A 115,343-nucleotide genomic window follows, 5' to 3' on the forward strand; every position below is an offset into this window, starting at 1 on the left:
CTCCTGATCATGCGTATTAGCCTGTAAACCATGTTCCCGGTTTGAAATGTAAACGATGTCTTCGGTTTGTACCCGGGGCAAGCCCGCTCCCACAGGTATTGCACTGAACCTGAGGGCAGCGGAGTACCTATGGGAGCACAGGTATTGCACTGAACCTGAGGAAAGTGGAGTACTTGTGGGAGCGGGCTTGCCCCGCGAAGAGGCCGTCAAATCCATACCGCATCCCAATGCGGATAATCGCCAGCACGGCGAACCAACCCCGCTCTTATGGGATTGGCAACGATGTACCTGGCCACGTGCACAACATTCTCCTCACGGCGCAAGGCATGGTCCTGATAGCCCTGTTGCCATACCTTCCGGCGCGGCATGCCGAGTTGATAAAGAGCATGACTGCTGCGCGACTTGAACCTGCGCATCAAGCAGCACAACGTGCCACTTCGTAATTCGATCAGCCAATGAACATGGTCGGGCATGACCACCCAGGCCAGGGATCGGCAAAGTCCATCGAGCTCGGTTTGCCTCAGTTGATGGATCACGCAGCGGGCTAACTGGAAGTGGGTGAAGATCCGTTTGCGCTCGTGAGTGACGGTGGTCAGCAAATAGAGCCCGCCAGGCTGAGACAAGCGGCCACGGCGCAGTAGGTGGGATTGGGCACGGTCCATGTGTTGCTCCCTTTGAAGATTCAGGGAAACACTAGGTCAGCTGGTGTCAGCACGAGGTGGGCAATGGTTGCTGGATGTTGGGTGGCAGTGCCGGCCTATTCGCGGGTGTACGACCGCTCCCACAGGTATTGCACTGAACCTGAGGGCAGCGGAGTACCTGTGGGAGCGGGCTTGCCCCGCGAATGGGCCGCAAAGCGGCCCCATCAATATCAGGTGCGGAACCGGGCCACCAGCCCATTCAAGTCCACCGCCAACCGCGACAGCTCTGCGCTCGCCGCGCTGGTCTGATGCGCGCCGGTCGCGCTCTGCACCGACAAGTCGTTGATGTTCACCAGGTTGCGGTCAACCTCACGCGCCACCTGGGCCTGCTCTTCCGCCGCGCTGGCGATTACCAGGTTACGTTCGTTGATTTGCGCGACCGCACCGGCAATGGTATCCAGCGCCATGCCTGCGCCACGGGCGATGTTCAGCGTCGACTCGGCGCGCTCGGTGCTGGTGCGCATCGATTCTACCGCCTCTTCGGTACCGCCCTGGATGCTGCCGATCATCCGCTCGATTTCGCTGGTCGACTGCTGGGTGCGGTGCGCCAGTGCGCGCACCTCGTCCGCCACCACGGCAAAGCCACGGCCTGCTTCACCGGCCCGGGCCGCTTCGATCGCGGCATTGAGTGCCAGCAGGTTGGTCTGGTCAGCAAGGCCACGGATCACATCCAGCACTTTGCCGATGTCGCGCGATTGTTCGGCCAGGTGGGTGATCAGTTTGGCAGTGGATTGCACATCGCCGCTCATGCGCTCGATGGCACTCACCGTTTCCAGCACCAGGTCACGGCCGTCGCCGGTCGAGCGGCTGGCTTCGCTTGAGGCTTCCGAGGTGCTTACAGCGTTACGCGCCACTTCTTCGACGGCGCTGGTCATTTCGGTAACCGCTGTGGCGGCCTGCTCGATCTCGTTGTTCTGCTGCTGCAGGCCACGCGCGCTTTCGTCGGTAACGGCGTTCAGCTCTTCGGCAGCCGACGCCAGCTGGGTGGCGGAGCCGGCGATCAGTTGCAGGGTGTCGCGCAATTTGTCCTGCATGCGCGCCATCGCGCGCAGCAGGCGCGCGGCTTCATCGGTGCCTTCGGCGCGGATGGTATGGGTCAGGTCACCGTCGGCAATCTGCTCGGCAGCCTGCAAGGCTTCGTCTATGGGTTTGACGATGCTGCGGGTCAGCAGCAACGCGCAGACGAAGGTCAGCACGGCCGCGGCGATCAGCAGGCCGATCACCAGGGCGAATGCCGCGGCGTACTGGCTGGCGGCGGTTTCGTTGGTGGCGCGGGTTTGGTCGGTGTTGATCCGCACCAGGGTGTCCATAACCTTGTTGATCTGCTCGGAGTTGGCCAGCAGGTCGCGGTTGAGCAGGTCACGCAGTTCGTCGGTGCGGTTGGCCTGGCTCAGGCTGCGCATGCGCGACTCCAGCTGGCGGTACTGGTTGAGCAGTTCGCTGTACTGGTCGAAGGCAGCCTGTTCGTCGGCCGCGCCGATCATCGGCAGGTAGGCTTGGCGGGCGCGGTCGATCTGGGCGTTGCGCTGGTCCAGCAGGTTGAGGGTGTCGCGCTGGGTTTCCGGCTCGCGGTTGAGCAGCAGGCGGTAGGAAAGCGTGCGCATGCGCAGGTTGAGCGAGGTCAGCTCATCGAGGGTCTTGATGCTGGGTACGCTGATGTTCTCGATGGCGACGCCCGCCTGGCGGATGTTGCCCATCTGCATCAGCGCGAAAATACCAAGGCCGAGCATGAGCAGGCCGATCAAGGCGAAACCGAGCAATGCGCGCGGGGCGATGTTCATGTTGCGTAGAGACATGGGGGGAGGAATCCAGGCAAGGGAGGAAGGCGCAGTCCGTGCGACAAAATATGACTTGCCTGGCTATCGGTCGTGACCGGCCAGTCTTGAGCGTGAGCGCGCAAATAGGTGAGCCAGCTATCTATTTACCTGACCGGCGGTTGACCCAGGCCGGAACAAGGGGCGGGATACCCTGTCAATCTTCGGGCTAAGAAACCTTGTGAATCCGTTATTTAATGGCGATGGCTCGCGCTTTTCTTTATCGTGTGCGCCCTTTGCAACAACCTGAGATATACCCATGCTGGAAGCCTCCCTGAATCAAATCGAGCAACTGGTCAGCGACCTGATGCAGAAAAACGCTCAACTCACCGAGCAGAACACCACCCTCGGCCAGGAACTGGCCCAGGCCAAAGAAGAAAACGAAACCCTGCAACTGTCGCTGATGGAGCAGGAAGAAAAGAACGGCGCCACCGCCGCGCGTATCCAGGCGCTGGTTGAGCGCGCCAGTGCAGGTGTCGTCAACGCATGAGCCTGCAAGCGCAGCCGGTCAATGTCGTGTCGATCCTTGGCAGCGACTATTCGATCAAGGCGCCCGAAGGCCAGGAAGAAACCCTGGCACAGGCGGTGCGGATGCTGAACACCGCCCTGGCCGAGACCAAGCGCTCGTACCCGACCCTGATCGGTGACAAGCTGCTGGTGCTGGCTGCGCTGAACCTGTGCTCCAAGCAGGTTGAGCTGCAGAAGGAGCATCAGCAGACGCTTGCGCGCACCCAGGCGCAGATCGACGCCACGGTGGACGCTATTGTTCGGACAATTGCCGAGCAATAAAAAGCACCCTGCTAACCCTGTGGGAGCAGCCTGGCCGGGACGCCGGACCGCTCCCACAGTTGTTTTTGGTTGTCTCAACTCACTGGAATAACTGCATACGTAAGTGTATACACTTTCCCCAAAACAATAATTGGCGGGGAGCAGGGGCATGCGTATCTGGCGTCGGAGTATCCAGTGGCAGTTGATCGCGAGCATGGGCGCGGCCCTGCTGGCCAGCATTCTGGTAGTAGTCGTTATCTTCACGGTGGCACTCAACCGCCTGACCGACCGCTACCTGGTCGACACGGCGCTGCCGGCCAGCATTGAAGCTATCCGCAACGATATCGAGCGCATGCTCGGCCAGCCGCTGGTGGCGGCGGCGGATATCGCCGGCAACACGCTGCTGCGTGACTGGCTGGTGGCCGGTGAAGACCCTGCAGAAGCGCCACGCTTCGTCGAGTACCTGCAAGCTGCCAAACAGCGCAACCACGCCTTCACCACCTTGTTTGTTTCTACCGAAACCGGCCATTACTACAACGAGAATGGCCTGGACCGTACCCTCAGCCGTGAGAACCCCAAGGACAAGTGGTTTTACGGCTACATCGATGGCGGCGCCGAGCGCCTGATTAATATCGACATCGACGGTGCCACGGGCGAGCTGGCGCTGTTCATCGACTATCGGGTGGAAAAGGACGGCAAGCTGGTCGGCGTGGCAGGCATGGGCCTGCGCATGACCGAGCTGTCGAAACTGATCCATGACTTCAGCTTTGGCGAGCACGGCAAGGTGTTCCTGGTTCGCAATGATGGCCTGATCCAGGTGCACCCTGACAACGCCTTCAGCGGCAAACGCCAACTGGTCGAGCAGCTCGATGCACAAGCGGCGAAAGCGGTGATGACCGGTGACCAGGGCTTGCGTACCAGCCGCTTCACCCGCGACGGAGAACGCTATCTGGCGTTAGGCCTGCCGCTGCGTGACCTGAACTGGACCTTGGTCGCCGAGGTGCCTGAGGCCGAGATCTACGCGCAGATGCACCAGGCGGTCTGGCTTACCACTTTGATCGGTGGTGGCGTGGCGGTGCTCTCGCTGCTGTTGGTGGTGCTGCTGGCACGCGGGCTGGTGCGGCCTATCCGCCGCGTCACTGCCGCGCTGGTACAGATTGGCAGTGGTGCAGGTGACCTCAGCCATCGCCTGGATGATTCACGCCAGGACGAACTGGGTGACCTGGCCCGTGGGTTCAACCGTTTTCTCGACAGCCAGCGCGGCCTGATCGGCGAGGTGCTGCGCACAACCGAGCGCCTGCACCGCGCGGTGGAGCAGGTGACCCGGGTTGTGGACAACACCGCCGACCGCTCCGGTCGACAGCAGGAAATGACCGAAATGGTCGCCACCGCCGTACACGAAATGGGCCTGACCGTGCAGGACATTGCCCGTAACGCCGGCGATGCTGCGCAGGCCTCGCAGGCGGCGCGCGACGAAGCCCTGCAGGCGCGTGAGGTGGTGCGGCATTCGATTCAGGGTATTGAAGGCATGTCGGGCGATATCGGCAAGGCGGCGGAAGCGGTCACTCAGTTGGCCGAGGAAGTCGCCTCGATCGATGAAGTGCTGGCGGTGATCCGCAGCATTTCCGAACAGACCAACCTGCTGGCGCTCAATGCCGCCATTGAAGCTGCACGGGCAGGGGAGATGGGGCGTGGCTTTGCCGTGGTTGCGGATGAGGTACGCACCTTGGCCCGGCGCACACAGCTGTCCACCGATGAAGTGCAGCAGATGATCCAGCGCCTCAAGCAAGGCGCCGGTTCAGCAGTGACGTCGATGCAGGCGGGGCAGCTGGCGACCGGCAGTGGTGTGCAGTCGAGCCAGCGTACGGGGGCGTCCTTGGGGGCGATCACCGACCAGGTGGAGCACATCAGCGACATGAACCATCAGGTGGCCACGGCAACTGAAGAGCAGTCGGCGGTGACCGAAGAGATTAACCGCACGGTGCAGGGGATTTCTGATTTGGCCAGGGAAACGGCGGCGGAAGTGCAGGGGTGCCGGGAGGAGTGCCAGGCGTTGCGTGGCTTGGCGGATGACCTGGCGCGGCAGATGGGTGGGTTCAAACTCTAGATTGCTGGGGCCGCTTTGCGGCCCATCGCCGGCAAGCGCGGCTCCCACCCCGACCGCACAAGATTCAAGCCATGCGCGATATCTGTGGGAGCCGCGCTTGCCGGCGATGGGCTGCGCAGCAGCCCCAGCAATCCCTCAGCCAATAATGATCGTGCGGATATCGGCCGCCAGTTCCCGCACCCGCGCTTCCTCGGTATCCCACGAGCACATGAACCGGGCCCCGCCGCTACCGATGAATGTATAGAACCGCCAGCCCCGGCCACGCAGTGCCTCGATGGCTGGCTCGGGCATCTGCAGGAACACCCCGTTGGCCTCCACCGGGAACATCAGCTCTACCCCCGGCAAATCACTCACCAACGACGCAAGCAACTGCGCGCAATGGTTGGCGTGGTTGCCATGGCGCAGCCAGGCGCCGTCTTCCAGCAGCCCGACCCAAGGCGCCGACAGGAAGCGCATTTTTGAAGCCAGCTGCCCGGCCTGCTTGCAGCGGTAGTCGAAGTCTTCGGCCAGCTGCCGGTTGAAGAACAGGATCGCCTCACCCACCGCCATGCCGTTCTTGGTGCCGCCAAAGCACAACACATCGACACCGGCCTTCCAGGTCAGCTCGGCCGGGCTGCAGCCGAGAAATGCGCAGGCATTGGTAAAGCGCGCGCCGTCCATGTGCAGGTTAAGGCCCAGCTCCTTGCACGTTGCGCTGATTGCCCTGAGCTCGTCGGGGCGGTACACGGTGCCTACCTCGGTGGCCTGGGTGAGGGTGACCACGCGGGGCTTGGGGTAGTGGATATCCTGGCGCTTGAGCGCCACTTCACGGATCGACTCCGGCGTCAGCTTGCCATTTACGCTGGGCGCGGTGAGCAGCTTTGAGCCGTTGGAGAAGAACTCCGGTGCGCCGCATTCGTCGGTTTCGACGTGGGCGGTCTCGGAGCAGATGACGCTGTGGTAGCTCTGGCACAGCGAGGCCAGGGCCAGGGAGTTGGCGGCGGTACCGTTGAAGGCGAAGAACACTTCGCAGTCGGTTTCGAACAGCTTGCGAAAGTATTCCGATGCACGCTCGGTCCACTGGTCGTCGCCGTAGGCGCGGTCGTGGCCCATGTTGGCCTTGGCCATGGCTGCCCAGGCTTCGGGGCAGATGCCGGAATAGTTGTCGCTGGCGAATTGTTGGCTCTTATCTGTCATGACACGGTCCTGTGAACGACGCAGAACAGCACTCTAAACCATCGATTCAGCGGTTGCCTATACAACTGTGTAGCGGTTGATTTTATCGTTTGTTCACACCGGCCCTATCGCCGGCAAGCCGGCCCCCACAATGGCCCAGGCGCCTAAGGACTCTGTGGGAGCCGGCTTGCCGGCGATAGGGCCGGTGTGATCGACACCAATGGCAATGTCGTAAACGCGCCATTGCAAGGCGTGCGCAGGCATCTGACCCACCCCGGCCAGTCATACCATCGCCACAAAGGGCCACAGTGCCTTACAGACAAGAAACGATCGCTGCCGGGAGAAACACGATGTTCAGCAAGCAAGACCAGATCCAGGGTTATGACGACGCACTGCTGGCGGCGATGAATGCCGAAGAACAGCGCCAGGAAGATCACATCGAGCTGATCGCCTCGGAGAACTACACCAGCAAGCGCGTGATGCAGGCCCAAGGCAGCGGCCTGACCAACAAATACGCCGAAGGCTACCCAGGCAAGCGTTACTACGGCGGCTGCGAACACGTCGACAAGGTCGAAGCGCTGGCCATCGAGCGCGCCAAGCAGCTGTTCGGCGCCGACTACGCCAACGTCCAGCCGCACTCCGGCTCTTCGGCCAATGGCGCGGTCTACCTGGCCCTGCTGCAGGCCGGTGACACGATCCTTGGCATGAGCCTGGCCCACGGCGGCCACCTGACCCACGGCGCCAAGGTGTCGTCCTCGGGCAAGCTGTACAACGCTGTGCAGTACGGCATCAACACCGATACCGGGCTGATCGACTACGACGAAGTCGAGCGCCTGGCGGTAGAGCACAAACCGAAGATGATCGTTGCCGGCTTCTCGGCCTACTCCAAGACCCTCGACTTCCCACGCTTCCGTGCCATCGCCGACAAGGTGGGTGCGCTGCTGTTCGTCGACATGGCCCACGTTGCCGGCCTGGTTGCCGCTGGTCTGTACCCCAACCCGATCCCGTTCGCCGACGTGGTCACCACCACCACCCACAAGACCCTGCGCGGCCCACGTGGCGGCCTGATCCTGGCCAAGTCCAACGAAGAGATCGAGAAGAAGCTCAACGCTGCCGTGTTCCCGGGCGCCCAGGGCGGCCCGCTGATGCACGTCATCGCCGCCAAGGCCGTGTGCTTCAAGGAAGCGCTGGAGCCTGAGTTCAAGAGCTACCAGAAACAGGTCATCGAAAACGCCCAGGCCATGGCCCAGGTGTTCATCGACCGCGGTTACGACGTGGTGTCCGACGGTACCGACAACCACCTGTTCCTGGTCAGCCTGATCCGCCAGGGCCTTACCGGTAAAGATGCCGACGCCGCCCTGGGCCGCGCGCACATCACCGTCAACAAGAACGCCGTGCCGAACGACCCGCAGTCGCCGTTCGTCACCTCCGGCCTGCGCATCGGCACCCCAGCCGTTACTACCCGCGGCTTCAAGGTCGCCCAGTGCGTGGCACTGGCCGGCTGGATCTGCGACATCCTCGACAACCTCGGTGACGCCGACGTCGAAGCCGATGTGGCGAAAAACGTCGCCGCCCTGTGCGCAGACTTCCCTGTTTACCGCTGAGTGGAGTAAACGACCATGCAACGCTACTCGGGCTTCGGCCTCTTCAAACACTCCCTCAGCCACCACGAAAACTGGCAGCGCATGTGGCGCACGCCGACCCCTAAAAAGGTCTACGACGTGGTCATCGTTGGCGGTGGCGGCCATGGCCTGGCCACGGCCTATTACCTGGCAAAGGAACACGGCATCACCAACGTCGCGGTGATCGAGAAGGGTTACCTGGGCGGCGGCAACACCGCCCGTAACACCACCATCGTGCGTTCCAACTACCTGTGGGACGAGTCGGCGCACCTGTACGAACATGCCATGAAGCTGTGGGAGGGCTTGTCCCAGGACATCAACTACAACGTGATGTTTTCCCAGCGTGGCGTCTACAACCTGTGCCACACCCTGCAGGACATCCGTGACTCCGAGCGCCGCGTCAGCGCCAACCGGCTGAACGGCGTCGATGGCGAGCTGCTCAATACCGCCCAGGTTGCAGCTGAAATCCCGTACCTGGACTGCTCGAAGAACGCCCGTTACCCGGTGCTCGGCGCTACCGTTCAGCGCCGTGGTGGCGTGGCCCGTCACGACGCCGTGGCCTGGGGCTACGCCCGTGCTGCAGACGCTTTGGGCGTAGACCTGATCCAGCAGACCGAAGTGATTGGTTTTCGCAAGGAAAACGGCGCGGTCATCGGTGTGGAAACCAACAAGGGCTTTATTGGTGCCAAGCGCGTCGGTGTGGTCACTGCGGGCAACTCCGGGCACATGGCCAAGCTGGCCGGCTTCCGCCTGCCGCTTGAATCGCACCCGCTGCAAGCCCTGGTGTCCGAGCCGATCAAGCCGATCATCGACAGTGTGATCATGTCCAACGCCGTGCACGGCTACATCAGCCAGTCCGACAAGGGCGACCTGGTGATCGGTGCCGGTATCGACGGCTGGGTCGGCTACGGCCAGCGTGGTTCGTACCCGGTGATCGAGCACACCCTGCAGGCGATTGTCGAGATGTTCCCCAACCTCTCGCGCGTGCGCATGAACCGCCAGTGGGGCGGCATCGTCGACACCTCGCCGGACGCCTGCCCGATCATCTCCAAGACCCCAGTCAAGAACATGTTCTTCAACTGCGGCTGGGGCACCGGTGGCTTCAAGGCCACCCCGGGCTCGGGCAACGTCTTCGCCGCCAGCCTGGCCAAAGGCGAGATGCACCCGCTGGCTGCGCCGTTCTCCATGGACCGTTTCTACAACGGCGCACTGATCGACGAACACGGCGCCGCCGCCGTCGCCCACTAACCGGAGACACCGTCATGTTGCATATTTTCTGTCCCCACTGCGGCGAGCTGCGCTCCGAAGAAGAGTTCCACGCCTCTGGCCAGGCGCACATCGCCCGCCCGCTGGACCCTGCCGCCTGCTCCGACGAGGAGTGGGGGACCTACATGTTCTTCCGCGACAACCCGCGCGGTATTCACCATGAACTGTGGGACCACGTTGCCGGCTGCCGTCAGTACTTCAACGTTACCCGCGACACCGTGACCTACGAAATTCTGGAAACCTACAAAATTGGCGAGAAGCCGCAGGTGACCGCCAACGGCAAGCAGAGCAGCGCACCGTCGACCGTCAAAGGCCAAGGGGAAAAAGTATGAGCCAGACCTATCGCCTCGCCAGCGGCGGCCGTATCGACCGCAGCAAGGTCCTGAATTTCACCTTCAACGGCAAGACCTACCAGGGTTATGCCGGTGACAGCCTGGCTGCCGCGCTGCTGGCCAACGGCGTCGACATCGTCGGCCGCAGCTTCAAGTACTCGCGCCCCCGCGGCATCATCGCCGCCGGTACCGAAGAGCCGAACGCCATCCTGCAGATCGGCTCCAGCGAAGCCACCCAGATCCCCAACGTGCGTGCCACCCAGCAGGCGCTGTACGCAGGCCTGGTGGCTACCAGCACCAACGGCTGGCCGAACGTCAACAACGACGTCATGGGCATCCTCGGCAAGGTCGGCGGCAGCATGATGCCGCCGGGCTTCTACTACAAAACCTTCATGTACCCGAAATCGTTCTGGATGACTTACGAGAAGTACATCCGTAAAGCGGCAGGCCTTGGCCGTGCGCCGCTGCAGAACGACCCGGACAGCTACGACTACATGAACCAGCACTGCGACGTGCTGATCGTCGGCGCCGGCCCTGCCGGCCTGGCTGCCGCGCTGGCCGCTGCACGCAGCGGTGCGCGGGTGATCCTCGCCGACGAACAGGAAGAGTTCGGTGGCAGCCTGCTCGACAGCCGCGAAACCCTCGACGGCAAGCCGGCCGCCGACTGGGTGAATGCCGTGGTCAAGGAGCTGGAAAGCCTGCCGGAAGTGACCCTGCTGCCACGCGCCACGGTCAATGGTTACCACGACCACAACTTCCTGACCATTCACGAGCGCCTCACCGACCACCTGGGCGACCGCGCCCCGATCGGCCAGGTGCGCCACCGTGTGCACCGTGTGCGCGCCAAACGCGTGGTGCTGGCCGCCGGTGCCCACGAGCGCCCGCTGGTGTACGGCAACAACGATGTGCCGGGCAACATGCTGGCCGGCGCTGTCTCTACCTATGTGCGCCGCTACGGCGTGGCACCTGGCCGCAAGCTGGTGCTTTCGACCAACAACGACCACGCCTACCGCGCCGCGCTGGACTGGCACGACGCTGGCCTGCAGGTGGTCGCCATCGCCGATGCCCGCCACAACCCGCGTGGTTCGCTGGTTGAAGAGGCCCGTGCCAAAGGCATTCGCATCCTCACCTCCAGCGCCGTGGTCGAGGCCAAAGGCAGCAAGCACGTCACCGGCGCCCGCGTGGCGGCCATCGATGTACAGGCACACAAGGTGACCAGCCCAGGCGAAACCCTTGAGTGCGACCTGATCGCCACTTCCGGTGGTTACAGCCCAATCGTCCACCTGGCTTCGCACCTGGGCGGCCGCCCGGTATGGCGTGATGACATTCTTGGCTTCGTGCCGGGTGATGCCCCGCAAAAGCGCGAGTGCGTCGGCGGCATCCACGGTGTGTATGCCCTGTGTGACGTGATTGCCGATGGTTTCGAAGGCGGCGCACGCGCAGCCACCGAAGCCGGTTTCAAGGCCACCGTTGGCACCCTGCCAAAGACCGTTGCGCGCAAGGAAGAGGCCACCGTAGCGCTGTTCCAGGTACCGCACGACAAAGGCAGCAAAGGGCCGAAGCAGTTTGTCGACCAGCAGAACGACGTGACGGCCGCTGGCATCGAACTGGCCACCCGTGAAGGCTTCGAGTCGGTCGAGCACGTCAAGCGCTACACCGCGCTGGGCTTCGGTACCGACCAGGGCAAGCTGGGCAATATCAACGGCCTGGCCATTGCCGCCCGTTCGATCGGCATCACCATCCCGGAAATGGGCACCACCATGTTCCGCCCCAACTACACGCCGGTGACCTTCGGCGCGGTAGCGGGCCGCCACTGTGGCCACCTGTTCGAGCCTGTGCGCTTCACTGCCCTGCATGCCTGGCACGTGAAGAACGGCGCCGAGTTCGAAGACGTCGGCCAGTGGAAGCGCCCGTGGTACTTCCCGAAAGCCGGTGAAGATATCCACACCGCCGTGGCCCGCGAATGCAAGGCCGTGCGCGACAGCGTGGGCCTGCTGGACGCCTCGACCCTGGGCAAGATCGACATCCAGGGCCCGGACGCGCGCGAGTTCCTCAACCGCATCTACAGCAACGCCTGGACCAAGCTTGACGTGGGCAAGGCCCGCTACGGCCTGATGTGCAAGGAAGACGGCATGGTCTTCGACGACGGCGTGACCGCGTGCGTCGGCGACAACCACTTCTACATGACCACCACCACCGGCGGCGCCGCGCGCGTGCTGCAGTGGCTCGAGCTGTACCACCAGACCGAATGGCCGGAAATGAAGGTGTACTTCACCTCCGTCACCGACCACTGGGCCACCTTGACCCTGTCCGGCCCCAACAGCCGCAAGCTGCTCAGCGAGCTGACCGACGACATCGACCTGGACAAGGAAGCCTTCCCGTTCATGACCTGGAAGGAAGGCACTGTCGGCGGCGTGCCGGCGCGTGTGTTCCGTATTTCGTTCACCGGTGAACTGTCGTACGAAATCAACGTTCAAGCCAACTACGCCATGGGCGTGCTGGAAAAAGTCATCGAGGCCGGCAAGCAGTTCAACCTGACCCCATACGGCACCGAGACCATGCACGTACTGCGTGCCGAGAAGGGCTTCATCATCGTCGGCCAGGACACTGACGGCTCGATGAACCCCGACGACCTGAACATGAGCTGGTGCGTGGGCCGCAACAAGCCGTTCTCGTGGATCGGCCTGCGTGGCATGAACCGCGAAGACTGCCTGCGCGAGAACCGCAAGCAGCTGGTGGGCCTCAAGCCTGTGGACCCGACCAAGTGGCTGCCGGAAGGCGCCCAGCTGGTGTTCGACCCCAAACAGCCAATCCCGATGGACATGGTTGGCCACGTCACCTCCAGCTACGCCTCCAACTCCCTGGGCTATTCGTTCGCCATGGGTGTGGTCAAGGGCGGCCTCAAGCGCATGGGCGAGCGTGTTTATTCGCCGCAGGCCGATGGCAGCGTGATCGAGGCCGAAATCGTGTCTTCGGTGTTCTTCGATCCGAAGGGTGAGCGGCAGAACGTTTGACTCCGGGCCCTGTGGTGAGTCGTCTGGCCCTATCGCCAGCAAGCCGGCTCCCACAGGTTCGATGCAGTTCTGAAGGTAGGTGCGGTCCCTGTGGGAGCCGGCTTGCCGGCGATGAGGCCGGTAAACACACCCTGCAAGCTGCGTCGTATCGACGACCAAGAATTCAAGGCAGGTAACAAATGAGCGCTATCAACGTCTTCCAGCAAAACCCCGGCGCCGAAGCCAAGGCCCAGTCGCCGCTGCACCACGCCGACCTGGGCAGCCTGGTTGGTAAAGGCCGCAAGAACGCAGGCGTGACCCTGCGCGAGAAGAAATTCCTCGGTCACCTGACCCTGCGTGGCGACGGCCACAACCCGGAATTCGCCGCAGGCGTGCACAAGGCCCTGGGCCTGGAGCTGCCGGTGGCCCTGACCGTGGTCGCCAACAACGAGATGTCGCTGCAGTGGCTGGGCCCGGATGAGTGGCTGCTGATCGTGCCTGGCGGCCAGGAGTTCGCCGTCGAGCAGAAGCTGCGCGCGGCCCTCGAAGGCCAGCACATCCAGGTGGTTAACGTCAGCGGCGGGCAAAGCCTGCTGGAGCTGCGCGGCCCGAACGTGCGCGAAGTGCTGATGAAATCCACCAGCTATGATGTGCACCCGAACAACTTCCCGGTGGGCAAGGCCGTCGGCACCGTGTTCGCCAAATCGCAACTGGTGATCCGCCGCACCGCCGAAGACACCTGGGAGCTGGTGATTCGCCGCAGCTTCGCCGACTACTGGTGGCTGTGGCTGCAGGACGCTTCGGCTGAATACGGCCTGAGCATCGAAGCTTAAGGAGAGCAGAACATGAGTCGGGCACCGGATACCTGGATTCTCACCGCCGACTGCCCGAGCATGCTCGGCACCGTCGACGTGGTGACGCGTTTCCTCTTCGAGCAGCGCTGCTACGTGACGGAGCACCACTCCTTCGATGACCGGCAGTCGGGGCGCTTCTTCATTCGCGTCGAATTCCGCCAGCCAGACGATTTCGACGAGGCCAGCTTCCGCGCCGGCCTCGCCGAGCGCAGCGAAGCGTTCGGCATGGCCTTCGAGCTGACCGCGCCCAATCACCGCCCCAAGGTGGTGATCATGGTGTCCAAGGCCGACCACTGCCTGAACGATCTGCTGTACCGCCAGCGCATCGGCCAGCTGGGCATGGACGTGGTCGCGGTGGTGTCCAACCACCCCGACCTCGAACCCTTGGCGCACTGGCACAAGATTCCCTACTACCACTTCGCACTCGACCCCAACGACAAGGCCGGGCAAGAGCGCAAGGTGCTGCAGGTGATCGAGGAAACCGGCGCCGAACTGGTCATCCTTGCCCGTTACATGCAGGTGCTGTCACCTGAGCTGTGCCGGCGCCTGGATGGCTGGGCGATCAACATTCACCACTCGCTGTTGCCGGGGTTCAAGGGCGCCAAGCCTTACCATCAGGCGTACAACAAGGGGGTGAAGATGGTCGGGGCGACTGCGCACTACATCAACAACGACCTGGATGAAGGGCCGATCATTGCCCAGGGGGTCGAGGTGGTGGACCACAGCCATTACCCCGAAGACCTGATTGCCAAAGGGCGTGATATCGAGTGCCTGACTTTGGCGCGGGCGGTGGGGTATCACATCGAGCGGCGGGTGTTCCTCAACGCCAACCGGACTGTGGTTCTGTAGCGGTCTCTCGGGCCTCATCGCCGGCAAGCCGGCTCCCACAAGTAATGCGCCAGGCTTGAGGCCTGTGGTTTACCTGTGGGAGTCGGCTTGCCGGCGATTAGGCCTAGCCAATTTCCACTGCCGTAAAAAGGCATCCCCCTGTCGTTTTCAGTCAGCGCATTTGGCCCCATCAGGCCCACAATTCCCTGCATTCCAGTAACACATGCCGCCCATGGATGGCGGCGCTTCAACCAACGCTGCATAAATAAAAACCAAGCGAGGTAAAAGCAATGTCTGGCAATCGTGGAGTGGTATATCTCGGCGCCGGCAAGGTCGAAGTGCAGAAGATCGACTACCCGAAAATGCAGGACCCGCGCGGCAAGAAAATCGAACACGGCGTCATCCTCAAGGTGGTTTCCACCAACATCTGCGGCTCCGACCAGCACATGGTCCGTGGCCGCACCACTGCCCAGGTCGGCCTGGTACTGGGCCACGAAATTACCGGTGAAATCGTCGAACTGGGGCGCGATGTAGAACGCCTGAAAATCGGCGACCTGGTGTCGGTACCGTTCAACGTTGCCTGCGGCCGCTGCCGCTCGTGCAAAGAGATGCACACCGGTGTCTGCCTTACCGTCAACCCGGCCCGCGCCGGTGGTGCCTATGGCTATGTCGATATGGGCGACTGGACCGGTGGCCAAGCCGAATATGTGCTGGTGCCGTATGCCGACTTCAACCTGCTGAAACTGCCGGACCGCGACAAGGCCATGGAAAAGATCCGTGACCTGACCTGCCTGTCCGACATTCTGCCGACGGGCTACCACGGCGCCGTGACTGCGGGCGTAGGCCCAGGCAGCACCGTCTATGTTGCCGGTGCCGGCCCGGTCGGCTTGGCCGCTGCGGCCTCCGCCCGCCTGCTGGGCGCCGCCTGCGTGATCGTCGGCGACCTCAACCCGGCCCGCCTGGCCCACGCCAAGTCCCAGGGCTTCGAAGTCGTCGACTTGTCCAAGGACACCCCGCTGCACGAGCAGATCATCGACATCCTTGGCGAGCCTGAAGTGGACTGCGCCGTGGATGCGGTCGGCTTCGAAGCCCGCGGCCATGGCCACGAAGGGGCCAAGCACGAAGCCCCAGCCACCGTGCTGAACTCACTGATGCAGGTGACCCGCGTTGCTGGCAGCATCGGTATACCAGGCCTGTACGTAACCGAAGACCCGGGCGCGGTCGATGCCGCCGCCAAGATCGGCGCGCTGAGCATCCGCTTCGGCCTGGGCTGGGCGAAGTCGCACAGCTTCCACACTGGCCAAACCCCGACCATGAAGTACAACCGCCAGCTGATGCAGGCGATCATGTGGGACCGCATCAACATCGCTGAAGTGGTGGGCGTGCAGGTGATCAACCTGGACCAGGCGCCGGAAGGCTATGGCGAGTTTGATGCAGGTGTGCCGAAGAAATTCGTGATCGACCCGCACAAGATGTGGGGTGCGGCTTGATGCCCTGAGGTAATGAAAAGCCCCTCATGTTGAGGGGCTTTTTTCTGCTTGTACGCTTGGTTGTTGCACAGCGAGTACCGATCCTGGGGTATCGGTGGCAAGCAAGGCGCTGCCTCTCGTCGGGTCCGCGCTCAGCTCTGCCAGCGGTAATGCACCGTTGCGGAAAATGGCGAGAAGCTGGTTACCTTCCTGCACGGAAACGATCTGATTGGCTTGATAGAAGAAACGCGTTCGTTTCGCTGCTGTAGACATGATTCAGTCCCTCTCGCACTGGTTTTAAATGGTCTGCTTGACGCCTATTTTGAACAAACGCAGGGATTTTCCTACTGGCAGAAATAACAGTTTTGCAGCCTCCCTCAGTACTTATTCATAACTTGTAGAAGCGGGCTCGCCCGCGAAGAGGCCAGCCCTGCAAACCGATTACTCAGCGGACCATGCCCAACTCGGCATCATCCAGCAGCGCCTTGGCCATCGCGCTCAGGTAGTGGGAAGCCCATATCAGTTGCTGGTCGCCTTCCATCACGCCTGTGAGGGTCAGTTCTCTGCCGGCTGGTCGGGCCTCATCGCGGGTGAACCCGCTCCTACAGGCCCTGCGCTGGCATTTGCCATGCGCTGCACGTGTAGGAGCGGGTTTACCCGCGATGAGGCCCGACCAGCCAACAAATGGCTCGAGCCTTAGTGCCGAATTCGCGGCTGAGCCGGCATCTGCACCTGGATCAACGCCGCCTCAAGCAACACCCGCAGCGCTTCAAGTTCGTGCATCGTAGCCATCATCAAGATCGAAACCGGCGACTTGGGCTGCAGCAGAATCGCCTGCTGCGTGACGGTTTTGGCGCACAGCGCGTAGTCCGTGGCCTGGATCAGGGTGTCTTCTAGGGAATGGGAGATATGGGGTGGATCGGGGACCATCTTAAGCATTGGTTTTTTCTCGATAGGGGCCACCACCCGTTGCTGTCAAACAAGAGGGTGGCAGCTGTGCATGGGTTGACAGACCGGTAGAAAAAGCCAAAAAACCCGGCGCACACGAAGTGCCCCATACACAGCAGCCATCGAGGGCAAAAGCCATGAGGATTTTCTGGTCGGCCTGTCAAAGCCGGTCGATGATTTGGCAACGACCGCCCGAGACTATGGCTCAACCCAGATCACCGCAATGGCTTAAGCGGCCTAGGACTGTAATTCAGAAACGTCCTACAGGTAATGAGAATTATCGGAAGATCAGAGGGGAATAGGTGTAGCGAGCATCCGCTACGCCTATACCGGTATAAGTCCCACAGCTTCCATTCGACTAGGCCAGGCTATAAGTCAGCAAACTAGAGCAGGCGCGGATGGGTCTCAAAATATTCAATGCACGGCCCGATTGAGTATCACAAGGTATGAATTTTTATTGGTTTCTTACGCTAGGCATCGCCGAACTGGCAGGGATGCTTTGAGTTTGCATCGTACTATCAGTATTGCTTTGAGTTGACTTGTATGCAATTAGTTTACTTTTGTGTGTTTCTGCGATTTCGATTTTTTGTTCGTAGTGAACGACTCTATCCATTTTTTTTGATGCCTTTTTTTCAAGGCGTTGAATCAGCCATGGGTCGAATTTACGCCGTCTTGCATCGGAAAGGTTTCCTGATGCAAGGCTGTAACCGACTCGTGCTGAATCTAGTCTTCCCGATTGTGTCTTGATGTAGGTGCCGGCCTGTTTGATTGCGGCATCGAGTTTGATTAATTGCTGTTTAATTTGAATGGTTTTCGCTTGGTCTGAGATGTCAGATTGAGAAATCTTACTTATCTTGTTTTCTATATTGGGAAGGGTGGATGCTGAGGGTTTTGAAGAAATTCTCCTGCCGAAGAAATTTATACTCAATTGGCCAGATGGATCAGTAAAGTTTATAGGATCTCCTGCGCAATAAGCATACGAATTAATCCCGCCTTCACCGAAGGGGCTTAGACTGTCTGGGCTAAGAAAGCGTGCTATTGAGGTGTGAAAAAGCCGATGCCCGTTGCCTAATGGATATGTCTGAGAAATGGGGTCTTGCCACTGCCCATTAAAGCCGAGCAACGCTACCATTTGCCCGACTGCCAAATGGCCGTAGGGTGAGTAAGCCGCTGACTCTGACCGAGCTCCTAACACTGAATTTGTGTGGGAGACTTGTAATATTCTAGCTTCTCCTGCTGTTCCCAGCTGAGCCAGAACCGTATCGTTTGCCAAGAGCATGTGTTGACTGCCTTGCAAAGAAACTTCTGTTGCCAAGCGTTTGTTCTGGTAGAAATGTTTGACGTTAAGGGGGGCAGGGTTGGCTGCCGGTCGCTTTGAATCGTCTGAATTTCGCTCGTTGGTGCTCAATACGGATGTCATGATAGCTATCCCTAAGCAGAAGAGTGGTTGGTGTACTCTGCCCGTCTACTCAAGTGGCAACAACTGGCAGTTTTATCAGGTACCGAACGGTCAGGAACAAACTACCGAGCTACCAGTCAAATCCCTCGTTTCCCAGGCCATCCCGGCCCACGAGGTCCCATTCGATGAAAGCTCTCACCCTGGCAACCCTGATGACCCTGGCCGCAAGCCCGGTGTTCGCCTTCAACCTCAGCGATGCCGCCAACGCTGTGTCGGCCATGCAGAACCAGAAGCAGCAGGGCCAGGTGCAGGCGCCCGAGGCGCAGGCCAATTTGCTCAATACGCTGGGCAGCGAACTTAAGATCACGCCGGAGCAGGCCGTGGGCGGGGCAGGGGCGATGTTGGGGCTGGCGCGCAATAACTTGAGCGCTGACGATTACGGCCAATTGACCAAGGCCGTGCCTGGGCTGGACCTGCTGTCGGGCGCCAATGCGCTGGGCGGGTTGAGCGGGTTGGGTGAGCTGCTGGGCAAGAACAGCGAAAGCCAGTCGGCGTTGAGCAATGCGCTGGGCAATGACGTTGAAAACCGCAGCGACCTGGACAGTGCGTTCAAGGCGTTGGGGATGGATACCGGCATGATCGGGCAGTTTGCGCCGTTGATTCTGCAGTACCTGGGCCAGCAGGGGATTGCCGGGTCGTTGTTGCAGAACCTGGGGAGTTTGTGGACTACGCCGGCGCCGTTGGCTCAGCCTTCGGTCTGAAGGGTATGCAGGGCCGCTGCTGGCCCTATCGCCGGCAAGCCGGCTCCCACTGGGTACTCACCGACTTCAAGTGCAGCGGTGAACCTGTGGGAGCCGGCGTGCCGGCGATGAGGCCGGTGCAGCCAGCACGTATTACCAGTCAGGCGGCTTCGGAGAAGTCCACCAGGCTAGCCGGGCGACGGAAGCCGGCAGTCAGTACCGCCAGGTACGCAAGCCCCAGGGCGAACCAGCATAGGCCAATCACCAATGTCAGCGCCGACAGGCTGGTCCACAGCCACAAGGTCAGGCTCAACCCCACCAGCGGCACCACGCCATAGCACATCAGGCCCTTGAGGTTACGCTGTGCGCTGTCATCCATCAGGTGGGTTTTCACCACTGCCAGGTTCACCGCCGAGAACGCCACCAACGCGCCAAAGCTGATCAGCGAGGCGAGGGTGGCCAGGTCGATCACCAACGCCAGCAACGAGAACGCCGACACCAGCAAGATGGCGAACACCGGTGTGCCAAGGCGTGGCGAAAGGTGGCCGAAGGTACGCTGCGGCAGCACCCGGTCACGGCCCATGGTGTAGAGGATGCGCGACACCGCTGCCTGGGAGGCCAGGGCCGAGCCGAGGCTGCCGGCCACATAGGCGGCAGTGAAGAAGTTGGCCAGGAACTGCCCGCCCGCCTTGAGCATCACCTCGTTGGCGGCCGCATCGGCATTGGCGAAGGTGCTGCCCGGCAGTACCAGCTGGCTCACGTAAGCCAGTACGGTGAACAAGAGGCCGGCGAACAGCGTGGTGAGGATGATCGCTCGGGGCACGTCGCGGCGGGCGTTGCGGCTTTCCTCGGCCAGGGTGGACACAGCATCGAAGCCCAGGAACGACAGGCACAGTACCGCCGCGCCGGCCATCAGCGGGCCGAAGCCGGGGGCGCTGCCATCACCGCTCAGCGGCGCCAGCAAGTCCAGCGGCTGGCCGTTGCCCAGGCCCTGCCACGACAGCGCGACGAACACGCCGATGAAGACGATCTGCGCGCCGACGATCACGTTGCTGGTCTTGGCCACCGAATTGATGCCAACCACGTTGAGCACGGTCACCAGGGCGATGGAGGCGAGCACGAAGGCCCAGGCGGGAACGGCTGGGAAGGCGATGTTGAGGAACAGGCCGATGAGCAAGTAGTTGATCATCGGCAGGAACAGGTAGTCGAGCAGCAATGACCAGCCCGCCAGGAAGCCTATGTTCTGGCCGAACGCCATGTTGGTGTAGGAGTACGCCGAGCCCGCGACCGGGAAGCGTTTGACCATGAAACTATAGGACGCAGCGGTAAACAGCATGGCCAGCAGCGTGACCAGGTAGGCCCCAGCGGTGCGGCCGCCGGTGAGTTCGGTGACGATGCCGTAGGTGGTGAAGATGGTCAGCGGGACCATGTAGACCAAGCCGAAAAACACCAGGGCGGGCAGGCCCAGGACGCGGCGAAGCTGGGGCGGGGCGGAGCTAGGTTGGTTGGCCATTGATCGATCCAGGCTTTTTTGTAGTTGTGCTTTGATCGATTTTTATCCGCTAGGCCGGATGATGACAACGAAGTAATTCTAATGCCGATTATTAGCGTGGCTTTTAATGGTGGTTGTGCAGTGCCTGTGCCGGCCTCATCGCGGGTAAACCCGCTCCTACACGCTTGTGGTGTCCTTGTAGGAGCGGGCTTGCCCGCGATGAGGCCCGATCAGGCGGCGCAGATTTCAGCCAATCTCCGCCCGAAGTTTCTCTATTCGCTGATCCTTCTCCAGCCACAACTGGTTCACCCAAGCCTGCACCGTCTGCCGGAACGCAGGGTCACTTTCGTAATCCCCACCCCACAACGCCGGGTCCAGCTCACGCACCTGAATGTCGATAATCACCCGGCTAATGCTGCCATTTAACAAATCCCAGAACCCGGGCGCCTTGTCGCCGGGGTAGACGATGGTCACGTCCAGCAACGCATCCAGCTGTTCGCCCAGCGCCGCCAGCACAAAGGCCACCCCCCCAGCCTTGGGCTTGAGTAGGTGACGGTAAGGCGATTGCTGCTCCTGGCGCTTGGCTTCGGTAAAGCGGGTGCCTTCAAGGTAATTCACTACAGTCACCGGCTGGCGCTTGAACAGTTCACAGGCCGCCTTGGTGATTTCCAGGTCCTTGCCCTTGAGCTCGGGGTGCTTTTCCAGAAACGCCTTGCTGTAGCGCTTCATGAACGGGTAATCCAGCCCCCACCAGGCCAGGCCCAGCAGCGGCACCCAGATCAGCTCCTTTTTGAGGAAGAACTTGAAGAACGGCGTGCGACGGTTGAGGCTCTCGATCAGCGCGGGAATATCCACCCAGGTCTGGTGGTTGCTCACGGCCAGGTACGAAGTGTCCTTGCGCAGGTTCTCGACGCCGCGGATGTCCCATTGGGTCGGGATACACAAGGCAAAAATGGCCTTGTCGATTTCCGACCAGGCTTCGGCGACCCACATTACGGCAGCGGAGGCGTAGTCACGCCACCGGCCCGGCAACACCAGTTTGAGCAGGGCGAAGACCAGCAGCGGGCAGATCATCACCACCGTGTTGATCAGCAGCAGGGTGGTCGTAAGAATGCCGGTAAGCAGGTGACGCATAGGGAAACTCTTGTTGTGGGTAATAAACGGGCGGCAATGATAAGCAGCGCCGCTGCCTACGCCAAATGTCCAATGCCCAGCGGCCGGGACAAATGTTTCACAGTGTGTTGATTACCCTTGTGACAGCGAACCTATCCTGCTTGCACAGTCTAAGCACTCACCACCCTCAAGGAAGCCTGCCTGTGAAACCGATGCTTGCCCTGTTGTCGCTGTTGGCGCTGCCGGTAATGGCCGCAGAACCCACGCTGTACGGCCGCTACGAGAACATTGCCCTGCCCGAGCTTGGCGAAACCCTGAAGGCCAAGATGGACACCGGCGCCTATACCGCATCGCTGTCGGCCAAGGACATCGAGCGTTTTACCCGCGATGGCGATGATTGGGTGCGCTTCCGCCTGGCGACCAAGGACGCGGACGGCAAAGTTTACGAGCACAAGGTTTCGCGCATCAGCAAGATCAAGAACCGCGCCGATGAAGAAGATGAGGGTGATGCGCCCGAGCTTTCACGCCGGCCCGTGGTCGACCTCGAGCTGTGCCTGGGCGACGTGAAGCGCACGGTGGAAGTGAACCTGGTGGACCGCAGCAGCTTCAACTACCCGCTGCTGGTGGGTGCCAAGGCCCTGCGCGAATTCAAGGCCGCCGTGAACCCGGCCAAGCGCTTTACCGCAGGCAAGCCTGACTGCTGAACAGCAGCCGCAAGCTTGAAGCAGCAAGCTGCAAGTACCATCAGATCAGTGTAAGTTCACGCGATCCGCTTTTACTTGAAGCTCGCAGCTTGAGGCTTGCCGCTCAGATGCCCCACATTCTCATCGTCGAAGACGAAGCCGCCATCGCCGACACCCTGGTCTACGCCCTGCAGGCCGACGGCCACAGCACCGAGTGGGTGACCCTGGGCAGCGCGGCCCTCGAGCAGCAACGCCTGCGCCCGGCCGACCTGGTCATTCTCGACATCGGCCTGCCGGACATCAGCGGTTTCGAAACCTGCCGCCAACTACGCCGCTTCACCGAAGTACCGGTGATGTTCCTGAGTGCCCGCGACGGTGAGATCGACCGCGTGGTAGGCCTGGAAATCGGCGCTGACGATTACGTGGTCAAGCCCTTCAGCCCTCGCGAGGTGGCCGCCCGGGTGCGGGCTATCCTCAAGCGCATGGCGCCACGTGCCGAGCCTTTGGGTGAAACGCCACTGTTCCAGCTCGACACCCTGCGCATGCAGATCAGCTACCGCAGCCAGCCACTGGCCCTGACCCGCCACGAATTCCGTTTGTTGCAATGCCTGCTGGAGCAACCGCAGCGGGTGTTCAGCCGCGAGCAGCTGCTCGATGCCCTTGGCGTGGCATCGGACGCTGGCTACGACCGCACCATCGACAGCCATATCAAGAGCCTGCGCGCCAAGCTGCGCCAGGTGGCCGCCGATGCCGAGCCCATCCAGACTCACCGCGGCCTGGGCTACAGCTATAGCCCGGAACAGGCCTGATGCGCCTGGGCATACGGATTTTCCTGGTGTACTTCCTGTTCGTCGGGCTGGCGGGTTACTTCCTGCTGAACACGGTGCGTGAGCAGATTCGCCCGGTAGTGCGCCAGTCTTCCGAAGAAACCTTGGTAGACACCGCCAACCTGCTGGCGGAGATCCTGCGCGACGACGTCAAGGCCGGCACCCTGGCGCAGAGCCGTTTGCCGGAAGTGCTCAAGGCCTATGGCGTGCGCAGCCCAGGCGCCCAGATCTGGGGCCTGGCGAAGAACCAGGTCAGCCACCGCATCTACGTGACCGATGCCCATGGCATCGTGCTGCTCGACTCCAGCGGCGAGGCCTTGGGCAAGGATTATTCGCGCTGGAATGACGTCTACCTGACCCTGCGGGGCCAGTACGGTGCCCGTTCCACGCGCAGTGTCGAGGAGGATGAAAGCACCTCGGTGATGCACGTGGCGGCGCCCATTCTCGACGATGGCAAGATCATCGGCGTGGTCACCGTGGCCAAGCCCAACAGTTCGCTGCAGCCCTATATCGACCGTTCCGAGCAGCGCCTGCTTGGCTTGGGGTTGGGGTTGATCGGCATGGGCCTGTTGATTGGCGCGGCGTTGTCCTGGTGGCTGGCGCGCTCACTGCGCAAGCTGGCGCGGTACGCGCAGGCGGTCAGCGAGGGCGAGCGCGCAGCGCTGCCGCACTACAAGGGCGGGGAGCTGGCGCATTTGGCCAATGCGGTGGAGCGCATGCGCACCCAGTTGGAGGGCAAGGCGTATGTCGAGCGCTACGTGCACACCCTCACCCATGAACTGAAGAGCCCGCTGGCGGCAATTCGCGGTGCCTCCGAGCTGCTGCAGGGCGATATGCCTGACGAGCAGCGGGCGCGGTTTGCCGGCAACATAGAGCGCGAAAGCGAGCGCTTGCAGCAGATGATCGAACGTTTGCTCAACCTGGCTCGGGTCGAGCAGATGCAGGCGCTGGAGGATGAGCAGCAGGTGGCTTTGGCAGCACTTGTCGACGAGCTGTTGCTGGCGCATGCGGCGCGGATCGACGCGGGTGGCTTGCAGGTGCGCCAGCGGGTGCCGGCCGGGTTGTGGCTGCTGTGCGACCCGTTCCTGATGCGCCAGGCGCTGGCCAACCTGCTCGACAACGCGCTGGATTTCACCCCGCCCGATGGTGCGCTGTTGTTCGAGCTGGAGCGCGATGGCGAGCGCGTTGCGCTGAGTGTGTTCAACCAGGGCGAGGCGATACCGGCTTACGCCATCGGGCGCGTCGCCGAGCGCTTTTACTCGCTGCCGCGGCCAGCGAGCGGGCGCAAGAGCACGGGGTTGGGGCTTAATTTCGTGGCCGAGGTGATGCAACTGCACGGCGGGGCGCTGGCGGTGAACAATGTCGATGGCGGGGTGCGGGTAAGGCTGTGGCTGCCGGAGCGGCGTATCAGCTGAAATCCTTGGCGGCCGCTGCGCTGCCCATCGCCGGCAAGCCGGCTCCCACACGGGCTGCGGCGCCCCGCAAAAACACCGAATCTCCACACAACCTCCCCAAGGTCTCCACGCAAGGCGCACACACTGCGCCCACTGCCACAGGAGGCCCTATGAACAAGACCCTAGGTTTCAAGCTCGGCACCATCGCCCTGCTGATCGTGTTGCTGTTGATTCCCCTGCTGATGATCAACAACCTCATCGACGAGCGCCAGAACCTGCGCGACAGCGTGCTGCGAGACATCGCCCAGAGCGCCAGTTTCGACCAGCAGATCAGCGGCCCGTTGCTGGTGGTGCCCTACCGCAAGCTCCAGCGCCGCTGGATCGACAAGGACGGCCAGAGCGTGCAGGAAACCAGCACCATTGCCGGCCACTTGTACTTCCTGCCAGAAACCTTCGACGCTGACCTGGGCGTGGACACCGAGCTGCGTGCCCGCGGCATCTACCAGGCGCGGCTGTTCCACGCCAAGGGTCGCCTCTCGGGCCGCTTCAAGCTGCCGGAACACTGGGGCATCGACAAGGATTTCGACGACTACCGCTTCGACAAGCCGTTCCTGGTAGTGGGCATCAGCGATATCCGTGGCATCGAAAATGCCCTGGAACTGCACCTTGACGATCAACGCCTGGCTTTCGCGGCGGGTACCGGGCTGGACTGGCTGCGCAGTGGCGTGCACGTGGCCTTGCCGCAACTGGATGGCCAGCAGGCCCGTGAATTCAGCTATGGCTTCGACCTGGCGCTGCAGGGGACCGGGCAACTGCACCTGCTGCCGGTGGGCCGCACCAGTAGCGTCGACATGCGCGCCAACTGGCCGCATCCAAGCTTTGTCGGCAGCTACCTGCCCAGCCGCCGCGAAATCGACGACAAAGGCTTCAGCGCGCACTGGCAGACGTCATTCTTCGCCACCAACCTGGAAGATGCCCTGCGCCAGTGTGCCGGCGCCGGGCAGTGCGCGGACTTCAGCGAGCGCACTTTCGGTGTGAGTTTCGTCGACCCGGTGGACCAATACCTCAAGAGCGAGCGTGCAATCAAATACGCCTTGTTGTTCATTGCCCTGACCTTTGCCGGCTTCTTCCTGTTCGAGGTACTGAAGAACTTCAGCGTGCACCCGGTGCAGTACATCCTGGTCGGTGTGGCACTGGCGTTCTTCTACCTGTTGCTGTTGTCGCTGTCCGAGCACATCGGCTTTGGCCTGGCGTATGGGCTGTCGGCGTCGGCCTGCGTGCTGTTGATCGGCTTCTACCTGAGCCATGTGTTGCGCAGCCTTGGGCGCGGGGTGGGCTTTGCCGCGGGGTTGGCGGCGCTGTACGCGATGCTCTACGGGCTGCTGAGCGCCGAGGACTATGCGCTGTTGATGGGCTCGTTGCTGTGCTTTGGCTTGCTGGGCGTGTTCATGGTGCTGACCCGCCGGTTGGACTGGGCGCGGGTGGGGAGGGCGGCATGAGGGAAGATAAAGAGATCGGGCGGTGGTTGGCGCGAAGAATCGGGCAGCTGTTTCCTGTGATAGCCCAGTGAGGCAGAGGGCTGCGTTGCAGCCCTATCGCCGGCAAGCCGGCTCCCACAGAATGGACTGCACCCAGGAAGTTGGACACCCATCCAACCCTTTAGCTAGTCCAAGGCCCGCAGCGCTACATTCGTTGTGGGAGCCGGCTTGCCGGCGATTGCGGTGTATCAGGTGTTCGGTGCAGTAGCCAACATCGATGGCCGCTTGGCCACCTCGGCATACCACGCCGCCAACCCAGGCTGGCGCTCGCGCCAGCCAAAGTCAGGCTGGCGCAAGTCCAGGTACCCAAGGGCGCAGGCCACACCAATCGCAGCCAGATCAAAGCCTGAAATCAGCTCGGCCAGGTGTTCCTGCTCAAGGTTCGCCAAGCTACGGCTTATCTTTTCGCCTTGCGCTTGCAGCCAACCATCCCAGCGCTTGTCCTCAGGCCGCAGGAAGCTCTCATAACGGCTCGAAACCGCCGCATCCATGATCGCATCCGCCTGCGACGCCAAGGTCATCCGCCGCCAGCGCGCCGAACCCTCGCGCGGCAGCAGCGGCAAGCCGACATGCTGCAGGTCGAGGAATTCGCAGATGACCCGGCTGTCGTGCAGCACGGTGCCGTCTTCCAGGCGCAGGGCCGGGATCTTGCCGATCGGGTTGCCATGGTTCAGCTGCTCGTCGCCGCTGACCGGGCTCACGTTCACCGGCTGCAGCGCAACACGGTCAAGCTGGCCGGTCTCGTGCAACACCACCATGACCTTGCGCACGAATGGCGATAGCGGCGAGTGGAACAGGGTCATCGTGCTCATGGTTCAGTTGCCCTGCAGGCTGGGGGGCAGGCACACGCCGGTGCCACCGATGCCGCAGTAGCCCTCGGGGTTCTTGGCCAGGTACTGCTGGTGGTAGGCCTCGGCGAAGAACACGGTTGGCGCCTGGTCGATCTCGGTGGTGATCTCGCCGAAGCCGGCCTTGTTCAGCTCGGCCTGGTAAGTGTCGCGGCTGGCTTTGGCTTGTTCGAGCTGCTCGGGGCTGGTGCAGAAGATCGCCGAGCGGTACTGGGTGCCGACGTCATTGCCCTGGCGCATGCCCTGGGTCGGGTTGTGCAGTTCCCAGAACATCGCCAGCAGCTCGCGGTAGCTGACCTTGTCTTTGTCGAACACCACCAGCACCACTTCGGTGTGGCCGGTCAGGCCCGAGCAGACCTCTTCGTAGGTGGGGTTGGGGGTGAAGCCGCCGGCGTAGCCGACCACAGTGCTGACCACGCCCTCACGCTGCCAGAAGCGGCGCTCGGCGCCCCAGAAACAGCCCAGGCCGAAGATGGCGAAGTCGATGTTGCCCTCGAAGAACGGGCCGAGCAGTGGGGTGCCTTCGAACACATAATGGAACTCGGGCAGGGACATTGGCGTTTCGCGGCCAGGCAGCGCCTGCTCCGCAGTAGGCATGACGTTTTTGTTCACCAGGATTTCCGAACGCAGGACCATGGCCGTTCCTCTGTTTTTTCAGTTGGATAGGTGTTAAGCCATTCGCGGGGCAAGCCCGCTCCCACAGGATTGGTGTTCAGACGCGAACTTGTGGGAGCCGGCTTGCCGGCGATGAGGCCCGAATGGGCTCTATAGTGCCCGAGCTTGCCGCTGCTGTCAGGCCATTGGACCGCGCGGGTAGCGCTTGAGTTTTTCCGCAAGCTCCCGCCCGGGAATCGGCCGGTCGAACAGGTAGCCCTGGCCCACATCGCAACGGTGCCGGCGCAGGAACGCCAGCTGCTCCGGCGTCTCGATCCCCTCGGCCACCACCTTGAGCTTGAGGTTGTGGGCCATGGCCACCACTGCCGAGGTGATTTCCATGTCGTCCTGGTTGTCGGGGATCTCGTTGATGAAGCTGCGGTCGATCTTGATGATGTCGATCGGAAACTTCTTCAGGTAACTCAGCGATGAATAGCCAGTGCCGAAGTCGTCCATGGCCAGGGTCAGCCCCAGGGCCTTGAGTTCGTCGAGCTGGCGGTGGGTGTCTTCGGTGGCTTCCAGCAGCAGGCCCTCGGTCAGCTCAAGCTCCAGCAGGTGAGGGGGGAGGTCTTCTTCCTTGAGGATCGAGCCGATCGAAGCCACCAGGTCGGGGTCGGAGAACTGCTTGGGCGACAGGTTGATGGCAACGTGCAGGTTGCCCATACCCGCCGCGCGCAGTTGCTGGCTCATGCGGCACGACTGACGCACCACCCATTTGCCGATGGGGATGATCAGGCCGGTTTCCTCGGCCACGCTGATGAACTGGTCCGGGCGGATCATGCCGCGCTCGGGGTGGTTCCAGCGCAGCAGCGCTTCCAGGCCCAGCAAGCGACCACTGCGCAGGCACAGCTTGGGCTGGTAGAACACCTCCAGCTCGTTCTGGGTCAGCGCGCGGCGCAGGTTGTTCTCGACGAACAGCTTGTAGCTGGCTTCGGCATTGAGCACCTCGGTGAACACCTGCACCTGGTGTTTGCCGTTGGCCTTGGCCTTGTGCAGGGCCAGGCCTGCGTTTTTCATCAGGGTAGTCGGGTCGCTGCCGTGCAGCGGCGCGCAGGCCAGGCCCACGGAGGCGGTGACGTTGATCAGCTGGTTGTCGACGAACATCGGTTTGTCGAGGGTACGCAGCAGTTGCTGGGCGACGCCCTGGCCGTCTTCCAGGCTGGTGTCGTCGAGCAGCACGGCGAATTCGTTACTGGCAAAGCGGGCCAGCACACCGCCGACGCTGAGGCTGTTGCGCAGGCGCCGGGCAAGGCTGATCAGCAGCTTGTCGCCAGTCTGGTGGCCGAGGCTGTCGTTGATCCGCTTGAAGTTGTCGATGTCCACCAGCAGCAGGCAGATCGGGCTTTCGCCATTACGGGCGAAGCGTTCGTCGAGGCTGCGGATGAACGCCGGGCGGTTGCCCAGGTTGGTCAGGTTGTCGGTGTAGGCCAGGCGTTCGATGCGCTGCTGGGCCAGCTTGGTCTGGGTGACGTCTTCGTAGATACCGATGTAGTGGGTCAGCTCACGGTTGTCGCCATACACCTTGGAAATCGACAGCTGACCCCAGTACGGTTCGAGGTTCTTGCGCCGGCTCTTGAACTCGCCCTGCCAACTGTTGCCCATGGCCAGGCTCGACGGCGTATCGAACAGCAGCTCGCTGAGGTTTTCCAGCGCTGGCAGTTCGGCCAGGTGGCGGCCTTGCACCTCGTCGGTGCTGTACTGGGTGATCGCGGTAAAGCTTGGGTTGACGTACTCCACTACGCCGTCGCGGTTGACCAGCAGAAAGGCGCTGGCGCTTTGCTCTACGGCGCGCTGGAACAGGTGCAGGGCGCTGGCGGCGGTACGCCGGTTGTGGTTGGTGATGACCTGGGCAAACTGGTCGGCCAGCTCACCGGCAAAGGCGATTTCGTCCGACTGCCAGGCCCGCGGCTGGCCGGTCTGCTCCAGGCACAGCACGCCGACTACCTGGCCATCGACGCGGATGCTGGCGTCGAGCATGGCGTTGTTGTCGGCGTACAGGCTCTGGGCCAGTTCGCGGGTGCGTGGGTCGTGGTTGGCGTTGTGCGCGTCGATGGCGCGGCTGGCGTGCAGGGCGTCCAGGTAGTCGGGGAAGCGGCTGGCATCGATCGGCTCAGGCAAGCGATGCACTTGCTCATTGCCCAGCCAGGCGCTGATCGGCTCCAGGCGCTGGCCTTCCAGGTGCCAGATACTGGCACTGTCTACCTTGTAGATTTCGCAGGCGCTGCGGGTGATCAGCTGCGCGGCTTCGAGCAGCGAGTTCTCAGCGCTGTAGCGCTGGCGGGCGAGGCGTAGTATCAGGTCTTGCTGGCCACGTACGCGCTCCAGGTGTTCGAGCTGTTCCTGCTGCGTGCGCTGGTTCAGTTGCAGGGCAAGTTGCAGGCGGTTGTTGCGCGACTCCAGCTCGTTGGCGTCCAGCTCCATGTCGTCTTCGGGCGGGTCGTCGAGCACGGTCAGAAAGCCGCGCAGCAGGTGTCGGTTGTGCTGCTTGTAGGCCTCACCGGCTTCGAGCAGGCGCAACGAGCGCGGCTGTGCGTGCAAGGTGTAGCGCACGCGGTAATAACCTCGCGCTTGCAACTGGCGCTGAATCTCATCGTGCAGCGTGTAGCGCGCTTCAGGCTCCATGAGGCTGGCGTAGGGCGAGTCGATCAGTGCGCAAAGCTCTGAGGCGTGCAGGCCGAACTGGCGCTCGCAGGCTGGGTCCAGGTAGAGCATTGCCCAGGTCGCTTCGTTGAGCCTTTCGAAACGCAGCATCCCGAGCCGCGAGGGCACGGGAAGCTGCGTGACGACCTCGGCCGCCACACGGCTGGCGGCATCGGGTTGGCTTTTCATCGAAGGCTCGCTTGAAGAGGGTGACGCGGCCTGGACGGCGGCGCATCTGGCAAGGTTGCATCATGTCCCGGAGGCTGGCAAGCGGCCATGCGGGGTGTCATGTATATGTTTTCGGCTGCTGGGCTGAAATCATTAGGTGCTAGCCGTTTGCTCTTCTGCGCCTGGTAAATCGAGCGCCGCCCGCGCGGCGCATCGCGGATGAATCCGCTCCTACGTTTGTTTTCGGCCAATCATGCCTGTGGGATTCGCGCGCGACCGCCTTGGTGCTCGACGCGCTATCGGGTCGTGGAAACAAGGCGGTCGCGCGCGCCTGTCACTGACGTTACTGGCCAGAAACAAACGTAGGAGCGGATTCATCCGCGATGCGCCGCGCGGGCGGCGCTCGATCTCCCAGCCGCCAAATCATTTTCGCCAGGCAAAAAAAAGCCCCGCCAACGCTGACGGGGTTGAGGTACGAGCGTGGCAGCTCGAAAAGGGTACCTGCCCCCCCAACCGGGAGGCAGGCTGGCTGCGTGTTACAGCAGCAGGGTACGGATATCCGCCAGCACGTCGCCCAGGCGCTTGGTGAAGCGCGCGGCGGCAGCGCCGTTGATCACGCGGTGATCGTAGGACAGCGACAGCGGCAGCATCAGCTTCGGCTGGAAGGCCTTGCCATCCCAGACCGGCTGCATGGTTGCCTTGGACACACCGAGGATCGCCACCTCAGGCGCGTTGACGATCGGCGTGAAGCCGGTGCCGCCAATGTGGCCGAGGCTGGAGATGGTGAAGCAGGCACCTTGCATGTCGTCGGCCGACAGCTTTTTGGTGCGCGCCTTCTCGGCCAGTGCAGCGGCTTCTGCAGCCAGTTGCAGCAGGCTCTTCTGGTCGACGTTCTTGATCACAGGGACCAGCAGGCCGTCCGGGGTGTCCACGGCGAAGCCGATGTTCACGTACTTCTTGCGGATGATGGCTTTGCCGCTTGGTGCCAGCGAGCTGTTGAAGTCCGGCATTTCCTTGAGCAGGAACGCGCTGGCCTTGAGCAGCAGTGGCAGCACGGTCAGCTTGACGCCAGCCTTCTCGGCCACGGCCTTCTGCGCAACGCGGAAGGCTTCCAGCTCGGTGATGTCGGCGGAGTCGAACTGGGTTACGTGCGGCACGTTCAGCCAGCTGCGGTGCAGGTTGGCGGCACCGACCTGCATCAGGCGGGTCAGGGCTACTTCTTCCACTTCACCGAACTTGCTGAAGTCGACGGCAGGGATTGGCGGGATGCCAGCGCCGCCAGTCGCGCCGGCGGCTGCCGGTGCTTCTTTGGCCTTCTGCATCATCGCCTTGACGTAGACCTGCACGTCTTCTTTCAGGATGCGGCCGTGCGGGCCGGTGGCCGCAACAGCGCCCAGGTCGACACCGAATTCACGGGCCAGCTGACGAACGGCCGGGCCCGCGTGAACCTTGGCGTTGCTGCCAGCAGCCGGGGCAGTAGCAGCCGGCGCAGGGGCAGCAGCCGGGGCGGCAGCGGCAGGTGCGGCGGCGGGGGCAGCCTCAGCCTTGGCCGGTGCGGCAGCATCAGTGGCCGGAGCCGGAGCAGCAGCCGGTGCGGCGCCAGCGACTTTCAGCTTGAAGATCAGGTCGCCAGTGCCGACTTCATCTTCCAGCTTGCACAGTACTTCTTCGACCACGCCAGCAGCAGGCGACGGGATCTCCATGGAGGCCTTGTCGGACTCCAGGGTGATCAGCGACTGGTCGGCTTCGACGGTGTCGCCGACCTTGACCAGCACTTCGATGATCTTGGCCTTGCCCGACGAGCCGATGTCCGGCACGTGGATGTCCTGCACGCTGGCAGCAGCCGGGGCTGCAGCTGGCGCAGGGGCAGCTTCGGCAGCCGGCTTTTCAGCGGCAGCCGGAGCAGCGGCAGGTGCAGGGGCCGCGGCCGGAGCCTCGGACGCCGCAGCGCCCTCGGCTTCCAGGACCAGCAGTTCGTCGCCTTCTTTCAGGCGATCGCCCAGCTTGACCTTCAGTTCCTTGACGATGCCGGCCTTGGGCGCCGGGATCTCCATGGAGGCCTTGTCGGACTCCAGGGTCAGCAGGCTCTGGTCAGCCTCGATACGGTCACCGACCTTGACGAACAGCTCGATGATTTCACCTTCACCGCTGCCGATGTCAGGTACGCGAATGAGTTCGCTCACTTAAAAATACTCCTCAGCAGTCCAGTGGGTTGCGCTTGTCCGGATCGATGCCGAACTTGACGATAGCGTCAGCCACCACTTTCGGTTCGATCTCGCCACGGTCAGCCAAGGCTTCCAGGGCAGCCAGCACCACGAAGTGGCGGTCGACTTCGAAGAAGTGACGCAGCTTCTTGCGGCTGTCGCTGCGACCGTAACCATCGGTACCCAGGACTTTGAATTCTTTGCTCGGCACCCACTGGCGAATCTGCTCGGCGAACAGCTTCATGTAGTCGGTGGAGGCGATGACCGGGCCTTTGCGGCCGGCCAGGCACTCTTCGACGTAAGTCTGCTGAGGCTTCTGGCCAGGCTTGAGGCGGTTGGCGCGTTCCACGGCCAGGCCGTCGCGACGCAGTTCGTTGAAGCTGGTGACGCTCCACACGTCGGCACCGACGTTGAACTCTTCACGCAGGATCTTCGCCGCTTCGCGGACTTCGCGCAGGATGGTGCCGGAGCCCATCAGCTGTACGTGGTGCGCGGCTTCGCGGGTGTCTTCTTCCAGCAGGTACATGCCCTTGATGATGCCTTCCTCGACACCGGCCGGCATGGCTGGCTGCTGGTAGGATTCGTTCATCACGGTGATGTAGTAGAAGATGTCCTGTTGCTCTTCGGTCATCTTCTTCATGCCGTCCTGGATGATCACCGCCAGCTCGTAGCCGTAGGTCGGATCATAGGTGCGGCAGTTCGGGATGGTGCCGGCCATCAGGTGGCTGTGACCATCTTCGTGCTGCAGGCCTTCACCGTTGAGGGTGGTACGGCCGGCGGTACCGCCGATCAGGAAGCCACGGGTGCGGCTGTCGCCAGCGGCCCAGGCCAGGTCGCCGATACGCTGGAAACCGAACATCGAGTAGAAGATGTAGAACGGCAGCATCGGCTGGTTGTGGCAGCTGTACGAGGTACCGGCAGCGATGAACGACGACATGGCGCCGGCTTCGTTGATGCCTTCCTCGAGGATCTGGCCTTTCTTGTCTTCGCGGTAGAACATCACCTGGTCTTTATCGACTGGCTCGTAGAGCTGGCCGACGGACGAGTAGATGCCCAGCTGGCGGAACATGCCTTCCATACCGAAGGTACGGGCTTCGTCCGGGATGATCGGAACGATGCGCTGGCCGATTTCCTTGTCCTTGACCAGCTGCGCGAGGATACGCACGAAGGCCATGGTGGTGGAGATTTCGCGGTCGCCCGAGCCGTCCAGGATCGCTTTCAGCGTTTCCAGGGGTGGGGTCGGTACGCTGAAGCTCTTGGCACGGCGCTGCGGTACGAAGCCACCCAGGGCTGCGCGGCGCTCGGCCAGGTAGCGGGCTTCGGCAGAACCTTCTTCGGGCTTGAAGAACGGCAGGTGCTCGAGGTCGGCATCCTTGACCGGGATGTCGAAGCGGTCACGGAAGTGACGCAGGCTGTCGACGTCGACCTTCTTGGTGTTGTGCGCGGTGTTCTTGGCTTCGCCAGCACCGGTGCCGTAACCCTTGATGGTCTTGGCCAGGATGACGGTCGGCTGCTCTTTGTGATTCACAGCCTGGTGGTAAGCCGCGTAGACCTTGTACGGGTCGTGGCCGCCACGGTTGAGCTTCCAGATCTCGTCGTCGGACAGGTCTTCGACCATGGCCTTGAGTTCCGGAGTATTGAAGAAGTTCTCACGAACGTACGCGCCGTCTTTGGCTTTGTAGTTCTGGTACTCGCCGTCGATGACTTCGTCCATGCGGCGCTGCAGGGCACCGTTGGTGTCCTTGGCCAGCAGTGGGTCCCAGAAGCGGCCCCAGACGACTTTGTTGACGTTCCAGCCACCGCCACGGAACACGCCTTCGAGTTCCTGGATGATCTTGCCGTTGCCGCGAACCGGGCCGTCGAGGCGCTGCAGGTTGCAGTTGATGACGAAGATCAGGTTGTCCAGCTTCTCGCGGCCGGCCAGGGCGATTGCGCCCAGGGATTCCGGCTCGTCGCACTCGCCGTCGCCCATGAAGCACCAGACCTTCTGCTTGCCGGCCGGGATGAAGCCACGGGCTTCCAGGTACTTCATGAAGCGCGCCTGGTAGATCGCCTGAATCGGGCCCAGACCCATGGAAACGGTCGGGAACTGCCAGAAGTCAGGCATCAGCCATGGGTGCGGGTACGAAGACAGGCCTTGGCCGTCCACTTCCTGACGGAAGTTGTTCATCTGGTCTTCGCTGATGCGCCCTTCCATGAAGGCACGGGCGTAGACGCCTGGCGAAGCGTGGCCCTGGAAGAAGATCAGGTCGCCGCCGTGTTCTTCGGTCGGGGCCTGGAAGAAGTAGTTGAAGCCGATGTCATACAGGGTGGCACTGGAGGCGAAGCTGGAGATGTGGCCGCCCAGGTCCGAGTCCTTCAGGTTGGTGCGCATCACCATGGCCAGCGCGTTCCAACGCACCATCGAGCGAATGCGGCGTTCCATGAACAGGTCGCCAGGCATGCGTGCTTCGTGGGTGACAGGGATGGTGTTGCGGTATGGCGTGGTGATCGCGTACGGCAGCTGTGAGCCACTGCGGGTGGCCAGCTCGCCCATACGGGTCATCAGGTAATGAGCGCGGTCTTCGCCTTCTTTGTCGAGGACCGACTCCAGGGCTTCCAGCCATTCCTGGGTTTCGATTGGATCGAGGTCTTGCATGGCTTGCTCCAGGGCGGAAAGGCCACCAGAATCGGGGGCCTGAGTTTGCGACTGGCCTTATGGGCAGACGTCGTGAATTCTTGGATTACCGGAGTGTGACCCGGCGGCGTGTAGTTTTACTACATTTGCTTGCGCATTTCATGCTTTTGCACGAACGGGGTAGTAGTAAAACTACACAAATGCGACGTTTGGTCGCACCTTGGCTTGTGAGGAAAAACGTTCATGTTGGTTGGCGCTGTGCCGAGAGCGGGTGATTCTTGATGTTTATTGCCACTGATTGGTTTTTTTCAGCTATTTCCAACTTTTGTACGACAGTCCAACCGGGGTCCGGCTCTACCGTGGCCGCTTTTTCCTCCCACTTTCACGCCGATCAAGGATAGACCATGCGCCTGCCTTTGCCGCTCGAACTGCCCGCTACCCTGCAACCGCTGGTCGCACGTAACCAGCAGTTTCTGCTGGACGCGCTGGCCAGCCACCCTGAGCTCGACCTGAACGCCTGGAGCACCGCTCATCGGCAACAGTTCGACCAGGTAGCTGCGGCCAGCGATTTCGTCATGGGCCTGGCCCAGCGCGAACCGGCCATGCTGTTCGCGCTGCTGGCCAGTGGTGAGCTCGACCGCCGCTATGCGCCGGGCGAGCTGCGTGGGTACATCGCGGCAGCGGCCCAGGCTGCACAGAGCGAAGACGAGCTGGCGCGCAACCTGCGCCGCGAGCGCAACCGCCAGCAGCTGCGCATTATCTGGCGTGATATCACCCGCCAAGCCGAGCTGGGCGAGACGTGCCGCGACCTGTCCGACCTCGCCGACGCCGCCATCGACGAAGCCTATCAATGGCTGTACCCGCGCCACTGCCAGCAATTCGGCACGCCGATCGGCAACCGTAGCGGCGAGCCACAGCACCTGGTGGTGCTGGGCATGGGCAAGCTGGGGGCGGTGGAGTTGAACCTATCGTCGGACATCGACCTGATCTTCGCCTTCCCCGAAGGCGGCGAGACCGAAGGGGTCAAACGGTCGCTGGACAACCAGGAGTTCTTCACCCGCCTGGGCCAGCGCCTGATCAAGGCCCTCGACCCGGTCACCGTCGATGGCTTCGTGTTCCGCGTCGACATGCGCCTGCGCCCTTATGGCTCGGCCGGTGCCCTGGCGCTCAGTTTCAATGCCCTGGAGCAGTACTATCAGGACCAGGGCCGCGACTGGGAACGCTACGCGATGATCAAGGCGCGGGTGGTGGCCGGCGACCAGGCCGCTGGCGCGCAGTTGCAGGACATGCTGCGACCATTCGTCTACCGACGTTACCTGGACTTCTCCGCGATCGAAGCCCTGCGCACCATGAAGCAGCTGATCCAGCAGGAGGTGCGGCGCAAGGGCATGGCCGAGAACATCAAGCTCGGGGCTGGGGGCATCCGGGAAGTGGAGTTCATCGCCCAGGCCTTCCAGCTGATCCATGGTGGGCGCGACCTGAGCCTGCAGCAACGGCCGCTGCTCAAGGTGCTGGCGACCCTGGAAGGCCAGGGTTACCTGCCGCCAGCGGTGGTTACCGAGCTGCGTGAAGGTTATGAATTCCTGCGGTACACCGAGCATGCCATCCAGGCTATCGCCGACCGCCAGACGCAGATGCTGCCGGTTGACCAAACCGACCGTGAGCGGGTGGCCTATATCCTTGGGTTTGCCGACTGGCAGAGCTTCCATGACCAGTTGATGCACTGGCGCGGCCGTGTCGACTGGCATTTCCGTCAGGTCATCGCCGACCCGGATGACGAGGACGGCGAGGGCGAACTGGTAGTGGGCGGCGAGTGGTCGCCGTTGTGGGAGCAGGCACAGGATGAGGAGGCCGCTGGCCGCCAGTTGCAGGAGGCCGGCTTCAAGCAGCCTGCCGAAGCGTTGCGCCGCCTGGCCGGCCTGCGCGCCAGCCCGCAATTGCGCTCGATACAGCGCATCGGCCGTGAGCGCCTGGATGCCTTTATCCCCAGGCTTTTGGCTCAGGCCGTGGAACATGACAACCCAGACCTGGTGCTGGAGCGTGTGTTGCCGCTGGTCGAAGCAGTGGCGCGGCGTTCCGCCTACCTGGTGCTGCTCACCGAAAACCCCGGTGCCTTGCGCCGCCTGCTGACCCTGTGCGCTGCCAGCCCGTGGATCGCCGAGCAGATGGCCCGTTACCCGCTGCTGCTCGACGAACTGCTCAATGAGGGCCGCCTGTTCAGCCCGCCGTTGGCGCCGGAGCTGGCCGCCGAGCTGCGCGAACGCCTGACGCGCATCCCCGAGGACGACCTGGAACAGCAGATGGAGGCCTTGCGCCACTTCAAGCTGGCCCACAGCCTGCGCGTGGCCGCCTCCGAAATCAGTGGCAACCTGCCGCTGATGAAAGTCAGCGACTACCTGACCTGGCTGGCCGAGGCCATCCTCGATCAGGTGCTGGCCCTGGCCTGGCGCCAGACGGTGGCGCGCCACGGCCAGCCAAAACGCAGCGATGGCAGCCTGTGTGACCCGGGCTTCGTCATCATCGGTTACGGCAAGGTGGGTGGCCTGGAGCTCGGCCACGGCTCGGACCTGGATCTGGTGTTCATCCACGACGGCGACCCGCAGGCGGAAACCGACGGCGCCAAGCCGATCGACAGCGCGCAGTTCTTTACCCGCCTGGGCCAGCGCATCATCCATTTACTGACCACCCAGACCAACTCCGGCCAGCTCTACGACGTCGACATGCGCCTGCGCCCGTCCGGTGCTTCGGGGCTGCTGGTCAGCTCGCTGAGCGCATTCGAGCGTTACCAGCAGAACGAGGCCTGGACCTGGGAGCATCAAGCGTTGGTGCGCGCCCGTGTGCTGGTGGGCTGCAAGCAAGTGGCGGCAGCGTTCGAGGGCGTGCGCGCCAAGGTCCTGGGCCAGGCTCGGGACCTCGACAAACTGCGCACGGAAGTCAGCGAGATGCGCGCCAAGATGCGCGGCAACCTGGGCACCAAGGCCACTGCTGCCGGTACCGCCGCGAATGCGTTCGATGCCGGTGTGGCGTTCGATATCAAGCAGGATGCCGGCGGTATCGTCGATATCGAATTTATGGTGCAATACGCCGCTTTGGCCTGGTCCCACGACCACCCGGCCCTACTGCGCTGGACCGATAACATTCGCATTCTCGAAGAGCTGGAGCAGGCAGGTTTGATGCCGGCCAGTGATGCGGTTCTGTTGCGTGAAGTGTACAAGGCGTTTCGCTCTGCCTCGCACCGCCAGGCCCTGCAGAAGCAGGCCGGGGTGATCGATGCGGCGCAGTTTGCCGATGAACGCCGCGAAGTGCGGCGGATTTGGACGCAGCTCGGTTTGACTTGAGGGCCAATCGCCGGCAAGCCGGCTGCCACAGGCACCTTGCAGTACCTGGGCCTGTGTTCCCCCTGTGGGAGCCGGCTTGCCGGCGATTGGGGCGCGAAGCGGCCCGGGTGGTACACTGCACGCCACATAGCCTGAATATAAAGAGGGGAGGCCAGGCTGTACCGCAGCCTGCAGCCTCCCCGAGCGTTTCTGGACTAAGCATGAGAATACTGATCATTGGCCCAAGCTGGGTCGGCGACATGGTGATGGCGCAGACGCTGTTCCAGTGCCTGAAACAGCAGCACCCCGACTGCGTGATCGATGTGCTGGCGCCCGAGTGGAGCCGGCCGATCCTCGAGCGCATGCCCGAAGTGCGCCAGGCCTTGAGCTTCCCGCTCGGCCACGGCGCCCTGGAGCTGGCGACACGCCGGCGCATCGGCAAGTCCCTGGTCGGCCAGTACGACCAGGCGATCCTTTTGCCCAACTCGCTGAAGTCGGCGCTGGTGCCGTTTTTTGCCGGCATCCCCAAACGCACAGGCTGGCGGGGCGAGATGCGCTTTGGCCTGCTCAACGATGTGCGCAAGCTGGACAAGGCGCGCTACCCGCTGATGATCGAGCGCTTCATGGCCCTGGCCTACACGCCGGGTGCCGAGCTGCCGCAGCCGTATCCACGCCCGACCCTGCAGATCGAAGCGCAGAGCCGCGAGGCCGCCCTGGCCAAGTTCGACCTGGCGCTGGACCGCCCGGTACTGGCGCTGTGCCCGGGTGCTGAGTTCGGCGAGGCCAAGCGCTGGCCGGCCGAGCACTACGCTGAAGTGGCTGACGCCATGATTCGTCAGGGCTGGCAGGTGTGGCTGTTCGGCTCGAAGAACGATCACCCGGTCGGCGAGCAGATCCGCGACCGGCTGATCCCGGGTTTGCGCGAAGAATCCTACAACCTGGCGGGCGAAACCTCGCTGGCCGAGGCTATCGACCTGATGTCCTGCGCGGATGCCGTGGTGTCCAACGACTCCGGCCTGATGCACGTGGCGGCGGCGTTGAACCGCCCGCTGGTAGCGGTTTACGGCTCCACCTCGCCAGGCTTCACTCCGCCGTTGGCCGAACAGGTGGAGGTCGTGCGCACCGGCATCGAGTGCAGCCCGTGCTTCGACCGCACCTGCCGTTTCGGCCACTACAACTGCCTGCGCCTGCTTGAGCCTGGCAAAGTCATCGCCGCCCTGCACAGCCTGGGTGGGCCGAACCTGATCGATACCGTGGCCGAGGTCGACTAAGTGCGGGTACTGATCATCAAGACCTCGTCGCTGGGTGATGTGATTCACACCTTGCCGGCGCTGACCGATGCCGCCCACGCCATCCCGGGCATCCGGTTCGATTGGGTGGTGGAAGAAGGCTTCGCCGAAATCCCCAGCTGGCACCCGGCGGTCGACCAGGTCATCCCGGTGGCCATCCGCCGCTGGCGCAAGAACATCTGGCAGACCATCAAGAGCGGCGAGTGGAAGGCGTTCAAGCAACGTGTTCGCGAGCGCAAGTACGACCTGGTGATCGATGCCCAGGGCCTGGTGAAATCGGCCTGGCTGACGCGCTTGGTTAAGGCGCCGGTCGCCGGCCTGGACCGCTATTCGGCGCGTGAGGGCTGGGCCAGCCGCTTCTATGACCGGCGCCTGTCGGTCGCCACCGGCCAGCACGCGGTAGAGCGTGTTCGCCAGCTGTTCGCCATGGCCCTGGCCTACGACCTGCCCGAAGGCATCGGCAACTACGGCCTGGACCTCGACCGCCTGCAACTGCCGCCGGCGGCGCCTTACGTTGTGTTCTTGCATGGCACCACGTGGGCGACCAAGCACTGGCCCGAGGCCTACTGGCGGCAACTGGCCGAACGCCTGGGCCAGCGCAAGCTGCAGGTACGCCTGCCGTGGGGTAACCAGGCCGAGAAGGACCGCGCCGAGCGCATCGCCCAGGGCTTGAACAATTGCCAGGTACTCCCCAAGTTGAACCTTGTCGGCGTTGCCCGTGTACTGGCGGCGGCCAAGGCCTGTGTGGCGGTGGATACCGGCCTGGGCCACCTGGCCGCAGCGCTGGATGTGCCGACCATTTCGCTGTTTGGCCCGACCAACCCGGGCCTGACCGGCGCCTATGGCCGCGTGCAGGTTCACCAGGCCAGCGATTTCCCCTGCGCACCGTGCCTGCAGAAAAAGTGCACCTACAAACCGAGCGCCGACGACCTGCGTCGGTTCGATCTCAAACGCGAGTGGCCGCTGTGCTTCACTCGCCTGAATCCCGAGCATGTGGCGAGCCGCTTGAGCGCGTTGCTGCTGGCTGAGGATGTCCGTTGATGCAACTGGCTTTCGTGCTTTACAAATATTTCCCCTTCGGCGGGCTGCAGCGCGACTTCATGCGCATTGCCCTGGAATGCCAGAAGCGGGGCCACCGGATCCGTGTGTACACGTTGTTCTGGGAAGGCGACATTCCGCCCGGCTTCGAGGTGCTGGTGGCGCCGGTCAAGGCGCTGTTCAACCACCGTCGCAACGAGAAGCTCAGCGCCTGGATGGAAGCTGACCTCGCCAAGCGCCCGGTCGACCGGCTGATCGGCTTCAACAAGATGCCGGGGCTGGATGTGTACTACGCCGCCGATGGCTGCTTCGAGGACAAGGCCCAGACCCTGCGCGGCGGCATCTACCGCCGCTGGGGCCGCTATAGGCACTTTGCCGAGTATGAGCGGGCCGTGTTCGCCAAGGATTCTCGCACCGAGGTGCTGATGATTTCCGAGGTGCAGCAGCCGCTGTTCATCAAGCACTATGGCACCCCCGCCGAGCGCTTCCATCTACTGCCGCCGGGCATTTCCCAGGACCGTCGCGCGCCAGCCAACGCGGCCGAGATTCGCGCCGAATTCCGCGAGGAGTTCAACCTGGGCGAAGACGACCTGCTGCTGGTGCAGATCGGCTCCGGCTTCAAGACCAAAGGTGTGGACCGTAGCCTCAAGGCGTTGGCCGCGCTGCCGTCTACGCTGCGCAAGCGCACCCGGTTGATGGTCATCGGCCAGGACGACCCCAAGGTGTTCCAGCTGCAAAGCGCCACCCTGGGCCTGGGCGAGCAGGTGCAGTTCCTCAAGGGCCGCAGCGATATCCCGCGTTTCCTGCTGGGTGCCGACCTGCTGATCCACCCGGCCTATAACGAGAATACCGGTACCGTGCTGCTCGAAGCCCTGGTGGCCGGCCTGCCGGTGCTGGTGTCCAAGGTGTGCGGCTACGCCCATTACATTGCCGAGGCCGACTGCGGCCTGGTGCTGGACGAGCCGTTCGAGCAAGAGCAGCTCAATGCCTACCTGCAACGCATGCTCGATGACAAGCAGGCACGTGCCGACTGGTCGCGCAATGGCCTGGCCTTCGCCGACACGGCCGACCTGTACAGCATGCCGCAGCATGCCGCCGACGTGATTCTGGGGCAGGAGCGCGCATGAAGCTGATACTGGCCGAACCGTTCAAACGCCTGTGGGCCGGGCGTGATGCCTTCGATGCGGTCGAAGCCTTGCAAGGCGAGGTTTACCGCGAGCTGGAGGGCCGCCGTACGCTGCGCACCGAAGTGGATGGCGAGGGGTTTTTCGTCAAGATCCACCGGGGTATCGGCTGGGGTGAAATCTTCAAGAACCTGTTCACCGCCAAGCTGCCGGTGCTCGGTGCCGGCCAGGAATGGCGGGCCATCCAGCGCCTGCATGAAGTGGGCGTGCCGACCATGACCGCGGTAGCCTACGGAGAGCGCGGCAGCAACCCGGCCACGCAGCATTCATTCATCGTGACCGAAGAGTTGGCGCCAACCATCAGCCTGGAAGACTTCAGCATCGATTGGCTCAAGCAGCCGCCCGAGCCACGCCTCAAGCGTGCGCTGATCGCCGAGGTGGCGAAGATGACCGGCGGCATGCACCGCGCCGGGGTCAACCACCGTGACTGCTACATCTGCCACTTCCTGCTGCACACCGACCGCCCGGTAACGGCGGACGATTTCAAGCTGTCGGTGATCGACCTGCACCGCGCACAAACCCGTGCCACCATCAGCCGCCGCTGGCGCGACAAGGACCTGGCCGCGCTGTACTTCTCGGCGCTGGACATCGGCCTTACCCGGCGCGACAAGCTGCGCTTTCTGCGCGGTTACTTCCAGCGCCCGCTGCGCCAGATCCTCGCGCAGGAGGCCACGCTGCTCGCCTGGCTCGACCGCAAGGCGCAGAAACTCTATGACCGCAAGCAACGCTATGGGGATGCACTCTGATGGCGGGTTGGACACTGGCGCCGGGCTACGAGCAGCTGGCGGCGGACTTCGGCAGCCTCGACGCGGTGTTTGCCCTGCAGGGTGAACGCCTGACCCGCGACCCGCTCAGCGAGGTCATCCGCATCGAGCGTGACGGGGTCAATTATTACGTCAAGCGTTACACCGGCGCCGGCAAGCACATGCGCCGCTACCTGGGCCGGCCGCGCATCAAAGCCGAATGGCAGAACCTCAAGCAGTTCGCCAAATGGGGCATCCCCACCGCCGAAGTGGTGGCGTGGGGCCTGGAGCGCAAGGGGCTGGCCTTTGGCCGTGGGGCGATGATCACCCGCGAGTTGCCGCGCACCGAAGACCTGTCGGCACTGGCCGAGCGCAATGACCCCCGTTTGGCCGACCGTGCCTGGGTCGAGCATGTTAGCAGCCAGTTGGCGCGCCATACCCGGGTGATGCACGAGCACCGGTTTGCCCACAATGACCTGAAGTGGCGCAACCTGCTGGTCGATGACCAGGGCACGCTATTCTTCATCGACTGCCCGACCGGTGATTTCTGGCGCGGCTTCATGTGGCGCCACCGGTTGATCAAGGACCTGGCGTGCCTGGACAAGGTCGCCAAGTACCACCTGACGGCAACCCAACGCCTGCGCTTCTATCTGCAGTACCGCGGGCGCCAGCGCCTGAATGTGCGCGACAAACGGCGTATTCGCCAGGTGCTGAGCTTCTTCGAGGGAAGGGAATGACCGATTACCTGGCCAGCGCGGACCTCGCGCTGCTCAAACGCCATGGCCTGAACGACTTCGAGGCGCTGTGGGCCCTGCAACTGGACGCTGTGGACGAGCCCAATACCGGCCGCGGCGGCTGGAGCAGCGTCTACCGCCTGGAACTCGAGGGCAAAGGCTATTACCTCAAGCGCCAGAGCGACTACCTGACCCGCACCTTGCACCGCCCGTTCGGCGAGCCGACCTTCGCCCGCGAGTTCCGCAACATCAGCCGTTACCAGAAGCTGCACATCCCGGCCCTGCAAGCGGTGTTCTATGGTGAGCGCAAGCAGGCCGGGCACCACCGGGCCATTCTGCTGACCCGCGCCCTGGACGACTGGAGCGACCTGGAAAGCCTGCTGGCGCAGTGGCCGCAGCTCAGCGTTGCGGCGCGCGATGGCATCCTCCAGGCCTGTGGCCAGCTGGCGCGCACGCTGCACAGCGCCGGCCAGGTGCACGGTTGCTTCTATCCCAAGCACATCTTCCTGCGCCAACGCCGCGAAGGCTGGGACGCGCAACTGATCGACCTGGAGAAGACCAGGCCGTTGCTGTTCGGCAAGCGTGACCGGCTCAAGGACCTGGAGCCGCTGCTGCGCCGTGCCCGCGCCTGGGGCGAGGCGGACGTGCGCAAGCTGCTGGCCGCCTACCTTGGCCAGCCGGCCGACAGCGCGCTGGTGGACACCTGGCTGCAACGCCTGACGCAACGCCGTCGTGAGAAGGAGGCCCGCTGATGCGTTTGTCTGAATTGAAAGAAACCGGGCGCAGCCCTTCGCTGCCGCTGGCGATCACCCTGGCCGATGCTGCGGGCAGCGCCGAGCTGCAGCTGCTGAGCCTGCTGCGCGTGTTGCCGGGCCAGCGCTATGTGGGTGCCGGGGTGTGGCGCGGTACGCCGGTGTTGGCCAAGTTGTTGGTAGGCAGCAATGCCGCGCGCCATTTCCAGCGTGAGCTGGAGGGCGTGAAGCTGCTGGCCGAGCAAGGCCTGACCACGCCGAAACTGCTGGCAGACGGCCTCAAGGAAGGTGAGGGCGGCTGGCTGCTGTTCGAATTCCTCGACGGCGCCGAAAGCCTGGCCGATGCCTGGGCTGCAGTAGAACACCTGCCGGTGCTGGCCGACGAGCAGCACCTGGTGCTTGGCCAAGCGCTGACTGCGGTGGCGCAGATGCATGCCAAGGGCCTGTGGCAGGAAGACCTGCACCTGGACAACTTGCTGCGCCACGGCGGCAAGCTGTACCTGATCGATGGCGCCGGCATCAAGGCCGAGACACCGGGCCAGCAGTTGTCACGCCCGCGCGTGCTGGAAAACCTCGGGGTGTTTTTCGCCCAGTTGCCAAAGCGCCTGGAGCCCTTCATCGAAGAACTGCTGGTGCATTATCTGCTGGCCAATGCCGAGCACGCGCTGCCGATGGAAGCCCTGCAAAAGCAGGTGGACAAGGTGCGCAACTGGCGCCAGAAGGACTACCTGGAAAAGGCCGGCCGCGAGTGCACGCTGTTCAGCGTCGAGCGCAGCCTCTCGGGCTTGCGGGCGATCCGCCGCGGTGAAGTCGAAGCGATGCTGCCGGTGCTGGAGCAGGCCGACGCATTGATCGACCAGGGCCACCTGTACAAGACCGGCGGCGCCGCCAGTGTGGCACGCATCGAAGTGGGCGGGCGCTCACTGGTGCTCAAGCGCTACAACATCAAGAACACCGCCCACTGGTTCAAGCGCTTCTGGCGCCCGAGCCGGGCCTGGCACTCGTGGATTGAGGGGCACCGCCTGGAGTTTCTCGACATCGCCACGCCGCGCCCGTTGGCCGTGCTGGAACAACGGGTGATGGGCCTGCGCAGCCGGGCGTACCTGGTCACCGAATTTGTCGATGGCCCGGACCTGACCGCGTGTTTCGCCCCCTTTGTGGAAAACGGCGAGGCGCCAGAAGAACAGGTCGACGCCTTGGTCAAGGTGATGCAGCAATTGATCCGCGAGCGCATCAGCCATGGCGACTTCAAGGGCCACAACCTGTTCTGGCACAACGGCCAATGGTCGCTGATCGACCTCGACGCCATGTGCCAGCACGCCACGCAACTCAGCTTTGCCCCAGCCTACGCCCGCGACCGGGCGCGGCTGCTACGCAACTGGCCGAGCAGCAGCGCCCTGCATCAGCGCCTCGACCGGTTGCTGCCAAAGCTCGTCGAGTAGGCCTGCGGCAGCGGCAGCCAATCGCTGCTGCGCCCGGCCTGGCGCACACGGATGCGCCATTGTCGGTCTTGCCAGCGCAAGATCGCCCACGGCACCACGCCGGCTTGCTGGGTGTTGGGGATCAGCAGGTGGTAGCGCCCGGCGAGCAGGTGCGCCCGCACGGGCAGTTGCCCGGCAGCGGTTTGCAGGTACAGCTGGCCGTCTGCCCGGTACAGCCCTGCCTCTGCATCCGCCGTCTCACCCGCCAGCGGCGGCTGAAGGCGGCAATTGGCCAGCAACTGCCCGAGGTCTGGCAGGCCGTCATACCACAGCACCGGTGAGTCGATGACCCAGTTGCCGTTGGCCAGGCGCTTGGCAGGCTGCTGCAGATAAGCGTCGGGTTGCGTCGGGTCAATGACCCGCCAGCGGCGGCCGTCGAACGAAACCCTGTAGTAACGGCCGTCGGCGTCCTGGATGTAGTAGAGGGTCAACCCCTCGAATGCGGATGTTTTTTCGAATACGCCTTCGCCGTGCACACCTTCAATATTGAAGCGAAAGTGCTCGAGCGCAGGCGTGATGCTGTACCGCGAGGGCAGCGGCAACGGCGGTTGTGTCGGCATGCCCCGCATCATGCGGCGCATCAGGCCGGTGCTGACCACCCCGGTGCCGGCATCGTTGGCGAAGCTCAGGGCGTTGTAGGTATGGGTCAGTACGCCGTCGATGTCATCCCCGGCAAAGGCGTGCGCCCCATCCCAGATCTCGATCGCCATGCGCCCCAGTGCAAGCGGCACCTGGACACGCGCAGGCAGCACCAGGCTGATCAGGTCGAGCAGGCGCCAGGCCAGGTCGACGCCTTGCTGCAGATCAGCTTCCCCGGTGGTGCGGCTGTTGGCATCGACACTGGCCAGCCAGGCGCGCACCTCGGCCCTGTAGCAGGCAAAAAACAGCTCATCGTTGATCGCTGGGGTGCGCAGCACGGGGCTCAGCCGGCCTCTGCTCAGCAACCGTTCGATGCTTGCAGCAGGCAACAGGGGCAGGCGCCCCGCCACATAGGTGCGCAGGCCGGGTTCTTTGCGCAGCAAACGCATCAGTTCGCGTGCGTTGCTCAGCCCGCGCCAGGCGCGACGGTCGGGGGCATCCGGGGTGTAGAGGATGAAAACGCTCGAACCAGCGCCTTCGGCATTGATCAGCAACACGCCTTGCAGGGTGTGGCCATGGATGGTCAGTTGGCGAACGGTGATGCGCTGTCCGTCCACCGGGGGGCGTAGCGCATTATGGGGATGGTCCAGCACCTGACGCACCCAGCGGTAGCGTTGTTCGCCCTGCTCACCGCCAAGGTGCCCGGCATACCGCGCCTTTGCCGCCTCGGCGCGCATGCGGGCGCGGTTGATCAGGGTATGGGCGTTCAGGCGCCAGCGCCCGACTGGCGAATCCAGCAATTGGGTCTTCAGGTAGGCAGGGTAGCTGTCGCCGACATTCAGCTGCCTGATCATCGCCTTGATGTAAGCGGGGTTCAGCGCCTCGGGTAACGGTTTGTCGTGACGGTGGGCCACCTGGGCGGTGAGCCAATAGTCGTAGTCGAACCAGTTCAGGTTGCGCAGTGCCAACTCGTGCAATGGGTAACTTTCCCTGACCAGCTCGATCATCTGCCCGCCGACGCGCTCGAAACCTCGCCAGGTGACGTAGCTGGATGGGTTGAAGGGGTTCAGGTGGGGGCCAGCCTGATGGCTGTGCACGACATGGACCAGAATCTCGTCAGCGGTGTAGAGCAGGCCATGATCGTGGCGCAGGCGTTCCTCGACCCGTGCGCGGGCCCAGCCTAGCAGGCTGTCCTGCTGGCGGAACTGCCCCAGTGTGAGGATGCCTGGGGCGGCGACGCGATTGCCGGCCGCCACCAGCTGTTGCATGGCCTGCATGATGTGCGAGAGCGCCTGTGGCCCCGCTGCGCTCAACCAGTTGGGCAGGTTTTTTTCCAGCAGCAGGCCGTAGCGGGTGTCGAGCAACGCTTGCTTACCGGCTTCGGCCGCCAGTGACAGGGCGTCGCCCACCGTTGCCACCGCCGGTGCACCCTGGGCGTCTGCCCAAGCCTGGTTGACGCGCAGGCGCTGTGCTTCGATCAGGCTGTCGACCTGGGCTTGCACCGGGTCATCGGCATACCACTCGTAGCGCAGGCGGTCGGCCTTGGCGGCGTTGTCCATACGCTCGGCATCGACCAGCAGGCGCAGCAGGGGTGGGCCCTGCAACGGGTCGTCGAGGCGCTCGCACAACTCAAGGTGCAAGTCGGCCAGCGTGTTGTAGGCCTCGATGCCTTGGGCCAGGCCGCACAGCAAGGCGGGGCCGCGGGCCTGCTCCGGGGTGAGTTCGGCAGCCTCGTCATTGCCGGTGATGACCATGAACATACCCGGCAGCACCGCGCGGCTGTGGGGCTGGCTACGGCTGAGGACCAGGCGATACACCTGGGCACGCGTGGCCACTGGCTGGGGCCGACGTTGCCAGGCGTGGGGCAGGTCGAGGCACAGGGTGAGGGTGTCGGCCTGGGGGGCGGGCAAGGTCTGGTCGGCCTGGCGCAGGGTCAGCTCGGCGTGCATCAGGGCGCGGCGCAGGTCGCCCAGGCGTACCCTGCGCGAGCGGCCCTGGGCGTCGCAGGCGGCCCAGTACTCCGCCAGTTCGCCCTGCAGTTGCTGTCGGCTGAGCCCTTGCCGGTCGGTGGCTGGCAATTGCGCCAGCAGGTCCATGATCTGCTGGTCGAGGAATTCGATGCGTTGCAGCGGTAGCATGTTGCGCTCCTTTAGTCAGGGAGCCGCAACGTTAGGGCCCAGGGCGAGGGCCGGAGCGGTAGCCGGTTATCGGCCGCAAAGCCCGCGCAGGCTGAGCACGGCGGGTACGCCCAGGCCCAGCCAGGCCAGTGCGTCCCAGGCACCGTCACCCAGCAAGGCGGCAAACAGTCCGGCGGCACCGAGCACGCCGATGGCGGCCGGCCAGGCGAAGATTCGCCAGGATGATCGAGAGGCGTGGCTCATGCCCGTACCTCCCGGGTTTTGCGCTGCTTGCTCAACCACAGGTACAGGCCGCTGCCGAGCACGATGATGGTCAGCACATCCAGTACCGCCCAGAGGATCTGCATGGGGCGCCCGCCGTAGTCACCGAAGTGCAGTGGCTGGGACAGGCCCATGGCATCCATGTACCACGGGCGTTCGCCAACTGCCGTTACTTGCAGGGTGCGCGCATCGATCAGCACGGGGGTGAGCAGGTGCGAGGTCAGATGCGTGGAGCCCTTCATGAACACCGCGTAATGGTGCTCGCTGGAGAACCGCGTGCCGGGGAAGGCGATGAAGTCCGGGCGCATGCCGGGCGCGGCCTGCTCGGCGATGTCCAGCAGGCGGCTGGCTGGGGCCCGCTCGTCGAGCGGCGGGGCGTCACGGTAAGGTGCGACCATGGCGGCCAGGCTGTCGTTGCGCCAGGCGGCGATGACCAAGTCGGACAGTGCGCTGATCACCCCGGTGACACCCACGGTCAGTGCCCAGGCCAGGGTCACTACGCCAATCAGGTTGTGCAGGTCGAGCCAGCGCAGGCGGCGGGATTTGTCGTGGCGCACCGTGGTGAACGCCAGGCGGCGCATGAACGGTGCGTAGAGCACGGTGCCAGAGATGATCGCCACGACAAACAGTACACCCATGAACGCCAGCAGCAGCTTGCCGGGCAGCCCGGCGAACATGTCGACGTGCAGGCGCAGCATGATCATCATGAAGCCGCCATTGGCCGCCGGCATCGCCACGGCCTCGCCGGTGCGGGCGTCGAGCATGAAGGTGTGTGACGAGTTGGGTTCGGTGCCCGCGGTGGCGGCGGTGATCGCCACCACGCCGTTGCGCTCGTCCTCGTCGTAGCCGAAGTACTGCATTACTTCGCCAGGGCGGTGCTGCTCGGCCTTGACCACCAGTTGCTGCAAGTCCAGGTGTGGGGTATCGGCGGGCATTTCGCGCAGCTCTGGGGCATCGCCGAGCAAATGTTCCAGCTCGTGGTGAAAAATCAGCGGCAGGCCGGTCACGGCCAGCAACAGCAGGAACAGGGTGCAGACCAGGCTGCTCCAGGTGTGGATGAAGGACCAGCGGCGGATGGTTTGGCTTTTCATCACGGTACCGTTTCACGCCTGAGAAAAACTGGGGCCGCGCAGCGGCCCCCGGTTTCACTCAGAACTTGTAGTTGACGCTAGCCACCACGTTGCGCTCGTCGCCGTAGTAGCAGTAATAACCGTCACAGGTCGAGAGGTAGTCCTTGTTGAACAGGTTCTTCGCGTCCACGGCAACCGTCACACCCTTGAGCGTGCCGTTCAGGCGGCCCAGGTCGTAGTGCACCGACGCGTCGTAGACGGTGTAGGAGCCGACATGGCCCCAGTCGGTGTTGGTGGTATTGCCATAGGTATCACCCACATAGCGCACGCCGACGCCCACACCAAAGCCGTCGAGGGCGCCTTCGTGCCAGGTGTAGTCGGCCCAGCCCGTGGCCTGGTTGCGCGGAACCTGAGCCATGCGCTTGCCTTCCTCGCCCACGTTGCCTTTGGTGATCTCACTGTCGTTGTAGGTATAGGAACCGATCAGCTTGAGGTTTCTGGTTACATCCGAGGTGGCTTCCAGCTCAAGACCCTTGACCCGAACCTCCCCGACTTGGCGAGTCACGCTGCCTTCGGTCACCGACATGTTTTGCTGGGTCAGGTCGAACACTGCCGCGCTGAGCAGGGTTTTGCTACCGGGCGGCTGGTACTTGATGCCCAGTTCGTATTGCTTGCCTTCGGTAGGCTTGAACGCATCGGTGCTGTTCACAGACGCCCCGGTCGCCGCCTGGAACGACTCGGCATACGAGAGGTACGGGGTAATGCCGTTGTCGAACACGTAGCTGAGCGCTGCGTTGCCGCTGAACTTCTTGTCACGCTGGGTGTTGGTGGCGTCGCCCTGGTTATGGAAGGTGGTGCCAGTGTGCACCCAGTCTTCACGACCGCCGAGGGTCAGGCGCCAGTTATCCAAGGCCATCTGGTCCTGGATGTACAGCCCGGTTTGCTGGGTTTTCTGATCGTAGTCGTACATGTCGAAGTACTGAACGTTCGAAAAATCCTGGCCGTAGATCGGGTTGTGGATATTGCTTGAAGGTACGCCGGCCGAGCCCCAGCGCCAGCGGGCGTTGCTGTCTGAGCGCTGGTGGTCAAGGCCCAGTAGCACCGTATGGGCGACCTTTCCGGTCTGGAAGTCGGCCTGGAAGTTGTTGTCCACGGCGAATTGAGAGATATCTTCTTCTACGATACCGGCGGTGCGTTGCACGGTGCCATCGGCGCTGACCGCTTCGTCCGGGCCTGCCGGCCAGATCGAACCGCCGGCGGTGATACCCTTGAAGTCCAGTTCGTTGCGCGCGTAGCGCAGGTTCTGGCGGAATTGCCAGGTATCATTCAGGCGGGTCTCAAATGCATAGCCTAAGTGGTAGTACGTACGGTCGTAGGATTCCCAGTCTGGATCACCCAAGTTCTTGTGGTGAGAGATCTTGCCCGCTGGGCTATCCAATTTAGTGCCCTGCAGGGGCAGGAACTGACCAGTAATTCCGGTATCGTCGCGCGTGTACTGGGAAATGAACGTCAGCTTGGTGTCGTCGTTGATATTCCAGGTCAGGCTGGGGGCAATGTTGTAGCGTTTGTCAGGAATGTGGTCGATCGGCGTGCCGCTGTCGCGCACAGTGCCGCTGACGCGGTACAAGAACTGCCCTGCGTCATCGACCTTGCCAGTACTGTCGAAGTTGATCTGGCGGTGGTTGTTGCTGCCCACCTGCGCTTCAACTTCATGGCTGCTTTCCAGCTCTGGGCGGCGGCTGGTCATGTCCAGCAGGCCTCCGGGTGGGGTTTGGCCGTAGACGGACGACGCCGGGCCACGCAGTACAGCGATGCGCTCCAGGTTCCACGGCTCGATTTTTGGCGAGGCGTAGTTGCCCTTGGGTAATGGCAGGCCATCAAGGAACTGGGTGGGCACGAAACCGCGCACCAGCAACCAATCGCTGCGCGAGTCGGAGCCGTAGCCGCTGCTCTGGACCCCGGCGGTATAGCGCAGGGCGTCATTGAGATTGAGGACGGGGCGGTCTTCCATCTGCTGGCGGGTGATCACGGTGACCGAGCGAGGTAGTTCGGCGATCGCGGTGTCAGTTTTGGTACCGGCGGCGGTGCGTGTTGCGGTGTAACCCTCGACCGGGCCCCAAGCGCTTTCATATGAAGCGTTGGCATTGATCGCGGTTTCTGGCAGGGCTAGCGTGCCATCCGGCACGGCAACCAGGCTGTAGCTGCCGACGCTGCTCTGCTGCAGCTGCAAGCCGGTGCCGCGCAGGGCTGCCTGCAAGGCGCCGAGGCCGTCGAACTGGCCGTTGACCGGCGCCGAGTTGCGGCCGCTGACCAGTGCCGAGTCGATGGCCAGGGCAATGCCCGACTGGCTGGCGATCTGGTTCAGGGTGGTGGCCAGCGGGGCGCTTGGCAGATTGTAGGCGCGCTGGGCGGATTGCTCGGCGGCGAACAGGGCAGGGCTGGCCAAAGGCGCGGCCAGGGCGATGGCGAGGGCCATCAGGCTGGGGCGCAGGATACGATCAACAGCACGGGACATGCAGCGGCTCCTCGACGGATAAGTGCTAACTGCTTCCTTGCCGAGTGAGATTCCAGAAGTGACAGGGGTAATCTGAAAAAGATTGAGAATTAGTTAAATCATAATTGCGTGTGCCGGCCTCTTCGCGGGACAAGCCCGCTCCCACAGGTACTCCATTGCCCTCAGGCCAGTGAAAAACTGTGGGAGCAGGCTTGTCCCGCGAAGAGGCCGTTACGGTTTTACTTGGGAGCCACGTTCACCCACCACTGGGTATGCCGTTCGATCTTCACAGGCAGCGCCGGTACCAGCGAGGCCAGCGCCAGGTCGGTGTTGTTCAGCGGGAAGCTACCCGTCACGCGCAGGTCGGCGACTTCATCGGCCACACCCAGGTGGCCGCTGCGGTACTTGCCCAGTTGTTCCAACAGGTCGGCCAGGCGAACGTTGTCGACCACCAGCATGCCGCGGGTCCAGGCATCGGCACCGGCCGCGACCGGGCCGACCTGGCCCAGGCCGTTGGCGTTCATTAGCACTTGCTGGCCTTCATGCAGCACCTGCTCGTCGCCGCTGTTGAGCGCCATGGCAGCCACCGAGGCCTGCATCACCTCCAGGCGCGTGCCGTTTGCCTCGCGGCGCACCAGGAAGCGCGTCCCCAGTGGGCGCAGGCGGCCATCGTCGGTGCGCACCAGCAAAGGCCGTGGGTCGTCATGGCCGGTCTCCACCGAGATCTCACCTTGGTGCAGCACCAGCACGCGTTGGTCGCCCTGGTAATCGATATCCACTGCGGTGTGCGTGTTCAGGCTCAGCAGCGTGCCGTCTTCCAAACGCAGGGTGCGCAGTTCACCGGTTGCAGTGCGTTGGTCTGCCAGCCAGTAGCTGGCCGACAGCGACGGCGCGCCAACCCAGGCCAGTAGCGAGCCGAGCAGGAACATGCCGGCCAGACCGCCGCCGACCTTGGCCACCCGGCGGCGCAGGCCCACGCGCGACTGCTGCAGGGCCTGGCGGGCGGGGCCTGCGGCGGCACTTACGCGCTGGTCGAGGGTGCCCAGCTGGCGCCAGGCACGGGCATGTTCTTCACTGGCGGCATGCCAGCGCATGAATTCGTTGCGCTCGTCAGGGGTGCCAGCGGCATCGCCCAGGCTCAGTTTCCAGGCGATGGCCGCTTCCAGAACCCCGGCGGAAACCGGTGCATTGTTCACGTCGGCTCCCCATACAGGGCCACGTAGCACTGGCGCATGCCCTGGGCGATGTACTGGCGCACGCGCGATACCGATACCCCAAGGCGTTCGGCGATCTCGGCATGGCCCATGCCATCCAGGCGGTTGTGCAGGAAGGCCGCCCGGGCCTTGCTCGACAGCTTGCCGAGCAGGCGGTCGATGGCCTTGAGGTCTTCGAGGATCAGCAGCTGTATTTCGGGTGAGGGCTGTTCGGCTTCCGGTAAACGCGCCAGTTCGGCCAGGTAAGCCTGCTCCAGCGCCGCGCGGCGGAAGTGGTCGAACATCAGCCCCTTGGCCACGGCGGCGAGGAAGGCGCGGGGTTCGCGGGGGGAGTCCAGCTGCGCGCGGCCGAGCAGGCGCACGAAGGTGTCCTGGCTCAGGTCTTCGGCACGCTGGCGGCAGGCCATGCTGCGCTGCAACCAGGCCAGCAGCCAGCCGCGATGATCGCGATACAGCGCACCGACCAGTTCGGCATGTGGGCTCTGAACAGAAGACAAGCCGTGTTCCCCCCGGAACGAATGCATTAACTAACGATAACTATTCGCGATTGTTGCAGAGGCGGGGGGCGGCGCGCAATGGACGCTTATCGGATTGCCACTATAGGCCGTGGTTGTGCGCGTTACGTCGCCGCCAGGTGCGCAGGCGCTGTTCGAGCTGCAACGGGCTGTCGAGCTGCTGGCGGCGAGCTTGGCTGAACAGGATCAAGGCCAGTTCGGCGGTCACCTGCGCATCGGCACTGGCGTGGTGGCGCTCTTCGACCTGCAGGCCGAAGCGCGCCACCCAGTCGTCCAGCCCGGCTTCGCGCAAGACGGTATCCGGGTTGAGCAGGGGGGCCAGTTCGGCAACGTCGAGGAAGGGTTGTTGCAGGCGATAACCCAGGCTTTCTTTCACGGCCCGAGCCAGCATGCGTTGGTCGAAGGGGGCATGAAAAGCCAGCACCGGGCTGTCGCCGATGAACTCGAGCAGCTCGAGCAACGCCTCGGCCGGGTCGCTGCCTGCGGCCAGTGCGCTGGGGCCGAGGCCGTGAATCAGCACGCTGGCGTTGGTCTTCTGGGTCGGCCGGTGCAGGGTGCGCTCGAACTGCTGGGAGAAGTCGATGGCACCGTCCTCGATGGCCACGGCACCAATCGACAGCACCTGGTCGCGGCTGGGGTTCAGGCCGCTGGTCTCCAGGTCCAGCACCACCCAGCGCTGTTCACGCAGTGAACAAACCCCCAGCGGCGCGGGCCTGGGCAACCGGGCCAGGCGCTGATGCAAGGCGTCGTCCAGGGCGGGGGCGGTCGGCCGTAGCCAGGCGAACAGGCTCATAACTGGTACCGCAGGGCCAGGCTGCTTTGCAGGCGCTGGGCCTGGCGCAAGGACTCGCGCAGGATGCGCCGGTCCAGATGGTTGAGGCTGTCTGGGTCCAGCCGGTTGGAATACGGCAGGTTGTCGCGGCTCTGGCGCTGGTGCTGCTGCATGCGGGTTTGCTGGATGAAGTGATAGGCCTCTTCATAAGCCGCGCCATCGAGTGGCGCGATAACGCCTTTTTCGACCAGCTGGCGCAGCCGCTCAAGGGTATTGCAGGCGCCGATGCCATTGGCCAGGGCCAGCAGCCGCGCACCGTCGACGAAGGGTGTCAGGCCCTGGACCTTGAGGTCGAGGGTGGCTGCCTTGTCGTTGCCCTGGCGGGTCAGCACGAACTCGCGCAGGCGGCCCACCGGTGGCCGCTGGCGCAGGGCGTTGTCAGCCATCATGCGCTGGAATATGCGGTTGTCGGCCACTTGCTCCAGTACGCGTTGGCGCAGCTGTTCGCACCCTTGCTCATCGCCCCAGACCACACGCAGGTCGAAGTAGATGCTGGAGCCCAGCAGGTTCTCCGGGCTGGCTTCGCGGATGAAGCCGGCGAAGCGCCGTGCCCACTCTGTGCGCGACAGGCACAACTCGGGGTTGCCGGCCATGACATTGCCTTTGCACAAGGTGAAGCCGCATTGGGCCAGGCTCTGGTTGATGTACTGCGCCAGCGGCAGCAGGCGCGTGCGTATGGCGTCGGCCTCTGCGCTATCGGCCGCATCGAAGAGGATGCCGTTGTCCTGGTCGGTATGCAGCGTTTGCTCACGGCGCCCCTCGCTGCCGAAGCACAGCCAGCTGAACGGCACGCCAGGGTCCCCACGCTCGGCCAGGGCCAGCTCGATCACCCGGCACACCGTGTGGTCGTTGAGCAGGGTGATGATCTGGGTGATCTGCGTCGACGAGGCGCCATGGGCGAGCATGCGCTCGACCAGTTGGCCGATCTCGCCGCGCAGCGACACCAGCGAGTCCAGCCGCGGGGCGTGGCGGATGGTGCGGGCCAGGTGCACCAGGTCGACCCGTTGCAGGGAAAACAAGTCGCGCTCGGAAACCACGCCGCACAAGCGCTGGTTGTCCACCAGGCAGACGTGGGCAATGTGCCGCTCGGTCATCGCCATGGCGGCATCGAAGGCACTGGCCTGCGGGCTGAGGTAGAACGGTTTGACGGTCATGTGCCGGTCGATCGGCGCGCCCAGGTCGGCATCGGCCGCGGCCACCACCTGGCGCAGGTCGCGCAGGGTGAATATGCCCACCGGGTAACGCTGCGGGTCGATCACGACGATACTGCCGACCTGCTGCTCGTGCATCAGCCGCACAGCGTCACGCAGGGGCATGTCGGGGGTGCAGACCACTGGGTGACGCATGGCCAGTTCGCCCAGCGGGGTGTTCAGCGAGTATTGGGTGCCAAGGGTTTCCACGGCGCGCTGGCGCACCTGCTGGTTGACTTGGTCGAGCAGGCTGCTGACGCCGCGCAAGGCAAAATCGCGAAACACTGCAGACATCGAGAACACGCGGATGAAGGCGGCTTTGTTCAATTGCAGGCAGAACGTGTCCTCGCCCGCCAGGTGCTCGGTGCGGGTCGCGCGCTCCCCCAACAGCGCGGCCAGCGGGAAGCATTCACCGCTGGTGATTTCGAAGGTGGTTTCAACGCCTGGCTTGACCAGGTGCTGGCGCTCACCGACCACGCGGCCCTGCTTGACGATGTAGAAGTGCTCCACCGGCCCGTCGGCGGGCTTGATGATGCTTTCACCACGCGCATGGAAGCGCAGCTGGCACTGTTCCACCAGAAACGCCAGGTGGCTGTGCTCCATCTGGTTGAACGGCGGGAAGCGCTGCAAGAACTGCAGTGTGCCTTGAATGTTCTGCAGCACTGCAGTTCTGCCCGCTTGGCTGTAGGCGTCCTTTTTGCTCATGAAACTGACCGTATCGCTACGCCGAACTATATATATCTATATATAGGTGCGGCCTTGTTGTTCTCGGCCCCCATGGTCGGCTGACGGCCGTGTGGTGCCCATTGGACGTAAGTCTATGAGCGCGGTGTGATCAATTTCGCATGCCGCGGTCTTACCGGTGAGCAAGATCTATTTGATGAGACGAACATGGTTGAGCATGACGACATCCTGAGTGACGCTGAACGCGAGGCATTGGCCGGGGTGACTGCGCCAATGGCGCCCAAGCCGGTGGTGCTGGTTGTCGATGACAACAAGGTGAATAGCGAGGCACTGAGCCTTTACCTGAAAAGCAGGGGCATTGAGTGCATGCAGGCCGACGGGGCTCAGGAGGCGATGTTCAAGCTGCATTATGAACCGCGAATCTCCTTGATGATCACCGACCTGCGCATGCAGCCCGAGGATGGCCTGGAACTGATTCGGCAGATTCGAGAGACGGAGCGGGCGGCGTTGTCGATCATCGTGGTGTCGGGCGACACCGATGTGAAGGAGGCGGTGGACGTGATGCACCTGGGGGTAGTGGACTTTCTGCTCAAGCCAGTGGATCTGGGGAAGCTGTTGCAGCTGGTGAAGAAGGAATTGAAGCTCGAATAGCTGTGTTCTCGGTGCGGGCCCCATCGCCGGCAAGCCGGCCCCTACAGGTTTAGCACCGGCCTCAAGGGCTGTACTGTACCTATGGGAGCCGGCTTGCCGGCGATGGGGCCGCAACGCGGCCCTTTGCGGATCAGAGGCCGTTACGCGCCTTGAACTCGCGGCGGCGGCGGTGCAGCACCGGCTCGGTATAACCGTTCGGTTGCTTGGCACCTTCGAGCACCAACTCCACCGCTGCCTGGAAGGCTACGTTGTCGTCGAAGTTCGCCGCCATCGGGCGGTACTGGGCGTCGCTGGCGTTCTGCTTGTCGACCACTGCAGCCATGCGCTTGAGGCTCTCTAGCACCTGCTCCTGGCTGACGATGCCATGGCGCAGCCAGTTGGCGAGCAGCTGGGCCGAGATACGCAGGGTGGCGCGGTCTTCCATCAGGCCGACGTTGTTGATGTCCGGCACCTTCGAACAACCCACGCCATGGTCGATCCAACGCACCACGTAGCCGAGGATGCCCTGGGCGTTGTTGTCCAGCTCGTTGCGGATTTCTTCTTCAGACCAGTTGGTGTCGGCAGCCAGCGGGATGGTCAGAATGTCGTCGACCGAAGCCGGGGCACGGCTGGCCAGCTCGCGCTGACGGGCCTGCACGTCGACCTTGTGGTAGTGCAGCGCGTGCAGGGTGGCTGCAGTCGGCGACGGCACCCAGGCGGTGTTGGCACCGGCCAGCGGGTGGGCGATCTTCTGCTCGAGCATGGCGGCCATCAGGTCCGGCATGGCCCACATGCCCTTGCCGATCTGCGCGCGGCCTTGCAGGCCGGTGGCGAGGCCCACGTCGACGTTGTTGTTTTCGTAGGCACCGATCCACTTCTCGTTTTTCATGGCGCCCTTGCGCACCACGGCGCCGGCCTCCATCGAGGTGTGGATTTCGTCACCGGTACGGTCAAGGAAGCCTGTGTTGATGAACACCACGCGCTCGGCGGCCGACTTGATGCAGGCCTTGAGGTTGACCGTGGTACGGCGCTCCTCGTCCATGATGCCGACTTTGACGGTGTTGCGCGGCATGCCCAGCAGGTCTTCGACCTGGCTGAAGATTTCAGCGGCAAACGCCACTTCTTCCGGGCCGTGCATCTTCGGCTTGACGATGTACACGCTGCCGGTGCGGGTGTTCTTGCGGGTGGTGTTGCCGTTGAGGTTGTGCAGGGCGATCAGGTTGGTGAACAGGCCGTCCTGGATGCCTTCCGGAATTTCGTTGCCCTGGGCATCGAGGATCGCCGGGTTGGTCATCAGGTGACCGACGTTACGCACGAACAACAGCGAGCGACCGTGCAAGGTGACGCTGCCGCCATTTGGCGCGGTGTACTCGCGGTCGGGGTTCATGGTGCGGGTGAAGGTCTTGCCAGCTTTGCTCACGCTTTCAGCCAGGTCGCCTTTCATCAGGCCCAGCCAGTTGCGGTAAACGATGACCTTGTCGTCGGCATCGACGGCGGCGACCGAGTCTTCGCAGTCCATGATGGTGGTCAGCGCCGACTCCATCAGGATGTCTTTAACGCCGGCGGCATCGGTGCTGCCGACCGGGGTGCTGGCGTCGACCTGGATCTCGAAGTGCAGGCCATTGTGCTTGAGCAGCACAGCAGTCGGCGCGGCGGCGTCACCGTGGTAACCAATCAGCTGGGCGTCATCACGCAGGCCGCTGTTACTGCCACCCTTCAGGGCGACGATCAGCTTGCCACCCTCGATGCGGTAGGCCTTGGAGTCAACGTGGGAGCCTGCAGCCAGCGGCGCGGCTTCGTCGAGGAAGGCGCGGGCGAAGGCGATGACCTTGTTGCCACGCACCTTGTTGTAGCCCTGGCCTTTTTCGGCGCCGCCTTCATCGCTGATGGCGTCGGTGCCGTACAGCGCGTCGTACAGCGAACCCCAACGGGCGTTGGCGGCGTTCAGGGCGAAGCGGGCGTTCATCACCGGCACGACCAGCTGGGGGCCGGCCATGTGGGCGATTTCTTCGTCCACATTCTGGGTGGTGGCCTGGAAATCGTCGGCTTGTGGCAGCAGGTAGCCGATTTCCTGGAGGAAGCTCTTGTAGGCTACGGCGTCGTGGGCCTGGCCTTTGCGTGCCTGGTGCCAGGCGTCGATCTTGGCTTGCAGCTCGTCGCGCTTGGCGAGCAGGGCTTTGTTCTTGGGGGCGAGGTCGTTGATGATCTTTTCTGCCCCGGCCCAGAACGCATCGGCTTTGACGCCGGTTCCAGGGATCGCTTCGTTGTTGACGAAGTCGTACAGGGCCTTGGCGACCTGAAGGCCACCGACTTGAACGTATCCAGTCATTGCTTGCCTCACCTTTGCTCAGCTATTTCGCTTTCGCTCTTCTGTATTAAGCCTGTAGCGCTTCTCTAAACACGGCACCAGTTCATGCTCTCGCCACTACGAGAGCGGCTGGGTGCGGCCCGCCAGACAGGCTGGCGAGCAGTTGGCGTATTTTCACAGGCGCCTTGGCAGACATCGAAACGACGTTTTGTAGTCCGCGCCAGCGCATACTACATGAAGCAGTAGGCTGGTAAACATCAGACTAAAAGCGTCGCTCTGCGACCGGGTGGTCGCGTCGGGTCACGCTGGGAGTGGGTATGTTCGCAAAAAACCGGTGGATTGTTCCAGATAAATCTTGAAACAGTACACGATTAGTTCGGCGGACCGCCCTGCGGCAGGTTGCCGCGCCTTGCCTATACTGAGTCGACCCCCCTATTTGCGCCGCTTTGGGCGGCTCGACGCAGAGGAAGCCCCTGTGGATCATCTTGTACTGACCGTGATCGCCCCTGACAAGGCCGGCCAGGTCGAACGCATTGCCCAGTGCATCGCCGACCACAACGGTAACTGGTTGGAGAGCCGTATGTCGCGCATGGCCGGCCAGTTCGCCGGGATCCTGCGGGTGGCGGTGCCTGCAGAAAACTACGATGAGCTGGTGAAGTCGCTGCAGGCGTTGGGCCAATACGACATTCGCGTGTTGATTGCCGAGAGCGGCATCGAGCCTTCGTGTACCTGGAAGCCGATTGCCATGGAGCTGGTGGGCAACGACCGGCCCGGCATCGTCCGTGACATTACCCGTTTGCTGGCCGAGCAGGGTGTGAACCTGGAGCGCTTTACCACCGAAGTGCGCCCCGCGCCCATGAGCAGCGAGCCGCTGTTCCATGCCGATGCCTTGCTTGCGCTGCCGTTGACCCTGTCGCTGGATGACCTGCAGCAAAAGCTGGAGAGCCTGGCGGATGATTTGATGGTGGAGTTGAAGCTGCGGCCGGAGGATTGAGCTGAGGGCGGGGCCGCTGCGCGACCCTATCGCCGGCAAGCCGGCTCTCACAAAGTCTGCCCGAACCCTGTGGGAGCCGGCTTGCCGGCGATTAGGCGCGAAGCGGCCCCGCGTTATCCCGGTTTTACGGGGACGGCCCTGTGGATAAGCTGGGGGTGCACCTCGCCAGCCCAATAACGGCGGGGCTCCTGGCGATTTGAGCAAAAAACGTCCACTAATCAGTCGCTTGTGCACAAACCACGGGGACGAGGGTGTGGATAACCTCTGGAGATGTTCTGCTAGGCCACGAACTGCGTGGCCTGCAGAATTTTGATCATTTATTGATCAGGCGCGCTTGCGTAAATTCAGCCAGGCGTCGACGCTGTACAGCGCCAAACCTGCCCAGATGCACACGAATGCCACCAGGCTGCTCGAAGACAAATGCTCATCGAACAACAGCACTGCCTGCAGCAACACCAGGGTAGGCGCCAGGTACTGCAGAAAGCCAAGCGTGGTGTAGGGCAGATGCCGGGCAGCGGCGTTGAAGCACACCAGCGGGATCAGCGTCACCGGCCCTGCAGCCATCAGCCACAGCGCCTCGCTGCTGGTGTAGAAGGCGCCCTGCGCGCTCATTGCGGCGGGGTGCAGCAGCAGCCAACCAAGCGCCAGAGGCACCAGCATCCAGGTTTCCACCACCAGCCCCGGCAGTGCCGCAACCGGTGCCTGCTTGCGGATCAGCCCATAGAAACCAAAGGTTAGCGCCAGCACCAGTGACACCCATGGCAGGCTGCCGACCTGCCATACCTGTTGCGCCACACCCAACGCAGCCAACCCCACCGCCAGCCATTGCAGGCGGCGCAGGCGCTCACCCAGCAAAAGCATGCCCAACAGCACGTTGACCAGCGGATTGATGTAGTAACCCAGGCTGGCTTCGAGCATGCGCCCGTTGTTCACCGACCAGACGTAAGTCAGCCAGTTGCCGGCAATCAAGGTGCCGCTCAGGGCCAGCACAGCTAGCCGGCGTGGGTTGTCGCGCAGCTCCCGCCACCAGCCTGGGTGCTTCCAGACCAGCAGTAACAGCGAGCCGAACAGTGCCGACCAAAGCACCCGGTGGACGATGATTTCCACTGCCGGAACGCTCTGTATGGCTTTGAAGTACAGCGGGAACAAGCCCCAGATGATGTAGGCCGAAAGGCCAAGAATGTACCCGCGACGCGGGTTTGCGGCGTGCATGCAGAATCCTTGCTTAGGTAGCTAAATACAGCGACGCCTATTGTAGACAGACCCTCGTGGGCATTTAGAACAATTTCAGCGGTGGCTCGTCGAGCGCCGCCGTTTGCTCGCGCAGGGCAAGGATCTGATCGCCCCAGTAACGCGGCTGGCCAAACCAGGGGAAGCTGCGGGGGAATGCCGGGTCATCCCAGCGCCGCGCCAGCCAGGCGCAGTGGTGCAGCTGGCGCAGGGCGCGCAAGGGCTCGATCAGTGGCAGCTCGCGCGGGTCGAAGTCGTGGAACTCGTTGTAGCCGTCGATCAGCTCTGCCAGTTGGCCGAGGCGTTCTTCACGGCTGCCGGCGAGCATCATCCACAGGTCCTGGACCGCCGGGCCCATCCGGCAGTCGTCGAGGTCGACCACGTGATACACCTCGTCGCGATGCATCAGGTTGCCCGGGTGCAAGTCGCCGTGCAGGCGCATCACCTTATGTGGCGTGCGTGCGTAGATGTCCTCGACCCGTCTCAACAAGTCGCGGGCTACGGACTCGAATGCGGGCAGCAATTCGCGCGGGACGAAGTTGCCTTCCAGCAGGGTTTGCAGTGAAGCGTGGCCGAAGTTGTCCACAGCCAGCGCTTCGCGATGCTCGAACGGCCGTGTCGCGGCCACCGCGTGCAGGCGGCCAAGCAGCTGGCCGAGCCGGTAGAGCTGATCGAGGTTGCCGGGTTCCGGTGCATGGCCGCCGCGGCGGGGAAACAGCGTGAAGCGAAAACCCTGGTGCTCGAACAGCGTGCGGCCATCGCGCTGCAGGGGGGCGACCACGGGTACTTCACAGTCGGCGAGCTCGCCGGTGAAGCGGTGTTCTTCAAGGATCGCCTCATCGCTCCAGCGCCCGGGGCGATAGAACTTGGCGATCAGCGGTTGTTCGCCTTCGATGCCCACCTGATACACGCGATTTTCGTAGCTGTTCAGCGCCAGGATCCGGGCATCGCTGAGAAAGCCGATGCTTTCAACGGCATCCAGGACCAGGTCTGGGGTGAGGGTATCGAAAGGGTGGGACATGAAAGCTCCGCAGGGGGAATGGGGCATCGAGCCCGCATTGTAATGACGCTCTGAGCGTTCAGCCTCCCCCAATCGGTTCGCAGGCGCAAGCGATCGCAGTGTCGCGCAGGCCTGCTGGGTACGTAGCATTTCTGCCAGTACCCGCAAAAAGCTGCTGGTTTACTGTCCTGCTCTTCAGCAATGCACCCTGACCTAGACCGGCACGCCCAGCAGGACGAAGGACGGGTGAAACTGCACCCTGGCCTCGTTACCCGCGTTCAGGCCTTGCTGGGCCAGCCAGTCGGTGTCGGCAAGTGCGCACAACGTCTGGCCGTTGCCCAGCGCCAATCGCAGCTCGCTCTGGCCGCTTTCATCCGCCAGCACTTCTTCAATGCAGACCGGGAGGCAGTTACTGCCTGGCTCCGGTACATCATCTGGCCCAAGCAGCTGAACCCACCCGGCCTTGAGCAGCGCCACCACCGTTGTGCCCAGGGTCAGCTCCAGGCGTGCGGTGCTGTCGTGGGTAATCAGCGCCTCGATCTGCAGGCCACCGCCCAGCGCCAGGCTCACGCAATCATGCCGGCCTTCACGGCGCAGGCCGCTGACCTTGCCCTGCAGCTGATTGCGCGCGCTGGTACGCAGCATCAGGCGACCGAGCAGGTCGAGGTCGCTGGACTCTTCGGCGGCTTCAAGGATTTGCGCCTGCAGTGTTTGCAGGCGTTGATAAAGGCGCAGCACGCGTTCGCCTTCGACCGACAAGCGTGCGCCGCCGCCCCCACGCCCACCCGTGCTGCGCTCGACCAGAGGCTGGCTGGCCAGGTTGTTGAGCTCGTCGATGGCATCCCAGGCAGCTTTGTAGCTGATGCCGGCGGCTTTGGCGGCGCGGGTGATCGAGCCTTGCTCGGCGATGTGTTGGAGCAGGGCGATGCGTTGCGGGCGGCGGGCGATGTGCTGGGTGAGTAAAGCGGGCAAGGACATGATGGCGCCTATCTGGGACTGACCCGTCAAGCTTGCCCCGGTTTTGCCGTGCGTGCCAGGCAATACACATCGACCTGCCGCGCACCGGCCCCGCGCAGCAGTGTGGCAATGGCCTGTGCGGTGGCCCCGGTGGTCAGCACGTCATCGACCACGGCCACATGCAGGCCCTTGAAAACGCCCTCGTCGACCAAGGCAAAGGCCCGCCGCAGATTACGCCGACGCGCCTTGGCATCCAAGCTTTGCTGCGCAGGTGTCTCGCGGGTGCGCTGCAGCAAACGTTCGTTGAAGGCTATCGCCAGGCGCTTCGACAGCCAGCGCGCCAACATGCCGGCCTGGTTGAAGCCGCGCTCCCGCTGTCGACGCCTGGCCAGGGGTACTGGTAACAGCAGGTCAGGCCTGGCCAGGCCTTCGGCATAGCGATGCTGCAGGCCAGAACTCAACATTTCGGCCATCAAACCGCCCAGCGGCCATTGGCGGTTGTGCTTGAAACGGCTGATCAGCGTATCCACGGGAAAGCCGTAATGCCAAAGCGCGACGACCTGCTCAAAGGCCGGCGCGCGGCGGCTGCACTGGCCACAGGTGAGCCCGCACATGGGTAGCGGCAGCGCACAGCGCAGGCAGTATTCACTTAACCACGGCAGCTCCTGCTCGCAGGCTACGCATAAAGGGTAGGGCTGTTCGGCCAGTTCATCGCACAGCAAGCAGCGGTGGTTAATATTTATACACTTGTAAACCAGTGTTTTTAACCAAGGTTGACAGTTCATAGGCCTTCCATGACTATGCGAGCTATCCGTGATGCGCTGGTGGGCATTCCTGTCCCGGCGCCAGCTACAGCCTAAACAAGGAAACGCCGATGAGCGCCAGCACAACTGCAACAACACGTCACGACTGGACACTGGCCGAGGTCAAGGCACTGTTCCAGCAACCGTTCAATGACTTGCTGTTCCAAGCGCAGACCGTGCATCGCGCGCATTTCGACCCTAACCGCGTGCAGGTCTCGACGTTGCTGTCGATCAAGACCGGCGCCTGCCCGGAAGATTGCAAATATTGTCCGCAGTCTGGCCACTACAACACCGGGCTGGAAAAACAGAAGCTGATGGAAGTGCAGAAGGTGCTGGAGGAGGCCGCAAGGGCCAAGGCCATCGGTTCGACCCGCTTCTGCATGGGCGCGGCCTGGAAGCACCCATCGGCAAAAGACATGCCCTACGTGCTGGAGATGGTCAAAGGGGTCAAGGCCATGGGCCTGGAAACCTGCATGACCCTCGGCAAGCTCGATCAGGATCAGACCCAGGCCCTGGCCCAGGCTGGCCTCGACTACTACAACCACAACCTCGACACCTCGCCGGAGTTCTACGGCAGCATCATCACCACCCGCACCTACAGCGAGCGCCTGCAGACCCTGGCCTATGTGCGTGATGCCGGCATGAAGATCTGCTCCGGGGGCATCCTCGGCATGGGCGAGTCGCTGGACGACCGCGCGGGCCTGCTGATCCAGCTGGCCAACCTGCCCGAGCACCCGGAATCGGTGCCGATCAACATGCTGGTGAAGGTGGCCGGTACGCCGCTGGCTGATGAAGAAGACGTCGATCCGTTCGACTTCATCCGCATGCTGGCAGTCGCGCGGTTGCTGATGCCCAAGTCGCACGTGCGCCTGTCCGCTGGCCGTGAGCAGATGAACGAGCAGATGCAGGCACTGGCCTTCATGGCCGGCGCCAACTCGATTTTCTACGGTGAAAAACTGCTGACCACCGCCAACCCGCAGGCCGACAAGGATATGCAGCTGTTCGCTCGCCTGGGCATCAAGCCCGAAGCGCGTGAAGAGCATGCCGACGAAGTGCACCAGGCCGCCATCGAGCAGGCGCTGGTCGAGCAACGCAGCAGCGAGCTGTTCTATAACGCCGCGTCGGCCTGACATGGCCTTCGATCTGGCGGCGCGCCTGGCCGAACGGCGCGCCGCAGACCTCTACCGGCAGCGGCCACTGCTTCAAAGCCCGCAAGGGCCGCACGTGGTGGTCGATGGCCAGCCATTGCTGGCCTTCTGCAGCAATGACTACCTGGGCCTGGCCAACCACCCCGAGGTGATTGCCGCCTGGCAGGCGGGTGCCGAGCGCTGGGGGGTAGGCGGCGGCGCTTCGCATCTGGTCATCGGCCACAGCACCCCTCACCACCAGGTGGAAGAAGCACTCGCCGAGTTGACCGGTCGCCCCCGTGCGCTGCTGTTTACCACCGGCTACATGGCCAACCTTGGCGCTATTACCGCGCTGGTGGGGCAGGGCGACACGGTGCTGCAGGACCGCCTGAATCACGCCTCGCTACTGGACGGCGGTTTGCTCAGTGGTGCCCGCTTCAATCGTTACCTGCACAACGATCCGGCCAGCCTGGCCAAGCGCCTGGACAAAGCCACCGGCAATACCTTGGTGGTCACGGACGGCGTGTTCAGCATGGACGGCGACCTTGCCGACTTGCCCGCACTGGCCGAGGTCGCGCGGGCTCGCGGCGCCTGGTTGATGGTCGACGATGCACACGGCCTGGGCACCTTGGGAGCGCAGGGCGGTGGTATCGTCGAGCACTTCGGCCTGGGCATCGAAGACGTGCCTGTGTTGATCGGCACGCTGGGCAAGGCCTGCGGTACGGCGGGTGCCTTTGTCGCCGGCAGCGAGGAGCTGATCGAAGCGCTGGTGCAGTTTGCCCGGCCCTACATCTACACCACCAGCCAGCCACCGGCTCTGGCCTGCGCGACACTCAAGAGCCTGCAACTGCTGCGCCGCGAAACCTGGCGCCGTGAGCACCTGAGCGCGTTGATCCGCCAGTTCCGCCTGGGTGCCGAAGCGATCGGCCTGACGCTGGTGGACAGCCCGACGCCGATCCAGCCCATCCTGATTGGCGACAGCGCACAGGCGCTGCGGCTGTCACAGATGTTGCGCGAACGTGGCCTGCTGGTCACCGCCATTCGCCCGCCCACCGTGCCTGCCGGCAGCGCACGCTTGCGCGTAACCTTGAGCGCCGCGCACAGCGAGGCGCAGGTGCAGCTATTGTTGAATGCATTGGCCGAGTGTTATCCACAGCTGGAGGCCGCCGATGCGTAACCGACTGATCCTTTTACCGGGCTGGGGGCTGGGTACTGCGGCCCTTGAGCCGCTGGCGGCAAGCCTGCGCGCCCAGGATGCCCGCCTGCAGGTCGAGCTGATGCCCCTGCCGGAGCTGGCCGAAGCCGATATTCAGACCTGGGTCGACCACCTTGACCGCAAAGTGCCCAGTGATACCTGGCTGGGCGGCTGGTCGCTGGGCGGCATGCTCGCCAGCGAACTTGCGCGCAAGCGCGGTGACCATTGTTGCGGGCTGCTGACCTTGGCCAGCAACCCAAGCTTCGTGGCCCGTGCCGATTGGCCCTACGGCATGGCCAATGACACCTTCGGGACCTTCCTGGATGGGTGCCGCAGCCATACGTCCGTGACCCTCAAGCGCTTTCGCAGCTTGTGCAGCGACGGGGCCCAGCAACCGCGGACCCTGCTGCGCCAACTGGGCGTTGGTGTGCCGGAGACAGACCCGCTTTACCTCGCCACTGGGCTGGAAGTATTGGCCCAGCTGGATACCCGCGAGGCACTGCAGGCCTATGGGGGGCCGCAACTGCACTTGTTCGCTGGCAGCGATGCTTTGGTCCCGGCCGAGGCGGCGAAAGCGCTGAGCGAGTTGCTACCCGACGTGGAGGTCGGGCTGGTTGAAGACAGTTCCCACGCCTTCCTGCTGGAATATCCACAGGAGCTGGCGGCGGGCATCAAGATTTTCCTGCATGAGAGTGGCGATGACTGACCTTTCCCGTCCAACCCTGCCCGGCGCACTGCCGGACAAGCGCCAGGTGGCGGCTTCGTTTTCCCGCGCAGCGGCCAGCTACGACAGCGTGGCAGCCCTGCAGCGTGCGGTGGGCGTGAGCCTTTTGGAGCAGCTGCCGGACGAACTGGCGCCATCGCGCTGGCTCGACCTTGGCAGTGGCACCGGCCATTTCAGCCGCGTGCTGGCCGAGCGCTTCGCACCCGCCAGTGGTTTGGCTGTGGACATTGCCGAAGGCATGTTGCGCCATGCCCGTGGCGAGCAGGGCGGGGCGCAGTATCACGTAGCGGGCGATGCCGAGCGCCTGCCGCTGGCCGATGGCAGCGTCGACCTGGTGTTCTCCAGCCTGGCGGTGCAGTGGTGCGGGCAGTTCGCCAGCGTGCTGGAAGAAGCCCGGAGGGTATTGCGCCCAGGTGGCGTGCTGGCCTTCAGCAGCCTGTGTGTCGGTACCCTCGATGAGCTGCGTGCCAGTTGGCAGGCCGTGGATGGCATGGTGCACGTCAACCGCTTCCGCCGCTTCGAGGACTATCAGCGCCTGTGCGCGGCAAGTGGCCTGGAGCAACTCGGCCTGCAGCAGCAGGCACATGTGCTGCACTACCCGCATGTCCGCGGCCTGACCCATGAACTCAAGGCCCTTGGTGCGCACAATCTCAACCCCGGGCGGCCATCAGGCCTGACTGGCCGCGCCCGTATGCAGGGGCTGTTGCAGGCTTACGAAGCATTCCGTCAACCGCAAGGGCTGCCAGCCACCTATCAGGTGGTCTATGGTGTGTTGCGCAAGCCACAGGCGTAAGAGGAGCGACATGAGCCAGGCCTATTTCATCGCGGGGACCGACACCGATGTCGGCAAGACCACCATTGCCGCCGGGCTGTTGCATGCAGCGCGGCTGCAAGGCCTGAGCACGCTGGGTGCCAAGCCGGTGGCGTCCGGCTGTAGCGCAACTGCCAAAGGGCTGCGCAACGCAGATGCCCTGGCCCTGATCGACGAAAGCTCGGTCAAGCTGGCCTATGAAGAGGTCAACCCCTTTGCCTTCGAACCTGCCATCGCGCCGCATGTGGCCGCGCGCGAGGCGGGTGTTGCACTGGAAGTGCCGGCCTTGCTGAAGGCCATGCGCCATGTGCTGGACCAGAATGCGGATTTCACCCTGGTCGAAGGTGCAGGTGGCTGGCGAGTACCGCTTTCCGATCACGCCAACCTGTCCGACCTGGCGATTGCCCTGAAACTGCCGGTGATCCTGGTGGTGGGCGTGCGCCTTGGTTGCATCAACCACGCCTTGCTCAGCGCGGAAGCGATCGCCCGTGATGGCCTGCAGCTCGTGGGGTGGGTGGCCAATATCGTCGAGCCGCGTACTGCCCGCCTGGAAGAGAACCTGGCCAGCCTGGCCGAGCGGCTGCCCGCGCCGTGCCTGGGGCGTGTGCCCAAACTCAAGGTGGCGACGGCCGATGCGGTGGCCGAACACCTGCAACTGGACTTGCTGGACTGAAGCAGCATGCCTCATGTCTATTGGCTGGCACTGAGCTATTAGGGATTTAAACGGGCCTTTTGTGCCCTGGCCTGCTTTAATTGCCACTGATCACATCCAGCGTCATTGGAGTCCTGACATGGAAATCACCGGTAGTTCCGCGTATTACGCGGGCCTCAGCGCCATCCAGAGCGGGCACAACCGCATCGACCAGGCGGCCAGCCAGATCGCCAACAACAGTGTCGAGCGCGCCGCCACCAGCCAGTCGAGCGACTATCAGGCCGAGCGCCTGCGCGCGGTCGATCGCAGCCAGCAAATGGACCTCGCCACCAGCACGGTGCAACTGTCGCTGGGGAAAACCGAAGTCGAACTGGGCGCGAAAGTCGCCAAGGCTTCCGACGAAATGCTCGGTCGGTTCATCGACACCTACGCCTGATATCGGCTTATCACGCTGCAACCTCTGTGGGAGCGGGCTTGCCCCGCGAATGTGTCAGAACAGGCAACCTGTTCTGGGCTGACGCATTCGCGGGACAAGCCCGCTCCCACAGTTGTAAATGGCCTCGAAAAAAGGCTGATGGCGTAAATGCCATCTTTCGCGGCATAAATGGCACCATAGTCCCTCCTTGACATCGGTCAGTGCTAAACGTAAGTTTCAAACAACTGTTTGACCGAAAGCCGGCAAGAGCTGGTCGGTATCAGCGGTCTCCCCACCGGACTCATCACAGAGGTTCATCGCAATGCCTGATTACAAAGCCCCCTTGCGTGATATTCGCTTCGTTCGCGACGAGCTGCTCGGCTATGAGGCGCACTATCAGAGCCTGCCGGGTTGCCAGGACGCGACGCCCGACATGGTCGACGCGATCCTCGAAGAAGGCGCGAAATTCTGTGAGCAGGTGTTGGCCCCGCTGAACCGTGTCGGTGACCTGGAAGGCTGTACCTGGAGCGAGTCCGGCGTTAAGACCCCGACCGGCTTCAAGGAGGCCTATGAGCAGTTCGTCGAAGGCGGCTGGCCGAGCCTGGCGCATGACGTTGCCCATGGCGGCCAAGGCCTGCCCGAATCGCTGGGCCTGGCCCTGAGCGAGATGGTGGGTGAGGCGAACTGGTCGTGGGGCATGTACCCAGGCCTGTCCCATGGCGCGATGAACACTATTTCGGCGCACGGCACCGAAGAGCAGCAGCACACCTACCTGACCAAACTGGTCAGCGGCGAGTGGACCGGCACCATGTGCCTGACCGAGCCGCACTGCGGCACCGACCTGGGCATGCTGCGCACCAAGGCCGAGCCGCAGGCCGACGGTTCGTACAAAGTGTCCGGCACCAAGATCTTCATCTCTGCCGGCGAGCACGACATGGCCGGCAACATCGTCCATATCGTTCTGGCCCGCCTGCCCGATGCCCCGGCTGGCACCAAAGGCATTTCGCTGTTCATCGTGCCGAAGTTCCTGCCCACCGCCGAAGGCGGCGTAGGTGAGCGCAACGGTGTGAGCTGCGGTTCGCTGGAACACAAGATGGGCATCCACGGCAACGCCACCTGCGTGATGAACTTCGACAGCGCCACCGGCTACCTGATCGGCCCAGCCAACAAGGGCCTGAACTGCATGTTCACCTTCATGAACACCGCTCGCCTGGGCACGGCGCTGCAAGGCCTGGCGCATGCCGAGGTGGCCTTCCAGGGTGGCCTGAAGTACGCCCGTGACCGCCTGCAGATGCGCTCGCTCACCGGCCCTAAAGCGCCCGACAAGGCTGCCGACCCGATCATCGTGCACCCGGACGTGCGCCGCATGCTGCTGACCATGAAGGCCTTCGCCGAAGGCAACCGCGCCATGGTCTACTTCACTGCCAAGCAGGTGGACATCGTCAAGTACAGCCAGGACGAGGAAGAGCGCAAGAAGGCCGACGCCCTCTTGGCCTTCCTCACCCCGATCGCCAAGGCCTTCATGACCGAAGTCGGCTTCGAGTCGGCCAACCACGGTGTGCAGATCTACGGTGGCCACGGCTTCATCGCCGAGTGGGGCATGGAGCAGAACGTGCGCGACAGCCGTATCTCCATGCTGTACGAAGGCACCACTGGCATCCAGGCGCTCGACCTGCTCGGCCGTAAAGTGCTGATGACCCAAGGCGAAGCGCTCAAGGGCTTCACCAAGATCGTGCACAAGTTCTGCCAGGCGCAGGAAGGTGTCGAGGCGATCAAGGAGTTCGTCGAGCCGCTGGCCGCGATCAACAAGGAGTGGGGCGAGCTGACCATGAAAGTGGGCATGGCTGCCATGAAGGACCGCGAGGAAGTGGGCGCCGCTTCGGTGGATTACCTGATGTACTCCGGTTATGCGTGCCTGGCCTACTTCTGGGCCGACATCGCCCGCCTGGCCGCGGAGAAGCTGGCTGCCGGTACTTCCGAAGAGGCGTTCTACACCGCCAAACTGCAGACTGCGCGCTTCTACTTCCAGCGTATCCTGCCGCGCACCCGCACTCACGTGGCAACCATGTTGTCCGGTGCTGGCAACCTGATGGCGATGAAAGAAGAAGACTTCGGTCTGTCGATCTAAGCCTCCAGCCCGTCGAAAACCCGTCTGCCTTGTCGGCAGGCGGGTTTTCGCGTTTTTGGGGGCCGCTTCGCGCCCCATCGCCGGCAAGCCGGCGCCCACAGGTTTTGCAGCGCCGCGGACATTGTGGGAGCCGGCTTGCCGGCGATGGGGCGCGTAGCGGCCCCAAAAACCGGTTACAAGAAAAGCTCAAGCCCTCCGCCCCCGCTGCCGTTAACACACCGGTGTATTCATCAATTCATGTGCGCTGCCGATGAAGTAAAGGCACAATGCCATTATTGATCTGCCGGGTTCGGAGATTACCCTTGTTTCGTTTAAACGCTGTACGCGCAAGCCACTTCCTGCCTTCGCTTTTCCTCTTGTTGGCAGGGCTTGCGGCGGCTTACGTAAGAGACCTCAGCGTCTTCTTCACGTCACTGTTCAACGTGCTGCCCACCTTGGTTCTGCTGCTGGGCGGCGCCTACTGCGCGGTGTATCGCCGCCAGCGCGAACTGTTCCTGATGGTCGCGGTGTATATCGCCTACTTTCTGCTCGATACCCAGACCGACTATTACCGCGACAACGGCCGTGTGCGCGAAGACGCAGCGGTGATCTTCCACCTGGTGTGCCTGCTGTTGCCGGCGCTGTATGGCCTGTTCGGCGCCTGGCAGGAGCGTACCCACCTGGCCCAGGACCTGCTCGCCCGCTTTGCCGTGCTGTTCGCCGTCGGTAGCGTGGCCGTGGCCCTTGAGCAGAGTTTTCCCGAAGCGTTGCTGGGCTGGCTGGCGGAAATCCGCTGGCCGTCGCTGCATGGCCAGTGGATGAGCCTGATACAGATGGTCTACCCGTTGTTCATCGGCGTGTTCATCCTGCTGGTGGTGCAGTACCTGCGGGAGCCAAGGCCATTGCACGCGGCGCAGATCATTGGCTTGATCGGCATCTTCTGGATGCTGCCCAAAACCTTCATCCTGCCCTTCACGCTGAACATCATGTGCAGCCAGGTGATGCTGATGATCGCTGCGGCGGTTTCCCACGAGGCCTACCAGATGGCGTTTCGCGATGAGTTGACTGGCTTGCCCGGGCGTCGCGCGCTGAATGAGCGCATGCAGCGCTTGGGGCGCAACTACGTGATTGCCATGACCGATGTGGACCACTTCAAGAAATTCAACGACACCCACGGCCACGACGTCGGTGACCAGGTGCTGCGCCTGGTGGCCAGCCGGTTGTCCAAGGTGACGGGCGGTGGCCGCGCCTACCGCTATGGCGGCGAAGAATTTGCCTTGGTATTCGCCGGCAAGACGGCCGAAGAATGCGTGCCACATGTGGAAGCGGTGCGCGAGATGATCGCCAATTACACCATGCACCTGCGTGACCAGAACAATCGCCCGCAGGATGACTCCGCCGGCCGCCAGCGGCGCAGTGGCAGTGCCAGTGGCACCGTGTCGGTGACCATCAGCATCGGCGTCGCCGAACGCCTGGCCGAGCACCGCAACCCCGAAGAAGTGCTCAAGTGCGCCGACCAGGCGCTGTACAGCGCGAAGGGTGCTGGGCGCAACTGTGTCATGGTTCATGGGCAACAATCACGGCGCGGGGCGGTGCGTACCGCGTGACCGTATTAGACTATATGGTCGCGTGATGACCCTATGTCTCGCAAAAGTTGTTCGGTTACACTGGATTCAACCCCGTGCCGCGGTCCCTGGAGACCGCCCCGACCCGACTAGCGAGAGGTTGTCATGGCTGACTATAAAGCGCCGCTGCGCGACATGCGCTTCGTTCTGAATGAAGTCTTCAACGTGGCAGAACTGTGGGCGCAACTGCCCGAGCTGGCCGAGGCAGTCGATGCCGAGACGGCCATTGCCGTACTCGAAGAGGCTGGCAAAGTCACCAGCAAGTCCATCGCCCCGCTCAGCCGCGCCGCTGACGAAGAGGGCTGCCACTGGGACAACGGTACCGTGCGCACGCCAGCGGGCTTTATCGAGGCCTACAACACCTACGCCCAAGGCGGCTGGGTGGGCGTGGGCGGCGACCCGCTGTTCGGCGGCATGGGCATGCCCAAGGCAATCTCCGCCCAGGTCGAAGAAATGGTCAACGCTTCGAGCCTGGCCTTCGGCCTTTACCCAATGCTGACCGCCGGCGCCTGCCTGTCGATCAATGCCCATGCAAGCGAGGCACTGAAGGAAAAGTACCTGCCGAACATGTACGCCGGCGTGTGGGCCGGCTCCATGTGCCTGACCGAGCCGCATGCCGGCACCGACCTGGGGATCATCCGCACCAAGGCCGAGCCCCAGGCCGATGGCAGCTACAAGGTCAGCGGCACGAAGATTTTCATCACCGGTGGCGAGCACGACCTTACCGAGAACATCATCCACCTGGTGCTGGCCAAGCTGCCGGACGCACCGGCCGGGCCCAAGGGTATCTCGCTGTTCCTGGTGCCGAAGTTCATGGTCAACGATGACGGCAGCCTCGGTGCGCGCAACCCGGCTACCTGCGGCTCGATCGAGCACAAGATGGGCATTCAGGCCTCGGCGACCTGCGTGATGAACTTCGACGACGCCGTCGGTTACATCGTCGGCGAGCCGAACAAAGGCCTGGCGGCGATGTTCACCATGATGAACTACGAGCGCCTTGGCGTGGGTATTCAGGGCCTGGCCACGGCCGAGCGCTCCTACCAGAACGCCGTCGAGTACGCACGTGACCGCCTGCAAAGCCGCGCCCCCACCGGCCCGCAAGCCAAGGACAAGGCTGCCGACCCAATCATCGTCCACCCCGATGTGCGCCGCATGTTGCTGACCATGAAAGCGTTGATCGAAGGTGGCCGTGCGTTCTCCACCTACGTGGCGATGCAACTGGACAGCGCCAAGTACAGCGAGGAGCCCGCCACGCGCAAACGCAGTGAAGAGCTGGTGGCGCTGCTGACCCCGGTGGCCAAGGCGTTCCTCACCGATCTGGGCCTGGAGTGCGCGGTGCATGGCCAGCAGGTGTTCGGTGGCCATGGGTACATCCGCGAGTGGGGCCAGGAGCAGCTGGTGCGCGACGTGCGCATTACCCAGATCTACGAAGGCACAAACGGTATCCAGGCGCTGGACCTGATGGGGCGCAAGGTGGTGGCCAGCGGCGGCGCTTACTACAAGGTGTTTTCCGAGGAGATTCGCCAGTTCATCGCCAGCGCGCATGGCGAGCTCGACGAGTTTGCCAAGCCGCTGGGGGCTTACCTCGACCAGCTCGACGGGCTGACCGAGTGGGTGCTGCAACAGGCCAAGGGCAACCCGAACGAGATCGGTGCTGCATCGGTGGAGTACCTGCACGCCTTTGGCTATGTGGCGTATGCCTACATGTGGGCGTTGATGGGGCGTGCTGCCAAGGCAGGTGAGGGCGATGAAGCGTTCTATTCTGCCAAGCTGGGCACCGCTCGATTCTACTTTGCGCGCCTGTTGCCACGGGTGGATTCGCTGGTGGCGTCGGTGAAGGCAGGCAGCGAGTCGTTGTACTTGCTGGACGCCGAGCAGTTCTGATTGCTATCAAATTGCCTGTAAGCATTTTCCTACGCGACGCGGTGACTTTTCGCCACTGGTATCAGATTGGATCCATGGCTACTATTTCTACATGGACGTTGCGCAGGAAGCGCAAAGGACAGAACAGGGACAACGAAGGATTTCCTGCCAGGATGGCGGGGCGATAGGGATGTCACAGGGAAACAGTCTGGAAAACCCCGCTTAGGCGGGGTTTTCTTTGTGCGCGTGTTTTTCAGCCAAGCACATCCAGTGCCGAGGCGCTCAGTTGCCTGGCGTCAGTCTCCTCCTCGAGCAGCGTGCGCAGCAACTCAACCGATGCCTGTTGGCGCTGAGCGTCGCGGAACACCAGGCCCACCTTCAGGGGCACGCGCGGTTCGCTCAATGGCTTCCACAGCAAGCCCTGGTCATCTTCGGCGGCATCCTTGGCCCGGCCAGGCAAGATAGTGGCCAGCGCGGTGTGGCCCAGGCTGTCGAGAATGCCGCCCATATTGTTCATTTCCGCTTGAACCTGCGGCCGACGCCCCTGGCTGGCCAACTGTTCCTTCCAGATCTGGCGGATCTGGAATTCCTCGCCGAGCATCAGCATCGGCAACTCTGCAGCCTGCCTGATCGACACCTTCTTGAAATCCTTCAAGGGATGAGTGTCCGGGATGACCAACTGCAGCTCGTCTTCGTACAGCAGCAAACCATGCAGCCCCGGCTGGCGCGGCGGCAGGTAGCTGATACCGATGTCGAGGTTGCCATTGAGCAGGCGCCGCTCGATTTCCAGCCCTGACAACTCATAGATCTGCACCACAAGGTGCGGTTGGGCTTTGCGCAGCCGCTCCAGCAACTGCGGCACCAAGCTCGGGCGCACGGTCTGCAGCACGCCGATGGCCAGCGTGCGTAACGACTGGCCCTTGAAGTTGCGCATCGCCTCATGGGCGCGCTGCAAGCCGTCAAGCAGGGGCAGGGCATGGTTGTACAAGGTGTGCGCGGCCAGGGTGGGCAGCAGGCGCTTGTTGCTGCGCTCGAACAGGCTCAAGTCGAGGCTGTGCTCGAGTTGGCGGATCTGTTGCGAGAGCGCTGGCTGGGACAACGACAGGCGCTCGGCCGCCCGGCCGACATGGCCTTCTTCATACACCGCGACGAAATAACGCAGTTGGCGAAAATCCATAAGGAACACTTATCGAAAAAGCTGGAAAAACGGAATGGCCGCATAAGCCGCCGAAGCCTAGTCTATCGCCGTATTCCAACGGGTTACAGCAGTCAATCAGCGCATTGTTACTCCGTTGGAAAAACACTTTTGATAGGCAAGACAAAATATCAAGCGCCGGCGCAAAGACCGGACGCTGGCCCCCCTTACCGTGCCTGGCTGGAGCCCCGATGAACCTGTTCAACCTGCGCCGCTCGGCCCCTGCCGAAGTGGCCGAGCCCAAGCGCGCCCCGGTGCCGGTGGCGGACGCGCCGCCGCTGTCACGCGAGCGCCTGATGCCGAGCACTGAACGTGCAGCCCAAGTGTTCGTGCGTGGTCAAGGTTCCTGGTTGTGGGACGACGAAGGGCACGCCTACCTGGATTTCACCCAGGGTTGTGCGGTCAACAGCCTCGGCCACAGCCCTGGGGTGCTGGTAAAGGCGCTGGGCAGCCAGGCCCAGGCTTTGATAAACCCAGGGGCAGGTTTTCACAGCCGGGGCCTGCTGGCGCTGGTCAACCGGCTGTGCCAGAGCACGGGCAGCGAGCAGGCGTACTTGCTCAACAGTGGTGCCGAGGCCTGCGAAGGCGCTATCAAGCTGGCGCGCAAATGGGGCCAGCTGCACCGCGGCGGCGCCTATCACATCATCACCGCTAGCCAGGGCTGCCATGGCCGCAGCCTGGGCGCCTTGTCGGCGTCCGACCCGCTGCCGTGCAATCGCTGCGAGCCGGGGCTACCGGGTTTCAGCAAGGTGCCGTTCAACGACCTGGCGGCGCTGCATGCCGAAGTGGACTCGCGCACCGTGGCGATCATGCTGGAGCCCATTCAAGGTGAAGCCGGGGTCATTCCCGCTACCCGGGACTACCTGCAAGGCGTCGAGAAGCTGTGCCGCGAACTGGGCATCCTGCTGATCCTTGACGAAGTACAGACCGGCATTGGCCGCTGCGGCGCGCTGCTGGCCGAAGAAACCTACGGTGTGCGCGCCGACATCATCACCCTGGGCAAGGGCCTGGGCGGTGGCGTTCCGCTGGCGGCCTTGCTTGCCCGCGGTACTGCTTGTTGCGCCGAACCGGGCGAACTGGAAGGCAGCCACCATGGCAATGCGCTGATGAGCGCTGCTGGCCTGGCCGTGCTGGACACTGTGCTGGAGCCGGGCTTCTTCGAGCAGGTTCAAGACAGCGGGCGGCACCTGCGCGATGGCTTGAGCCGGCTGGCTGGCCGCTACGGCCAAGGCGAAGTGCGTGGCCAAGGGCTGCTGTGGGCTTTGCAATTGCAGGAGCACCTGGCCAAGGACCTGGTGCAGGCAGCCTTGCATGAGGGCCTGCTACTCAATGCGCCGCAGGCGGATGTGGTGCGCTTTTCGCCTGCGCTGACCGTGAGCAAAGGCAACATCGATGAAATGCTCCTGCGCCTGGCCCGGGCCTTTGCCCGCTTGCATGCACAGCAGCATGCCCGCCGCGAAGTATCGGCGTAACGAATTCAACGAACCGTCTGGCGTTTCTGCGCATCGCCCCTGGCCTGTTTCATTTGGCCCGGGGCGTTTTTTTGCCTGGCGTTTACCTGTGGAACCTCTGCGATGCCCAGCTAGTCTCTGTTTAGACCCTTTCAGGAGAGACACGCATGGACTTCATTCGCATCATCATCGCCATCCTTCTGCCGCCGCTGGGCGTGTTTCTGCAAGTGGGGTTCGGCGGGGCATTCTGGCTGAATATCCTGCTGACCTTGCTGGGTTACATTCCAGGCATCGTGCATGCGGTGTATATCATCGCCAAGCGGTGAACCTGCCGGGGCCGCAACGCGGCCCCGGCCTGTTATTCACCCAGCACCCGGCAATAGAACTTCCATTCTTCTTCCAGTGCATGCGCCAGGTTCTCGGCCTTGCGGAACCCATGCCGCTCCCCGGCATAGAAATACCCCACGGCTTCGATGCCATTCAACTTCAATGCGTCCAGCATTGAGCGTGTCTGTTCCGGCACCACCACCGCATCCAGTTCACCCTGGAAGAAAATCACCGGCACCTTGATCTGCGCGGCATGCAGCAGCGGCGTGCGTTGGCGGTAGCGCTCGGCATCCTGTTGCGGGTCGCCGATTAGCCAGTCCAGATAGTCGCCTTCGAACTTGTGCGTCGCACGGCCCAGTGCAACCGGATCGCTGACCCCGTAAAGGCTGGCGCCGGCGCGAAATACATCACCGAAAGCCAAGGCGCAAAGGGTGGTGTAACCGCCGGCGCTGCCGCCGCGAATGAAGGCTTTGCCGGCATCGATCAAACCACGTTCGGCCAGGTGCTGGACTGCCGCGCAGGCATCCTGCACGTCGCTTTCGCCCCAGCTCAAATGCAATGCCTGGCGATACTCGCGGCCATAGCCGGTGCTGCCGCGGTAGTTCAGGTCGGCGACGGCGAAGCCGCGTTGGGTCCAGTACTGGATGCGTGGGTCGAGCACCGGATAGCAAGCGGAGGTCGGGCCGCCGTGGATGAACACCACCAGCGGCGTGGGGCTTTTGGCAGCGACCGCCGGGTAGAAGAAACCGCGGGCAAACGCGCCCCCGCTTTCGTAGAGCATCGATTGCGGCAGGCTTATGCACTCGGCCGGCAGCAGCTCGGCGCCCCCTGCCAGGATGTGCACCTCGTGGTTGGTCCGGTCGATGGCAATGACCGCGGGCGGGCTGATCGGCGAGGCGGCGATGGCATAGAGGTACTCGGCATCCATGGCCAGGTTGCGAAAGCGGCTATAGGCGCTGGCGAAACGTTCCACCTGGCCGTCGGCATTACGCAGCCCCAGTTGCCCGAAGCCACCTTCGAACCAGCTGGCCAGGTAGCTTTGCGGCCCAAGGGCCAGCCAGGTGCAGGTACCCAGTTGCCAGGGCGCGGCGGCGTGGTCTGCAGGTTTGGCGGGCAAGTGCTGCCAACCGCCATCGAGCTCGCCCCAGGGTTGCCAGAAGCCATTGCGGTCGGACAGGCAGTACAGGCGCCCCTGCGCGTCGAAGCGCGGTTGTTGCAGGGACTCGTCGTGCGCCGCGATGCAGCGTGCCGCGCCCCAGCTACCGTCGCTTTGCCGTGCACGACACATCAGTCGGGTGACCGTCCAGGGCTGAGCGGGGCGATCCCATTCGACCCAGGCGAGGCGTTGGCCATCGGCACTGATCGTCGGCGATGCATAAAAATCTGCACCCTCAGCGAGTACTTCAGCACTGCCTTCGACCAAGGCCACCAGGCGATGCTCTACACCCTCGCCATGGCGCTCCTCGACCGCCAATACCTGGCCCTCGTGCCATTGCAGGTCGCCGTAACGGCACTGCTCATTGTGGGTCAAGGCAAAAGGTGGTGTGGCATCAAGCCGCTGGCGATAGACCTGCTGATCCTTTTCATTGACGAAGATGATCCCGTCATCACTCAGGCAAAAGCTGCCACCACCGTACTCGTATACCCGGCTGCGCACGCTGAAGCCATCGGGCGTGAGGCAGCGGGCCTGCTGGTCACGCCAGTGCCAGACGCGACAGGCGCCATCGGCGGGGCGGAATTCGTTCCAGAACAGGCCCATGGTGCCTGCCTTGAGTTCGGCGAAGTCGGTGCCGGCGGCTACCGCCTGGGCGGCAGTGAGTTCAGCCGCGGGCGATGACACGGGAGTTGCGCTCATTACGGAAGGTCATCTCTTCGATGGCGAGGTTTGCAGTCTCTGCCTCCTCGCGGGCCTTGAGGATGATGCCGTGGTCGGCCGACTTGGCGCACACCGGGTCGGCGTTGCTGGCATCGCCGGTGAGCATGAAGGCCTGGCAGCGGCAGCCACCGAAGTCCTTCTCTTTTTCGTCGCACGAGCGGCAGGGCTCGGGCATCCAGTCGTAACCACGGAAACGGTTGAAGCCGAACGAGTCGTACCAGATGTGGTGCAGGTCGTGGTCGCGCACATTGGGGAACTGCACGGGCAACTGGCGCGCGCCATGGCAGGGCAGGGCGGTGCCGTCCGGGGTGATGGTCAGGAACAGGCTGCCCCAGCCGTTCATGCAGGCCTTGGGGCGCTCTTCATAGTAGTCGGGGGTAACGAAGATCAGCTTGCACGGGTTGCCAGCGGCCTTGAGTTTGGCGCGGTACTCGTTGGTGATGCGCTCGGCACGTTCGAGTTGTTCGCGGGTTGGCAGCAGGCCAAGGCGGTTGAGGTGCGCCCAGCCGTAGAACTGGCAGGTGGCAAGCTCGACGAAGTCCGCTTCCAGCGCGACGCACAGCTCGATGATGCGGTCGATCTTGTCGATGTTGTGCCGGTGGGTGACGAAGTTGAGCACCATCGGGTAACCGTGGGCCTTCACCGCCCGGGCCATTTCCAGCTTCTGCGCAAAGGCCTTCTTCGAGCCGGCCAGCAGGTTGTTGACCTGCTCGTCGCTGGCCTGGAAGCTGATCTGGATATGGTCCAGGCCGGCCTTTTTGAAGGCGGCAATGCGCGCTTCGGTCAGGCCGATGCCGGAGGTGATCAGGTTGGTGTAGTAACCCAGGCGCCGCGCCTCTCCGATCAGCTCGGCGAGGTCCTGGCGTACCAGCGGCTCACCGCCGGAAAAGCCGATCTGCGCTGCGCCCATCTCACGGGCTTCGGCCATCACCTTGAACCACTGTTCAGTGCTCAGCTCCTTGCCCTGCTGGGCGAAATCCAGGGGGTTGGAGCAGTACGGGCACTGCAGCGGGCAGCGGTAGGTGAGCTCGGCCAGCAGCCACAGCGGCAGGCCGACCGGCACCTCAGGCGAGGGTGATCCAGTGTTCGCCACGGGCCACCTCCATGAATTGCTCGATGTCGTCAGCGACTTCGGGCACACCAGGAAATTGCTGTTCGAGCTCGGCGATGATCGCCAACACATCGCGCTTGCCGTCGATCAGGCCACCGATCAGCGCAGCGCTGTCGTTGAGCTTGATCATGCCTTCGGGGTACAGCAGCACGTGGCCTTTCTGCGCCGGTTCGTACTGGAAACGGTAGCCAGGGCGCCAGTTCGGTACTAGCTTGCGATCAAAACTCATAGGGCGATCCCCTTGTGCCATACCCGTTGCTGGGTGACGGTGTGATACGGCGGGCGGTTCAGCTCGTAAGCCATGCTCATGGCATCGAGCATGCTCCAAAGGATATCCAGCTTGAACTGCAGGATTTCCAGCATACGCTCCTGGCCGTCACGGGTGGTGTAGTGCTGCAGGGTGATGGCCAGGCCGTGTTCCACATCACGCCGGGCCTGGCCCAGGCGGGTACGGAAGTATTCGTAGCCGGCCGGGTCGATCCACGGGTAGTGCTGCGGCCAGCTGTCCAGCCGCGACTGGTGAATTTGCGGGGCGAACAGCTCGGTCAACGAGCTGCTGGCGGCCTCCTGCCAGCTGGCACGGCGGGCGAAGTTGACGTAGGCGTCGACGGCAAAGCGCACACCGGGCAGCACCAGCTCCTGCGAGCGCAGCTGGTCGGGGTCGAGCCCGACTGCCTGGCCCAGGCGCAGCCAGGCTTCGATGCCGCCATCCTCGCCGGGAGCGCCATCGTGGTCGAGCAGGCGCTGGATCCACTCACGGCGCACTTCACGGTCCGGGCAGTTGGCCAGGATCGCGGCATCCTTCATGGGGATGTTCACCTGGTAGTAGAAGCGGTTGGCCACCCAGCCCTGAATCTGCTCGCGGGTAGCGCGCCCCTCGTACATCGCCACGTGGTACGGGTGATGGATGTGATAGTAGGCGCCCTTGGCGCGCAAGGCCTGCTCGAACTCGGCAGGCGACAGTGGCAGTGCGTCGCTCATCGACCCTCCTTACAACTCGATGCTCATGCCGTCGAAGGCGACTTCTACACCGCGGCGCTGTACTTCGGCGCGCTCCGGGGAGTCTTCATCGAGGATCGGGTTGGTGTTGTTGATGTGGATTAGCACCTTGCGCTGGCGCGGGAAGCCGTCCAGCACCTCGAGCATGCCGCCGGGGCCGTTCTGCGCCAGGTGGCCCATCTCGCGGCCGGTGCGGGTGCCGACACCGCGGCGCTGCATTTCATCATCCTCCCACAGCGTGCCGTCGACCAGCAGGCAGTCGGCGCCGTGCATCATCGCCAGCAGCTTTTCGTCGACCTGGCCCAGGCCTGGGGCATAGAACAGCTTGCCGCCGGTGCGGGTGTCTTCGACCAGCAGGCCGAGGTTGTCGCCCGGGTGTGGGTCGAAGCGGTGCGGCGAGTACGGCGGCGCGGCGCTGCGCAGGGGGAAGGGGGTGAACCTGAGGTTGGGGCAGGCGTCGATGACGAAGCTGCCTTCGAGCTCGATGCGGTTCCACTGCAGGCCACCGTTCCAGTGGCTGAGCATGTTGAACAGCGGGAAGCCGGTGCTCAGGTCCTGGTGAACCATGTCGGTGCACCACACCTGGTGCGGGCAGCCCTCGCGCAGGCTGAGCAGGCCGGTGGTGTGGTCGATCTGGCTGTCGAGCAAGACGATGGCGTTGATGCCGGTGTCGCGCAGCGCGCGGGCCGGCTGCATCGGCGCGAAGGCCTGGAGTTGGGCGCGGATGTCTGGCGAGGCATTGCACAGGACCCAGTGCACACCGTCATCGGACAGGGCTATCGACGACTGGGTACGCGCCGTTGCGCGCAGGCTGCCATCGCGAAAGCCTTTGCAGTTGACGCAGTTGCAGTTCCACTGCGGGAAGCCGCCGCCGGCGGCGGAGCCGAGAATCTGGATGTACATGGCTGCTCTCTATCCGAACTGTGCTGATGCCTGGTGCAAAAAACGACAACGCCCCGGCGGGCCGAGGCGTCGTAACGCAAGCAGGGCTTAGCGGCTGGCGAAGTACATGGTCACTTCGAAGCCGATACGCAGATCAGTGTATGCAGGTTTGGTCCACATGGTTTTGCTCCTTCTGGGTAAGGTAGTGGGGTCAGCTACTTTGTTTGGCGTCACCTCGCGCAAGAGGTTCCAGTGGCTGAGATAGCGTTATCTTACAAGAAAATTATGTACCGAAAGGTTAATTATTCGATAAGCGCCCTTTCGTAAAACGTAACAATCCTCTTGTCATCAGTGCCATGACCCATTGGGTGCGGCGGCATTTGCCAGGCACAGCCAGGCGCTATCGGTATCGAGCATGCCGCGTAACAGGTCGTCCAGCTCTGCTTGGCGCACCCCCAGCATAGACCAGCGTAACGCCTGCAGATCGTCGGGTTGTGTGGCGAGACATGTCTGCCATACCCATTCGGCGACGTCGGCGTCAGGCATGGCGTTCTCGTCAAATTGCCCGGCCAGCACCGGGCAGGTTGCAGGGTCGAGGGTTACGCCCTGGCGCAGAATGGTCAGCAGATGCTCGAGAATTTCGCTTTGGCTGGCGTGGGGCGATTGCACGCCAAACAGAAGGCCCCCGATGCCCTCGATCTGACGAAAGGTACTGAAAACCGCGTAGCCGAGTTGCAGCTCAACCCGCAGGCGCTGGTACACAGGGCCTTGCAGCAACTGGGCAAGCAGGCGGCCGCAGGCTTGTTGCCTGGCGGGTAAAGGGCAGAACAGCAGCAATGCATGCTCGCTGCCCGGCACCTTGGCGTGGTGCCAGCGATGGCCGCGCCAGCTGGGATCAGGCGGCGGTGAGCCTGCATGCCCTGGGCAGCCCTGTAACACCGCGCCTAAAGACTGCAGGGCGGCGGCGTCGAAGCCCACGGCCAGGCCATGCCACTGGCTGTGTTGCCAGGCGTCATCCAGTGCGTTTTGATCAAGTGTGCCGGGTGTCAGCGGCATTGGCGCAGTGCCGAGCACTGCCTCGGGTAGTTGCTTGAGCAAGCCCCTGAGCGGGATCCGCGCGGGTTCCTGTTCGCAAGGCAGCTGCCAGTTACCGGGTGAACGCAAGCACGCCATGGCATGCTCGACAGCGCGGATCACAGCGGCCGGCTGGCCGGCGCAGCGCAGTTGCCAGTGCTCGCCCGCGGCGCTGAATTGCAGTTGCAGGGATGCGCGCTCGCACCGCTCCTGCAGCGGCAGCAAGGCCCGCGCGAGCACTCTATACAGGCGCTGACGCAGTGCCGACGGTAGCTGCCAGCGTAGATAAACTGCTGCGTATTGGCGTATCGGGGGAAGTTGCTGGCTGACCTTCAGCGCCGCCGGTAACGGCCAGGCCGTGGCGGCGGGCAAGTCGGCCAGCAGCAAAGGGTCGGCCGGTGGAAGTTGCCATAGCCCATGCTGCGTGCACTGCAGGCCATCGAGCAATGCGCCAAGCGCATGCAGTGCTTGAGCATCCAACGCCGCAAAGGGCCGGCCTGCACAGTCGCGACGGGCGAGCTCAAGCGGGCTGGCGTTGCGCTCGTGGCTCTGTTGCAGCAGCCCGAACTCGGCGTTGAGTTGGGCCGGGTCGAGTTGCCTGATGAAACCGAACCAACCGTGCAGCAACGCAAGCGCTTCGCCTGGGCAAGCGTCTGGGCTGAGTTTGAGGTCGATATGCCAGACCATTTGCCCCGCGAAGGCATACAGCATCTGCGCCTTGAAACCTTGTAGCCAGCCGCGCTGGCGCAGGGCATCCAGCCAAGTGCCCGGCCTGCTGTCGCTCAGGCAGGCGGTCAACAGCTCCAGCGCTTGCTCAGCACAGGGGGGCAGGTTTTGGTGGGTGAACACCCACCCTGTGCCCGTCGGTGGGAGGGCTGCAGGCAAGGTTTGTCGAGCACGCTCCCCATAGGCGAACACGTTAGCGAACTGCCTGCCGAGCTGCTCCAGTTCATCCAGTTGCTGCGGGCCGCACACGCTCAAGGTGATCTGGCCACCCTGGTAGAAATGCTCATGAAAATCTGTAAGGGCTTGCTGGAAGGCCGGGTTTTGCAGCGCAAGGGTGTGTCGGTTGCCTGCCTGAAATTCGCTCAGCGGGTGGCCGGGTGCAACCGACTGCAGCAGTGCAAATTGCTGCTGCGCCTGCGGGTTGCGCGACCAGGCGATGAATTCGGCGTGTATGACTTCCCGTTCACGGCGCTGGCGCTCGATGCCAAGGTCCGGTTCGGCGAGCATCTGGCACAGCCGCTCCAGCCCTCCGGCCAGGGCCGCAGGGGGGGCTTCGAAGAAGAAATCGGTGGTACGTTCGCGGGTACTGGCGTTGACCTGGCCGCCTGCGGCCTGGACGTAGCGCATCAGGCCGTCATCCAGTGGAAAACGAGAGGTACCCAGGAAGAACAGGTGCTCAAGGAAGTGCGCGAGCCCCGGCCATCGTGCCGGGGCATCGTGGCTGCCAGCATGCACCCGCAACGCTGCGGCCGAGCGCTTGAGCCGCGGGGCATGGCGCAGGCGCAGCTGCAGGCCGTTGGCCAGGGTGAGGTGACGTGTGGCGGCTGGCATGGGGCGTCACTCAGCCCCTGCTCAGGTGCAGTTCCTGGCGCAGATCAGCCAGATACGGAAACGCCTCGCGCCCCTTGTGCACCCGCTCATGCTCCAGGTCTGCCAGCAACTGGCACTCCTCGCGCCCAGCCATGGCCAGCAAGCTGCCATCGGGCCCGATGATGCTGCTTTGCCCGCAATACTGGATCTCGCCCTCGGCCCCGCAATAGTTGGCGTAAACCAGGTAGCACTGGTTTTCCTGCGCCCGCGAGCGCACGGTCACCTGGCAGACAAAGTCGTATGGCGTCATGTTCGCCGTCGGCACCAGGATCAGCTCGGCCCCGCCCAGCGCCAAGCGCCGGGCATTCTCCGGGAACTCGATGTCGTAGCAGATCAACAGCCCGACCTTCCAGCCCTCCAGCTCCACTACTGGGAAGTGATCGGCGCCGGCGCTGAACATCGCGCGGTCCAGCTCGCCGAACAGGTGCGTCTTGCGGTAATTGCACAGGCTGCGGCCGTGGGCATCGATCAGTTGCACACTGTTGTAGATTGCCCCGTCATCGGCACGCTCTGGGTAGCCATAGACGATGGCGATGCGGTGCGCCTGGGCAATCTCCACCACGTCCATGGCTGACGGGCCATCGTCGGCCTCGGCCAGCCGCTCGACCTGTTCCAGGCCAATGTTGTAACCACTGAGGAACATCTCCGGGCACACCAGCAACTGTGCGCCGCGCTCAGCCGCCCGTTGCGCCTGATGGCGCAGCCGTTGCAGGTTGCCGGGCACGTCCAGCGGGTTGGGTGTGCCCTGGAACAGAGCGATGCGCATGCTGCCTCCTTGTCTCAGTCGGCCAGGGCGATAGGCCCGATTTCGTCGAACACGTCGCCTGGGCCGGGGTTGTCCGGGTGGGTCTGGCCACCGAAGTGGTTCATGATACCCCACACCGCATTCAGCGAGGTCTGCACAGCGCCTTCGACCCAGGCTGGGGTCCACGACACGTCGTCGCCGGCGATGAACATGCCGCGGTGTTCGGCGGGCATGTCCTGTTGCATGAAGTGCGCATACATCCGCTGGTTATAGCGGTAGTGGCCAGGCAGTGCGCCTTTGAAAGCGCCGAGGAAGTGCGGGTCGGCTTCCCATGAAATGGTGATCGGGTCGCCGATGATGTGCCCGGCGATATCGGTCTTCGGGTAGATCTTCTTCAAGGCATCGAGTGCCAGCTGAACGCGTTTTTCCACCGGGTGCGGGAGCATCTTCAAGGCATCGCTCATCCACGCATAGGACAGGCAGATCACCCCGGGTTTATCGTCGCCGTTGTCGAACAGGTAGGTACCCCGGGTGAGGCGGTCGGTGAGGGTCATGCTCATCAGGTCGCGGCCGGTTTGCGGATCCTTGTCCTTCCAGAAGGGCCGGTCGACCATCACGAACGTTTTCGACGACTGCATGTAGCGGGTGCGGTCCAGGGCCATCCACATCTTCTGCGAGAACAGCGATTCTTCGCAGTCGATCTGGGTGGTCAGCAGCCAGGTCTGGCAGGTGGCGAGCACGGCGGCGTAATGGCGGGTATCACCCCAGTTGTCGGTGACCGCCAGCTGGCCATCGGCGGCGCGGGCGATGCGTTTGACCCCGGTGCGTGGCGCGCCCCCGTGCAGTGAGCTGAGGCTGGTGCCCTCTGGCCAATGGGCGCAGCGCTCTGGCACATGCCGCCAGATGCCTTGCGGTACCTGCTCCACGCCGCCCACCACCAGGTGCTGATGATCGTCGCAGTTGGTCATCACCACGCGGAAGATTTCCAGCATCGAATTGGGGAAGTCCGAGTCCCACCCCCCGGTGCCGAAGCCGACCTGGCCGAACACCTCGCGGTGCTGGAAGCTCAGCTTGGCGAACGAGCGCGAAGTCGCGACGAAGTCGTAAAAGGTGCGGTCGTCCCACAAGGGTACCAGCGTGTTCCACAGTTCTTTGAGGCGCGGTACGTCACGGTCGCGGATTGCCTGCTGGATCTCGGCAAATTTAGCACCGCTCTCCAGCGCGTCGGCCCAGGCGTTGGCCACTTCGTGGAACAGCTCAGGCAGGTCGGCGGCCTTCTCGGCGTAGTAGGTCTGGCCTTCCAGGTCGATCACCGTGCTGCCCGAGGCCGGTGTCAGCGGGTTGGGGAAGGGTTTGGTCTCCAGGCCCAGCTTGTCCACATAGTGGTAGAAGGCCGTTGAAGAAACCGGAAAGCGCATGCCGCCCAGCTCGGCGATGATCCCGTCGGTGCCGTTGAAGGCCTGTGAACGCAGCCGCCCACCCAGCTTCGAAGCTTCGTACACCACCGGTTTGAGGCCCAGCTTCATCAGCTCGTAGGCCGCCACCAGCCCCGCGATGCCGGCGCCGACGATGGCGACTTCTTCACCGTGCCGTTCGGCCGGGATGCTGCCCAGCCCGGCCGGATGCTCCAGCCAGTCGTCGAAGCCGAAGGGGAAGTCCGGGCCGAAGATGGTGATGGGTTTTTTGCCGTCGGCGGGGTGGCGGTTGTTCTTGTTCATGAAGTGACCTTGCCAGAGCGGCTGCGCGGAGGGCGGAGCCTGAGTATAGGAGATGCCTGGTGGTCATTTTAGGGAGCGGGGTGTTCGTAATTAAGATGAAGAGTATCGGCTAATCACAGCTTTTTTGGTCGAAATGACTAATTTAAGGCGCATTTCGACGATGCATCCTTCAGTAGGCTACCCGCGATCCACCTTGCTGCTGAGGATGATCGACGTCGTCGTCTTCTCCACACCTTCGACGCTGCCTATCTGATCGAGCAGTTGGTCCAATTGCTCCGGTGAATCGCTACGCAACCAGGCCACGTAGTCGAACTCGCCACTCACCGCGCAAAGCTGCTGAACCTGCCCCATGGCGCTCAAGCGTCGCACTACTTCCTTGCCGGAGCGCGGTTGCACCTTGATCCCAACATAAGCCTGCAGGCCGCCGTCGATCAGGCGCTGGCCCAGGCGCACGCCATAGCCGGTGATGATTTTGCCTTTCTCCAGCCGGGCCAGGCGCGAGTTGACGGTGGTGCGAGCGATGCCCAGTTGGCGGGCGAGGGTGGCGACGCTTTCGCGGGCGTTGATCTGCAGCAGGGCTATCAGCTGGCGATCGATTTCGTCGAGTGTGATGGCGCGGGAGTCCGACATGGCAAGTCTCTACAGGGGGCTTGCTAGCCTAGCCAGCCGGTGGCAGGCAGGGCAAGGCAAAGCGTGCTGCGCCGCCCTCTATAATGCGGCATGATAAACGGCCGACTGTACTGGACCCACCGCGTGAACTTTGAAACCTTGCTGGAATGCTGGCGACAGGAGGTCTCCAACAAGAAAAAACCCGGGCGCCGCGTTAGCCTGTTCTTCAACGTTCTGCGCCGAGCGCGCAAGGACAACAAGCTGCGCTTTCTCTTCGCCTACCGCCTGGCCCAATACCTCGATGCCCGCGGCGGCCTGGGCAGGCGCCATGCCCGGCGCATGCAGCAACGGCTCAACCTCAAGTACGCGGTGGACATCGACATTGGCGCGCAGATTGCCCCAGGCCTGCGCATCGCCCACTTGCCGGGCGTCGTGATAACCCGCCACGTGAACATCGGGCGCAACTTTTTCATTCGCCAGAACTGCTCGATCGGCATCAAGACGCTTGGCCTGGCCCAGTATGCATTGCGCATTGGCGACAATGTCAGTTTGGGCGCCAATAGCTGCATCGTGGCCGACCAGATCAGCATCGGCGACAACGTGGTGATCGGCGCCATGTCTCTGGTAACGCGGGATATTCCGGCCAATAACACCTTTTACAACCCGCGCCAAACCACGTTACAGCCAATGGCCGGGCAAGCCTGAGAGGGTTGCCGAATAGCAGACATGAAAAAGCCGCGCATTGGCGCGGCTTGTTCATGTCTGGTGGGCCCACACGGACTCGAACCGTGGACCAAAGGATTATGAGTCCTCTGCTCTAACCAACTGAGCTATAGGCCCTCAGTAAGTGCCGGGATTATAACGAGGGTTTCGAAAGCGTGCCATCCGAAAGATCGGATAGTGCTAAACGAAGAAACGTCGCTGCAAATTCGTCTGGCGGTAGCGGCAGGCTGACGATGTAACCCTGTATCTGCTCACACCCCTCGGCAGCCAGGAAGCGCTGCTGTGCCTGGTTCTCCACCCCTTCGGCAATGATGGTCAGCTGCATGCTGCGCCCAAGGGCGATGATGGCGCGGGCGATGGCGGCATCGTGTGGGTCGTCTGGCAGGCCCCGGATGAATGACTTGTCGATCTTGAGGATGTCCAGCGGCAGGCGCTTGAGGTAACTCAGTGACGAGTAGCCGGTACCGAAGTCGTCGATCGCCAGTTGCACCCCCAGCTGCTTGAGCTCGTGCAATACGGCCAGTGCTTCTTCGGCCTGGCTCATGATGAAGTTTTCGGTGATTTCCAGTTGCAGGTCGCCCGCCTTGAGCTGGTAGGTCTTGAGCAACTGCTCGATGCGTTTGGCCAGGCCATGGTGGCGCAGCTGCGCGCCAGCCAGGTTGATCGACAAGGGGCCGAAGCCTTGGTAGTTCATCTTCCAGTGGTGCATCTGCCGGCAGGCCTGCTCCAGTACCCAATCCCCCAGTTGCAGGATGGTGCCGTTTTCTTCTGCGAGGTGAATGAAGTGTTCCGGCGGCACTTCACCGAAGGTCGGGTGGCTCCAGCGGATCAACGCTTCAGCGCCGACCAGGGTCTGGGTCTTGAGGCTGAACTTGGGCTGGTAGCAAAGGCTCATTTCGTTGCGCTCGACGGCGCGGCGCAATTCGTGTTCCAGGGCGATGCGCTCGCTGGCCTGGGCCGTCAGGTCGCGGGTGTAGGCTTCAACCCGGTTGCGGCCTTTGGCTTTGGAGCGGTACATGGCGGCGTCGGCGTTGCGTATGAGGGTGGCGACGTCGGTGCCGTCCTGCGGGTACAGGCTGATGCCGATGCTGGCGCTGGTGAAGAACTCATGTTCGCCGGCTTGGAACGGCGCGCTGAAGCAGGCCAGCAACTTGTTGGCGATGGCGCTGGCGTCGCTGGGTTTGTGCAGCCCGGGGAGCAGGATGATGAACTCGTCACCGCCCAGGCGGGCCACGGTATCGACATCGCGAACTTGCTCCTTGAGGCGTTGGGCGATGCCTTTGAGCAGCAAGTCGCCGACCGGGTGGCCAAGGCTGTCGTTGATGTGCTTGAAACGGTCGAGGTCGAGGAACAGCACCGCGCCCTGGCGGTTTGAGACCTGCGCGCAGGTGAGCACGGACTGCAGGCGGTTCTCGAACAGGGCGCGGTTGGGCAAGCCAGTGAGCGGGTCGTGGTGGGCCTGGTAGTCAAGCTTGGCCTGGGCGTGCTTGATGCTGGAAATGTCGGCAAATACGGCGACGAAATGCGTGATTTCGCGGTCGCTGTTGCGCACGGCGCTGATGGTCAGCCAGCCCGGGTAAAGTTCGCCATTCTTGCGTTTGTTGTAGATCTCACCTTGCCAGTGGCCTTCGGCGGTGAGCTGGTGCCACATGGCGGCGTAGAAGGCGCTGTCATGCTGGCCGGAGGAGAGCAGGCGCGGGGTCTGGCCGAGGGCTTCGATTTCGCTGTAGCCGGTGATCTCGCTGAAAGCGCGGTTAACCGCGCTGATGCGCTGGTCGATGTCGGTAATCAGCACGCCTTCTGCGGTGTTTTCGAACACGGTGGCAGCCAGTTGCAGTTTTTCCTGCATCAGGTGGCGCTCGGTGATGTCGCGGGCAATGGTCAGCATGCAATCGACGCCAGCAATCGGCAGCGGCCGGGCAGACAGCTCGCACAGGCGGATCTGCCCGTCGCTGCGGCGGATGTGGCAGCTGAAGTCGCGCACGAAGCCATCGCGGGCAAGCTGGTCGATCAGCCGTTTGCGTTCGTTGAGGTCCACCCAGATCCCCAGGTCGAACGAGGTCTGGTCAATGGTCGGGTTGAGGTCGTAGCCGGTCAGGCGGCAGAACCCTTCGTTGACCTCGACCAGCAGGCCATCACTCTGGCGCGACAGCAGCAGCCCGTCCGGTGAGGCATGGAAGGCTTTGGCAAACTTCTCTTCGGACGTTTGCAATTGCTGCTGGGTTTCCTTCAGCTGGCTGATATCGCGCACTGCCACGACAAAGGCCAGGGTGCCGTCGAGCTCGAAGGTTTCGGCTGAGGTGAGGCCTGTGAACAGTTGGCCATTGCTGCGCCGGAAACTCATCTCCAGATTACGGATGCCACCTTGGTGCAGGCGCTCCAGCAGTATTGGCCCGGTGTCTTGCACGCCCCACAGGTCAAGCTCGGTGGCGGTGCGGCCGATCACTTGGCCGGGGCTCAGGCCGATCTGCTCCTCGAAGGCTTCGTTGACCTCCAGCAGGCAGCCGTCGCTATGGCGGGCGATCAGCAGGATGTCGGGGCATTGCTGGAACACCGAAGCGAATTTCTGTTCCGACAGGCGCAGGGCATCTTCGGTGCGCTTGGTTTCGCTGATGTCGATCATCAGCCCGCGCATCAGTGGTCGGTGCCCGTGCTCGATCATGCTGACGATGTTGCGCACCCAGAGGGGTTGGCCATCGGCGCGCATCACTCGGTAATCAAGGCTGTGGTCGCGGCCGGCGGCTGTTTCGCTTTCACAGTAGGCTTGGGCCCAGAGCGCGTCCTCCGGGTGCAGGATGCTGCGCCAGAAGCCTGGCTTGAGCCAATCGTGCAAGGGGTAGCCCAGCAGGTCTTCGGCATGGGGCGAGACGTAGCTGTATGTGAAGTCGTTGGCGTCGGCCTCCCAGGCAATGGCGGACAGGCTTTCGACCAGGCCGCGATAGTGGTACTCGCTGCTGCGCAGTTCCTGTTCCAGGGCGATACGCCTGGAAATCTCCGAGCTGAGCCGACGATTGATGCGTATCACCACCGCGAGGATCGCGATGAGCAGCAGGACGGCGGGCAGGCCATACATGAGCATGTCGTGCCAGAAGGTGCGCTGGTCCACTACGTTGCCCACCCAGCGTTGCTGGATCTGGCTGATTTCCTCGCTGGACATGTCGGCCATGACCTTGTCGAGGATGCCGACAAGGATCTTCTTGTCGCGCGGCGCGGCCATGGCCAACTGGTAACGGTAGGGCGTTTCGCCGCTGACATACAAACCGTCGAGCTTGAGTTGGCGAAGGCTCCAGATGCTCGAGGCGAGGTCACCGACCACGGCATCCACTTCATCGGTAGCCAGCGCCTGCAACGCCGAGCTGACGTTGGGCAGGGCCACCAGGTTGAGATCTGGGTGATGGGTGCGCAGCAACTCGTGGGGGGCATAGTTCTCTACCACGGCGATTTTCAGGCCGTACAGGTCTTTGAGGGTGTGCGGTTGCGGGCCACCTTCATGGGCGAGAATGACGATCGGAAAATCCAGGTAGGGGCGGGTGAAAGCCAGGTAACCCTGGCGTTCGGGCGTCGACATGATGCCGGGCAGCAGGTCGATGCGGCTTTCGCGCGCCTGCGTCAGCACCTCGGTCCAGCTGCTGGGCTCGATGGGCTTTAGCGTCACACCCAGGCGTTCCTGGAGCAAGGCGATGTAATCGGCGGCCAATCCCTGGTACCGGCCTTCCTGGTCTCGAAACTCGAATGGTGGCCAGGAGGCGTCGACGCCCAGCTTCAACTGCGGGTGCGCAGCCAGCCAGGTTTTTTCCTCGTCTGTCAGGGTCAGGGCGCCGGCCGTTGTGTTCCACAGGATCAGGAGCAGCAACAGAATGGCCGGCATTGGCGGCATGGCAGCCTCGCATTCAGATGGTCTGAAGTCGAGTGTAGACGGGCATTCAGCTCGGTGGGTAGCTAGTTGCCATGACCATCTGTCACATAAGAAAAACCCCGGCCTGGGCCGGGGTTTGTCATCACTCGTCGAGGAAGGATCGCAGGTGCTCGCTGCGCGTCGGGTGGCGCAATTTGCGCAACGCCTTCGCTTCGATCTGACGGATCCGTTCACGGGTCACGTCGAACTGCTTGCCGACTTCTTCAAGGGTGTGGTCGGTGTTCATGTCGATACCGAAACGCATGCGCAGCACTTTGGCTTCGCGTGCGGTCAGGCCGGAGAGCACGTCGCGGGTCGCTTCCTTGAGGCTTTCGACCGTGGCTACATCGATCGGGGACTGCATGGTCGAGTCCTCGATGAAGTCGCCCAGGTGCGAATCTTCGTCGTCACCGATCGGTGTTTCCATGGAGATCGGCTCTTTGGCGATCTTCAGCACCTTGCGGATCTTGTCCTCAGGCATCTCCATGCGCTCACCGAGCTCTTCCGGGGTCGGTTCGCGACCCATTTCCTGCAGCATCTGGCGGGAAATGCGGTTGAGCTTGTTGATCGTCTCGATCATGTGCACCGGAATACGGATGGTGCGTGCCTGGTCGGCGATCGAACGGGTGATCGCCTGACGGATCCACCAGGTGGCATAGGTCGAGAACTTGTAGCCGCGACGGTATTCGAACTTGTCCACCGCCTTCATCAAGCCGATGTTGCCTTCCTGGATCAGGTCAAGGAATTGCAGGCCACGGTTGGTGTACTTCTTGGCGATGGAGATCACCAGACGCAGGTTCGCCTCGACCATTTCTTTCTTGGCGCGGCGGGCCTTGGCCTCACCGATGGACATGCGACGGTTGATGTCCTTGATTTCGACGACAGTCAGGCCGGTCTCGGTCTCGAGGTCGATCAGCTTTTGCTGGCAAGCGACAATGGCGGCGTCCTTCTCACCCAGGGCAGCAGCCCATTTGGTGCTGCGCTTGGCCAGGTCACCGCTCCAGGTCTGGTCGGTCTCGTTGCCCGGGAACAGGCGCAGGAAGTCGGCACGCGGCATGCGCGCATCACGTACGCACAGCTGCATGATCGCACGCTCTTGCTGACGCAGACGGCTCAATGCATCACGTACCCGCTCGACCAGTACTTCGAATTGCTTCGGTACCAGTTTGATCGGCATGAACAGATCGGCCAGAGCCTGCATCGCCCCGATGCTCTCGGCATGGTCGCGACCATGCTTCTTGAGGACCTTGAGGGTGATGTCGCGCTGGTCGGATACGGCACCGAAACGCTGGGCTGCGACGACTGGGTCCGGGCCGCTTTCGGCCTCTTCCTCGTCATCACTGCTTTCGGCGTTTTCTTCTTCTTCGTCGTCTTCTTCCTTCGCAGCTGCGGCCTTGGCGCCAGGGATCGGCACTTCTTCGGTCGGAGCGGCGATGTTGTCGTCAGGGTCGATATAACCGCTGAGAACATCGGACAGACGGCCACCTTCGGTGGTGACGCGTTCATATTCGCTGAGGATGTAGTCGACAGTACCCGGGAAGTGAGCGATGGCGCCCATGACTTCACGGATGCCTTCCTCGATCCGCTTGGCGATTTCGATTTCGCCTTCGCGGGTCAGCAGCTCGACGGTGCCCATTTCGCGCATGTACATGCGCACTGGGTCGGTCGTGCGGCCGATATCGGTTTCAACGGCCGCCAACGCTGCTGCGGCTTCTTCGGCCGCGGCTTCGTCGGTGTCGGCTTCCGCCAACAGAAGGGCATCCGCATCCGGAGCACTCTCGAATACGTTGATCCCCATGTCGTTGATCATGCGGATGATGTCTTCCACCTGTTCAGGATCTGAAATATCCTCAGGCAGGTGGTCGTTGACCTCCGCGTAAGTCAGGTAGCCCTGCTCACGACCGCGGGTGATCAACTCTTTGATACGAGACTGCTGTTGCGCTTTTCCGGACATAACACCCTATCCACTGAAGGTCTTGGCGGGCAAAAAACAAGCCGAGGATTATACCCGAGCATGGGCCTCACGCGCCAGATGAGGTCGGCGTTTGTGCGGGAACATTCCGGCTCAGCAAGGCGAGAAGCTGGGTTTTTTCCTCGCTGGTCAACTCACTTTGACGTGATTTCCTGAGCAGTTGTTCCAGGCTTCGCTCGCGTTGGCGGGCGGTCAAGCTAGTTATAGTGTCGAAAAACTGTTGTTCAAGGTTGTCGGCCACGATCAGCCATTCCTTTTCCGCCAGCGCCCGCAAAAGGCGGCCCTGTTCGGTGCCGTGCCAGCGTGCGATCAACTGCATTGAGCTTAGCCCAGGATTTTTCTGCGCGGCTTCGATCAGCGCTACCAGCAATTGGCTGTAGAGGTGTTCTTCGCCGGCGAAGTGGCTGGCGTCCTCGACCTTGCCGGCCAGCAGCGGGTGGTGCAGCAGCGTGCGCAAGGCTGCGAGCGTCGGGGGCTCGACGGGTGCCGGCGTGCGTGGTGGTGCCTCGTCTCGTTGCTGCCAGGGCTTGCCGCCTTTGCGGTTCTTGTCCCAGGGCTTGTCGCCCCACGGCTTCTTGCCGCCACCCTTGTTCGGCTTCCATTGCGGCTCTTGTTGTGCCGGCGCATAGTCGTGCTGCGGCATGTCGCCGTAGTCGGGGGTGTAGCTGGCCATGGCGTCGTAATCGTAGCCAGGGTCGTAGTCCGGCACACTGGTTGCGGCAGGGGCCTGCTGGGCCAGCTGTTCGACCTGTTGCGGGTCTAGGCCGGTGATTTCCTTCAGGCGATTGCGCATCAGTTGGCGCAGGTTGGCGCCTGGGACCTTTTCGATCAACGGTACAGCCAGGGTCGCCATGTGCGCCTTGCCTTCCAGCGAGCGGGGGTCGGCCTCCGCGCTCAGTTGCTCGAAGAAATAGTCCGCCAGCGGCTGGGCATGTTGGTTGATGCGAGCCATGAAGGCATCGGTGCCTTCGGCGCGCACCAGGCTGTCCGGGTCTTCGCCTTCGGGCAGAAACAGGAAGCGCGCACGGCGCCCGTCCTGCAGGGCCGACAGGGTCGATTCCAGGGCGCGCCAGGCGGCCTTGCGCCCGGCCTGGTCGCCGTCGAAGCAGAACAGCACGCTGGGCACCACGCGGAACAGGCGCTTGAGGTGCTCTTCGCTGGTGGCAGTGCCCAGGGTGGCTACGGCATTGCGCAGGCCTTGCTGGGCCAGGGCAATGACGTCCATGTAGCCTTCGACGACGATGATCTCGTCAAGGTTGCGGTTGTGCTTGCGCGCCTCATACAGCCCGTAGAGTTCCTGGCCCTTGTGAAAGACCGGGGTTTCGGGCGAGTTCAGGTACTTGGGCTTGTCGTCCCCCAGCACCCGGCCGCCGAAGGCAATGATGCGCCCGCGGCTGTCGCGTATCGGGAACATCACCCGGTCGCGGAAGCGGTCGTAGCGTTTGCCACTCTCGGCGTTCTCGATCAGCAGGCCGGCGTCGATCATCACCTTCTGCTGCAGCGTGTCGGCACCCAGGTGTTTGAGCAGGTTGTCCCAGCCCGGTGGCGCGAAGCCCAGGCCGAAGTCGCGGGCAATCTCGCCCGAAAGGCCGCGGCCCTTGAGGTAATCCACCGCTGCCTTGCGGGTCGGGTGGCTACGCAGCGCCTGGCGATAGAATTCCGAGGCGGCGTCCAGTAGCGGATAAAGCGGGGAGTCGGTCGGCTGGCGTGGCTTCTGCGAGCGTCGCCCCTCCTCGCGGGGCACTTCCATGCCGGCTGCGCGGGCCAGTTCCTCGACGGCCTGGGGGAAGTCCAGGTTGTCGTGGTCCATGACGAAGCCGAGGGCATTGCCGCCGGCGCCGCAGCCAAAGCAGTAGTAGAACTGCTTGTCGGGGCTGACCGTGAAGGAGGGGGTTTTCTCCTTGTGGAACGGGCAGCAGGCCGAGTAGTTTTTGCCGGTCTTTTTCAGCTGGACGCGTGAACTCACCACGTCGACGATGTCGAGGCGGTTGATCAGGTCATCAATGAAGCTTTGGGGAATCAGCCCGGCCATGGCAGTCTCGTCATCTGGCAACTGGCAAGTCTAATCGCTAGCGCGCCGTTTGGGTGGAGTGCTGCTAGGGGAAGTGCGAGGGAATATGTGCTCGTCGGTAACCACCAGGTTAACCGGAGGTTCGTCAGTCAGGACGTGCACGACTGGTGGGAACCAGCTCTGACGTGTGTAGCATTTTGCCCGCTACAGGTGCGGCGGACGCCTTGTGCTAGCTGCTCAAGGTTTGAAACAAACCGCTGCCAACGGCCCGGCGGTAGCCGGGCAGGGCAGAAGCTTTGCGTAGAACGCTTGTACTGTATTAGTACAGGCGAACGGCGCGGCGCTGTTCGCGCTGAACTTTCTTGGCGTGACGCTTAACAGCAGCAGCTGCTTTACGCTTACGCTCGGCGGTCGGCTTCTCGTAAAACTCGCGGCTACGAACTTCAGCCAGTACACCGGCTTTTTCGCAGGAGCGCTTGAAACGACGCAGAGCTACGTCGAAGGGTTCGTTCTCTTTAACTTTGACGGCTGGCATCCAGGGCTACCTTAATTCATTACCGGGGTAGACGTGCTCCTGGCAAAACAAAGGTGTGCTGGAGAACGTCGGTTTTCAAGGGTTGCGGATGTTAACCCTTAGTACGCCGGAATGCAAAGCCTCTGATCGAAAACCGCTGGTCGGCACCCGGCACGGGGACTATCATGCGCGGCTTCGAAATCAGCCCCCACAAGGGACGAGCCCATGCTAGTACTGGGATTGGAAACATCCTGCGACGAAACCGGCGTCGCATTATACGACAGTGAGCGCGGTTTGTTAGCTGACGCGCTGTTCAGCCAGATCGACCTGCACCGCGTGTTTGGCGGGGTGGTGCCCGAACTTGCCTCGCGTGATCACGTCAAGCGCATGCTGCCCCTCATCCGTCAGGTGTTGGACGAGGCGGGGTGCGTGGCCACCGAGATCGACGCCATCGCCTACACCGCGGGTCCTGGCCTGGTCGGTGCCTTGTTGGTCGGTGCTTCGTGCGCGCAGGCGTTAGCCTTTGCCTGGGACATCCCGGCGATCGGTGTACACCACATGGAAGGCCATCTGTTGGCCCCCATGCTGGAGGAAAACCCTCCGCAATTTCCGTTCGTCGCTTTGTTGGTATCTGGCGGGCACACCCAGCTGGTTCGCGTCGATGGCATTGGCCAATACGAACTGCTGGGCGAGAGCCTGGACGACGCTGCAGGTGAAGCATTCGACAAGACTGCCAAGCTGATCGGCCTGAATTACCCAGGCGGCCCGGAAATCGCTCGGCTTGCCGAGAAAGGCGTACCGGGGCGCTTCGTATTCCCGCGGCCAATGACCGACCGCCCGGGCCTGGCGTTCAGCTTCAGCGGGCTCAAGACCTTCGCCCTGAACACCTGGCAGCAATGCCGCGATGCTGGCGACGACAATGAGCAAACCCGTTGCGACGTGTCCCTGGCGTTCCAGCAGGCGGTGGTGGACACTCTGACCATCAAGTGCAAGCGCGCACTGAAGCAGACAGGCCTCAAGCGCTTGGTGATAGCCGGTGGCGTGAGCGCAAACAAAGCGCTGCGCCTGTCCCTCGAGGACATGCTCGCGAGCATCAAAGGCAATGTGTACTACGCCCGCCCGCAGTTCTGTACCGATAACGGCGCGATGATCGCCTACGCGGGTTGCCAACGGCTATTGGCCGGGCAGCAGCAGGGCCTGGCGATCAGCGTGCAGGCGCGTTGGCCGATGGAGCAGTTGCCGCCGCTTTGAATGAGCCTACGCGAATGTCAGAAGTGACGTTCGCGCCCGGCGAACAGGTCGCGCAGATTGTTGCGATGCCGCCACACGATCATCAGGGTGAGCACGCTGATCGGCAGCAGCGCCTCGGGCTCGCGCCAGGCCAGCAGTGGTAGGGTCAGAGGTGTTGCGATCAGCGCCGCCAGCGAACTGGTACGGCTGAGGTAGAAGGTCAGTAGCCAGGCGCTGATCGCCAGCAGCGCGGCGGGGAAGTAAAGGCCCATCAGCATGCCTGCCGCAGTCGCTACGCCCTTGCCGCCCTGGAAGCGGAAGTACACGGGGAACAGGTGGCCAAGCACGGCGCAGACGCCGACCCAGCCCTGCGCTTGCAGGTCAAGCCCGGCCCCGCGTGCGATCAATACGGGCAACAAGCCCTTGCACAGGTCGCCAAGCAGGGTCAGGATCGCCATTTTACGGCCCGCCAGGCGTAGCATGTTGGTGGCGCCGGCATTGCCCGAACCGCTGGAACGTGGGTCCGGGCTGCCCGAAAGGCGGCTTAGAACAATGGCAAAGGACAGCGAGCCGAGCAGGTAGGCGAGCAGCGCCAGTAACCAAAACATGCTAACTATTCCGGGCGAGGACGCCCTGATTCTAACGGCGCCAGTCGCCCTTGTCGTGCTGTGGAGAGAAGTGCTTGGACAGAGTGTTCATCGAAGGCCTGGAAGTCGATACCGTCATCGGTGCCTATGACTGGGAACGGGATATTCGCCAGTGCCTGCGCCTGGACCTGAGTTTTGCCTGGGACAATCGCCCGGCAGCGGCCGGCGATGACCTGAACCTGGCGCTGGACTACGCCAGCGTTTCGGCGCGTATCCAGGTCTTTGCCGAGCAGGCGCGCTTCGAGTTGGTGGAGACATTCGCCGAGCGCTTGGTGGCCACCTTGATGGCAGAGTTCCACATTCCCTGGGTGCGCCTCAAGCTGACCAAGCCGGGCGCGGTCCCTGCGGCCCGTGGCGGTGTAGGCGTGGAGATCGAGCGCGGATGTCTCTGAGCACGGTTTACCTGGGCCTTGGCAGCAACATCGACCGTCACACGCACCTGTGTGCAGGGCTCGATGCGTTGGCAGCTATCCTCACCGAAATGCGCTGTTCTCCTGCGTTCGAGAGCCAGCCGGTAGGGATCAAGAGTGGTCCGTTCATCAACTTTGTGGTGACTGGCAAGACCGATTTGCCGTTGATGGAGCTGGGCCGTCGGCTCAAGTTCATCGAAGCGGAAAACGGTCGCTATGCGCCTGACCGCAAGGGTTTGCCGCTGGACATCGACGTGCTGATGTACGACGGCTTGCTGGGCAGTTTCGAAGGGCTGGAGCTGCCCCGGGCGGAGATTCTGAAGAATGCGTTCGTGCTGTGGCCGTTGTCGTTGCTGGCGCCTGAGCTGGTGCACCCCGGTGTAGGGCAGACCATGGCGCAGTTGTGGCAGCAGGCGCATATTGACCAGGTGCTGGCGCCAGTAGCGTTCGAGTGGCGGGGGTTGCAGCTGACCCAGCCTTGACGGCTTTTCGCGCTCCCTCGTGGGGCGCCCCCGGCAGGGCCGCGCCCACAGGGCGGGTGGGTCAGCTGGCTTTGTAAACGGCGAGCGCTTCAAGTCGCTTGTGCTTTAGCGCTTCACCCAGCTCTTGGCCCTTCAGGCCTGCCTCCACCAGCGGCTTCACATCCACCGCCCTGGCTGCTGATGCCGCACCACGCAGGTAGTCAGCTTGTGGATAAGCGTGAACCTCATTGCCCAGTGCTTCCATTTCACACGCGTTGATAAAGTCCTCGAAACGCTGCGGGCGCCGGTAAACGTCGAACTTCTGCAGCAGCTCCAGCAAAGTCTCGGGCTCGAGCTCGAAAGCCCGGCGTCCCTGCCCGCCAAACTCACCCACCAGCGTGGATAGCTCCTGGCATTCACGCGGCGCCTTGAAGCGCTGGTTGAGTGCTTTGATGGAGGCTTGATCCAAACCGTGTAGCAGGCATGCCCAGCGCACGTGCAGGGGCTGATGATGCCTGGCGGCCTGGGTGAGCGCAGCCAGTGAGGTTGAGGCCTGCTCAAGCTCAGGCATCAGCTCCTTCAAGGCCCCGCAGTCGCGTAACACTTGGATGAACACCTGAGGCTCGTCTTCCAGCAGTGCCCGCTCGATCTCCTTCCAGCTCCGTTCTGCGGTCAACGCCTGCAGTTCGCCCGAAGCACTGATGTGTCGCATCAGCTCCAGCGTTTGATCTGCCACCTTGAACCCCAGCGGCGCATAGCGTGCAGCAAAGCGGGCGACACGCAAGACGCGCAGGGGATCTTCGGCGAATGCCGGGGAAACATGGCGCAGAAGGCGCTTTTCGAGGTCGGCTTGGCCCTTATACGGGTCCAGCACATTGCCTTGCTCGTCTTCAGCCATCGCGTTGATGGTGAGGTCGCGACGGATCAGGTCTTCTTCGAGCGTGACGTCGGGGCTTGCATGGAAGGTGAAGCCACCATAGCCTCGCCCGCTCTTGCGCTCGGTGCGCGCAAGGGCATATTCCTCGCCCGTCTTGGGATGCAGGAAAACCGGGAAGTCGGCACCGACCGGGCGAAAGCCCTTGGCGTGCATTTCTTCGACGGTAGCGCCGACCACCAGCCAGTCGATATCGCTGACCGGGCGCCCGAGCAGGCGGTCGCGTACTGCGCCGCCGACTTTGTAGATGTGCATGTGCAGCCTCCATTACTGCCGACAGGATACCCTGTCGGCAGTAATGGGTGGCGTACAAGCTAGAGGTGATGGATAACGGCGAGGTCCATGCGGCCATAGTCGCCGCTGTCGCCGTGTTCGCCCCGAGGCGGCATGTGGTGGGTCTTGACCACTTGATCGCCTTGCACGGTTTCCAGATGGATGTCGAAGCCCCACAGGCGGTGCAGGTGCTTGAGTACTTCTTCGGTGGAATCGCCCAGCGGTTTGCGGTTGTGCTGCTGGTGGCGAAGCGTCAGCGAGCGGTCGCCACGGCGGTCGATGCTCCAGATCTGCACGTTGGGTTCGCGGTTGCCAAGGTTGTATTGAGCTGCCAGCAGCTCGCGGATGACCCTGTAGCCGGCCTCGTCATGGATGGCCGGTACCAGCAGGTCGTCGCGTTGATCGTCGTCGAGGATGCTGAACAGCTTGAGGTCACGGATCACCTTGGGTGACAGGTACTGCAGGATGAAGCTTTCATCCTTGAAGCTGCTCATGGCGAACTTGATGGTCGACAGCCAGTCGCTGCCAGCAATGTCCGGGAACCAGCGGCGATCTTCCTCGGTGGGGTTCTCGCAGATGCGACGTATGTCGGTGTACATGGCAAAACCCAGGGCGTAAGGGTTGATGCCGCTGTAGTAGGGGCTGTCGAAACCAGGTTGGTAAACCACGCTGGTGTGCGACTGCAAGAATTCCATCATGAAACCTTCGGTGATCAGGCCCTCGTCGTACAGGTCGTTCATCAGCGTGTAGTGCCAGAAGGTAGCCCAGCCTTCGTTCATGACCTGGGTCTGGCGCTGCGGGTAGAAGTACTGGGCAATCTTGCGCACGATGCGCACCACTTCACGCTGCCAGGGTTCGAGCAGTGGTGCGTTCTTTTCAATGAAATAAAGGATGTTTTCCTGAGGTTCGGCGGGGAACCTCGCATCATCGCGTTCGCCCCCTTTCTCGGCGCTTTTGGGGATGGTGCGCCACAGGTCGTTGATCTGGCGCTGCAAGTGTTCTTCACGCTCCTTTTGCCGACGCCGCTCTTCCTCGGCGGAAATCGGGTAAGGGCGTTTGTAGCGGTCCACGCCGTAGTTCATCAAGGCATGGCAGGAGTCGATAAGGTCTTCGACGGCATCGATCCCGTGGCGCTCTTCACACTGTGCAATGTACTGCTTGGCAAACACCAGGTAGTCGATGATTGAACTGGCATCGGTCCAGGTGCGGAACAGGTAATTGCCCTTGAAGAAGCTGTTATGGCCATAGCAGGCATGGGCGATCACCAGTGCCTGCATGCACATGGTGTTTTCTTCCATCAGGTAAGCGATGCACGGGTCCGAGTTGATCACGATCTCGTACGCCAGACCCATTTGGCCGCGGCTGTAGGATTTCTCGGTACTCAGGAACTGCTTGCCATAGGACCAATGGTGATAACCCAGCGGCATGCCGACGGAGGCGTACGCGTCCATCATTTGCTCGGCAGTGATCACCTCGATCTGGTTGGGGTAGGTATCCAGGGCATAGCGTTCGGCCAGGCGGCTGATTTCCCGGTCGTATGTCTGGATCAGCTCGAACGTCCACTCTGACCCGGTGGATATGGGTTGGCGTCTCTGTGCTCTGGCGGTCATGTGGCTAACCTGCGCTGGAAGAGTTCACGGAAGACCGGGTAGATATCGCCGGCCGATACCAACTGCTGCTGGGCGAATGTGTCGGGGAAAGCCTCGCCGATCCGCTCATACTCGTACCACAACGCCTGGTGCTCACGCGGGGTGATCTCGACGTAAGTGTAGTACTGCACATGCGGCATGATCTGTTTGGAGAGGATCTCCCGGCAAATGGGCGAGTCGTCGTTCCAGTTGTCGCCGTCGGAGGCCTGTGCCGCGTAGATGTTCCAGTCACTGGCCGGGTAACGTTCGGCCATGATTTCCTGCATCATCTTGAGCGCGCTGGAAACGATGGTGCCGCCAGTCTCGCGTGAGTAGAAGAACTCTTCCTCATCCACTTCGCGGGCGCTGGTGTGGTGACGAATGAACACCACCTCGATGCGGTCGTAATTGCGCTTGAGGAACAGGTACAGCAGGATGAAGAACCGTTTGGCAATGTCCTTGGTGGCCTGTGTCATCGAGCCAGACACGTCCATCAGGCAGAACATCACGGCCTTGGAACTAGGGTTGGGCTGTTTGACCAACAGGTTGTACTTGAGGTCGAAGGTGTCGAGGAAGGGCAGGCGATTGATGCGTGCCTTCAGCCGATCGATCTCTTGTTCGACTTCCTGGATATCGGTGAAGTTGTCTGGTTCCTCGACTTTCAACCGGTCCAGTTCTTTTTGCGCTTCGCGCAGCAAGGCGCGGCTGCTGCCGGTCAGGGCAATGCGCCGGGCATGGGCCGAACGCAGGGTACGAACGATGTTGATGCGTGACGGGTTGCCTTCATTGGCGATACCGGCACGTACGGTCTTGAAGGTATCAGCGCCGGTCAGGTGGCGTTTGACCAGGTTGGGCAGTTCGAGGTCTTCGAACATGAACTCGAGGAACTCTTCCTGGGTGATCTGGAAGACAAATTCATCCATCCCTTCGCCAGAATTGCCTGCCTTGCCGCGGCCACCGCCGCCGCCGCCACCCTGGGGCCTGGGGATGTGTTCGCCGGCGGTGAATTCCTTGTTGCCGGGGTGCACGATGGTCTGCTTGCCGCCACGACCGTGGTGCAATACCGGTTCATCGATGTCCCGTCCTGGAATGCTGATCTGCTCGCCATGCTCCATGTCCATGATGGAGCGGCGGCTCACCGCCTCTTCGACGGCCTTCTTGATGTGGTCACGGTAGCGCCGCAGAAAACGCTGGCGGTTGACCGTGCTCTTGTTCTTGCCGTTCAGGCGTCGGTCGATTACGTAGCTCATGGTCCCTCCGGTAGCTGGGAACAGCTGCACGCTTCAAGCTACGAGCTGCGCGTAAAAGCAGCCGCCGCCGCCCGCGGCTGCCACTGCAGCCTTGGGCGCGCGGTTTGTAGCTTGCCGCTTTATTGCGATTTCCTGACCCGCAGGTACCATTCCGACAGCAGCCGAACCTGCTTGTCGGTGTAACCACGCTCCACCATTCGGGTGACGAAGTCGTTGTGTTTCTTCTGGTCTTCTTTGCTGGCCTTGGCATTGAAGCTGATGACCGGCAGCAGGTCTTCGGTGTTGGAGAACATTTTCTTCTCGATCACCACCCGCAGCTTTTCATAGCTCAGCCAGCTTGGGTTCTTGCCGTTGTTGTTGGCGCGTGCGCGCAATACGAAGTTGACGATCTCGTTGCGGAAGTCTTTCGGGTTGCTGATACCTGCCGGCTTCTCGATCTTCTCCAGCTCTTCGTTGAGGGCGATACGGTTGAGGATTTCGCCGGTTTCCGGGTCGCGATACTCCTGGTCCTGGATCCAGAAGTCGGCGTACAGCACGTAACGATCGAAGATGTTTTGCCCGTACTCGCTGTACGACTCGAGGTAAGCGGTCTGGATTTCCTTGCCGATGAACTCGATGTAGCGCGGTGCCAGGTACTCTTTGAGGTAGCGAAGGTAGCGTTCGCGCACTTCCGCCGGGAACTGCTCCTGCTCGATCTGCTGTTCCAGCACATACAGCAGATGAACGGGGTTGGCCGCAATTTCGTGGGGGTCGAAGTTGAAGACCTTGGACAGGATCTTGAACGCAAAGCGGGTCGACAGGCCGTTCATGCCTTCATCGACGCCGGCTGAATCGCGGTACTCCTGGATCGACTTGGCTTTCGGGTCGGTGTCCTTGAGGTTTTCGCCGTCGTAGACGCGCATCTTCGAGTAGATGTTGGAGTTTTCAGGCTCCTTGAGGCGCGACAGTACAGTGAACTGGGCAAGCATCTTGAGCGTATCGGGTGCGCAATGGGCCTTGGACAGCGAGCTGTTGACCAGCAGTTTGTCGTAGATCTTGATTTCGTCGCTGACGCGCAGGCAGTACGGCACCTTGACGATGTAGATCCGGTCGATGAACGCCTCGTTGTTCTTGTTGTTGCGGAAGGTGTGCCACTCCGATTCGTTGGAGTGGGCAAGCAGGATACCGGTGTAGGGAATTGCCCCCAGCCCCTCGGTGCTGTTGTAGTTGCCTTCCTGGGTCGCCGTAAGCAGTGGGTGCAGGACCTTGATCGGCGCCTTGAACATCTCGACGAATTCCATCAAGCCCTGGTTGGCCCGGCACAGCGCGCCCGAGTAGCTGTAGGCGTCGGCGTCGTTCTGCGGGTATTCCTCGAGCTTGCGGATATCCACCTTGCCCACGAGGGCGGAGATATCCTGGTTGTTCTCATCGCCCGGCTCGGTCTTGGCGATGGCGATCTGGTTAAGGATCGACGGGTAGAGTTTGACCACCTTGAACTTGGAGATATCGCCGCCAAACTCTTGCAGGCGCTTGGTGGCCCAAGGCGACATGATGGTGTTCAGGTAGCGCCGTGGGATACCAAACTCTTCCTCGAGAATGGCCCCATCTTCGGTGGCATTGAACAAGCCCAATGGCGATTCGAATACAGGTGAACCCTTGATGGCGTAGAAGGGCACCTTTTCCATCAGTTGCTTGAGCTTTTCGGCCAGCGACGACTTGCCGCCGCCTACCGGGCCCAGGAGGTAGAGGATCTGTTTCTTCTCTTCCAGGCCCTGAGCGGCATGGCGGAAGTACGACACGATCTGGTCGATGCATTCTTCCATGCCGTGGAAGTCTTCAAAGGCCGGGTAGCGCCGGATGACTTTGTTGGAAAATATTCGCGAAAGCCTTGAATTGTTGGAGGTGTCGACAAGCTCCGGTTCGCCGATGGCCAGCAACAGCCGTTCAGCCGCCGATGCATAGGCGCTGCGATCCGCTTTGCACAGCTCAAGGTACTCCTGCAGCGATAGTTCTTCCTGGCGGGTGGACTCGAAACGCTGTTGGAAGTGGCTAAAAATACTCATGACGTCACCTCGCTCGATACGTGGAGACGACGCCGGATCAGTCAGCTGATGCTGGCATGCAATCGGGTTCGCCGATTGCTGTATACCCCCCAGAACACCCTGTAACGCTACCGATGACCCGCACGCCGGTGTACCGGCTCTCCCCTTTTTTTGGATGGCCTGCGCTTAAGAATAGTTGGTTATCCGCAAGGTCAAGGGCAAGCGGCGGAGAAGTTACGAACGACCGTTCGTCAGGTGAGGCGCAAGCCCGCGTGGGGCGCGGGCTGCAGTAATAATGAAAAATATTATTCAGCAGAGCCTTGGGCGGTCTCGGCAGGGTAGGTGGCGCGCCACAGCTCGAAGCCGCCATCGACGCTGTACACCTCTGAGAAGCCCTGGCCTGCCAGGTAGGCGGCTGCGCTCTGGCTGGAATTGCCGTGATAGCAGACCACCAGGGTCGGGGCATCCAGGTCGGCGTTGCGGATGAAGTCGGCAACTGAATGGTTGTCCAGATGCGTGGCACCAGTGATGTGGCCGGCGGCAAATGCCTGCGGGTCGCGAATGTCGACGACGACCGCACCTTGCGCGCGCAGGGCCAGGGCCTGCTCGGGAGGGATGCGTTTGAATTCGCTCATGGGTATGGCTTTCCTTCAGGGGTGATCGTTGAGTTTAGTCGGTTGCGCTGGCGAGCGGATGGTGCCGTCGTCGGCGCAGTCGCAGCGGTGGTATTCGCCGCTGTCGACGTTGTACAGGGTCATGGCGCCACCCCACACGCAGCCGGTGTCCAGGGCGATGATGCCTGGCTCGTCGACCCGCCCTTCAAGGGCAGCCCAGTGGCCGAAGATGATCTTCACGTGCCGTGAGCGGCGGGCCTTGTGTGCGTACCAAGGCTTGTAGCCTTTTGGTGCGCAATCCAGGCCTTCCTTGCTCTTGAGGTCGAGTTTGCCTTCAGCGGTGCAGAAGCGCATGCGGGTGAGGTAGTTGGTGATCACCCGCAGGCGCTCGATGCCGCCGAGTTTCTTGCTCCACTTGTTGGGCTCGTTGCCATACATGCCATCGAGGTACAGCTTCAGGCGCCCGTCGTCGCGCAGCACTTGCTCGACTTCGGCGGCCAGTTCCAGCGCCTGCCCCAGCGTCCACTGCGGCGGGATGCCGGCATGGACCAGGGCAATGCCGCGGGGCTCGTCGTAGTGCAGCAGCTTCTGCTGGCGTAACCAATCGAACAGTTGATCGGCGTCGGGCGCTTCGATGATTTCGCGCAGGGTGTCGCTTTTTTTCAGGCGCTCCACGTTGTGCCAGGCGGCCAGCAGGTGCAGGTCATGGTTACCCAGCACGCAGACCAGCGATTGCCGGATGGAGTAGAGGTAACGCAAGGTTTCCAACGACTCGGGGCCGCGGTTGACCAGGTCGCCGACCAGCCACAGGCGGTCGACAGCCGGGTTGAAACGGACCCGGTCGAGCAGGCATTTGAGTGGTTGCAGGCAGCCTTGCAGGTCTCCGACGGCGTAAGTGGCCATCAGTGCAGGGCCCCTGGAACAGCCAGGCGGAACGGCGCGATCTCGGCGTCGAAGCGTTTGCCGTCTTCGGCGAACATCTGATAGCTGCCCTGCATGGTACCGACGCGGGTACTGATGACTGCGCCACTGCTATAGGTGTGGCTCTGACCAGGCTCGATGAGGGGTTGCTGGCCGATAACGCCCGCACCACGCACTTCTTCCACCTCGCCGTCACCGTTGGTGATCAGCCAGTGGCGAGACATCAGCTTGGCTTTGACCGAGCCGTTGTTCTGTACGGTGATGGTATAGGCGAAGGCAAAACGATCGCTTTCGGGGTCGGATTGGTCTTTCAGGTAACGGGTCACGACGCTGACGTCGATCTGGTAACGGGGATCGGACATGCAAGGGCCTTGGCATACTAGCGAATACGGCGATCCATGCAGTCTAGGCCATTGGCGGGGGGGAGGGCCAGCGGTGTCGGGAGGGAGGTCAGTGAAGGGGGCAGTGCTGGCCTCTTCGGGGGGAAACCCGCGAAGAGGCCAGTGCAGGCGCTATCAGCCTTGCTGATCGGCCAACTGGTCGGCCAGGCGCACGAAGGCTGCCAGGTCCAGCTGCTCAGGGCGCAGGCTGCCATCGACGCCTGCCGCTTCGATAGCCTGGCTGTCGAGCAGGCCTTTGAGTGTATTGCGCAGGGTCTTGCGACGCTGGTTGAAGGCTTCGCGAACCACTTTTTCCAGCAGCAGGTGATCCTTGGCCGGGTAGGGCAGTACTTCATGCGGTACCAGGCGCACGATGGCCGAATCCACCTTCGGCGGTGGGTTGAACGCACCTGGGCCGACGTTGAACAGGTGCTCGACCCGGCAGTGGTACTGCACCATGATCGACAGCCGGCCCCAGTCGCCACCGCCTGGGCCTGCGGCCATGCGCTCGACAACTTCCTTCTGCAGCATGAAATGCATGTCGCGGATCAGCCCGGCGTGGCTGAGCAGGTGGAAAATCAGCGGGGTGGAAATGTTGTAGGGCAGGTTGCCGACCACCTTCAGGCTGCGCGCAGGCACGCCCAGCTGGTTGAAGTCGAACTTCAGGGCATCGCCCTGGTGCAGGCGGAAGTTGTCGTTGCCGGCGAACTTGTGCTGAAGGATCGGCACCAGGTCCTTGTCCAGTTCAACGACGTCCAGCTGGGCGCCGCTACCCAGCAGGCCTTCGGTCAAGGCGCCCTGGCCCGGGCCGATTTCCAGCAGGTGTTCGCCGGCCTTGGCGTTGATGGCGCGCAGGATGCGGTCGATGATGCCGGCGTCGTGCAGGAAGTTCTGGCCGAAGCGCTTGCGCGCCCGGTGTTGGTATTGCTCGTTCATGGTCGGTTCTCGGCCATCTGGTAGGCGGTTTCCAGGGCCACGCGCAGGCTGCCGGTGTCGACCTTGCCGGTACCGGCAAGGTCCAGGGCGGTGCCGTGATCGACCGACGTGCGGATGATCGGCAGGCCCAGGGTCACGTTGACTGCGGCACCGAAGCCTTTGTACTTCAGTACAGGCAGGCCCTGGTCGTGGTACATCGCCAGCACTGCATCGCAGTGCTCCAGATATTTGGGGGTAAACAGGGTATCGGCCGGCAGCGGGCCGCGCAGGTCCATGCCTTCGGTACGCAGGTGGGCCAGTGTCGGTTCGATGATGTCGATTTCTTCGCGGCCAAGGTGGCCGCCTTCACCGGCATGCGGGTTAAGCCCGCAGACCAGGATGCGTGGGTTGGCGATGCCGAACTTGTCGCGCATGTCCGCATGCAGGATGCGGGTGACGCGCTCCAGGCGCTCAGGGGTGATGGCGTCGGCGATGTCCCGCAGCGGCAGGTGCGTGGTCACAAGGGCCACGCGCAGGCCATGGGTCGCCAGCATCATTACCACCTGGGCAGTGTGGGTCAGCTCCGCCAGGAATTCGGTATGGCCTGAGAAGGGGATGCCGCTCTCGTTGATCACGCCCTTGTGTACAGGGGCGGTGATCATCCCGGCGAAATCACCGCTCAGGCAGCCCTGCCCGGCCCGGGTAAGGGTCTGCAGGACGAAAGCCGCATTGGCTTTATTCAGCTGACCTGGCACCACTGGGGCGGCCAGGGGGGTATCCCAGACATACAGGCTACCCGCCGGTGCAGGGAGGTCGGGCCACTGGCCCGGTGCTACCGGCAGCAGGTTGACGGCCAGCCCCAGCCGCGCGGCCCGCTCGGCGAGCAGGTCACGGCTGGTGATGGCGATCAGGGGGTGGGGCTGGGCGTCGGCGGCGAGCAGCAGGCACAGGTCGGGGCCTATGCCGGCTGGTTCGCCGGGGGTGACGGCGAAGCGCAGGGGCTTCACTGTGCGGCCTGGTCAGCGCCAGGCAGCTTGATTTCAACGTAGGCTTCGTCGCGGATCTGGCGCAGCCAGGTCTGCAGCTCTTCGTCGTATTTGCGGTTGCGCAGGACGCTCAGGGCCTGTTGTTCACGGGCCTGTTCGGTGCTGTCGGTGGCGCGGCGGCCCAGCACTTCCAGGACATGCCAGCCGTACTGGGTCTTGAACGGTTTGGTCACCACGCCTTGCTGGGCGTTGGCCATCTGCTCGCGGAACTCAGGTACCAGGCTGTTCGGGTCGACCCAGTTGAGGTCGCCGCCGTTGAGCGCCGAGCCCGGGTCTTCCGAGAAGCTCTTCGCCAGCTCGGCGAAGTCTTCGCCATTGGTGATCCGGTCGTACAGGCGATCAGCCAGCTGCTCAGTTGCGGCTTCGCTGCGGATCTCGCTCGGCTTGATCAGGATGTGACGCACATGCACTTCGTCACGCAGCACGTTCTCGCTGCCGCCGCGTTTTTCCTCAAGCTTGATGATGATGAAACCGCTGGGGATGCGCAGGGGCTGAGTGATGTCGCCGACGTTCATGCCGCTGAGCAGCTTGGCGAACTCCGGTGGCAGCTGGGCGGCTTTACGCCAGCCCATCTCGCCGCCTTCCAGGGCGTTTTCGCTGCGCGAGTTGGCAATTGCCATCTGGCCGAAGTCGGCACCCTGGCGCAGTTGCTGGTAGACGTCGCCGACCTTGCGTGCAGCCTTCTGGATGTCGTCCGAGTTGGCGGCTTCCGGGGTAGGGATCAGAATGTTGGCAAGGCGATACTCTTCCGACATCTGCATCTTGCCCATGTCCGAGGCGAGGAAGTTCTTCACTTCCTGCTCGGATACCTGGATGCGCTCGGCCACACGGCGCTGGCGCACGCGGCTGATGATCATCTCGCGTTTGACCTGCTCGCGCGCGTCGTCGAACGACAGGCCGTCATGGGCCAGCGCGGCGCGGAACTGCTCCAGCGACATGCCATTGCGCTGGGCGATGGTGCCGATGGCCTGGTTCAGTTCTTCGTCGGTGATGCGGATGCCCGAACGTTCGCCAATCTGCAGTTGCAGGTTCTCGACGATCAGGCGTTCCAGTACCTGCTGCTCCAGTGCGCCGGTCGGCGGCACGCCGCCGCCACGTTTGGCGATGGTTTGCTGCACCTCGTGGACGCGTTGGTCCAGTTGGCTCTGCATGACCACGTCGTTATCGACGATGGCCACCACACGGTCCAGGGGTTGCACCGCGGCATGCACCGCGCCACTCAGCAATACAGCGCCCAGCAACACTGGGCGCAGACGATCAATAAGCTTGGTCTTCACGTTCACGGTAACCTTGAATGCCTTGGTCGAGGAAAGATTCGACCTTGTTGCCTACCACGCCACCGAGACCTTTCAGCACGATCTGCAGGAAGATGCCGTGGTCGCCTTTTTCGTTCTGCGGAGTCGCCTGGCTGAAGTCGTCGTAGTCGATCCAGTAACGGTTGATCAGGCGCAGCTTCCAGCAGCAGTTGTCGTACTCGAAACCGCCCATGGCTTCCAGGGTGCGGTTGCGGTTGTAGTCATGCTGCCAGCGCGCGATCACGCTCCATTGCGGCACGATCGGCCAGATGACCGAGAAGTCGTGCTGCTGGATCTTGTAGTAATCCTTGATGTAGTTCGGATCACCCGGGTTGCCATAGTCGCCGCCGCCCACTTTCCACGTACCGGTGGTGGAGTCGTAGGCGATGGTGTCGTTGCGGTAGCGATAACCGAGGTTGACCACCTTGTTCGGGTTGTCTTCAGGCTGGTAGTGGAACATCGCGCTGCCCGAGCGGGTGCTGCGGCTGTCCGGGTCCCAGTTGAAGTCCGAATTGAAGCGCCAGTCGCGGTTGAAGTAGTAGTTATACACCAGCGCGTATGGCGATACGTCGGACTGCGCGTCCTTGCGGGTACGGTAGTCAATGCCTGGCAGCTGGACTTTGCGGTCCTTGAAGTAGTACGCCTGGCCGAGGCTGATGTTCTGACGCTCGAAGCCGTTCTCTTCGATCCAGCGGCTGGTCACGCCGAGCGACAGCTTGTTTTCGTCGCCGATGCGGTCCGTGCCGCTGAAGCGGTTGTCGCGGAACAGCGAGTCGAAGTTGAACAGCGTTTCGCCGGTGTCGAACAGTGGGATGTCAACCTGGTCCTTGTACGGGACATTCAGGTAGTACAGGCGCGGCTCGAGCGTTTGGCGATAGTTGGTGCCGAACATCGAAGTGTTACGGTCGAAGTACAGGCCGCTGTCCACGCTGAAGATCGGGATGTCGCGGTTCTGGTTGCTGTTGAACTCGCCGTTCAATGGCACCGAGCCAGGGTTGAGAGCGATGTCGTTCTTGCCCTTGCCATCCAGGTCCAGGTCATAGTGGGTGTACACGTACTTCAGCTTCGGCGTGATGTAGCCGTAGCTTGCGGTCATCGGCAGGCTTATAGCCGGCGCGAGGTTCAGGCGGGTACCGTTGGCACGCGCCACACCGAAGATGTTCTGGTCGAGCCTGCGCCCATCAGGACCGGCGGTGGTGTCGATGACGCCGTCTTCGTTGAATACAGTGCCGTCTTTCAGGTCACGATCAAAGCGTACCGCTTCGGTCTCGTAACTGAAATCGAACCCGCTCGGGTGGTACGGCAACATGCCGTTGATGGTGATCTGTGGCAGCTTGTTGTACGGCGTGATCTGCGACAGGGTCGCCATCTCGTACGCTTGCGCATTCAGGCGAGCGGTGTAGTTGTCGCCACGCCAGGTCAGTGCACCCTGCTGGTTCACCACGTCATGGCTTTCGACACCGATCTGATCGGTTTCCAGATCCTGGAAGTAGAACGGATCGCTGATGTCGGTGTAGTCAACTTCAGTCATCAGGCGCTCGTCCAAGCCACCTTTGTGCTGCCAGTTGATCATCCAGCGCTGTTCTTTGTAATCAGTCTGGTCTTTGCGATCGTCGTTCTTGTCGTTCAGATACGCGCCGCCGAACTGGCCTTCGCTGGACTTGGTCAGGTAGCGGAATTCGCCTTCCATCAGCAAGCCACGCTTGGTCATGTAGCGCGGGTACAACGTGGCGTCATAGTTGGGCGCCAGGTTGAAGTAGTACGGCGTAACCAGCATGAAGCCGGTGTCGCTGGTGCTGCTGAACGAAGGCGGCAGGAAGCCGGACTGGCGACGGTCGTCGATCGGGAAGTAGATGTACGGTGTGTAGAACACCGGGAAATCTTTGACCCGAAGGGTGGCGTTGGTCGCAGTACCGAAGCCGGTCGCCGGGTTCAGGGTGATGTTGTTGCCCTTCAGCTGCCAGGCGTTGCTGCCCGGTTCGCAGGTGGTGTACGTACCGTCCTTGAGGCGGATGATGGCGTTTTCGCCACGCTTGGCGTACAGGGCGCTGCCGCGGATGTGCGACTTGTGCATCACGTATTCGGCGTTGTCGACCTGGGCGGCACCCGTGTCGAGCTGGATCTGCGCCTCGTCACCCACGACCAGCGAGCCGTTGTCGCGAATCTTGACGTTGCCCTTGAGCTCGCCACGGTTCTCGGTCTGGTAGAGGTTGGCTTCGTCGGCTTCGACCTGCATGCTGCCCTGGCGCATGACCACGTCACCGGCGAGGGTAGCGATCTGCTGCTCCTGCTGGTACTTGGAGACCTTGGCGTTGATGTAGGTCGGCGACTCGTCCTTGGGCGTGGTATCGGCCATGCCCGGGCGGGTTGGCTCGACATACGCACCGCCGCAGTACGGGCCGGTTTCGGCCAGCTGCGCGGGGGTGAGCTTGTCACGTGAGACCCAGTCGAGGTGGCTGTAATCTTCGCTGCGCGACTTCAGGCCACGGCCTTTGCTCTCGGTGACCAGCACCGGCTTGTCAGCGCTCTCGGCCTCGGCCGACGGGGCCTCGGTGCCGGACGTGAGGGCGGCACCCTCGTGCACGGGGCGCGGAGGCAAGTTGCTGGCTGGGGTCTTGGGCTTGCAGTCCCAACCACCGGAGGCGGACACTTGGCAGTCGAACTGCTCGGCTGCGACCACGTACGAGGTGGCAAATGGTTGCAGGGCCAGCAGACCGCCGGTCACCAGCAACGGAAACTTTCTACGAAACGCGGGGGATTTCAATGCCATCTTATTAGTCCGGGCTTCCTGCGTGCCATCTGCCCGCGTGTGGGGCCGCACGCCTCTCGATGGTCTGAAAAAGATGCTGGATAATAAAGCATGACCCGCTTGACGGCTAGGGCCGTCGGAGACCCTTGTAATGCCTGAACACGATGTACGCCTGCAACAACTGACTGTTTGGCTCGCCGAGCAGCTCAATGTGCTTTTCCGTAACAACGCCTGGGGTGAGGTGCCTGAGGGCAGCCTGACCGCCGCCAGCAGCGACGCTAGCTTCCGTCGCTACTTCCGCTGGGAGGGCGCAGGCCACACGTTCGTGGTCATGGATGCACCCCCGCCGCAGGAAAACTGCCGACCGTTCGTCGCCATCGACCACCTGCTGGCAGGTGCGGGCGTGCATGTACCGCAGATTCATGCCGAAGATCTGGATCGCGGCTTCCTGCTGCTGGGGGATCTGGGGCGCCAGACCTACCTCGACGTCATCGATGCCGATAATGCCGATGGGTTGTTTGCCGATGCCATAGACGCATTGCTGGCCTTCCAGCGCCTGCCGATGAACGCGCCGCTGCCAAGTTATGACGACGCCTTGCTGCGCCGTGAGGTCGAACTGTTCCCCGAGTGGTACGTCGGGCGCGAGCTTGGCCTGGCCTTCAATGAGGCGCAGCAAGCCGCCTGGCAGCGCATCAGCCAACTGCTGATCGACAGTGCCCTGGCGCAGCCCAAAGTGCTGGT

General features: G+C 62.8%; 94 protein-coding genes, 1 tRNA gene and 2 pseudogenes (1 of these 97 running past the window's edge). 42 read left to right on the plus strand and 55 right to left on the minus strand.

Annotated features, from left to right (window positions below; all coding sequences use genetic code 11):
- Nucleotides 1-206: 206 nt before the first annotated feature.
- Nucleotides 207-662: a transposase gene (locus tag ACFY68_RS18845; protein WP_387530265.1), complete on the minus strand. Its 456-nt coding sequence runs from the start codon at nt 660-662 to the stop codon at nt 207-209.
- 209 nt (nt 663-871) lie between these two features.
- Nucleotides 872-2,497 (minus strand): methyl-accepting chemotaxis protein, encoded by a 1,626-nt coding sequence (locus ACFY68_RS18850; protein ID WP_387530268.1) that lies wholly within the window; start codon nt 2,495-2,497, stop codon nt 872-874.
- A 277-nt stretch (nt 2,498-2,774) separates the two neighbouring features.
- Here ACFY68_RS18850 and ACFY68_RS18855 point away from each other — a divergent pair, with 277 nt between their 5' ends.
- The 4 genes and pseudogenes from ACFY68_RS18855 (at nt 2,775) to ACFY68_RS18870 (ending at nt 5,390) form a co-directional block, all read left to right on the plus strand.
- Nucleotides 2,775-3,005, plus strand: a complete 231-nt coding sequence (locus ACFY68_RS18855; protein ID WP_346613576.1) for a hypothetical protein — start codon at nt 2,775-2,777, stop codon at nt 3,003-3,005.
- Nucleotides 3,002-3,304 carry a cell division protein ZapA gene (locus ACFY68_RS18860; RefSeq protein WP_027594303.1) on the plus strand — a complete coding sequence of 101 codons (303 nt, stop codon included), beginning with the start codon at nt 3,002-3,004 and terminating at the stop codon, nt 3,302-3,304. Before ACFY68_RS18855 ends, ACFY68_RS18860 begins: the two co-directional genes overlap by 4 nt.
- 193 nt (nt 3,305-3,497) lie before the next feature.
- A pseudogene (locus tag ACFY68_RS18865) lies at nt 3,498-4,526 on the plus strand (cache domain-containing protein); the annotation flags it as partial.
- Between the two features lie 135 nt (nt 4,527-4,661).
- A complete protein-coding gene (locus ACFY68_RS18870) occupies nt 4,662-5,390 on the plus strand; it encodes a methyl-accepting chemotaxis protein (RefSeq protein WP_387530529.1) in 729 nt (242 codons plus the stop codon).
- Between the two features lie 135 nt (nt 5,391-5,525).
- Here the strand turns inward: ACFY68_RS18870 and ACFY68_RS18875 are convergent, their stop codons facing one another.
- The gene (locus tag ACFY68_RS18875; RefSeq protein ID WP_387530272.1) at nt 5,526-6,566 is read right to left on the minus strand and encodes a low specificity L-threonine aldolase; all 1,041 of its coding nucleotides are present in this window, start codon (nt 6,564-6,566) and stop codon (nt 5,526-5,528) included.
- A gap of 329 nt (nt 6,567-6,895) precedes the next feature.
- On the opposite strand from ACFY68_RS18875, the gene ACFY68_RS18880 reads away from it, so the two are divergent.
- From ACFY68_RS18880 to fdhA, 7 genes are all read left to right on the plus strand, one after another.
- Nucleotides 6,896-8,149: a serine hydroxymethyltransferase gene (locus tag ACFY68_RS18880; protein WP_346613581.1), complete on the plus strand. Its 1,254-nt coding sequence runs from the start codon at nt 6,896-6,898 to the stop codon at nt 8,147-8,149.
- 15 nt (nt 8,150-8,164) lie between these two features.
- On the plus strand, nt 8,165-9,415 hold the full coding sequence (locus tag ACFY68_RS18885) for a sarcosine oxidase subunit beta family protein (RefSeq protein WP_346613582.1): 1,251 nt from the start codon (nt 8,165-8,167) through the stop codon (nt 9,413-9,415).
- A 14-nt stretch (nt 9,416-9,429) separates the two neighbouring features.
- A complete protein-coding gene (locus tag ACFY68_RS18890; protein WP_274100462.1) occupies nt 9,430-9,765 on the plus strand; it encodes a sarcosine oxidase subunit delta in 336 nt (111 codons plus the stop codon).
- Nucleotides 9,762-12,779 carry a sarcosine oxidase subunit alpha gene (locus ACFY68_RS18895; RefSeq protein WP_387530277.1) on the plus strand — a complete coding sequence of 1,006 codons (3,018 nt, stop codon included), beginning with the start codon at nt 9,762-9,764 and terminating at the stop codon, nt 12,777-12,779. The genes ACFY68_RS18890 and ACFY68_RS18895 overlap by 4 nt, the downstream gene beginning before the upstream one ends.
- 179 nt (nt 12,780-12,958) lie before the next feature.
- Complete coding sequence (locus tag ACFY68_RS18900; protein WP_387530280.1) at nt 12,959-13,591, plus strand: sarcosine oxidase subunit gamma; 633 nt, start codon at nt 12,959-12,961, stop codon at nt 13,589-13,591.
- A 12-nt stretch (nt 13,592-13,603) separates the two neighbouring features.
- A complete protein-coding gene (gene purU / locus ACFY68_RS18905) occupies nt 13,604-14,461 on the plus strand; it encodes a formyltetrahydrofolate deformylase (protein ID WP_346613585.1) in 858 nt (285 codons plus the stop codon).
- A gap of 269 nt (nt 14,462-14,730) precedes the next feature.
- Complete coding sequence (gene fdhA, locus ACFY68_RS18910; protein WP_125857155.1) at nt 14,731-15,930, plus strand: formaldehyde dehydrogenase, glutathione-independent; 1,200 nt, start codon at nt 14,731-14,733, stop codon at nt 15,928-15,930.
- A gap of 24 nt (nt 15,931-15,954) precedes the next feature.
- On the opposite strand, the gene ACFY68_RS18915 is transcribed toward fdhA, so the two are convergent.
- The 4 genes and pseudogenes from ACFY68_RS18915 to ACFY68_RS18930 all read right to left on the minus strand — a co-directional run bounded on the left by ACFY68_RS18915 (nt 15,955) and on the right by ACFY68_RS18930 (nt 18,277).
- Nucleotides 15,955-16,182 (minus strand): hypothetical protein, encoded by a 228-nt coding sequence (locus ACFY68_RS18915; RefSeq protein WP_387530284.1) that lies wholly within the window; start codon nt 16,180-16,182, stop codon nt 15,955-15,957.
- 172 nt (nt 16,183-16,354) lie between these two features.
- Nucleotides 16,355-16,474 (minus strand): annotated as a pseudogene (locus ACFY68_RS18920) (DUF3077 domain-containing protein); the annotation flags it as partial.
- A 131-nt stretch (nt 16,475-16,605) separates the two neighbouring features.
- A complete protein-coding gene (locus tag ACFY68_RS18925; protein ID WP_387530287.1) occupies nt 16,606-16,848 on the minus strand; it encodes a hypothetical protein in 243 nt (80 codons plus the stop codon).
- 463 nt (nt 16,849-17,311) lie between these two features.
- The gene (locus ACFY68_RS18930; RefSeq protein ID WP_387530290.1) at nt 17,312-18,277 is read right to left on the minus strand and encodes an RHS repeat-associated core domain-containing protein; all 966 of its coding nucleotides are present in this window, start codon (nt 18,275-18,277) and stop codon (nt 17,312-17,314) included.
- Between the two features lie 164 nt (nt 18,278-18,441).
- On the opposite strand from ACFY68_RS18930, the gene ACFY68_RS18935 reads away from it, so the two are divergent.
- Entirely contained in the window at nt 18,442-19,017 is a 576-nt protein-coding gene (locus tag ACFY68_RS18935) for a DUF2780 domain-containing protein (RefSeq protein WP_387530293.1), read from the plus strand.
- 139 nt (nt 19,018-19,156) lie between these two features.
- On the opposite strand, the gene ACFY68_RS18940 is transcribed toward ACFY68_RS18935, so the two are convergent.
- Nucleotides 19,157-20,509: an APC family permease gene (locus ACFY68_RS18940; protein ID WP_387530295.1), complete on the minus strand. Its 1,353-nt coding sequence runs from the start codon at nt 20,507-20,509 to the stop codon at nt 19,157-19,159.
- 225 nt (nt 20,510-20,734) lie between these two features.
- Nucleotides 20,735-21,622, minus strand: a complete 888-nt coding sequence (locus tag ACFY68_RS18945; RefSeq protein ID WP_387530298.1) for an acyltransferase — start codon at nt 21,620-21,622, stop codon at nt 20,735-20,737.
- Between the two features lie 182 nt (nt 21,623-21,804).
- Between ACFY68_RS18945 and ACFY68_RS18950 the strand changes: the two genes are divergently transcribed.
- From ACFY68_RS18950 to creD, 4 genes are all read left to right on the plus strand, one after another.
- Nucleotides 21,805-22,305, plus strand: a complete 501-nt coding sequence (locus ACFY68_RS18950) for an ATP-dependent zinc protease (RefSeq protein WP_346613593.1) — start codon at nt 21,805-21,807, stop codon at nt 22,303-22,305.
- A gap of 107 nt (nt 22,306-22,412) precedes the next feature.
- A complete protein-coding gene (gene creB / locus ACFY68_RS18955; protein ID WP_387530301.1) occupies nt 22,413-23,093 on the plus strand; it encodes a two-component system response regulator CreB in 681 nt (226 codons plus the stop codon).
- A complete protein-coding gene (gene creC / locus ACFY68_RS18960) occupies nt 23,093-24,526 on the plus strand; it encodes a two-component system sensor histidine kinase CreC (RefSeq protein WP_387530304.1) in 1,434 nt (477 codons plus the stop codon). The genes creB and creC overlap by 1 nt, the downstream gene beginning before the upstream one ends.
- Before the next feature lie 149 nt (nt 24,527-24,675).
- Nucleotides 24,676-26,004 (plus strand): cell envelope integrity protein CreD, encoded by a 1,329-nt coding sequence (gene creD, locus ACFY68_RS18965; RefSeq protein ID WP_387530306.1) that lies wholly within the window; start codon nt 24,676-24,678, stop codon nt 26,002-26,004.
- A 227-nt stretch (nt 26,005-26,231) separates the two neighbouring features.
- Here the strand turns inward: creD and ACFY68_RS18970 are convergent, their stop codons facing one another.
- From ACFY68_RS18970 to aceE, 5 genes are all read right to left on the minus strand, one after another.
- A complete protein-coding gene (locus ACFY68_RS18970) occupies nt 26,232-26,855 on the minus strand; it encodes a glutathione S-transferase (RefSeq protein ID WP_387530309.1) in 624 nt (207 codons plus the stop codon).
- A 3-nt stretch (nt 26,856-26,858) separates the two neighbouring features.
- Nucleotides 26,859-27,527 (minus strand): peptide-methionine (S)-S-oxide reductase MsrA, encoded by a 669-nt coding sequence (msrA, locus tag ACFY68_RS18975; RefSeq protein ID WP_387530312.1) that lies wholly within the window; start codon nt 27,525-27,527, stop codon nt 26,859-26,861.
- 156 nt (nt 27,528-27,683) lie between these two features.
- On the minus strand, nt 27,684-30,374 hold the full coding sequence (locus ACFY68_RS18980) for an EAL domain-containing protein (protein ID WP_346613599.1): 2,691 nt from the start codon (nt 30,372-30,374) through the stop codon (nt 27,684-27,686).
- Nucleotides 30,375-30,889: 515 nt separating this feature from the next.
- Nucleotides 30,890-32,536, minus strand: a complete 1,647-nt coding sequence (gene aceF, locus ACFY68_RS18985; RefSeq protein WP_387530315.1) for a dihydrolipoyllysine-residue acetyltransferase — start codon at nt 32,534-32,536, stop codon at nt 30,890-30,892.
- Nucleotides 32,537-32,549: 13 nt separating this feature from the next.
- Nucleotides 32,550-35,195 carry a pyruvate dehydrogenase (acetyl-transferring), homodimeric type gene (aceE, locus tag ACFY68_RS18990; RefSeq protein WP_387530318.1) on the minus strand — a complete coding sequence of 882 codons (2,646 nt, stop codon included), beginning with the start codon at nt 35,193-35,195 and terminating at the stop codon, nt 32,550-32,552.
- Nucleotides 35,196-35,578: 383 nt separating this feature from the next.
- On the opposite strand from aceE, the gene glnE reads away from it, so the two are divergent.
- From glnE to ACFY68_RS19030, 8 genes are all read left to right on the plus strand, one after another.
- Entirely contained in the window at nt 35,579-38,512 is a 2,934-nt protein-coding gene (gene glnE, locus ACFY68_RS18995; RefSeq protein WP_387530321.1) for a bifunctional [glutamate--ammonia ligase]-adenylyl-L-tyrosine phosphorylase/[glutamate--ammonia-ligase] adenylyltransferase, read from the plus strand.
- Nucleotides 38,513-38,712: 200 nt separating this feature from the next.
- Nucleotides 38,713-39,762 (plus strand): lipopolysaccharide heptosyltransferase II, encoded by a 1,050-nt coding sequence (waaF, locus tag ACFY68_RS19000; protein ID WP_387530324.1) that lies wholly within the window; start codon nt 38,713-38,715, stop codon nt 39,760-39,762.
- Nucleotides 39,763-40,821 (plus strand): lipopolysaccharide heptosyltransferase I, encoded by a 1,059-nt coding sequence (gene waaC, locus ACFY68_RS19005; protein ID WP_387530327.1) that lies wholly within the window; start codon nt 39,763-39,765, stop codon nt 40,819-40,821. It abuts the gene before it with no gap.
- On the plus strand, nt 40,821-41,945 hold the full coding sequence (locus ACFY68_RS19010) for a glycosyltransferase family 4 protein (protein ID WP_387530330.1): 1,125 nt from the start codon (nt 40,821-40,823) through the stop codon (nt 41,943-41,945). Before waaC ends, ACFY68_RS19010 begins: the two co-directional genes overlap by 1 nt.
- Entirely contained in the window at nt 41,942-42,748 is an 807-nt protein-coding gene (gene rfaP, locus ACFY68_RS19015) for a lipopolysaccharide core heptose(I) kinase RfaP (RefSeq protein ID WP_346613606.1), read from the plus strand. Before ACFY68_RS19010 ends, rfaP begins: the two co-directional genes overlap by 4 nt.
- The gene (locus ACFY68_RS19020; protein WP_387530333.1) at nt 42,748-43,482 is read left to right on the plus strand and encodes a lipopolysaccharide kinase InaA family protein; all 735 of its coding nucleotides are present in this window, start codon (nt 42,748-42,750) and stop codon (nt 43,480-43,482) included. Before rfaP ends, ACFY68_RS19020 begins: the two co-directional genes overlap by 1 nt.
- Nucleotides 43,479-44,231, plus strand: a complete 753-nt coding sequence (locus tag ACFY68_RS19025) for a lipopolysaccharide kinase InaA family protein (protein ID WP_387530336.1) — start codon at nt 43,479-43,481, stop codon at nt 44,229-44,231. The genes ACFY68_RS19020 and ACFY68_RS19025 overlap by 4 nt, the downstream gene beginning before the upstream one ends.
- Entirely contained in the window at nt 44,231-45,673 is a 1,443-nt protein-coding gene (locus ACFY68_RS19030; protein ID WP_387530339.1) for a lipopolysaccharide kinase InaA family protein, read from the plus strand. Before ACFY68_RS19025 ends, ACFY68_RS19030 begins: the two co-directional genes overlap by 1 nt.
- Here the strand turns inward: ACFY68_RS19030 and ACFY68_RS19035 are convergent.
- The 8 genes from ACFY68_RS19035 to ACFY68_RS19070 form a co-directional block, all read right to left on the minus strand.
- On the minus strand, nt 45,634-48,429 hold the full coding sequence (locus tag ACFY68_RS19035) for a dermonecrotic toxin domain-containing protein (RefSeq protein ID WP_387530341.1): 2,796 nt from the start codon (nt 48,427-48,429) through the stop codon (nt 45,634-45,636). The genes ACFY68_RS19030 and ACFY68_RS19035 overlap by 40 nt on opposite strands.
- 66 nt (nt 48,430-48,495) lie before the next feature.
- On the minus strand, nt 48,496-48,672 hold the full coding sequence (locus ACFY68_RS19040) for a hypothetical protein (protein ID WP_346613611.1): 177 nt from the start codon (nt 48,670-48,672) through the stop codon (nt 48,496-48,498).
- The gene (locus tag ACFY68_RS19045) at nt 48,669-49,781 is read right to left on the minus strand and encodes a PepSY-associated TM helix domain-containing protein (protein ID WP_387530343.1); all 1,113 of its coding nucleotides are present in this window, start codon (nt 49,779-49,781) and stop codon (nt 48,669-48,671) included. The genes ACFY68_RS19040 and ACFY68_RS19045 overlap by 4 nt, the downstream gene beginning before the upstream one ends.
- A gap of 58 nt (nt 49,782-49,839) precedes the next feature.
- On the minus strand, nt 49,840-52,275 hold the full coding sequence (locus ACFY68_RS19050) for a TonB-dependent siderophore receptor (RefSeq protein ID WP_387530346.1): 2,436 nt from the start codon (nt 52,273-52,275) through the stop codon (nt 49,840-49,842).
- A gap of 218 nt (nt 52,276-52,493) precedes the next feature.
- On the minus strand, nt 52,494-53,450 hold the full coding sequence (locus ACFY68_RS19055; RefSeq protein ID WP_387530349.1) for a FecR domain-containing protein: 957 nt from the start codon (nt 53,448-53,450) through the stop codon (nt 52,494-52,496).
- On the minus strand, nt 53,447-53,965 hold the full coding sequence (locus ACFY68_RS19060; RefSeq protein WP_346613615.1) for an RNA polymerase sigma factor: 519 nt from the start codon (nt 53,963-53,965) through the stop codon (nt 53,447-53,449). The genes ACFY68_RS19055 and ACFY68_RS19060 overlap by 4 nt, the downstream gene beginning before the upstream one ends.
- 100 nt (nt 53,966-54,065) lie before the next feature.
- On the minus strand, nt 54,066-54,776 hold the full coding sequence (locus ACFY68_RS19065; protein WP_387530352.1) for a PolC-type DNA polymerase III: 711 nt from the start codon (nt 54,774-54,776) through the stop codon (nt 54,066-54,068).
- The gene (locus tag ACFY68_RS19070) at nt 54,773-56,710 is read right to left on the minus strand and encodes a putative nucleotidyltransferase substrate binding domain-containing protein (RefSeq protein WP_387530355.1); all 1,938 of its coding nucleotides are present in this window, start codon (nt 56,708-56,710) and stop codon (nt 54,773-54,775) included. The genes ACFY68_RS19065 and ACFY68_RS19070 overlap by 4 nt, the downstream gene beginning before the upstream one ends.
- Nucleotides 56,711-56,896: 186 nt before the next feature.
- Here ACFY68_RS19070 and ACFY68_RS19075 point away from each other — a divergent pair, with 186 nt between their 5' ends.
- Entirely contained in the window at nt 56,897-57,340 is a 444-nt protein-coding gene (locus tag ACFY68_RS19075; protein WP_387530358.1) for a response regulator, read from the plus strand.
- Between the two features lie 130 nt (nt 57,341-57,470).
- Here the strand turns inward: ACFY68_RS19075 and ACFY68_RS19080 are convergent, their stop codons facing one another.
- Complete coding sequence (locus ACFY68_RS19080; protein ID WP_387530361.1) at nt 57,471-59,648, minus strand: malate synthase G; 2,178 nt, start codon at nt 59,646-59,648, stop codon at nt 57,471-57,473.
- Nucleotides 59,649-60,102: 454 nt separating this feature from the next.
- On the opposite strand from ACFY68_RS19080, the gene ACFY68_RS19085 reads away from it, so the two are divergent.
- Nucleotides 60,103-60,621 carry an ACT domain-containing protein gene (locus ACFY68_RS19085; protein WP_346613620.1) on the plus strand — a complete coding sequence of 173 codons (519 nt, stop codon included), beginning with the start codon at nt 60,103-60,105 and terminating at the stop codon, nt 60,619-60,621.
- Between the two features lie 324 nt (nt 60,622-60,945).
- Here the strand turns inward: ACFY68_RS19085 and rarD are convergent, their stop codons facing one another.
- The 4 genes from rarD to ACFY68_RS19105 form a co-directional block, all read right to left on the minus strand.
- Entirely contained in the window at nt 60,946-61,833 is an 888-nt protein-coding gene (gene rarD, locus ACFY68_RS19090; RefSeq protein ID WP_387530364.1) for an EamA family transporter RarD, read from the minus strand.
- Between the two features lie 64 nt (nt 61,834-61,897).
- Complete coding sequence (locus tag ACFY68_RS19095; RefSeq protein WP_387530367.1) at nt 61,898-62,872, minus strand: serine/threonine protein kinase; 975 nt, start codon at nt 62,870-62,872, stop codon at nt 61,898-61,900.
- 192 nt (nt 62,873-63,064) lie between these two features.
- A complete protein-coding gene (locus ACFY68_RS19100) occupies nt 63,065-63,829 on the minus strand; it encodes a TOBE domain-containing protein (protein ID WP_387530370.1) in 765 nt (254 codons plus the stop codon).
- 26 nt (nt 63,830-63,855) lie between these two features.
- Entirely contained in the window at nt 63,856-64,593 is a 738-nt protein-coding gene (locus tag ACFY68_RS19105; protein WP_387530373.1) for a ComF family protein, read from the minus strand.
- A gap of 89 nt (nt 64,594-64,682) precedes the next feature.
- Between ACFY68_RS19105 and bioB the strand changes: the two genes are divergently transcribed.
- The 9 genes from bioB (at nt 64,683) to ACFY68_RS19150 (ending at nt 75,151) form a co-directional block, all read left to right on the plus strand.
- A complete protein-coding gene (gene bioB, locus ACFY68_RS19110; protein WP_346613625.1) occupies nt 64,683-65,741 on the plus strand; it encodes a biotin synthase BioB in 1,059 nt (352 codons plus the stop codon).
- A 1-nt stretch (nt 65,742) separates the two neighbouring features.
- Nucleotides 65,743-66,915 carry an 8-amino-7-oxononanoate synthase gene (gene bioF, locus ACFY68_RS19115; RefSeq protein ID WP_387530377.1) on the plus strand — a complete coding sequence of 391 codons (1,173 nt, stop codon included), beginning with the start codon at nt 65,743-65,745 and terminating at the stop codon, nt 66,913-66,915.
- A complete protein-coding gene (locus tag ACFY68_RS19120; protein WP_387530380.1) occupies nt 66,908-67,639 on the plus strand; it encodes an alpha/beta fold hydrolase in 732 nt (243 codons plus the stop codon). Before bioF ends, ACFY68_RS19120 begins: the two co-directional genes overlap by 8 nt.
- Complete coding sequence (bioC, locus tag ACFY68_RS19125; protein WP_387530383.1) at nt 67,632-68,450, plus strand: malonyl-ACP O-methyltransferase BioC; 819 nt, start codon at nt 67,632-67,634, stop codon at nt 68,448-68,450. The genes ACFY68_RS19120 and bioC overlap by 8 nt, the downstream gene beginning before the upstream one ends.
- A gap of 10 nt (nt 68,451-68,460) precedes the next feature.
- Nucleotides 68,461-69,141: a dethiobiotin synthase gene (bioD, locus tag ACFY68_RS19130; protein ID WP_387530386.1), complete on the plus strand. Its 681-nt coding sequence runs from the start codon at nt 68,461-68,463 to the stop codon at nt 69,139-69,141.
- A 118-nt stretch (nt 69,142-69,259) separates the two neighbouring features.
- A complete protein-coding gene (locus tag ACFY68_RS19135) occupies nt 69,260-69,556 on the plus strand; it encodes a pyrroloquinoline quinone biosynthesis protein PqqE (protein WP_346613630.1) in 297 nt (98 codons plus the stop codon).
- Between the two features lie 301 nt (nt 69,557-69,857).
- Nucleotides 69,858-71,663 (plus strand): phenylacyl-CoA dehydrogenase, encoded by a 1,806-nt coding sequence (locus ACFY68_RS19140; protein ID WP_387530389.1) that lies wholly within the window; start codon nt 69,858-69,860, stop codon nt 71,661-71,663.
- A 302-nt stretch (nt 71,664-71,965) separates the two neighbouring features.
- Nucleotides 71,966-73,249, plus strand: coding sequence for a diguanylate cyclase (locus ACFY68_RS19145; protein ID WP_387530392.1), 1,284 nt, complete (start codon nt 71,966-71,968; stop codon nt 73,247-73,249).
- 123 nt (nt 73,250-73,372) lie between these two features.
- Nucleotides 73,373-75,151, plus strand: a complete 1,779-nt coding sequence (locus tag ACFY68_RS19150; protein WP_387530394.1) for an acyl-CoA dehydrogenase C-terminal domain-containing protein — start codon at nt 73,373-73,375, stop codon at nt 75,149-75,151.
- A gap of 232 nt (nt 75,152-75,383) precedes the next feature.
- Here ACFY68_RS19150 and ACFY68_RS19155 read toward each other — a convergent pair whose 3' ends face one another.
- Nucleotides 75,384-76,307, minus strand: coding sequence for a LysR family transcriptional regulator (locus ACFY68_RS19155; RefSeq protein ID WP_387530397.1), 924 nt, complete (start codon nt 76,305-76,307; stop codon nt 75,384-75,386).
- A gap of 209 nt (nt 76,308-76,516) precedes the next feature.
- Between ACFY68_RS19155 and ACFY68_RS19160 the strand changes: the two genes are divergently transcribed.
- Together ACFY68_RS19160 and ACFY68_RS19165 are read left to right on the plus strand one after the other, a co-directional pair.
- Nucleotides 76,517-77,797, plus strand: coding sequence for an aspartate aminotransferase family protein (locus ACFY68_RS19160; protein ID WP_387530400.1), 1,281 nt, complete (start codon nt 76,517-76,519; stop codon nt 77,795-77,797).
- A gap of 146 nt (nt 77,798-77,943) precedes the next feature.
- Nucleotides 77,944-78,102 (plus strand): YqaE/Pmp3 family membrane protein, encoded by a 159-nt coding sequence (locus tag ACFY68_RS19165; RefSeq protein ID WP_003177654.1) that lies wholly within the window; start codon nt 77,944-77,946, stop codon nt 78,100-78,102.
- A gap of 32 nt (nt 78,103-78,134) precedes the next feature.
- Here the strand turns inward: ACFY68_RS19165 and ACFY68_RS19170 are convergent, their stop codons facing one another.
- The 10 genes from ACFY68_RS19170 to ACFY68_RS19215 all read right to left on the minus strand — a co-directional run bounded on the left by ACFY68_RS19170 (nt 78,135) and on the right by ACFY68_RS19215 (nt 88,734).
- Nucleotides 78,135-79,958: a prolyl oligopeptidase family serine peptidase gene (locus ACFY68_RS19170; protein WP_387530405.1), complete on the minus strand. Its 1,824-nt coding sequence runs from the start codon at nt 79,956-79,958 to the stop codon at nt 78,135-78,137.
- Nucleotides 79,924-81,072, minus strand: coding sequence for a pyrroloquinoline quinone biosynthesis protein PqqE (gene pqqE / locus ACFY68_RS19175; protein ID WP_346613637.1), 1,149 nt, complete (start codon nt 81,070-81,072; stop codon nt 79,924-79,926). Before pqqE ends, ACFY68_RS19170 begins: the two co-directional genes overlap by 35 nt.
- On the minus strand, nt 81,044-81,319 hold the full coding sequence (gene pqqD / locus ACFY68_RS19180; RefSeq protein ID WP_387530408.1) for a pyrroloquinoline quinone biosynthesis peptide chaperone PqqD: 276 nt from the start codon (nt 81,317-81,319) through the stop codon (nt 81,044-81,046). Before pqqD ends, pqqE begins: the two co-directional genes overlap by 29 nt.
- Entirely contained in the window at nt 81,316-82,071 is a 756-nt protein-coding gene (gene pqqC, locus ACFY68_RS19185; RefSeq protein ID WP_387530411.1) for a pyrroloquinoline-quinone synthase PqqC, read from the minus strand. The genes pqqD and pqqC overlap by 4 nt, the downstream gene beginning before the upstream one ends.
- Nucleotides 82,072-82,080: 9 nt before the next feature.
- Nucleotides 82,081-82,992 carry a pyrroloquinoline quinone biosynthesis protein PqqB gene (pqqB, locus tag ACFY68_RS19190; RefSeq protein ID WP_387530414.1) on the minus strand — a complete coding sequence of 304 codons (912 nt, stop codon included), beginning with the start codon at nt 82,990-82,992 and terminating at the stop codon, nt 82,081-82,083.
- Between the two features lie 87 nt (nt 82,993-83,079).
- Nucleotides 83,080-83,151, minus strand: a complete 72-nt coding sequence (gene pqqA / locus ACFY68_RS19195) for a pyrroloquinoline quinone precursor peptide PqqA (protein WP_008365141.1) — start codon at nt 83,149-83,151, stop codon at nt 83,080-83,082.
- Between the two features lie 168 nt (nt 83,152-83,319).
- Complete coding sequence (gene pqqF, locus ACFY68_RS19200) at nt 83,320-85,602, minus strand: pyrroloquinoline quinone biosynthesis protein PqqF (RefSeq protein ID WP_387530417.1); 2,283 nt, start codon at nt 85,600-85,602, stop codon at nt 83,320-83,322.
- A gap of 10 nt (nt 85,603-85,612) precedes the next feature.
- Entirely contained in the window at nt 85,613-86,407 is a 795-nt protein-coding gene (locus ACFY68_RS19205) for a carbon-nitrogen hydrolase family protein (protein WP_387530420.1), read from the minus strand.
- Nucleotides 86,408-86,421: 14 nt separating this feature from the next.
- Nucleotides 86,422-88,104: a flavin monoamine oxidase family protein gene (locus tag ACFY68_RS19210; protein WP_387530423.1), complete on the minus strand. Its 1,683-nt coding sequence runs from the start codon at nt 88,102-88,104 to the stop codon at nt 86,422-86,424.
- A gap of 177 nt (nt 88,105-88,281) precedes the next feature.
- Nucleotides 88,282-88,734 (minus strand): Lrp/AsnC family transcriptional regulator, encoded by a 453-nt coding sequence (locus tag ACFY68_RS19215; protein ID WP_346613644.1) that lies wholly within the window; start codon nt 88,732-88,734, stop codon nt 88,282-88,284.
- A 123-nt stretch (nt 88,735-88,857) separates the two neighbouring features.
- On the opposite strand from ACFY68_RS19215, the gene ACFY68_RS19220 reads away from it, so the two are divergent.
- Nucleotides 88,858-89,418: a serine acetyltransferase gene (locus ACFY68_RS19220; RefSeq protein WP_387530427.1), complete on the plus strand. Its 561-nt coding sequence runs from the start codon at nt 88,858-88,860 to the stop codon at nt 89,416-89,418.
- Nucleotides 89,419-89,476: 58 nt separating this feature from the next.
- Here ACFY68_RS19220 and ACFY68_RS19225 read toward each other — a convergent pair.
- From ACFY68_RS19225 to rpsU, 5 genes are all read right to left on the minus strand, one after another.
- A tRNA-Ile gene (locus ACFY68_RS19225) sits at nt 89,477-89,553 on the minus strand.
- Nucleotides 89,554-89,569: 16 nt separating this feature from the next.
- Nucleotides 89,570-93,313, minus strand: a complete 3,744-nt coding sequence (locus ACFY68_RS19230; RefSeq protein WP_387530430.1) for an EAL domain-containing protein — start codon at nt 93,311-93,313, stop codon at nt 89,570-89,572.
- 121 nt (nt 93,314-93,434) lie between these two features.
- Nucleotides 93,435-95,285 carry an RNA polymerase sigma factor RpoD gene (gene rpoD, locus ACFY68_RS19235; RefSeq protein ID WP_387530433.1) on the minus strand — a complete coding sequence of 617 codons (1,851 nt, stop codon included), beginning with the start codon at nt 95,283-95,285 and terminating at the stop codon, nt 93,435-93,437.
- Nucleotides 95,286-95,352: 67 nt separating this feature from the next.
- Complete coding sequence (gene dnaG, locus ACFY68_RS19240; protein ID WP_387530436.1) at nt 95,353-97,335, minus strand: DNA primase; 1,983 nt, start codon at nt 97,333-97,335, stop codon at nt 95,353-95,355.
- A gap of 298 nt (nt 97,336-97,633) precedes the next feature.
- The gene (gene rpsU, locus ACFY68_RS19245) at nt 97,634-97,849 is read right to left on the minus strand and encodes a 30S ribosomal protein S21 (protein ID WP_003255575.1); all 216 of its coding nucleotides are present in this window, start codon (nt 97,847-97,849) and stop codon (nt 97,634-97,636) included.
- Between the two features lie 204 nt (nt 97,850-98,053).
- On the opposite strand from rpsU, the gene tsaD reads away from it, so the two are divergent.
- The gene (tsaD, locus tag ACFY68_RS19250) at nt 98,054-99,079 is read left to right on the plus strand and encodes a tRNA (adenosine(37)-N6)-threonylcarbamoyltransferase complex transferase subunit TsaD (protein ID WP_387530442.1); all 1,026 of its coding nucleotides are present in this window, start codon (nt 98,054-98,056) and stop codon (nt 99,077-99,079) included.
- Nucleotides 99,080-99,096: 17 nt separating this feature from the next.
- Here tsaD and plsY read toward each other — a convergent pair whose 3' ends face one another.
- A complete protein-coding gene (gene plsY, locus ACFY68_RS19255) occupies nt 99,097-99,666 on the minus strand; it encodes a glycerol-3-phosphate 1-O-acyltransferase PlsY (RefSeq protein WP_346613650.1) in 570 nt (189 codons plus the stop codon).
- A gap of 74 nt (nt 99,667-99,740) precedes the next feature.
- Here plsY and folB point away from each other — a divergent pair, with 74 nt between their 5' ends.
- A complete protein-coding gene (folB, locus tag ACFY68_RS19260) occupies nt 99,741-100,097 on the plus strand; it encodes a dihydroneopterin aldolase (protein WP_387530445.1) in 357 nt (118 codons plus the stop codon).
- On the plus strand, nt 100,088-100,597 hold the full coding sequence (folK, locus tag ACFY68_RS19265; protein ID WP_387530448.1) for a 2-amino-4-hydroxy-6-hydroxymethyldihydropteridine diphosphokinase: 510 nt from the start codon (nt 100,088-100,090) through the stop codon (nt 100,595-100,597). Before folB ends, folK begins: the two co-directional genes overlap by 10 nt.
- A 61-nt stretch (nt 100,598-100,658) precedes the next feature.
- Here folK and ACFY68_RS19270 read toward each other — a convergent pair whose 3' ends face one another.
- The 11 genes from ACFY68_RS19270 to ACFY68_RS19320 form a co-directional block, all read right to left on the minus strand.
- Nucleotides 100,659-101,765 carry a multifunctional CCA addition/repair protein gene (locus tag ACFY68_RS19270; protein ID WP_387530451.1) on the minus strand — a complete coding sequence of 369 codons (1,107 nt, stop codon included), beginning with the start codon at nt 101,763-101,765 and terminating at the stop codon, nt 100,659-100,661.
- Nucleotides 101,766-101,824: 59 nt separating this feature from the next.
- Nucleotides 101,825-103,393 (minus strand): SpoVR family protein, encoded by a 1,569-nt coding sequence (locus ACFY68_RS19275; protein WP_346613654.1) that lies wholly within the window; start codon nt 103,391-103,393, stop codon nt 101,825-101,827.
- Nucleotides 103,390-104,661 (minus strand): YeaH/YhbH family protein, encoded by a 1,272-nt coding sequence (locus ACFY68_RS19280; protein ID WP_346613655.1) that lies wholly within the window; start codon nt 104,659-104,661, stop codon nt 103,390-103,392. The genes ACFY68_RS19275 and ACFY68_RS19280 overlap by 4 nt, the downstream gene beginning before the upstream one ends.
- A gap of 119 nt (nt 104,662-104,780) precedes the next feature.
- Nucleotides 104,781-106,703, minus strand: a complete 1,923-nt coding sequence (locus tag ACFY68_RS19285) for a PrkA family serine protein kinase (RefSeq protein WP_387530455.1) — start codon at nt 106,701-106,703, stop codon at nt 104,781-104,783.
- A 284-nt stretch (nt 106,704-106,987) separates the two neighbouring features.
- Complete coding sequence (glpE, locus tag ACFY68_RS19290; RefSeq protein WP_346613657.1) at nt 106,988-107,317, minus strand: thiosulfate sulfurtransferase GlpE; 330 nt, start codon at nt 107,315-107,317, stop codon at nt 106,988-106,990.
- 15 nt (nt 107,318-107,332) lie between these two features.
- On the minus strand, nt 107,333-108,199 hold the full coding sequence (locus ACFY68_RS19295; protein ID WP_387530458.1) for a symmetrical bis(5'-nucleosyl)-tetraphosphatase: 867 nt from the start codon (nt 108,197-108,199) through the stop codon (nt 107,333-107,335).
- Nucleotides 108,199-108,579, minus strand: a complete 381-nt coding sequence (apaG, locus tag ACFY68_RS19300) for a Co2+/Mg2+ efflux protein ApaG (RefSeq protein ID WP_346613659.1) — start codon at nt 108,577-108,579, stop codon at nt 108,199-108,201. Before apaG ends, ACFY68_RS19295 begins: the two co-directional genes overlap by 1 nt.
- A 153-nt stretch (nt 108,580-108,732) precedes the next feature.
- On the minus strand, nt 108,733-109,533 hold the full coding sequence (rsmA, locus tag ACFY68_RS19305; RefSeq protein ID WP_346613660.1) for a 16S rRNA (adenine(1518)-N(6)/adenine(1519)-N(6))-dimethyltransferase RsmA: 801 nt from the start codon (nt 109,531-109,533) through the stop codon (nt 108,733-108,735).
- Nucleotides 109,530-110,519 carry a 4-hydroxythreonine-4-phosphate dehydrogenase PdxA gene (gene pdxA, locus ACFY68_RS19310; RefSeq protein WP_387530462.1) on the minus strand — a complete coding sequence of 330 codons (990 nt, stop codon included), beginning with the start codon at nt 110,517-110,519 and terminating at the stop codon, nt 109,530-109,532. The genes rsmA and pdxA overlap by 4 nt, the downstream gene beginning before the upstream one ends.
- Nucleotides 110,516-111,841 carry a peptidylprolyl isomerase gene (locus tag ACFY68_RS19315; protein WP_387530465.1) on the minus strand — a complete coding sequence of 442 codons (1,326 nt, stop codon included), beginning with the start codon at nt 111,839-111,841 and terminating at the stop codon, nt 110,516-110,518. The genes pdxA and ACFY68_RS19315 overlap by 4 nt, the downstream gene beginning before the upstream one ends.
- Nucleotides 111,816-114,623 (minus strand): LPS-assembly protein LptD, encoded by a 2,808-nt coding sequence (locus ACFY68_RS19320; RefSeq protein WP_387530468.1) that lies wholly within the window; start codon nt 114,621-114,623, stop codon nt 111,816-111,818. The genes ACFY68_RS19315 and ACFY68_RS19320 overlap by 26 nt, the downstream gene beginning before the upstream one ends.
- 130 nt (nt 114,624-114,753) lie before the next feature.
- Between ACFY68_RS19320 and ACFY68_RS19325 the strand changes: the two genes are divergently transcribed.
- Nucleotides 114,754-115,343 carry the 5' portion of an aminoglycoside phosphotransferase family protein gene (locus ACFY68_RS19325; RefSeq protein WP_387530471.1) on the plus strand. It continues 430 nt past the right edge of the window, so the window shows 590 of its 1,020 coding nt (coding positions 1-590); it begins with the start codon at nt 114,754-114,756; its stop codon lies off the right edge, out of view.

Origin of the sequence: Pseudomonas sp. NPDC012596 (genome assembly GCF_042902325.1) — a bacterium.
In the GTDB taxonomy this organism is placed as follows: domain Bacteria; phylum Pseudomonadota; class Gammaproteobacteria; order Pseudomonadales; family Pseudomonadaceae; genus Aquipseudomonas.

Bases quoted from the DNA above. Each gene is read 5' to 3' on its own strand.
- ACFY68_RS18845 (WP_387530265.1), bottom strand. From the start codon at position 662: ATGGACCGTGCCCAATCCCACCTACTGCGCCGTGGCCGCTTGTCTCAG.
- ACFY68_RS18850 (WP_387530268.1), bottom strand. From the start codon at position 2,497: ATGTCTCTACGCAACATGAACATCGCCCCGCGCGCATTGCTCGGTTTC.
- ACFY68_RS18855 (WP_346613576.1), top strand. From the start codon at position 2,775: ATGCTGGAAGCCTCCCTGAATCAAATCGAGCAACTGGTCAGCGACCTG.
- ACFY68_RS18860 (WP_027594303.1), top strand. From the start codon at position 3,002: ATGAGCCTGCAAGCGCAGCCGGTCAATGTCGTGTCGATCCTTGGCAGC.
- ACFY68_RS18870 (WP_387530529.1), top strand. From the start codon at position 4,662: ATGGTCGCCACCGCCGTACACGAAATGGGCCTGACCGTGCAGGACATT.
- ACFY68_RS18875 (WP_387530272.1), bottom strand. From the start codon at position 6,566: ATGACAGATAAGAGCCAACAATTCGCCAGCGACAACTATTCCGGCATC.
- ACFY68_RS18880 (WP_346613581.1), top strand. From the start codon at position 6,896: ATGTTCAGCAAGCAAGACCAGATCCAGGGTTATGACGACGCACTGCTG.
- ACFY68_RS18885 (WP_346613582.1), top strand. From the start codon at position 8,165: ATGCAACGCTACTCGGGCTTCGGCCTCTTCAAACACTCCCTCAGCCAC.
- ACFY68_RS18890 (WP_274100462.1), top strand. From the start codon at position 9,430: ATGTTGCATATTTTCTGTCCCCACTGCGGCGAGCTGCGCTCCGAAGAA.
- ACFY68_RS18895 (WP_387530277.1), top strand. From the start codon at position 9,762: ATGAGCCAGACCTATCGCCTCGCCAGCGGCGGCCGTATCGACCGCAGC.
- ACFY68_RS18900 (WP_387530280.1), top strand. From the start codon at position 12,959: ATGAGCGCTATCAACGTCTTCCAGCAAAACCCCGGCGCCGAAGCCAAG.
- purU (WP_346613585.1), top strand. From the start codon at position 13,604: ATGAGTCGGGCACCGGATACCTGGATTCTCACCGCCGACTGCCCGAGC.
- fdhA (WP_125857155.1), top strand. From the start codon at position 14,731: ATGTCTGGCAATCGTGGAGTGGTATATCTCGGCGCCGGCAAGGTCGAA.
- ACFY68_RS18915 (WP_387530284.1), bottom strand. From the start codon at position 16,182: ATGTCTACAGCAGCGAAACGAACGCGTTTCTTCTATCAAGCCAATCAG.
- ACFY68_RS18925 (WP_387530287.1), bottom strand. From the start codon at position 16,848: ATGCTTAAGATGGTCCCCGATCCACCCCATATCTCCCATTCCCTAGAA.
- ACFY68_RS18930 (WP_387530290.1), bottom strand. From the start codon at position 18,277: ATGACATCCGTATTGAGCACCAACGAGCGAAATTCAGACGATTCAAAG.
- ACFY68_RS18935 (WP_387530293.1), top strand. From the start codon at position 18,442: ATGAAAGCTCTCACCCTGGCAACCCTGATGACCCTGGCCGCAAGCCCG.
- ACFY68_RS18940 (WP_387530295.1), bottom strand. From the start codon at position 20,509: ATGGCCAACCAACCTAGCTCCGCCCCGCCCCAGCTTCGCCGCGTCCTG.
- ACFY68_RS18945 (WP_387530298.1), bottom strand. From the start codon at position 21,622: ATGCGTCACCTGCTTACCGGCATTCTTACGACCACCCTGCTGCTGATC.
- creB (WP_387530301.1), top strand. From the start codon at position 22,413: ATGCCCCACATTCTCATCGTCGAAGACGAAGCCGCCATCGCCGACACC.
- creC (WP_387530304.1), top strand. From the start codon at position 23,093: ATGCGCCTGGGCATACGGATTTTCCTGGTGTACTTCCTGTTCGTCGGG.
- creD (WP_387530306.1), top strand. From the start codon at position 24,676: ATGAACAAGACCCTAGGTTTCAAGCTCGGCACCATCGCCCTGCTGATC.
- ACFY68_RS18970 (WP_387530309.1), bottom strand. From the start codon at position 26,855: ATGAGCACGATGACCCTGTTCCACTCGCCGCTATCGCCATTCGTGCGC.
- msrA (WP_387530312.1), bottom strand. From the start codon at position 27,527: ATGGTCCTGCGTTCGGAAATCCTGGTGAACAAAAACGTCATGCCTACT.
- ACFY68_RS18980 (WP_346613599.1), bottom strand. From the start codon at position 30,374: ATGAAAAGCCAACCCGATGCCGCCAGCCGTGTGGCGGCCGAGGTCGTC.
- aceE (WP_387530318.1), bottom strand. From the start codon at position 35,195: ATGCAAGACCTCGATCCAATCGAAACCCAGGAATGGCTGGAAGCCCTG.
- glnE (WP_387530321.1), top strand. From the start codon at position 35,579: ATGCGCCTGCCTTTGCCGCTCGAACTGCCCGCTACCCTGCAACCGCTG.
- waaF (WP_387530324.1), top strand. From the start codon at position 38,713: ATGAGAATACTGATCATTGGCCCAAGCTGGGTCGGCGACATGGTGATG.
- ACFY68_RS19010 (WP_387530330.1), top strand. From the start codon at position 40,821: ATGCAACTGGCTTTCGTGCTTTACAAATATTTCCCCTTCGGCGGGCTG.
- rfaP (WP_346613606.1), top strand. From the start codon at position 41,942: ATGAAGCTGATACTGGCCGAACCGTTCAAACGCCTGTGGGCCGGGCGT.
- ACFY68_RS19020 (WP_387530333.1), top strand. From the start codon at position 42,748: ATGGCGGGTTGGACACTGGCGCCGGGCTACGAGCAGCTGGCGGCGGAC.
- ACFY68_RS19025 (WP_387530336.1), top strand. From the start codon at position 43,479: ATGACCGATTACCTGGCCAGCGCGGACCTCGCGCTGCTCAAACGCCAT.
- ACFY68_RS19030 (WP_387530339.1), top strand. From the start codon at position 44,231: ATGCGTTTGTCTGAATTGAAAGAAACCGGGCGCAGCCCTTCGCTGCCG.
- ACFY68_RS19035 (WP_387530341.1), bottom strand. From the start codon at position 48,429: ATGCTACCGCTGCAACGCATCGAATTCCTCGACCAGCAGATCATGGAC.
- ACFY68_RS19040 (WP_346613611.1), bottom strand. From the start codon at position 48,672: ATGAGCCACGCCTCTCGATCATCCTGGCGAATCTTCGCCTGGCCGGCC.
- ACFY68_RS19045 (WP_387530343.1), bottom strand. From the start codon at position 49,781: ATGAAAAGCCAAACCATCCGCCGCTGGTCCTTCATCCACACCTGGAGC.
- ACFY68_RS19050 (WP_387530346.1), bottom strand. From the start codon at position 52,275: ATGTCCCGTGCTGTTGATCGTATCCTGCGCCCCAGCCTGATGGCCCTC.
- ACFY68_RS19065 (WP_387530352.1), bottom strand. From the start codon at position 54,776: ATGAGCCTGTTCGCCTGGCTACGGCCGACCGCCCCCGCCCTGGACGAC.
- ACFY68_RS19070 (WP_387530355.1), bottom strand. From the start codon at position 56,710: ATGAGCAAAAAGGACGCCTACAGCCAAGCGGGCAGAACTGCAGTGCTG.
- ACFY68_RS19075 (WP_387530358.1), top strand. From the start codon at position 56,897: ATGGTTGAGCATGACGACATCCTGAGTGACGCTGAACGCGAGGCATTG.
- ACFY68_RS19080 (WP_387530361.1), bottom strand. From the start codon at position 59,648: ATGACTGGATACGTTCAAGTCGGTGGCCTTCAGGTCGCCAAGGCCCTG.
- rarD (WP_387530364.1), bottom strand. From the start codon at position 61,833: ATGCACGCCGCAAACCCGCGTCGCGGGTACATTCTTGGCCTTTCGGCC.
- ACFY68_RS19095 (WP_387530367.1), bottom strand. From the start codon at position 62,872: ATGTCCCACCCTTTCGATACCCTCACCCCAGACCTGGTCCTGGATGCC.
- ACFY68_RS19100 (WP_387530370.1), bottom strand. From the start codon at position 63,829: ATGTCCTTGCCCGCTTTACTCACCCAGCACATCGCCCGCCGCCCGCAA.
- ACFY68_RS19105 (WP_387530373.1), bottom strand. From the start codon at position 64,593: ATGAACTGTCAACCTTGGTTAAAAACACTGGTTTACAAGTGTATAAAT.
- bioB (WP_346613625.1), top strand. From the start codon at position 64,683: ATGAGCGCCAGCACAACTGCAACAACACGTCACGACTGGACACTGGCC.
- bioF (WP_387530377.1), top strand. From the start codon at position 65,743: ATGGCCTTCGATCTGGCGGCGCGCCTGGCCGAACGGCGCGCCGCAGAC.
- ACFY68_RS19120 (WP_387530380.1), top strand. From the start codon at position 66,908: ATGCGTAACCGACTGATCCTTTTACCGGGCTGGGGGCTGGGTACTGCG.
- bioC (WP_387530383.1), top strand. From the start codon at position 67,632: ATGACTGACCTTTCCCGTCCAACCCTGCCCGGCGCACTGCCGGACAAG.
- bioD (WP_387530386.1), top strand. From the start codon at position 68,461: ATGAGCCAGGCCTATTTCATCGCGGGGACCGACACCGATGTCGGCAAG.
- ACFY68_RS19135 (WP_346613630.1), top strand. From the start codon at position 69,260: ATGGAAATCACCGGTAGTTCCGCGTATTACGCGGGCCTCAGCGCCATC.
- ACFY68_RS19140 (WP_387530389.1), top strand. From the start codon at position 69,858: ATGCCTGATTACAAAGCCCCCTTGCGTGATATTCGCTTCGTTCGCGAC.
- ACFY68_RS19150 (WP_387530394.1), top strand. From the start codon at position 73,373: ATGGCTGACTATAAAGCGCCGCTGCGCGACATGCGCTTCGTTCTGAAT.
- ACFY68_RS19155 (WP_387530397.1), bottom strand. From the start codon at position 76,307: ATGGATTTTCGCCAACTGCGTTATTTCGTCGCGGTGTATGAAGAAGGC.
- ACFY68_RS19160 (WP_387530400.1), top strand. From the start codon at position 76,517: ATGAACCTGTTCAACCTGCGCCGCTCGGCCCCTGCCGAAGTGGCCGAG.
- ACFY68_RS19165 (WP_003177654.1), top strand. From the start codon at position 77,944: ATGGACTTCATTCGCATCATCATCGCCATCCTTCTGCCGCCGCTGGGC.
- ACFY68_RS19170 (WP_387530405.1), bottom strand. From the start codon at position 79,958: ATGAGCGCAACTCCCGTGTCATCGCCCGCGGCTGAACTCACTGCCGCC.
- pqqD (WP_387530408.1), bottom strand. From the start codon at position 81,319: ATGAGTTTTGATCGCAAGCTAGTACCGAACTGGCGCCCTGGCTACCGT.
- pqqC (WP_387530411.1), bottom strand. From the start codon at position 82,071: ATGAGCGACGCACTGCCACTGTCGCCTGCCGAGTTCGAGCAGGCCTTG.
- pqqB (WP_387530414.1), bottom strand. From the start codon at position 82,992: ATGTACATCCAGATTCTCGGCTCCGCCGCCGGCGGCGGCTTCCCGCAG.
- pqqF (WP_387530417.1), bottom strand. From the start codon at position 85,602: ATGCCAGCCGCCACACGTCACCTCACCCTGGCCAACGGCCTGCAGCTG.
- ACFY68_RS19205 (WP_387530420.1), bottom strand. From the start codon at position 86,407: ATGCGCATCGCTCTGTTCCAGGGCACACCCAACCCGCTGGACGTGCCC.
- ACFY68_RS19210 (WP_387530423.1), bottom strand. From the start codon at position 88,104: ATGAACAAGAACAACCGCCACCCCGCCGACGGCAAAAAACCCATCACC.
- ACFY68_RS19215 (WP_346613644.1), bottom strand. From the start codon at position 88,734: ATGTCGGACTCCCGCGCCATCACACTCGACGAAATCGATCGCCAGCTG.
- ACFY68_RS19230 (WP_387530430.1), bottom strand. From the start codon at position 93,313: ATGCCGCCAATGCCGGCCATTCTGTTGCTGCTCCTGATCCTGTGGAAC.
- rpoD (WP_387530433.1), bottom strand. From the start codon at position 95,285: ATGTCCGGAAAAGCGCAACAGCAGTCTCGTATCAAAGAGTTGATCACC.
- dnaG (WP_387530436.1), bottom strand. From the start codon at position 97,335: ATGGCCGGGCTGATTCCCCAAAGCTTCATTGATGACCTGATCAACCGC.
- rpsU (WP_003255575.1), bottom strand. From the start codon at position 97,849: ATGCCAGCCGTCAAAGTTAAAGAGAACGAACCCTTCGACGTAGCTCTG.
- tsaD (WP_387530442.1), top strand. From the start codon at position 98,054: ATGCTAGTACTGGGATTGGAAACATCCTGCGACGAAACCGGCGTCGCA.
- plsY (WP_346613650.1), bottom strand. From the start codon at position 99,666: ATGTTTTGGTTACTGGCGCTGCTCGCCTACCTGCTCGGCTCGCTGTCC.
- folK (WP_387530448.1), top strand. From the start codon at position 100,088: ATGTCTCTGAGCACGGTTTACCTGGGCCTTGGCAGCAACATCGACCGT.
- ACFY68_RS19270 (WP_387530451.1), bottom strand. From the start codon at position 101,765: ATGCACATCTACAAAGTCGGCGGCGCAGTACGCGACCGCCTGCTCGGG.
- ACFY68_RS19275 (WP_346613654.1), bottom strand. From the start codon at position 103,393: ATGACCGCCAGAGCACAGAGACGCCAACCCATATCCACCGGGTCAGAG.
- ACFY68_RS19280 (WP_346613655.1), bottom strand. From the start codon at position 104,661: ATGAGCTACGTAATCGACCGACGCCTGAACGGCAAGAACAAGAGCACG.
- ACFY68_RS19285 (WP_387530455.1), bottom strand. From the start codon at position 106,703: ATGAGTATTTTTAGCCACTTCCAACAGCGTTTCGAGTCCACCCGCCAG.
- glpE (WP_346613657.1), bottom strand. From the start codon at position 107,317: ATGAGCGAATTCAAACGCATCCCTCCCGAGCAGGCCCTGGCCCTGCGC.
- ACFY68_RS19295 (WP_387530458.1), bottom strand. From the start codon at position 108,199: ATGGCCACTTACGCCGTCGGAGACCTGCAAGGCTGCCTGCAACCACTC.
- apaG (WP_346613659.1), bottom strand. From the start codon at position 108,579: ATGTCCGATCCCCGTTACCAGATCGACGTCAGCGTCGTGACCCGTTAC.
- rsmA (WP_346613660.1), bottom strand. From the start codon at position 109,533: ATGAACGAGCAATACCAACACCGGGCGCGCAAGCGCTTCGGCCAGAAC.
- ACFY68_RS19320 (WP_387530468.1), bottom strand. From the start codon at position 114,623: ATGGCATTGAAATCCCCCGCGTTTCGTAGAAAGTTTCCGTTGCTGGTG.